This window comes from Parazoarcus communis SWub3 = DSM 12120 (genome assembly GCF_003226565.1).
Classification (GTDB): domain Bacteria; phylum Pseudomonadota; class Gammaproteobacteria; order Burkholderiales; family Rhodocyclaceae; genus Parazoarcus; species Parazoarcus communis.
The window spans coordinates 1-111,022 of record NZ_QKOE01000013.1 but is presented as its reverse complement, the minus strand read 5'-3'; the positions used below and the strand labels follow the sequence as shown (position 1 = coordinate 111,022).

The following is a 111,022-nucleotide window of genomic DNA, read 5'->3' as shown; positions in this document are numbered from 1 at the left end:
GAGGGGACGGCAAACGTCGAGCCGGAATCCAGCTTCGCCGAATCGACCCATCGTACGCTGCCATCGCCGACCGTGGCGGACAAACCGGTGACCTCGGTCTGAGGCCAGCCCACGCATGAGTGCGATGAAATACCTCTCCGCCTATCCGCCGGCATTGGTCGAGCAGGTGCGCCGGTTGATGGCGGAAGGCCGGCTCGCGAGCGCGCTGCAAGGCCGCTATGGTGCCGCCCACGCGGTGCGGACAGATGGCGCTTTGTATGATTACGTCGGTGAGCTGAAAGCACGTTACCTGCGCAAGGCTGAACCGCTTTCGAAGGTGTGTTACGACAATACCCTGCATGTGGTTCGGCATGCGCTCGGTACGCACACCACGGTGTCGAGGGTGCAGGGCAGCAAGCTCAAGTCCAAGCGCGAGATTCGCATCGCAGGGCTGTTCCGTGCCGTGCCGGAGCCTTTCCTGCGCATGATTGCCGTGCACGAACTCGCCCACTTGAAGGTGCGCGATCACGACAAGGCCTTCTATCAGCTCTGCACGCATATGGAGCCGGACTATCACCAGTTCGAGTTCGACCTGCGGGTGTATCTGTGCCATCTCGAGGCCGGGGGCGAGGCGCTGTGGCCATTGTCCGGGTCGTCAGTCCTGGAGGCCGGGGGCTGATGCGCGGGTGGGGTACGGGTGGTGGACGTCGGCGTGTGACCTCAATATAATCCGCGGCGTCATTGGGGAGTAGCCTTCCTTCCGCGCGAAGGAGCTTGCATCAACATACTTGCCGGCCACGGCATGGTGCAAGCGGGTCCCGTGCTTGGCAAGACCTTTGACCACGAACACCACCGGACAGGCCGGGGATGTGTCGTGGTCATTCGTCTTTTTGTCCGGCCTGTGGAGACTTGATGGACGCCTTCCTGATATCGACCGGCATCGTTGCCCTCGCCGAAATCGGCGACAAGACGCAGTTGCTTGCCTTCATTCTTGCGGCCAAGTTCCGTAAGCCCGTTCCCATCATCATTGGCATTCTGGTTGCCACGTTGGCCAATCACGGTCTGGCCGGTGCGGTCGGCACCTGGCTGACCTCGCTGATGTCGCCGGAGACCCTGCGCTGGGTGCTGGGCCTGTCCTTCATTGCGATGGCGGTGTGGACCCTGATTCCCGACAAGATCGACGACGATGAAGGCGGGCTCGTGCGCATGGGGGTGTTCGGAACCACGCTGGTGGCGTTCTTCCTTGCCGAGATGGGCGACAAGACGCAGGTTGCCACGGTGGCGCTGGCGGCGCAGTACCAGGCCTTTATCGCGGTGGTGGCGGGTACGACCCTGGGCATGATGATCGCCAACGTGCCGGCAGTGCTGCTGGGCGACCGCATTGCCCAGCGCATGCCGGTGCGGCTGGTGCACGCGATCGCCGCCGCCATCTTTGCGGTGCTGGGGGTGGCGACCTTGATGGGCGCCGGAGCGCAGTTCGGTATCTGACCGAGCCTGGGGCCTGAGTGGCTTATAGCCGGCTCAGGTCCTCGATGGCATCGATCACCATGCCGGTACCGACCGCAATCAGCAGGATGTCCGCCGCGACACGCACATAGCGATGGCCGGCAGGCGGAGCGCCCAGTTCAATGATCAGGCGTGGAGGAAGATCGTAATAGACCACCTCCCGTGGCAAGGGGTAACCGCGCTTCCAGGCCTTTGCCTGGCCAGGGGGCATGCAGCCGTTCCCCTTCTTCGCAAGCCCGGGCGGGCAGTGGCCGCGGCTGTACTCCTGGCGGTAATAGTCCTGGATGATGGTGCGGTGACGATCGCCGAAACGGATATCCACGGATATGCCACTCTGGGCGCGATGACGATCGTCGCCCCGCCGGTCGTGACGATCATCCCGGTCACGCCGGTCTTCACGTTTGCCGTAGTCGGCGTCACGGTCCTTGCGGCCCGGTTCGCGTTGCTCCTGCTTGCCGTTGCCTTTGCCGCCACCCGCCCATTCGGGCTTTTCGGCCAATGCGGGGGCCGCAGTCAGCGCAGTGGCGATGAAGGCTGCAGCCAGTCCACGACCGAGTCTGGATGAGGTGATGTTACGCATGGGGTGTCCTCCGCTTCGCATCCGTCGGGCACGGGTTGGCCGGCGACTCAAACAGCTCTGACCTTGACCCTGCGACCCTTGATTCTGCCCTCCGCGATCCTGCGTAGGGCGAGGTCAAAGATATCGCGACTCACGGCCACGTAGGTGTAAGCATCGGTGACCTGGATCTTGCCGATCTGCTCACGGCTGAAACCCGCCTCACCGGTGAGGGCGCCGAGCACGTCACCCGGGCGGATCTTGTCCTTCTTGCCGCCGAGGATCTGAAGCGTGGCCATCGGGGCAAGCAGGGGTGCTTCGTCCGGCGTGAGGGCATCCAGGGGCTGCCATTCCGGTTCGAATCCGAGCGTCTGGGCGATTGCCGCCACCCGGCGGCGATCGGCGCTGCTGGCCAGGCTCAAGGCCAGGCCGCTGGCGTCGGCACGACCGGTGCGACCGATACGGTGGGTGTGGATCTCGGGGTCCGGGGTGACATCGACGTTGATCACGGCCTCCAGGCCGGCGATGTCCAGACCGCGTGCAGCGACGTCAGTGGCGACCAGTACCGGGCAGCTGCGGTTGGCAAAGCGAACCAGCACCTGATCGCGCTCACGTTGTTCCAGCTCGCCATGCAGCGCCAGTGCGTCAATGCCGGCGGCTTGCAGGCACTCGACCAGGTCGCGGCATTGCTGTCGGGTATTGCAGAACGCCAGTGTGCTTTGAGGACGGAAATGCTGCAGCAGACGGACGACAGCCGCCAGGCGCTGCGGATGCTCGACTTCGAAGAACAGCTGGCGGATCTTGCTGCCGTCGTGCTGAAGGTCGAGTTTGACGGTACGTGGTTGACGCAGGAAGCGCGTCGCCAGCCGCTCGACGCCTTCCGGCCAGGTGGCCGAGAACAGCAAGGTCTGACGATGGGGCGGACAGGCCTCGGCCACGGCCACGATGTCGTCGAAGAAGCCCATGTCCAGCATGCGGTCGGCCTCGTCGAGCACCAGGGTGTTGAGCGCGGACAATGCCAGGCTGCCGCGCTGCAGGTGGTCGAGCAGGCGGCCGGGCGTGCCTACGACGACGTGGGCACCGTGCTCCAGGCTGGTCAGTTGTGGCTTGATCGGGCTACCGCCGCACAGGGTCAGCACCTTGATGTTTTCGGCCGCCCTTGCAAGCCGGCGCACTTCCTGGGCGACCTGGTCGGCCAGCTCGCGCGTCGGGCACAGCACCAGGGCCTGTACGCGCAGGCTGCGTGCATTGAGCTTGCCGAGCAAGGGCAGCGCAAACGCGGCGGTCTTGCCCGAACCGGTGCGTGCCTGGGCGATCAGGTCGTGGCCTCCCAGGGCCAGCGGCAGTGACGCGGCCTGGATGGGCGTCATCGTCAGATAGCCCAGTTGGTTCAGGTTGGTGAGGACTTCGGGTGCGAGTTGCAGCTCGGCGAAGGCGGGGCCGGTGGCGGCGGGCTGTGCCGGCAGGGCGTCGGGTCGATCAGGCATGGAGTTCATGCCGGATTATATCTGTTTCAGCGACGCGACCTGCCCGTGTAGGGGCGGCGCCCTCCACGGCGTGGCGGGGCGCTCTCTTCCGGCTTGGGCTTGGGCATCAACAGGTTGGCACCCCCCTGGCGAGCGTGACTGGCATGGGTGCGCAAGGCATCCTCGAACTGTTCCTCCGCAAGCGTCAGTTCGGCGCATGGCGCTGCGGGCTCGTAGCGTGCCAGCCGTTCCCGTACCAGAAAGACCCGTTCCTCACTGTCGGCCTTTTTCGGCAAGCCGGCGACAACGGACTGGGCCGCGGGTGTCAGCGTGAAACCGCCGCCGTCCGCAATGATCAGGGCGTGGCTGACGGCGCGCTTGAGCGCTGCCGTCCAGAGGCTTGCGGACTTGATCGGGCAGCCCAGGAATTCGGCTGCGGCAACGAGTTCGACCAGTTCGGCGGGGCGCCGTTTGGCGGCAATCAGGGTCGCCAGCAGCAACTGGGCGTCTACATCGTGGGTCGGGTACATGGAGTGGCTTTGTGCGGGCAATCTTGTGCAAGGCGTGCATCATGCCTGAGTCGGGTGTTGGGCGGGTGAGCTGTGCTGCCCTGGCACGGGCATTCTTGAACATCGCCCTGAAGTTTTCTAAGATGGTCATCTCAGATGACCCATTGGAGTGTTTCATGCTGACTGTGAGCGTTGCCGAGGCCAAGGCTCAGTTTAGCGCCCTGCTCGATGCCGTTCAGGCCGGGGAGGAGATCGTCATCACCCGGCGAGGCCAGGCGGTTGCCCGCCTGCGGGCGGAGCCGCCCGCAGAGCCGGATTTCAGCGTTTTCCGCCGCTTGCGAGGTGCCTGGAAGGAGGGCATGCGCATCGACCGCGACGCGCTTCACGAGCGTGATTGAACCCATGCTTGAGCGTTTTTTTCTGGACACCAATGTTGTCGTGTACCTGCTTGCCGACGATCCGGCCAAGGCCCTCCGTGCAGAGGGCTTGCTTGCGGCACGGCCCTGCATCAGCACGCAAGTCGTCAATGAGTTCATCAATATCTGTACGCGAAAGCTCGGGATCGACCGTGCCGCAGCGCATGCCAGCGCCCGCAGCCTGATGGCACACTGCGAGGTCGTGCCGGTTTCCGCCACGACCTTGAGCGAGGCCATGCGCCTGGGCGAACGCTATGGCTACTCCCATTGGGACTGCCTGATCCTGGCTGCGGCGCAACTGGCGGGCTGTCGTGTCCTGTACAGCGAGGACATGCAGCATGGCCAGCAACTGGATAGCCTGCGTGTTCATGACCCTTTTCGATGAGGCCTTGATCTAGCCGCTCTGCGGCTCCCAATCCTGCGTCTGGCGCGGGCCTCAGCGCCGGTGGCTGTCACGGGTGATACGCACCCCTACGCAATCTTGCGTATTCCGGCATGCGGGCCGCTTCCCTAATCTGACGTTGCAGCGCAGCACCGCGCTACCACTTCTTACCTGGGAGACCCACATGCAGACTCGTCGCAGCTTCATCAAGGCTCTGGCCCTTTCCGCCTCCATCGCCGCGATCGGCGCCCCGATCGGTGCGCACGCCGCCGATACCATCAAGGTCGGCATCCTGCACTCGCTGTCGGGCACGATGGCGATCTCCGAGACCGCGCTGAAGAACGTCGCGCTGATGACGATCGAGGAGATCAACGCCAAGGGTGGCGTGATGGGCAAGAAGCTTGAGCCGGTGGTGGTCGATCCGGCCTCCAGTGAGTCGCTGTTTGCCGAGCGGGCCCGTCAGTTGATCAGCCAGGATAAGGTTGCCGTGGTATTTGGCTGCTGGACTTCTGCTTCGCGCAAGGCGGTCAACCCGGTGTTCAAGGAAACCAACAACCTGCTGTTCTACCCGGTTCAGTATGAGGGTGAAGAGCTTGAGAAGAACGTGTTCTACACCGGTGCGGCGCCCAACCAGCAGGCGATTCCCGCGCTGGAGTACCTGTTGAGCGAAGAGGGCGGTTCGGCCAAGCGCTTTGTGCTGCTTGGTACCGATTATGTTTACCCGCGTACCACCAACAAGATCCTGCGGGCCTTCCTCAAGACCAAGGGCATCACCGACGCGGACATCATGGAGGACTACACCCCCTTCGGTCACTCGGACTACCAGACCATCATCGCCAACATCAAGAAGTTTGCCTCCGAAGGCAAGAAGACCGCGGTGGTCTCCACCATCAACGGCGACTCGAACGTTCCCTTCTACAAGGAGCTTGGCAACGCGGGCCTGAAAGCGACCGATGTGCCGGTGGTGGCGTTCTCGGTGGGTGAGGAGGAACTGCGCGGCGTGGATACCAAGCCGCTGGTGGGGCACCTCGCCGCATGGAACTACTTCATGACGATCAAGAACCCGGAGAACGACGCCTTTATCGCCAAGTACAAGGCGTGGGCAAAGAAGAATGGCGTGCCCAATGCTGACAGTGTGGTCACCAATGACCCGATGGAAGCAACCTATGTCGGTATCCACATGTGGAAACAGGCGGTCGAGAAGGCCAAGACGACCGACACCGACAAGGTCATTGCGGCCATTGGCGGTCAGACCTTCAAGTCGCCTTCCGGCTTCACCCTGACTATGGACAAGACCAACCACCATCTGCACAAGCCGGTGTTCATCGGCGAGGTCCGTGCCGATGGTCAGTTCGACGTGGTGTGGAAGACCAAGGGTCCGGTCCGTGCGCAACCGTGGAGTCCGTTCATCGCCGGGAATGAAGCCAAGCAAGGCCTCTGATCCGTTCAGCGCGTGGCCGGCCGCAGGCTGCTCTGCGGCCGGCCACGCCGGTTTTTCTTCCGTTTTCCAACTTTCGGCGATGTGATCTGGTCACCGTCGAGTTGACCGAGTTCGCCCGCGGTGGGCGGACGATCCGATGGAGCTTGCAATGAACCGATTGCTGATGCGGCTCGCGCTGCTCTTCGTCTCGCTCGCCTGTCTGGCCGTGCCCGCCCGTGCGGCACTTGATCCGGCGCTGATCGCCGGTTTCGCCGGAGATTTTGGCAGCCGTGTCGCTGCGATTGAGGCGTTGGGCGTTGATGGTAGTGCTGATGCCCGGCGTGTGCTCTCCGCACTTGAAGCCGGTAATCTGGGCGTGGTGTCCGAGCGTGTGGTCATCACGGATGGCGATGAGGTGATGGATGCCGCGTCTGGCGACAAGCTGGAGATGGCCGTGACCGAGGTCGATACCATCACGCTGAACAATCGCCTGCGGCGCTCGATTGCGACGGCCAATGCAGCGTTTGCACTTTTTTCGGCAAGCCCTGCCGAGCGTCTCGCTGCAGCGACCACGATGCGCGAGAACGCGACCGAAACCATGACGCCAGCGCTTGAGCGTGCGCTGGCCGCCGAGCAGGACGAGGCGATCCGTACCGTGCTCGAGTATGCCCTGGCCAAGATCAACCTGGGGTCGTCCGATACCGCCAAGCGCCTGAAAGCAGCTGAAGCGCTGGGCGGCTCGTCCGACCCGGCGGTCAAGAACATGCTGTCCGCCCTGCTGGAGAAGACCGGCGAGGGTAAAAACGCGATGTGGGTGGAATCCAGCGCCGAAGTGCGTGCCGCCGCTGAGGCTTCGATCCGCGCCATCGAACGGCGCATCTCCATCGCTCAAACGGCCGGAACGATGTTCTCCGGCCTGTCGCTGGGTTCCATTCTGCTGCTGGCGGCGCTTGGCCTGGCGATCACCTACGGGGTGATGGGCGTGATCAATATGGCGCACGGCGAGTTGTTGATGATCGGTGCCTACGCCACTTTCCTGGTACAGAGCGTATTTCGCAGTCACTTGCCGGCGTACCTCGATTGGTATGTGATTGCTGCCATCCCGGTGGCCTTCTTCACCGCGGCGCTGGTTGGCGTGGTGATGGAGCGCCTGGTACTGCGCCACCTCTATGGACGTCCGCTGGAGAGCCTGCTCGCCACCTGGGGCTTGTCCCTGATCCTGATTCAGGCCGCACGTGTCACGTTCGGTCCGCAGAACCTCGAGCTGGCCAATCCAAGCTGGATGTCGGGCGGTATCGAACTGGCTGCCGGTGTCGTACTGCCATGGAACCGGATCGTGATCGTCGGTTTTGCCGCGTTCGTGCTGGTGTTGATCTGGCTGATGATGCAGAAGACCCGTCTGGGCATGTTCGTTCGTGCCGTCACCCAGAACCGGCCGATGGCAGGCTGTGTCGGGGTGCCGACCGCGCGGGTCGACACGATGGCTTTCGCGATTGGGTCCGGTGTCGCCGGCCTGGGTGGCCTGGCGCTGTCGCAGATTGCCAACGTGGGGCCGGCCATGGGGCAGGGCTATATCGTCGATGCCTTCATGGTGGTGGTGCTTGGCGGCGTTGGACAGCTGGCCGGCGCGGTGTGGGCGGCACTGGGCCTGGGGATATTTGCCAAGTTCCTGGAGGGCTGGGCGGGGGCGGTGATCGCCAAGATCCTGGTGCTGGTGTTCATCATCATCTTCATCCAGAAGCGGCCGCAGGGCATTTTCGCGGTCAAGGGGCGGTTTGCAGATAGCTGAGCGGTTTCACGGCGGCGGGTGGCTGGCTGTGCCCGGGCACCGTCTCCGTTGAGTCAGCAGGACGCGGCGACACGGCTTTCCCCACAACGAAATTTGGTACCTAGACAGGAGGCGCCCCAATGCGCACCCCATTCACCGTGAGACTGTTTCAGAGCATGCCAAGGACCGGCTGGATTGCACTCGCAGTCTTCGCCGCGATTACCTGGATTGGTATTCCTGTGGCCCATCTGGTGCTACCCGAGGGCCATGCGCTGCATGTGTCTGCCTATACCCTGACCCTGTTGGGCAAGATCCTGTGCTACATGGTGGTGGCCGTGGCGATGGACCTGATCTGGGGCTATGCCGGCATTCTCAGCCTGGGACATGGCCTGTTCTTCGCCCTTGGTGGCTACGCCTTCGGCATGTACCTGATGCGCCAGATTGGTCGCGATGGCAGTTATGGGTCGGACTTGCCCGATTTCATGGTCTTTCTCGACTGGAAGGAACTGCCCTGGTACTGGGCTGGATCCGACAGTTTTCTATGGGCTGCTTTTCTGGCGATGGCACTGCCTGGCGTGGTGGCCTTCATTTTCGGTTGGTTCGCCTTCCGTTCTCGGATCAAGGGGGTGTATTTCTCCATCATCACCCAGGCCTTGACCTATGCAGCAATGCTGTACTTCTATCGCAACGAAACCGGTTTTGGTGGCACCAACGGCTTCACCAACTTCAAGCGCATCCTGGGCTATGACATCACCGCGCCGGAAACGCGCGTAATGCTGTTCGCGCTGTCGGCAGCCTTGCTGATTGCCTGCCTGGTGTTGGGCCGCTACCTGGTGACATCGCGGCTGGGCCGCATCCTGACCGCGATTCGTGATGCCGAGTCGCGGGTCATGTTCATCGGCTACAACCCGTTGCACTACAAGTTGTTCATCTGGACTTTGTCGGCGGTTTTGTGCGGCATGGCGGGGGCGCTGTATGTGTCGCAGATCGGCGTCATCAACCCTTCCGAGATGAGCCCGGCCAACTCGATCGAGATCGCGGTGTGGGCCGCGGTCGGCGGACGCGGCACTTTGATCGGGGCGGTGCTGGGCGCGGGTATCGTCAATCTGGCCAAGAGTTACTTCACCGTCACCGTGCCCGAGTACTGGCCTTTCTTCCTTGGTTTCCTGTTCATCGCAGTCACGCTCTATCTGCCTGATGGCGTGGTTGGCCTGTGGCGCAAGCTGATGACGCGCAAGGCTGGCGACAGCGCTGAAGCCGCACCTCAGCCTGCCCGTGCAGCGGTGGAGGGCAAGACTGGGGAAATTTCGGATACGGCTACCAAGGGAGCTTCGGCATGAGCCAGATCACCGCACCTGAACGTGTTGCCGCCAACAAACTGGCGGAAGCCGAGAACCGCCGCGAACACTGGGAGGGCGAGGCCACGACAGGTCACGTCGTCACGGGCGAGCTCGACCTGTCGCATAACGTCATCCTCTACCTGGATGACATCACTGTCAGTTTCGATGGCTTTCGGGCGCTCAACAAGCTGTCACTGACCATCGATGCGGGTGAGCTGCGTTGCATCATCGGCCCCAACGGGGCCGGCAAGACGACGATGATGGATGTGATCACCGGCAAGACCCGGCCGGATTCAGGCAAGGCCTTCTTTGGCCAGACCATCGATCTGACCCGGATGACCGAGCCGGAAGTGGCCCACGCTGGCATCGGGCGCAAGTTCCAGAAGCCGACCGTGTTCGAAAGGCACACGGTGTTCGAGAACCTCGAACTGGCGATGAAGACCGACAAGCGGGTGCGCAATACCCTGTTTGCCAGCCTGTTCGATGACCAGCGCGACAAGATCAGCGAGGTCATGAAGCAGATCCGCCTGGACAAGGCTGCGGACCGGGTGGCGGGCTTGTTGTCGCATGGCCAGAAACAGTGGCTGGAGATCGGCATGCTGCTGATGCAGGATCCCAAGCTGTTGTTGCTGGACGAGCCGGTGGCGGGCATGACCGATGACGAAACCGAGCGCACTGCCGAGCTGTTCGTCAGCCTGGCTGGCAAACATTCGCTGATGGTGGTCGAGCACGACATGACCTTTGTCGAGGCGCTGGGGGGCAAGGTCACCGTGTTATGCGAAGGCTCGGTCCTGGCCGAAGGCGATCTGGCCACGGTCCAGGCCGACCCGCGCGTGATCGAGGTCTACCTCGGGCGCTGAGCTTCTGCTTGGTGGGCGTCAGCCGCATCAATCTCCAGTCCTTCAAGAAACTGCGCCCAATTCTTGCTAATCATCTCCCTGACCCAAGGCTCCGAGGCCACAAGCCAGGACACGCCGAAAGGATGAACTCATGCTGAAAGTCGACAACCTGAACCAGTTCTACGGTGGTAGCCACATCCTGCGTGGCCTGTCGTTCGAGGTGCCGGTGGGCAAGGTCACCACCCTGCTCGGGCGCAACGGCGTGGGCAAGACGACCTTGCTGAAGACGCTGATGGGCCTGGTGCCGGCAGCCAGCGGCACGATCCATTTTGGTGCGCAGGACATCACCCGCGCACCATCGTACAACCGTGTGCGTGCAGGCATCGGCTTCGTGCCGCAGGGGCGGGAGATCTTTCCGCGCCTGACCGTCGAAGAGAATCTGATGATGGGGCTGGCGACACGGCCGCGGGGGGAGTCGATCCCGGCGCGCATCTTCGAGATGTTCCCGGTGCTCAAGCAGATGATGGGGCGCCGTGGTGGCGATCTGTCAGGGGGGCAGCAACAGCAGCTTGCGATTGGTCGCGCACTGGCCTTTGGTCCCAAGCTGCTGATCCTCGATGAGCCGACCGAAGGCATCCAGCCGTCCATCATCAAGGACATCGAGCGCGCCATCCGCAGTCTGGCCGAAACCGGCGAGATGGCCATCCTGCTGGTCGAGCAGTATTACGATTTCGCCCGTGCCCTGTCCGATCAATATCTCGTCATGGAGCGGGGAGAGATCGTCATGCGGGGCGAGGGGCGCAATATGGACGCCGACGGCGTGCGCGAGGCGCTCGCTGTCTGAACCCGGGCCGTCTGGCCCGTACTGGAGGAAAGTATGGCCAACGGATGTGCCTGGGATTCACTCGATGCCCACCTGCTGCGCGTGCTGCATGTGCTGCTGACCGAGGGCAGCGTCTCGCGCGCGGCGCGGCGGCTCAACCTGTCCCAGCCGGCGGTCAGCACCGCGCTCAAACGGCTGCGCGACATCACCGGCGACCCCTTGCTGGTGCGCTCGCGGGGCGGCATGACGCCAACCGAGCGTGGCGCCGAACTGCTTGATCCGGTGCGCATCGTGCTTGAACAGATCGAGCGCATCGCCGAAGGTCCCCGTGGCTTCGATCCTGCCAGTTCCCGGCGCAGCTTCAATGTGGCCACGCCGGACTACCTCAATGCCATGTTGCTCGGCGAAGTGGTCGCGGACGTCCACAAGCAGGCCCCGAGCGTGCAGATTGCTTTTCACTCGATGACGCAGAATTCGGACTACCCGCGTGCGCTGGAGTCGGGTGAGCTGGATCTGGTCATCGGCAACTGGCCCAATCCACCCGATCACCTGCGTACCGCGCCGCTGTTCGAAGACCGCATGGTGGTGCTGATGCGCAATGGGCATCCGCTGGCGGGTGGGCCGCTCAGCATCGGCGACTGGCTGGCGGCCGAGCATGTCATCCCGACACCGTATTCGGTTGGGCAGCGGGGCGTGGTCGATGTATTTCTTGCGCGCGAACGACTGCGGCGCAATGTGGTTGCCCATGTGCCCTATTTTCACATGGCGCCGTTCATGCTGCTCAATACCGATCTGATCTTCACCGCACCAGCGCGCTTCGCCGAACACTACACCTCGATGCTGCCGTTAAGCCTGGTGGCGGCGCCGGCCGAGCTGCCGCCGATGTCCTATTACCTGTTGTGGCATGACCGCAGCCAGCATTCGGCCGAATGCCGCTGGTTCCGCGAGCGGGTGGTCCGTGCTGCGCGCGCGTGCGCGCCAGCGGGTACGGCGTTGCGGCGAGTGGCCTGAGCGCGCCTGCCGCAGCGTGTTCGCTCAACGTTCAACGGTCGGCAATTCGCTGACTGAATGAAGGCGGCTGGCCTGTGTTGGCCGGTCGTCGAGGTTGCGGGGGCATCGGTGCGACTGCCTGCCCCCGCGACGCATCTCGCTTACATCGCGCCGTTGGGGTTGCGGTGTGCCCAGCCGGTCAGCTTGCGCTCGACCAGTGCGAACAGCTCGTACATCACCACGCCCATGATGCCGATCACGATCAGGCCGGCAAACACCAGGGCCATGTCCATCGACGAACTGGCCGCCATCATCAGGTAGCCGATCCCCAGGTTGGACGCCACCGTCTCCGAGATCACCGAACCGACAAACGCCAGGGTGATGGCAACCTTGAGCGAGGCAAAGAAGTAGGGCATGGCACGCGGCAGACCGACCTTTTTCAGGATGTCCAGGCGGCTGGCGCCCAGTGAGCGCAGCACGTCTTCCAGCTCGGGCTCAAGCGTGGCCAGGCCCGTGGCGACGTTGACCACCACCGGGAAAAAACTGATCAGGAAGGCGGTCAGGATGGCGGGAACGGTGCCAATGCCGAACCACACCACCAGGACCGGCACGAAAGCGACCTTGGGAATGGAGTTGAAGCCGACCAGCAGTGGGTACAGCGCCTTGTAGATGACTGGAGAAGAGCCCACCGCCGCACCCAGTGCCAGCCCGAACACGACCGCGATGCCAAAGCCGGCCATCGTGGTCAGGAAGGTCTGGGTGGCGTGCATCATGATCGGATCCCAGTGCGTCAGCGTGGCCTTCCAGACCGCCGACAGCGAGGGGAAGAGGAATTCGGGCACGTTCAGGCCGACAACGATGGCCTCCCACAGGATTGCGCAGAACAGGATGACCAGCCAGGGGGCGAGCCGGATCAGGGTTTTTTGTGACAGCATGAGGGGCTCCCGGCTCAGGATTCGCGGATGTGGCCGATGTGCTCGCGCAGCTCGTGCACATAGGCGGCGAAAGGTTCGGTATAGGTGACTTCCAGGTCGCGCGGTCGCGGCAGTTCAATGTCGCGCTTGACCAGGATGCGGCCCGGGCGCTTGCTCATTACATATACGGTGTCGGCCAGGAACACCGCTTCGCGCAGGTCGTGGGTCACCAGCACCACGGTGAAGGGCTCCTCCTGCCACAGATCACGCACCATGCACCACAGCTCTTCACGGGTGAACGCATCAAGCGCGCCAAAGGGTTCGTCCAGCATCAGCAGGCGGGGTTTGTGGATCAGTGCGCGGCAGATCGAGGCACGTTGCTGCATGCCGCCAGACAACTCCCACGGAAACTTGTCCTCGAAGCCGGCCAGACCGACACGCTTGAGCAGCGCGCGTGCCTGCTCTTCATACTCTGCGCGCTGGGCACGTAAGGTGGAGCGGTAGGGCTCGACGATTTCCATCGGCAGCATGACGTTCTGCAGCGTGGTCCGCCAGGGCAGCAGATTGGAGGCCTGAAAGGCCATGCCGACGCATTTCTGCGGGCCAGCGACCTGGCGGCCGTCAACATATACATAACCCTTGGTGGGTGGCTTGAGCCCGGTGACCAGCTTCATCACCGTTGACTTGCCGCAGCCCGACGGGCCGACCAGCGAGATGAACTCGTTCTCGCGGATGGTGAGGCTGACATCTTCGATGGCAAAGGGGCTGCCTGGCTGATAGGCCAGGCTGACATTCTCGAAACGGACAAATTCCATGATGCATGTGGCGGGCGCGCCGATGCAGCGCCCGCGCGCTCCTTCTGCGTGGGGGGCGGTCGAGGGTGTTCGACCGGCCCCGGGCATCCCGCAGCCTTGGATCAGGGCGGCGCGGGGACGGCTTGCGGGTGGGACGGGCTTACTTGATGGCGCGCTCGGCGACCGGCGGCAGGTAGGCAGAGGTGAACAACTCGGTCGCAACCGGGGTGGCCGGCAGGCCGAAGGCGGAGACGACATCGGTGACCGAGCGTGCGAGGCGGTCTGCATCCACGGCACCCAGGCCCAGCTTGCGCGTCTCGGGCGTGACCACCACAGAGTCGAAGGCGAGCTTCAGGCGACGGGTTTCCAGTTCCACATTGATCAGCGGATCACGTTCCTTGACGTAGGCGACCGCAGCGTCGGGATTGGCGATGGTCTCGAGCATGGCCTTGTTCAGCGCACGAACGAAGCCTTCCACTGCCTTGGGCTTCTCGCTCAGCATCTTGGGGCTGGCGATCACGGTGTTGCCATAGAACTCGACACCGTTCTCGGGGTAGCGCAGGGCGACGATGTCCTCGGGTTTGACGCCACGTGCTTCGAGGTTGAGCACGCTGGTGAAGTAGAAACCGGTAATGCCATCCACATCGCCGCGGGCGAGCAGGGTTTCGCGAATGGCCGGCTCGACGGTCTGCCACTTGACCGCATCCACCGCCATGCCGTTGGCCTTGGCAAAGGCAGGCCAGGCCTTGCGTCCGCCGTCGAAGATCGGTGCAGCCAGCGTCTTGCCGGCAAGGTCGGCGGGTTTGCTGATACCGGACTTCTTCAGCGCCAGTACCGCGGCCGGCGTGCTGTTGTACACCATGTAGACGCCCTGGATCTTCGACCCTGGTGTCTTGGCTTCGTGTTCGATCAGCGCATTGAAGTCGGCAAAGCCCATGTCGTAGGCGCCGGTGGCGACGCGGGTCAGTGCACCCGCTGAGCCATTGCCCGCGTCGATTTCGACGTCCAGGCCCTCGGCGGCGAAATAGCCCTTGCTCTTGGCGAGCAGGAAAGGTGCCGAGGGGCCTTCGAATCGCCAATCGAGCGTGAACTTGAGCTTTACCGGGTCGGCGGCGTGCAGTGCCGGGCTGGCAAACGCCATTGCGGTGGCGGCGCACAGGAACAAACGACGGGAAAGCGAGGTCTTGCGGGGCATGTTGAACTCCAGTTGTGTAGCGAAAATGCGATGGTTCCAACTGGCAAGTGGCGTGCCACGCCAGAATGCACCGAAATCGCTGGTTTCGGGTGTTCTGCGCCCCCTTCGTGCAAGATTATGGTGCGGCGCAAGAGCCTCTGGCTGCAAGCGCATGATTCCATTGAACTTGAGTACGCACCAACGAGGTGCGTCAAGCTGGAAAATGTCCCATCAAGGTGAATGCCATTAGAATATATGGCGATCTATATCTCTTTTATAAACAATGAGATGGAGTTTGTTTGATTATACGGTAAAGGTAATAATCACTATTCGACAACGCGGGTCCGCCTCCTGTTAGGGTCTAAAAAAGCGTGTCATCTGTGCGCGCTTCCGACTTTTCCCTACGCCCTTTCAGGAGTTCCAAATGAAGCTGTCGATGACGCGCTGCAAAACCCTCGCCCTGGTGGGCGCCTTGTCGCTTTCCCCCCTGGCTGCTCAGGCTGCCACCTGGAGCGATACTTTCATCGGCTATCGTTATGGCACCGAATTCACCGAACCCAATAACCGCAACAATGTCGAGAAGCACGTTCTTCAACTGACGCATGCCAGCGGCTATTCGGTCGGGCAGAACTTCTTCAACCTCGACTTGCTGCAATCGGACAAGAAGGATCCCGCCAGCGGTAGCGACAATGGGGCGACCGAGTTCTACCTGACCTACCGTCATCAACTGCACCTGGGCAAGATCTTCGATACCTCGCTGGCCTTCGGTCCGGTAAAGGAGGTCGGCCTGACCGCCGGTTTCGACCTGAGCACCAAGAACACCCGTTTTGCACCGCGCAAGCGCCTGTTCGTTGTCGGCCCCACGCTCAAGTTCGACGTACCGGGCTTCCTTGACGTCAGCCTGTTCTACGGCAAGGAATGGAACCATTGTGGCCTGGGTTCACCCGCCTGCCCGAAGAGCGACATTGCCTTCGACCCGCAGTGGATCTTCAACGTTTCGTGGGGCATTCCCTTCCAGGCCGCGTCCGTTCCGCTCAAGTTCCAGGGTTTCCTGAACTACAACAGCGAGAAGGGCAAGGATTACGCTGGCGTCAGCACCAAGGCCGAAACCCTGATGCGTACCTCGTTGATGGTGGATGTCGGTCAGATGGTGACTGGCAAGAAGAACACCTTCCTGATGGGGGTGGGGTATGAGTTGTGGCGCAACAAGTTCGGCAACTACAAGAATGCTGCCGGGGTGAAGAAGCCGGGTATCGACACCGATGCGCCGACCTTCCAGATGGAGTGGCATTTCTAAGGCTTCATCCGGAAGCTGGTTTTTCAAACGAAGGGTAAAGGGCCGCGCATGCGGCCCTTTGGCGTTTACCGCTCCGGTGCTTTCTATCTCATGGTTGTCTGGGCGTAGGTAGAGGGGTCACATATTCGAAAGGTGCGGAACGCGCTTCTAAGGTCGGCATACTATTTGCTGTTGTATATAAATAAGTTTATCCGGATCAGGATCCTGGCCAGATTTTGGCCGCTAATCCTTGGTTTAAGCCAAAAACCCGGCATTGCTCGGTGTTACAGAGGGGTGTTCAATGTTATATACGCAACAATATATAAAAGGCGTCAACAAAGCTCGTGTCCGTAGTAGTGGATGCGAGCCCTGGTGGCGTCGGTTGCCTGCCCAGTGGAGGGATATGGCGGTTCCACCCTTGTCCTACGAGATCTTTCGTGAAGCCGAGCTTGATGCTGAACGGGTGTTTGGTTACGACCCAGACGGACGGACGTGTTACTACGCACATCGTTATGTGCTGAAGGAGCCCCGCTCGGACGATGGTGAGGATTTTTACGCTGCAGCCGTTTATGCGGAGTCGGTAGCCGCCTGGCTGCTGCGTGACGAGCGCTGGTTGATTCACCGGATCGTACGCGTCGGGGAGGATTGCGACGGGCAGTCGTTCTACAGCTTCAGCGACTGCATGCCGCGCTGATCGCGTTGTGTAGTCAGGTTTCCTTTATTCCTGGCGGAGGTCATTGTGTGTTCACGTCTTGTCACTTGGTTCAGTCTGAAGTGGTTGGTATGTGTCAGGTTTCTGGCCATGCTGTTGGCGATTCTGCCGTTGCACGCGACGCTTGCAGCAGAGCCGCTTGTCATCGCCGCTGGTGCGGGCTACAAACGACCTGTGGTCGAACTTGCCCAGGCCTTTGAGCGTCAAGCCGGAATCAAGGTCGAATCCTTCTTCGGCAATATGGGGCAGGTCATGGCGCAGGCCGTGCAAAGCGAGCGCGTGGCCTTGGTGTTCGGTGATCAGGCATTTCTCGATGCAGCCAAGCAGTTGCGTTTCGAGCGTTATCTTTCCGCAGGTAAGGGACGGCTGGTGCTGGCTTGGCCGAAGGGCAGGTCTTTGAGCCAGACTGGTGACATTACGCAGCCCGCTTTCATCCGCATTGCATTGCCCGATATGCGTCATGCAGTGTATGGCAAGGCAGCTGCAGAGTACCTCGAGCATAGTGGTTTGGGTGCCCAGGTGAATGACAGGTTGCTGACAGTGGCAACGGTGCCCCAGGTGTCCGCCTACTTGGTCAGCGGCGAGGTGGACGCGGGGTTCATCAATCTGACGGACGCAATCGGCGTGCGTGATCGCATCGGCGGCTTCATCGAGATCGATCCGGCGCTATACGGCGAAATCCGCATTGTTGCCGGGGTGGTGGAGGGGCGTAGTCAACTGTCCGGGGTCAGCGAGCTGGCCGCCTTTCTAGAGACGCCGGAGGCGAAGGCGATTCTCGCGCGCCACGGTCTGTAGTGCTGGATCTTGAGTCAATTCAGGCTGTCCTGGCTGAACCTCTGGTTGCCCAGGCGCTGTGTCTGACGGCCGAGGTGGCGCTGGCCACGCTTGCGATTCATCTTGTGGCCGGTCTGGCTCTGGGGTACGCGCTGGCGCAGCGCGGTTGGTTTGGACGCGGATGGGTGGACGCGCTGGTGACCTTGCCGCTGGTGTTTCCACCCGTGGCGACCGGTTTCGTCTTGTTGTTGTTGCTTGGTCGTCGCGGGCTGGTTGGCAGTTGGTTGGGCGAGCACTGGGCGATTGAGGTCGTGTTCTCGTTCTGGGGGGTGTTGATCGCATCGGTGCTCGCCGGTCTGCCACTGGTGGTCAAGCCGATACAGTCCGCGCTGGAGGCGGTGTCCGGCCGACTGGCCGAGGCTGCGCGGGTGTTGGGCAAGGGCGAGTTGGAGATCTTCCTTCGTGTGCTGCTGCCAAACATCCGCGGTGCACTGGTTGCTGGTCTGGTGCTGGGCCTGGGGCGCTCGCTCGGTGAGGTCGGCATCACCTTGATGTTGGGCGGCAACGTTGGAGGACGCACAACGACAGTTTCGCTGGAAATCTATAACGCGGTCAGTGGGGGTGAGTTCGAGCGTGCAGCGGCGTTGTCGCTGGTGCTGGGTTTGGTGTCATTGGGTTTGTTCGCGGTACTCAAGCGCTTGGGGGCGGTCTAGCTGGGGTGTGTCAAGGCGGGGGACGCCAGCCAGTGGATGCAGGTAGCGCACCATCGCCATACGTGCGGCGCGTCGGTGCAGCATGTGCAGACTGAGGGTTTCCAGCCATCGCAGGCGTTTACGCTCTCCGCAGCGACGCATGCGGGCAACGCGATGGCTGGAGTCAGCGGGAGGGGCTTACCTTGAAGTCTCTCTCTGACGGCGCAGGCATGTCACGGATGAAACATTTTATATGTAGTGATGTAAACAATAAAACAAAGAGCCGGTCGTGGGGTGGCGTGGGTCATGCCAGTCGGCAAGGGTGTGAAGTTCAGTGCGCTCATGTGTACTTTTCATTGAGTCCGCCACGCATGTGGCAGATCTCCCTGCAGCGGGGTCGGGCTGAGACGGGGCAGTGATGCGGTATTCGTTCAAGTAGTTCTGTATTTTATGTAGGTATATATATTGCGTTCAGTTTTCCCGGCTTCGCTCAATTCAGTGCGGGGCGGATTTCGTTGCATGGGTCGGGCAAGTGAAGCGCGGCCGGTGCATCAAACAGGGAGAAGAACAGATGAGGTTCGATTGCGGCGATCAGTCGTCTTCTTTGGCGGCTGGCGTGTGCCGGCAGCTTGCCGTGGCGTCCTGCATGATTGTTGCGGGTCATGCCCAGGCACAGCAGACGCTACCGGCCGTCACCGTGACGGCCGAACACATGGGGCAATGGTTTGCCCCTGTGGCCAATACGCCGTCCACGACCTACGCGGTGGGTGAAGATGGCATTGACCTGTTTGGTGGCAAGGGGGCGACCAACCCCTACAGCATGGTGTCCGAACTGCCCGGAGTGCAAATGCAGACCATCGATGCCTGGGGCTTGGTTAATCAGCAAGGTGGCAACAAGGGTTTGCGTGTGCGGGGCGAAATTGCTTCACATGGCGCCAATGGGACGGTCGAAGGTCTCCCTTTGAACGGCCCGGGCGCGGGGCCCGGCTACCTGTTCCTGCTGGATGCAGAGAACATTGCTAGCGTATCGCTGGCGCAAGGGCCGATCGCACCGGATCGGTTCAGTCTTTATGACACCGTGGGACAACTGGATACTCGCATCCTGTGGCCACGTGCGCAGCCTGGTGGTTCGGTATCGCTCGCTACCGGAGATCACGGTTTTCGCAGGGTGTTTGGTCGAGTCGACAGTGGGCAGTTGGCGTCCGACACGGCGTTCTTCCTGTCCGCATCGGCTACCTCGGCCAATAAATGGCGGGGTGGCGGTGAGTCGCCACGTCGGCGGGAAACATTTGCCGCCGGCCTCAGCCAGGCTTTGGGTGCGCTCGACGTGAAGATGTTTCTTGGTCACAACGAGATGAGCGCCGACAACTACAAGGGTTTGACCTATGCCCAGTCCAAGGACGAATCCCTGTTCGACAAGGTCGATTACGACCGTGTGCCTACTGGAACCACTGGCGCTCAGCTTGCCAACTGGCAGGGCTACAATCAGCAAGCGTTCGAGACGACAGCCCTTCTTGCTGAAATCAGTTACGCCTTCAGCAAGGACAGTCGCTTGGTGGTCAAGCCCTTCTACGCAAAAGAGAAAGGCGAATACTTGTATGCCAGCGGAAACTTCGTGCGTAAGTGGTTGATCGATCACAGTACCTACGGGGTGACCACAGAGTTGCACACCGAACTGGCGCAGGCAAAGCTGGCATTCGGTTATGGCTGGGTCTCCATGGAGCCGCCGGGGCCGCCCACATGCTGGAAGCACTATACGCCTGACGCCAATGGCGGACTGAACTTCCACAGCTGGAACATGCTGGCCGAGGTCACGCGGCGGCACGATCTGCACAATGTCTTTGTCGTTGCCGAGCGCACTTTCGGACCCACCCTGGTCAAGGGAGGGCTGCGTTATGTGAAGGACATCCTGCCATCGATCGACTATTACAATCCGGCAGGTGTTGGCGATGTCGGATTCAATGCGGCCATTGACCAGTCCTCCGGGGTGGTTGCAGCGCGTAGCGTGCGTAGCAGCAGTATCGAAGCGTTGGCGCCCTATCTGGGCGTTCATCATGCGTTGGGAAGCGGTGTCGATCTTCGTGCCGCGCTTGGGCGCAACATCGGTACACCTGCGTTCGATGCCTTCCAGTCTCCGCCGATTGCGGGTCTGTCCAAACAGCAGATCTGGGACGACAACGAACTGGAACTGGCTGATACGCTGGACCTGGGGGCACGCATCCGCTTTGCGGGCGGCTATGTCGAGCCGGTTCTGTACTACACCCGCTATGACAACAAAGGGGTGTCGGTATATGACGCCTCCTACAACGCGAGCTACAACCAGAACATCGGCAAGGCCACGCAATACGGACTGCAACTGTCTGCAGGATGGGCGGCGGCGCGAGGGGTGAACCTGTTTGGCTCGTTCAGCTGGCAGCGTTCGCGCTTTGACGAGGACCTTCGTACCGCAGCAGCGACGGTCCGGCGGACCAAAGGCAGGCAGCTGCCGGATGTGCCGTTGATCATGGCCAGCCTGGGCGCGGCCTGGCAGCTCGGATCCGTCACGGTGGCGCCGGTAGTTCATCACATGGGTAGGCGCTACGCCAATGTCGAGCATACCGAGACGATGTCGGCCTATACCGTCACCAATCTGGATGTCAGCCACCGGATGCAGACTGGATGGGGTGCGTTGCGCACCAGCATCGCGGTCATCAACCTCTTTGATGTGCGCTACATCGGCTACAACAACGCGAACGAAACCAGTAATGGCAGCGCTTTCTATCCGGGAGCGCCGCGCACCTTGATGGCCAAGGTCACCCTTGATTTCTGAATCCAAGAGGCTGGATGACATGGTGGTCCAGCCTGATCCAGGAGCATGACAATGAGCACGGTTGTAAACGTAGGATGGACATGTGGCTTGCGAATTGTGGTCAGCATGTTGCTGGTGGCTGTCGCCAGTGTCGTCCAGGCTGGAACGGTGAAAGTGGCGGTGGTTGGCGGTATTCAACTGAGCGGTGTGTGGGATGCGCTGCGTCCTCGGCTGGAGGCGGCGACGGGTGTTCGCATCACTTTGGCCGCGGCCGCGAACAAGGCCGGCATCTTGCCGGTGTTTGTGCGTGGTGATGCGGATCTGTTGTTGATCCACGGTGGCGCGGAAACCTTCGCCCTGCAGGCGCGGGGTGTGGGGGGGCGGATGTCGGTCTGGGCGTATAACGAGCACGCGATCGTCGGCCCTGCGGAAGATCCTGCTGGTGTGCATGGCTCCGGCGATGCGGCGACGGCTTTCAGGCGCATTGCTGCAGTCCGGGCCCCCTTCATTGCCTTTCGTGACCCAGGCAGCCACGAGATCGTGCAGCGAGTGTGGAAACAGGCCGGAATTACACCGACTCCCGAGTGGGTCCGTCTCGATGTCTCGGAGCGGTCGCACGACATCCTCGAACTTGCCGCAAAACAGCGAGCCTATGTGGTTGTCGGTGCGATACCGGTCTCCTTTGGCAGGATGCAGGGGGATGGGATGGCGCTACTGCTGCGCGGTGACCCAGCCATGCGCCGTGCCTATGTTGCACTAGAGCCGGGTGAAGCCCATCCGGCCAAGGCAGATGTGCGTGATGACGTCCGCAAGGTGGTCGACTATCTGGTGTCGTCAGCGGGGCAGGCTGCATTGGCCGAGGCAGACCGCCAGGCGGGTGGGCCGTGGTTGTATGGTCGAGACGTTGCGGGGGTATCGTTTCCCGGAGGGTATTAAGGGGGTGAGGCGGATGGCGTCCGAGTCTTCCCGGATGACAACATGATGCGCGTGTCTTGAGTCTTGCGTGCCCAAGGTCTTGACCCTGGGCAATGTGACATGCACAGTCAGGCTCCCTCTTTCTTGTTTTGCCAGACTCATGTCCGAAAATGCTGCTCCCGGCGCCGCCTGTCCCGCCGATGACGTTCGTATTGGTGCCCGAGTACGCATCATTCTTGGGGATGAGGTGGCAATTGGGCCGGGCAAGGCAGACGTGCTTGAAAGCATTCGGGAGACGGGTTCGATTGCCGCGGCGGGCCGTCGCCTGGGCATGAGCTATAAGCGAGTATGGCTGTTGGTTGACTCGATGAATCGTTGTTTCACGCTACCGCTGGTTGAGGCCAACAAAGGGGGCTCGCGAGGTGGGGGTGCCCGGCTCAGTGTGCTTGGTGAGGAGGTGCTGAGTCGTTATCGGCGGATGCAGGCTTTGGCCGAGGCGGCGATTGCGGGAGAGGTGGCGGCGCTGCATGCCTGGTTGGAAGCGCGCAATGTCGAGACCCCAGCCGATCGCGGGTGACGTTCGCATCTGCTCAAATTTCGTTGGAAAGGTCGGTGGTGCATCGCTGAGTCGGTGCGTGCGGTCTGCAGACTTGGTGCAGTGGACTCCTGTCGGTTGGCATTCGATATGTCTTAGTTGACATATCGAATGCGTTTTCGATATGCTGTGTACGTCCTATCGAAGGCCGTAAAGACATGTCACCGATTACGCTCACTCCTTCTACGTCGCTGCCGCTTCATGGAGACGACATCTGCTGCCGCCGCCACCTCCGGACAGGTCTTGGTTGGGGGGCGGCAATTGGTACGCTTGGTGGGCTGGTTGGTTTGGGGGGCGCCGAGTTCCGCTTACCCGTGTTGTTGCAGTTCTTTCGTCTCACGCCGCTGCTGGCGGTCATGGTCAATCTGCGGGTGAGTCTGGTAACGGTCTCTGCCGCGCTGATATTCAGATTGGTAACGCAAGGAAGCTCAGGTGTTGGCAGTCATTTGATGGTCGCCATGCCCGTGCTGCTTGGGGCGCTGCTCGGCGCTTGGCTGGGTGCGGGGTTGGCGAGCAAACTTGACGCCCGACATTTGCGTCATGCAATTGCGGTATTGTTGGCAGGTCTTGCGCTGGTGATGCTTTTTCACGACAGCCTGCTCGGCAACGGGCGACTCGCATTGTCGGGGATGGATGGTGCGGTGGCTGGCCTCCTGGCAGGTGTCGGTATTGGCGTGGTCAGCAGCTTGCTGGGTGTGGCCGGCGGGGAATTGATCATTCCAGCCCTGGTCCTGCTTTACGGGCTCGACATCAAGATGGCGGGGACAGTGAGTCTGGCGATCAGTTTGCCGACCCTGCTCGTGGGGCTTGCACGCTATCGTCGCCGTGACCTGGGCGTGAGGGTGCCGAATGGACTGTTTCGGGGGTTGGCGCTGGGGTCCATATGTGGCGCCGCATTGGGTGCGGCGCTGCTGGGGGCGATTTCTCCCCCCGCCATTCATGCCTTGCTTGGCGTAATTCTGATGATTTCGGCTGTGAAGTTGTTATGGATGGCGCGCAAGGCGGGCTGAAGCGGGATGATGTCCGCTCCACGCGTCTGCCTGTGGGCGTTCAGCTGAGGCCGTCGGGGGTTGCAGGGGGTGCATGGAGTGTGACACGACTGCCCGGAAGCAAGGCCTTGCCCGGCTGCCGGGTACCGATGATGTGATAGATCGCGCTGCCGTCCTGTTGTGGCGTGGCGCGAAGGATGAATCCCTCTACGTCGCAACTTGGTGCTGGAGACCTGAGCTGTGCGCTGACAATCGTTTCGGGATTGCCGTCGGCGACGATACGCCCATGTTCCAGCACGATCGCCCGCTTGGCCAGACGGCGGGCTTCGGCCGGGTCGTGAGTAACCAGCAAGGTGGTTGTCGGGTGCGACTGCTGCATGGACAGCAAGGCATCCTGGAGTTCGGCGCGCATGCGATTGTCGAGTGCCGACAGGGGTTCGTCCAGTAGCAGGACATCCGGTTCGGCGGCCAGTGCGCGAGCCAGGGCGAGTCGTTGCTGTTGTCCGCCGGAAAGTTGTCCGGGGCGTTGCCCGGCCAGTGCTTGCAGGCCGACACGTTCCAGCAAGGCAAGGGCGTGGCTGCGTGACCTGCCCCGGCGCTGGGCAAAGCACACATTACCTAGCGCGCTCATGTTCGGAAACAGTGCGTAATCCTGAAAGACCATACCTGCGCGGCGGTCGCGAGGGGGGCGTGACACACCCTGGGTTTTGTCGAACCAGTCCTTGCCAAAGGCGGTGATGCGGCCGTCGTCAGGTGCTGTCAGCCCGGCGATCATGCGCAGCAAGGTGGTCTTGCCGGTGCCTGACGGTCCCAGTATCGCGACGGTTTCGCCGCGTTCGATCTTAAGGTCGATATCCAGCAATACGGGACCCGTTGCGCAGTTCAGTGTTTTGCGTAAATGCAGGTCCAGCAATGTCGTCGTGGCGCCTGGCATTGGGGTGAAACGGTGTCGAAGAAAGGTGAGCGGTCCTGGCAGGGGCATGAGGTCTTGGGCGTGTTGCAGTTGATGCGCTGATACAGCATGCCCCGTGCCTGAAAGTGAATCAGGCGGGTACGCCGAGGATCACATTCGAAGCCTTGATCACCGCTGTGGCACTGGTGCCAGGTTTCAAGCCCAGCTCGGCGACGGCTTCCTTGGTGACGACCGAGTAGATCTCGGCGCCGCCGGCCAGGGTGAGCGTGACTTCGGCATTGACCGCGCCCATCTCGACGGTCTTGACCGTGCCGGTCAGGCAATTGCGCGCAGACAGGCGGATGTCGGCGTGCTCGGTCATCAGCATGACCCATGGCGCCTTGATCAGGGCCGTCACCGCCTTGCCGGGAGCCAGTTCAAGGCTGTGCGCACTGTCCATGGTGACGATCGCAGTCAGCTGGTCGCCACCGCCAAGCGCAACCTTGACTTCGGCATTGACCGCGCCTTCCTGAAGGCTGGCGACGGTGCCATTGAATACATTGCGAGCACTGACTTTCATGGCGTTCTCCTGAGAATTCAGCTTTGCAGCAAATTTAACGCGTTGTATCGTTAACTACATAAATTGTCGGAGTCATGACTTTGTCCGGCAGGGCTGACTCTATAGACTGTGGTTGGATTCCTGCAACCATAGGAAAAGCCGGTTTGGCATGATTCTGGCTTTATGTAAATTCAACGATATAAATAAGGTGCAGCATGAGTGCTACCCGTTTCCTCGCCCGCATGTCGTTCGAGACTGATGTCGGCACCGCGCTTTCGGATACCCGGATCCGCCTGCTCGAAGAGATCGGTCGCAAGGGGTCGATCAATCAGGCCGCCAAGGCGGTGCCGCTTTCGTACAAGGCAGCGTGGGATGCGATCGACACCATGAACAACCTGGCACCCGAACCGCTGGTGGTCAGGGTGACGGGCGGGCGCCAGGGCGGCGGTACCCAACTCACCGAGTACGGACAGAAGATGGTGGCGATGTACCGCGCACTGGAGATCGAATACCAGGCCGCGCTCGACCGCCTGTCCGAGCGGCTGGACCAGACCGGTGGTTGCGACATTCGCGGCTTCCAGCAACTGATGCAGCGGATGAGCATGAAGACCAGTGCCCGTAACCAGTTCTCCGGCCCGATCACCGGCCTGCGTGATGGCGGTGTCGACTATGAGGTCCGGATCCGGCTCGATGCCGCCACCGAGATCGTTGCCATCATCACCAAGGCGAGTGCCGAGAACCTTGGGCTGACTATCGGCAAGGACGTGTTCGCGCTGGTGAAGTCTTCGTCGGTGATGTTATCGATGGACCGCAGCATGAAGCTCACTGCCCGAAACCAGTTGTGGGGAGAGGTGGCGGTGATTCATGAGGGGCCGGTCAACAACGAGGTCACGCTGGCGCTGCCGTCGGGGCGCAGCGTGACCTGCGTGGTGACGGGGGACAGTTGCAGGGCGCTGGGTATCGAACCCGGTGTTCAGGCTTGTGCGTTCTTCAAGTCATCCAGCGTGATTCTGGCAGTCACCGGCTGAACGCGCCGTTTCAGCCAAATTACTAACGTCTCAGGAGTCGAGTCATGAAGTTGTCCGTCAGAACGTTATTGAAGTGCTCCTTGTCCCTGCTTTGCGGTGCCAATGCGGTGTCCGCGGCGGAGGTACAGGTTGCGGTTGCTGCCAACTTTACCGCGCCGATGCAGGCGATTGCCGCAGCGTTTGAGGAGGATACCGGGCACAAGGCAGTTGTTGCCTTTGGCGCGACGGGCAAGTTTTATGCTCAGATCAAGCACGGTGCGCCGTTCGAGGTGTTTCTTGCCGCGGACGACAAAACGCCTGCCAAGCTGGAGGCGGAGGGTGATGTCGTACCGGGAACACGCTTTACCTATGCGATCGGTACCTTGGTGCTGTGGTCCGCGAAGGCATCCTATGTGGATGCCAAAGGCGAAGTGCTGAAGTCCGGCGACTTCAGGCATCTGTCGCTTGCAAATCCCAAGACAGCGCCCTACGGCGCTGCAGCCATGGCCGTGCTCGACAAGTTGGGTGTTACCTCATCCCTACAGGGGCGCATGGTGCAGGGCGAGAACATTACCCAGGCGCATCAGTTTATTGCGACCGGCAATGCCGAGCTTGGTTTTGTTGCGCTGTCTCAGGTCTACAAGGATGGCAAGCTCACCAGTGGATCTGGCTGGATCGTGCCTGCTGATTTTCATGATCCGATCCGTCAGGATGCGGTGATCCTGACCAAAGGCAAGAACAACCCGGCAGCGGCGGCGCTGGTGGCCTATCTGAAGGAAGCCCGGGCTGCCACCATCATCCGGGCATATGGCTACGAACTTTAGTCGTCGGGCATAGGAGCGGAGCATGGGGCCTCTTGATCATGTCGACCTGGCGGCAATCTGGCTGACGCTGAAACTGGCCAGCGTGACAACGGTGTTGCTGCTGCTGATCGGTACGCCAATCGCCTGGTGGCTGGCTCGTACCCGGTCGCGACTGAAAGGGCCGATTGGTGCGGTGGTGGCCCTGCCCCTGGTGTTGCCGCCGACTGTCCTCGGGTTCTACCTGCTTGTCGCGATGGGGCCGAACGGCTTTGTGGGGCAGATGACTCAGAGCATGGGGCTGGGAACCCTGCCGTTCACGTTCGCCGGTCTGGTGGTCGCGTCGGTGTTCTATTCGATGCCTTTTGTCGTTCAGCCCTTGCAGAACGCCTTTGAAGCGATCGGTAATCGTCCGATGGAGGCGGCTGCAACCCTGCGTGCGGGCCCGTGGGATACATTCTTCAATGTGGTACTGCCACTGTCCAAACCCGGTTTCGTAACCGCAGGCATCCTCGGGTTTGCCCATACCGTGGGAGAGTTCGGTGTCGTATTGATGATCGGCGGCAACATCCCGGAGAAAACCCGGGTGGTGTCGGTACAGATCTACGATCATGTCGAAGCGATGGAATATACCCAGGCCCACTGGCTGTCTGGTGGCATGCTGCTGTTCTCGTTTCTGGTGCTGCTGGCGCTCTATAGCAGCCGGTTGAAGCAGAACTGGCGGGGGTGAGACGTGATCGGCGAAGCGGAGATCCTTCTGGAAATGAGCGAGTGCGCACGGACGGGTGTGGTGACGATGAATAGAGCGCAAGAAAAGGGCATCCATGCCCGTTTTCAGGTGCGCTATCCTGGGTTTGCCCTGGATGTTGACCTGCATTTGCCCGGACGTGGTGTGACGGCCTTGTTTGGCCATTCTGGCTCCGGAAAGACAACCTGCCTGCGCTGTGTGGCAGGCCTGGAGCAAGCTGGCATCGGTTTGCTGGAGGTCAATGGTGAATGCTGGCAGGACAGCGCAGCGGGGGTTTTCGTACCGACGCACAAGCGCCCGCTCGGTTATGTCTTTCAGGAGGCCAGCCTGTTCCCCCATCTGTCGGTACGGCGCAACCTCGAGTTCGGCATGAAACGGGTCGCGTCCTCAACACGCAAGGTGTCCTGGGGGCAGGCGGTGGACTTGCTTGGCATCGGTCATCTACTCGAGCGCATGCCCGACAACCTGTCCGGCGGCGAGCGCCAGCGTGTCGGTATGGCGCGGGCCCTGCTCACCAGCCCCCGACTGCTGTTGATGGACGAGCCGCTGGCTGCTCTCGATCTCAAGCGCAAGCAGGAGATCCTGCCCTATCTCGAGCGTCTGCACGACGAACTCGACATTCCGGTGCTCTACGTCAGCCATTCGCCCGACGAGGTCGCGCGTCTGGCTGATCATGTGGTGTTGCTTGATCAAGGTCGTGTGGTCGCCCAGGGCGGGCTGGTGGAAACGCTTGCGCGCCTCGACCTGCCAACGGCTTTCACCGAGGATGCCGGCGTCGTGGTGGAAGCGGTTGTGGGGGATCACGACGACCAGTACCACCTGACTCGTCTCGATTTCGAGGGGGGGAGTGTGCTGGTGGCGCGGCGTCCGGAGGCGTTCGGCCAGCGCCTGCGCTTCCGGGTGCATGCCCGTGATGTCAGTCTTGCGCGCGTGCCTGCCGAACGCAGCAGTATTACCAACGTGCTGAGCGCGGTCGTCATGGAAGTGGTGGATGCCGACACCCCAGCCCATGTGCTGGTCCGGCTCGATGCAAGCGGAACACCTTTGCTGGCAAGGATTACACGGCGCTCTGCCGATCAGCTGGCGGTCAGTACGGGTGAACGCTTGTGGGCACAGATCAAGACGGTGGCGTTGCTCGGTTGATTCGCAGCGTGCTGCCTCAAGGGATGGTCATGTATTGCTGTCTATCCGAGTCCGAACTGGCGTCGCTATTGCGGGACGACGTACCCGCAGGCGATCTGACGACCGAGTCCTTGTCCATTGGCGCCGCCGAGGGGACGATGCGTTTTCATGCCCGCATGCCGATGATGGTGTGCGGTACCGAGGAGGCGGTTGCCTTGTTGTGTCTGGCGGGTGCTGATGCGGTGGTGGTGACGCCGTCGGGCGTTGCAGTGGAGCCGGGTGTGCAGTTGCTGGAGGCATCGGGGCCTGCAGATGCATTGCTGCGAGGCTGGAAGGTGGCACAAACCCTGATGGAGTGGGCGAGCGGCATCGCCAGTAGTGCGGCAGCGATTGTGGCCGCCGCGGCGCCGGTTGCGGTTGCCTGCACCCGAAAGAACGTACCGGGCACCAAGGCGATGTCGGTCAAGGCAGTCAAGGCAGGCGGGGCGATCATGCACCGCCTGGGGCTGTCCGAAACGCTACTGTTGTTCGCCGAGCATCGCCTGTTTGTCGATGAAGCACCGGCGCAGGTGGTTGCCCGCCTGCACCGCGTCCAGCCCGAACGTAAACTCACCGTCGAGGTGGCTACGGTGGAGGAGGCCCTGGTCTGGGCCCGCGCAGGTGCCGATGTGCTGCAACTGGAGAAGTTCACGCCGGAGCAGGTCGCAGCCTGTCGCGCAGGTGTTGGCGCTGAAAGGCTGAGTCCTGTTCTGGTGGCCGCCGGTGGCATCCGTGCCGATAATGCTGCCGCTTATGTCGTGGCAGGTGCCGATCTGCTGGCGACCTCTGCGCCGTATGCCGCCCCGCCGCGTGATGTGCAGGTGCGTTTCAAGCGTAATTGAAGGTGTGACGCTCAGCCTGCCCGTGGCTGCAGCGCAATCACTGCCATTCCCAGCAAGGCGATGCCGGCACCCGCGATGTCCCAGCGTGTGAGTGTGATGCCGTCGACAAAGCGCAGCCACAGCAGGGCGACGGCGATGTACATGCCACCATAGGCGGCGTAGGTTCGCCCCGCCGCAGTCGGGTGCAGGGTCAATAGCCAGGCGAACAAGGCCAGTGAGACCGCTGCAGGCAGCAGCAACCAGACGGGTTTGTCCTGCTTCAGCACCAGCCATGGCAGATAGCAGCCCACGATCTCGGCGAGGGCGGTCAGGGCGAACAGGGTCGAGAGGCGGAGGAGTTCCATGGCAGGTGGCTGAGGCAGGAGACGATTCGCTGATGATAGCGGTTGTGCACTGCAGCGTCCGAGCATGCTTGCAGTGACCATGACTCGATTGGCCGGTTTCGCCCCTCGGGCGATGTCGTCATCCATGACAGGCATGTGCCGGGTGGACTATGCTGCGTACTCGAACATCATCGGGAGCGGCCATGAACTTCGGATACACCATTCTCTACGTCGAAGATGTGCCCCGAACGCTGTCCTTTTACGAGGCGGCGTTCGGCCTCAAGCGCCGGTTCCTGCACGAGAGTGGAGACTTTGGCGAGCTTGATACCGGCGCCACGGCCCTGGCCTTCTCCTCACGGCGCTTGATGCGCGAACTGGGCAAGCATCCATCGAAGGCGGCGGTGGATGCCCCTTGTTTCGAGATTGCGTTCACCACCCCTGATGTTGCCGCGGCAGTGGCCCTTGCCGTCGCGGCAGGTGCGGTCCTGGTACAGGCGCCCGAAGACATGCCCTGGGGGCAGACGGTGGCCTATGTGGCGGATCCTGACGGCTTTCTGGTCGAGCTATGTACGCCGGTGTCGCCGCAGGCGTGAGTGCGTGTTGCCTTTGTGCAGGGATGTGGGTGCGCACGACATGCCAGACTTTACTGCGCGTTGCTGACTGGAGGCCGTCATGCTCAAGTTCGTGCTGATCACGGTTCCGGTGTTGCTGGGCCTGATGTGGATTGCCACCCATTTGCCCCGGCTCGGGATCGTCCTCGGTGGCGTGTTGCTGCTTTCGCCGGTGTGGCTCTTCCTGCTTGGGGTCGCGGACCCGTCACACTTCCGCTCTGACGGGTCGGCGGCCGGCCTGGTGTTCGGCTTGATCCTGATGGGCATCATGGCGTTTCTGATGTTCATGGGCGTGACGCTGATCCGGACCGCGAGGGAGCACCTGTGAGCAGGCTTGCACGTTAACGTAGCAGCAAGGTTGGGATTGTTGCAGAGCGCAGCACGCCGTTGGTCTTGCTGCCGAACAGCAGGCTGCGTAGCGGCGAATGCGCATAGGCCCCCATCAACAGCATGTCGACGTCGCGTTTCCTGATCTCGCGCGCGATGATCGCTTCCGGGTCGCCGGGAATGATGTCGGCGACGACGTCGAAGCCCGCCGAAGCCAACGTGCTCCGGGCCCATTCGACCTGCTTCGGGCCATCGGCGGCGGCCTTGCCTGACATCAGCACATGCACCGGCAGGCCTTTGAACAAGGGGCTGTCGGCAATCATGTCGACGCCCTTGCGGGTGACTGCGCTACCGTCAAAGGCCAGCATGACACGGCGAGGTTCGGTGAAACCTTCGGTCACGGCCAGGATGGGTTTGCGTACTGCGCGCACCACAGATTCCACGTTGCGTCCGAGCTCGCGTTGCGTCGTCTCGGCCGATGCGCCGCGGCGGCCGAGGACGAACAGGCGGACGTCCGTTTCCTGTTCAGCCAGGGTTTCGTCGAGTGTGCCGTGACGCTGACGCATGTCGGCGCTCGGGGCGCCTGAGGCGAGTGCGCGTTCGCGCAGGCGATTCAGGAAGAGCCGGCCCTGCTCGCGCTGGCTGCGTGCCAGTGCAGCGTCCTTTTCGCTGAGCGTGTTCAGCAGGTGCGCCTGCGCGTTGACGCCAATCGCGCCACTATGATCTTCACCGGAGCCCTGCTCCAGATGGCGGTCGATCACATGCAGGAACTCCAGCGGCGCCTCCATGCGGCGTGACGCCCAGGTGGCGTAGTCGGCGACGGTATCGGCGAAATGGGACTGGTCCACGCAGGCCAGCACCTTGCGGTCTTGTTGGTTCATGCTGCGCTCCTCAATGACCGGTCAGAAGGTCGGCACCGCCGTCCTTGTCATGCACGGCGAACTTGTCGACCAGCGTTGCGCTTGCCTCGTTGAGGCCGATGACATCCACGTCCGTGCCTTCACGACGGAACTTCACCACGACCTTGTCCAGCGCGCTGACTGCGGTGATGTCCCAGAAATGGGCGCGCGACACGTCGATGACAACCTTGTCGATCACTTCCTTGAAGTCGAAACTGGCAACGAAGCGATCCGCCGAGGCGAAGAAAACCTGGCCGGTCACGCTATAGCGGCGCTGGCGACCTTCGTCTTCTGCACTGGAGCGGACGCCGAGGAGGCGGCCCACCTTGTGGGCGAAGAAGAAGCCGGACGCCAACACCCCGACCAGCACGCCCTGAGCCAAGTCATGGGTGGCGACGGTGACTGCCACGGTTGCGACCATGACGATGCTGGAGCTTGGTGGGTGCTCGCGCAAGTTGCGGATCGAGGCCCAGTTGAAGGTACCGATCGACACCATGATCATGACCGCGACCAGTGCTGCCATTGGAATGCGTGCCACCCAGTCGCCGAGCAGCATCAGCAGGGCAAGCAGAAACAGGCCTGCCGACAGTGTCGACAAGCGGCCGCGACCGCCCGACTTCACGTTGATGACCGACTGGCCGATCATCGCGCAACCAGCCATGCCGCCAATGAAGCCGCTGGCGATGTTGGCCACGCCCTGGCCCATGCACTCGCGGTTCTTGTCGCTGCTGGTGTCGGTCAGGTCGTCGACAATGGTGGCCGTCATCAGCGATTCGAGCAGGCCAACGACCATCAATGTCAGTGAGTAGGGAAGGATGATCGCCAGTGTTTCGAAGTTCAGCGGGACGTCGGGCAGCAGGAAGATCGGCAGACTGTCCGGCAGCTCACCCATGTCGCCGACGGTGCGGATGTCCAGATCCAGCACGATGGCGACGGCGGTCAGCACCACGATGGTGACCAGTGGTGAGGGAACCGCTTTTGTGACATGGGGAAACAGGTAGATGATGCCCAGGCCGGCGGCGGTCATTGCATAAACATGCCAGGTGACGTTGATCAGTTCAGGCAACTGAGCCATGAAGATCAGGATGGCCAGCGCATTGACGAAGCCGGTCACCACCGAACGCGAAACGAAGCGCATCAAGGTGCCAAGCTGGATCCAGCCGGCAATGATCTGCAGGATGCCGGTCAGTATGGTGGCCGCCAGCAGGTACTGCAGACCGTGGTCTTTTACCAGCGTCACCATGACCAGGGCCATGGCCCCGGTGGCGGCGGAGATCATGCCCGGTCGGCCGCCAGCGAAGGCGATGACCACCGCGATGCAGAAGGAGGCATACAGCCCGACCTTGGGGTCGACACCCGCGATGATGGAGAAGGCAATTGCTTCTGGAATCAATGCCAGCGCGACAACCAGGCCGGCGAGCAGATCGTTGCGGACGTTGGAGAACCAGTCCTGTTTCAAGGATTTCATTGTCGTTTGGGTCCTTCTTGTGCTGCGCTTGTGACGCAGGTGCTGGGAGTCAGTGAGACCGGACGCGCGTGGATGCCGCCGCGTGACGGGCGCGGTGCATGGGTCAGAAACGGGCGGGTGGCACCAGGTCTGGTGCGAACGGTCGTGTGCAGCCTCGTGCGAGTCGACGGCAGGGGCTTGAGCGTGCTCAGGTCAGGAAGACTCGCAAGAAGAGGAAAGGCTTACACGGGCAGGGCTCCGACGAAGGTCGAATTGGATATGCCCGATTGTAACAAGAGTTGTTGCGGTGCAGCAAGTTTGCTGGCCGAGACGGCGGGCAGCACCCGGTGGCACCCTGGCATTCCTTCGCTGCTTGCACCAGGCACAGGGAGGGAGTGCTGCGTCTGCCGACAAACGCCTACAATTCCGCCCATGAACGACACCGAATTTTCCCCTCTTCATGGCGCCGAGGCCTCTCCGCTGGGCAAGCCGGTAGCCTATCGTGATACTTATGCGCCGGAGCTGTTGTTTCCGATCGAGCGCCAACTCAAGCGCGACGAGATCGGCGTACGTGCGGATGCGCTGCCCTTTGTCGGCGAAGATCTATGGAACGCCTACGAATTGTCCTGGCTCAATCCGCGCGGCAAGCCGGTGGTGGCGTTGGCGCGCTTCCGGGTGCCGGCCGACAGCCCGCGGCTGATCGAGTCGAAATCGCTCAAGCTTTACTTGAATGCCTTCAATCAAAGCCGCTTTGCGGATGCGGCTCAGGTGCAGGACATCATTGCCCGCGACTTGTCGGCGGCGGCGGGGAGGCCGGTTGGCGTCGAGGTGCTGCCGCTGGCGGACCGGCCACAGCGTCGCATTGCCTATCCGCAAGGTATTTGTCTGGATGAACTCGACATCGCCATCGATCGCTACCAGCCTGCCCCCGAACTGTTGTCGGCGGGCGGCCCTGTCGTCAGCGAAACGCTGTACTCGCACCTGCTGAAGTCCAACTGCCTGGTCACTGGCCAGCCCGACTGGGGCATGGTGGTCGTGCGTTACACCGGAGCGGCGATTGATCGTGAAGGGCTGCTGCGCTACATCGTCTCCTTTCGCGAGCACAATGAGTTTCATGAGCAATGCGTCGAACGGGTGTTCTGCGATCTGCTCGCGCGCTGCCAGCCCGCCGAGCTTGCGGTGTGGGCGCGCTACACCCGGCGTGGGGGGCTGGACATCAATCCGTGTCGTGCCACGCCGGGTGCGGCGCTGGCGGATGAAGCTGACGAAGTTCGACAGTAGTGTGCCTGGTGGGGCGCTGAAGCGCCATGCTGATGCACCTTATTGGTGCGAGCTTTCACCGTGTTTGCTGACGGAAGCCTGGCGAGCCTGTGCCTCTGCGTGATGTAGTCTAGAAAAAACAAGGCCTTGAGCTTGGTTTTTCAGAGCTGGAACGAGGATTGCTAAACCGATTCCGATGAATGCCGTGACCCTGTCCGAAACCCGCCCATTGTCCGAAGCCGTGCCGCCACGTGGATGGCGTGCCGACTTGCGTCTTGCCTATGGGCGGCGTGGCGAACGCACCGCGTTGATCGAGCGGAGCCATGTTGGCCCGCTGGTGGTGCAACGACCCCTCTACCCGGAAGGCGAGGCGGTCTGTCACACCATTCTGGTGCATCCACCCGCAGGGATTGCAGGTGGGGATCAGTTGAGCGTCTCCGTGCGGGTCGATGCTGGTGCGCACGCCTTGCTGACGACGCCGGGCGCTGGCAAGTGGTATCGCAGCGCCGGACCGCGCGGCAGCTTGAGCCAGCGCATTGAGATTGCAGCTGGGGCTGTCTGCGAATGGCTGCCGCAGGAGAGCATCGTCTATGACGGCGCAGTGGGTGACCTGAGCACCGAAGTCGAGCTGCAGGGTGATGCCTGCTTTATCGGTAGCGAGATGCTGTGTTTTGGCCGGACCGGTTCCGGAGAGCGTTTCACCCGTGGCGAACTGTCGATGCGCACCAGGTTGGTGCGTGATGGGCGTCCCTTGTGGCTGGAACGTGGCCGGGTAGGGGGCGGTGCGGCTTTGCTCGATTCGCCGGTTGGGCTGCAGGGTGAGCCGGTGTGCGGCAGCCTGCTGGTGGCGTCGCCCAAGGTCGATGTCGCCCTGCTGGAGGCCTGGCGCGAGATCGTGCCTGAAGTCGGTAGTGGTGGCGTCACGCTATTGCCTGGCCTGCTGGTGGCGCGTTATCTGGGGCCAGGCTGTGAGCCTGGCCGGGCATGGTTTGCGCGGCTGTGGGCCGCGGTGCGACCGGCAATGACTGGGCGCGAAATGCAGATCCCGCGTATCTGGAATACCTGAACAAGCATGTTGACGGCGCGACTGCGCCGCGGAGAGAGTCATGGAACTGAGCCCACGCGAGAAGGACAAGCTGCTGATCTTTACCGCCGGTCTGCTGGCCGAGCGGCGTCGTGCGCGCGGCCTGAAGCTGAACTACCCCGAAGCGGTGGCCTTCATTACCTGCGCGATCCTGGAAGGTGCCCGAGATGGCCGGACGGTTGCCGAGCTGATGAGCTACGGTGCCACCTTGCTGACGCGGGACGACGTCATGGACGGCGTGGCCGAAATGATTCCGGAAATCCAGGTCGAGGCGACCTTTCCGGATGGCACCAAGCTGGTCACGGTACACCATCCCATCGTCTGAACGCCTTCGAGGTCCGATGTCGATGAGCGAAGCCGAACTCGAAACCGCGCGCCTGCTGGCCCGCTTCAAACTGCAGGTCAGGCGCAGCCTGGATCGAAGCATCAATCTGGCTGAGCTGCAGGCAGGCCCGGCCGAAGCCGCTGCGGTGCTGGACGAGATTGAGGCGCTGGCCGGGGACGAAGCCTTGCTGACCCTGGTGGCCTGCCTGCGCGAGCGTCTGCTCGTCCGGTCGGCGCCAGCGATCGAGGTGCCTGACGCGCCCCGGCCGATGAACGAGCGGACGATGATACGCGATTACCGCTTTGGCGCCCGTGGCGGCTGACGAAGCGACAACAGACAGGAGCAATCATGATTCCGGGTGAACTGATGCCGCGTGACGGCGAGATCGAACTCAACGTCGGCCGCGCCACGCTGACGCTTGCAGTGACCAATACCGGCGATCGTCCGATTCAGGTCGGCTCGCATTACCACTTTGCCGAAACCAATGCCGCGCTCACTTTTGATCGTGCGCAGGCGCGTGGCTACCGGCTGAACATTGCGGCTGGCACGGCCGTGCGTTTCGAGCCGGGTCAGTCGCGTACGGTCGAGTTGGTTGCGCTCGATGGCGCACGTAGAGTCTATGGTTTCAATGGCGATGTGATGGGAGCGCTCTGACATGGCAAAGATGACCCGCCGCGCCTATGCGGAGATGTTCGGTCCCACCACGGGTGACCGGCTGCGCCTGGCAGATACCGCCCTGGTGCTGGAGGTGGAGAAGGACTACACCATTTATGGTGAAGAGGTGAAGTTTGGGGGTGGCAAGGTCATCCGCGACGGCATGGGGCAGAGCCAGCAGGTGGCCGCCGAGGTGGCCGACACCATCATTACCAACGCCTTGGTCGTTGATGCGGTCACCGGCATCGTCAAGGCCGATGTCGGCCTCAAGGACGGTCGTATCTGGAAGATCGGCAAAGGTGGCAATCCGGATATTCAGCGTGGTGTCACGATTCCGGTGGGTGCCGGTACCGAGGTGATTGCCGGTGAGGGCATGGTGCTGACCGCCGGCGGTATCGACAGCCACATCCACTGGATCTGTCCGCAACAGATCGAAGAGGCGCTGATGTCGGGCGTCACCACCATGTTGGGGGGCGGCACCGGACCGGCCACGGGTACCTATGCCACCACCTGCACGCCGGGGCCGTGGCACATCCATCGCATGCTGGAGGCGGCCGAGGCCTTCCCGATGAACCTGGGCTTCTTTGGCAAAGGCAATGCCAGCCTGCCGGCACCGCTGAAGGAACAGGTCGAGGCCGGCGTGATCGGCCTGAAGCTTCATGAGGACTGGGGCACCACCCCGGCGGCGATCGACAACTGCCTGACCGTCGCAGACGAGATGGACATCCAGGTGGCGATCCATACCGACACGCTCAACGAATCCGGTTTTGTCGAAACCACGCTGGCCGCGTTCAAGGGCCGTACCATCCACACCTTCCACACTGAAGGCGCAGGCGGTGGTCATGCGCCCGACATCATCAAGGCGGTGGGTTCCGCCAATGTGCTGCCGTCATCGACCAATCCCACCCGGCCGTTCACCGTCAACACCATCGACGAGCATCTGGACATGTTGATGGTATGCCACCACCTCGATCCTTCCATTGCCGAGGACGTTGCGTTTGCCGAGAGCCGGATTCGCCGTGAGACCATCGCCGCCGAGGATATCCTGCACGATACCGGTGCCTTCTCGATGATGTCATCGGATTCTCAGGCCATGGGCCGCGTGGGTGAAGTGGTGATCCGCACCTGGCAGACCGCGCACAAGATGAAGGTGCAACGCGGCGAGCTGGCCGAAGATGCAGGTACCGGCAACGACAACTTCCGGATCAAGCGCTACATCGCCAAGTACACCATCAACCCGGCCATTACCCATGGCATCGCACACGAGGTCGGGTCAATCGAGGAAGGCAAGCTGGCCGACCTGGTGCTGTGGCGGCCGGCCTTCTTTGGCGTCAAGCCCAGTCTGATCCTGAAGGGCGGCATGATTGCGGCGGCGGCAATGGGCGACCCGAATGCGTCGATTCCCACGCCTCAGCCGGTGCACTACCGGCCGATGTTCGGTAGCTTCGGCAAGGCGCTGAAAACCTCGGTGACCTTTGTGTCGCAGGCTGCGCTGGCCAACCCCGCGATTGCCGCGCTCGGGCTGCAGAAACCCCTGGTCGCGGTCAAGGGCTGCCGCAACGTGAAGAAGACCGACATGGTGCACAACGGCGCGATGCCGGTCATCGATGTCGATCCGGAAACCTATATCGTGCGGGCCGATGGCGAACTGTTGACCTGCGAGCCCGCCACCGAGCTACCCATGGCCCAACGGTATTTCCTGTTCTGACGCAGGGCGGCAGCGGCTGCCTTGCCGGTCCGGAGCGGCTACCCACCGCCGCTCGCTGCAAAAGGAGGTCATCATGCTGGTCGCCGAACGTTCCACTGCCACCCGGATTGCCCCGCCTGGGGCGCCTGATACTGTCCATACCGCCATGTTGCTGATCGAATCCCTGTACGAAGGCCCCAAGGCCGCCACCGAAACCCTCGAACTCGATTTCGGCTATCGCACCAAGAGCCGGTTGCGTGCCCAGTTGGGGTCGGGCGAGGAGGTCGGCCTGTTCCTGCCGCGCGGCACCATCCTGCGCGGTGGGCAGAAACTGCATGCCCGAGACGGTCGTATTGTCGAGGTCGTCGCCGCACCCGAGTCCTTGCTGGAGGTGCGTTGCGCGGATGCTTTCGAACTGGCACGTGCTGCATATCATCTGGGCAACCGCCATGTTGCCGTACAGCTGGGCGAGGGCTGGCTGCGCATCCAGACCGACCATGTGCTCGAGGGCATGCTGACCGGCCTGGGGGCCGAAGTGCTGCCGGTGACCGCGCCGTTCGAGCCCGAGGCGGGCGCCTATGCGCATGGTCATCAGCACCCCGGTGACGGCAGTGGCGCGCGCATCCACATGATGGGCGGGCAGTGAGCGGTCCGGTACCCGGGGCGGGCCTGCTGCCGCTGGTCCGTCTGCTGCAACTGACCAGCCCGGCCCTGCCGGTTGGCGCCTATACCTACTCGCAGGGGCTGGAATGGGCCGTGGAGTGCAGCCGTGTCCGCAACGAGACGGACGCAGCGCAGTGGATCGGCGATCTGCTCAGCTGCAGTCTGGCATGCTTCGAGGCGCCGCTGGTGGCGTGTCAGATGCGTGCGTGGGCGGCGGGCGACGATGTTGCGCTGCAGCGGCTGAACGATGACTTCCTGGCCAGCCGCGAAACCTCCGAGCTACGCGCAGAGACCGCGCAGATGGGGTATTCGCTGGTCCGTCTCTTGGTGGACCTCGATGCCTGGTCCGGCTTGCCTGGCTGGTCATCCCGCCTGCAGGCGATCGAATCCCCCGCTTTTCCGACGGTGTGGACTGCCGCTGCGACGGCCTGGCAGGTGCCAGTGGCCGATGCGCTTGTTGCCTACCTGTGGGCATGGCTGGAAAATCAGGTGATGGCGGCACTCAAGGCCGTGCCCCTGGGGCAGAGTGCGGGGCAGCGCCTGCTGGCTGGCCTGGGTGAGCGTATTCCCGAGCTGGTCGCGTCGGCAGTGGATCTGCCCGAAGTCGAATGGAGCAACTATACCCCCGGTCTGGCGCTTGCCAGCAGCCGGCACGAAACGCAGTATTCACGTCTTTTCAGAAGCTGATCCGGAACGCATCCATCATGTCCCTTTCTGCATCCCAGCCCCTGCGCGTCGGCATCGGCGGCCCGGTGGGCTCCGGCAAGACCGCGCTGACCCTGGCCCTGTGCCTGGCGCTGCGCGACAAGTACAACATCGCGGTGGTCACCAACGATATTTACACTGCCGAGGATGCGCAGTTCCTGGTGCGCAACCAGGCGCTTGCGCCGGACCGCATCATTGGCGTTGAGACTGGCGGTTGTCCGCACACCGCGATTCGCGAAGATGCCTCGATCAACCTCGAGGCGGTAGATCGCCTGAACCGGACCTTTCCCGGCCTGGAGATCATCTTTGTTGAATCCGGTGGGGATAACCTGGCTGCCACCTTCTCCCCGGAGCTGTCCGATCTGACGATCTACGTCATCGATGTGTCGGCCGGCGACAAGATTCCACGCAAGGGCGGACCAGGCATCACCAAGAGTGACCTGCTGGTGATCAACAAGATCGACCTTGCACCACTGGTCGGCGCCTCGCTCGAAGTGATGGACCGCGACGCGCGCAAGATGCGTGGCGAGCGTCCCTTCATCTTCTCCAATCAGAAGACCGGGCAGGGACTGGCCGAGATCATCGACTTCATCGAACGTCAGGGCTTGTTGCGCGCAGAGCCGGCCTGAACGGGCCAGTGTTCCCAACCAACTTTCGACATAGTGGGCGAGAGTTTGCAGATGGATACAACAATGTCGCCCTGGAGCTTGCCGACAGAGGCCTTGTCGGTGGTAATGCCCCGGTGCATGGTTTAGTATCCGCTGATGTTTCACACCACCATGAAGAGGAAGAGAACATGAAAGCGTTTGTAGCTGTTGCGGTTGCCGCCGGCCTCCTTTCCGCTGCCCCGGCCTTCGCCTCGGCCGACCTCGCCAAGGCCAAGAACTGCATGGCCTGTCATGCAGTCGACAAGAAGCTGGTTGGCCCGTCCTACAAGGATGTCGCGGCCAAGTACGCTGGTCAGAAGGACGCCGTCGCCACGCTGGCCGCCAAGGTGCAGAAGGGTGGTGTGGGTGCCTGGGGGCAGATTCCGATGCCGCCCAATCCGCAGGTCAGTGCGGACGACGCCAAGAAGCTGGTCGAATGGGTTCTGGCACAGAAGTAAGCACGCAGTAGGTCGTCAGTGTAGTGACGGCCGCAGGGACACAAGGCCGGCACATGCCGGCTTTGGTCTTTCAGGGGGCAGCGAAGTCGATTTCCGGTGCAACGTTCAGCCAGGCGGTTGCCTGCTCTGCCGGTGCAGGATGAGCGAACAGATAGCCCTGCATGATGTCGCACCCGAGCGCCCGCAAGGTCTCTGCCTGCTCCATGCGCTCCACACCCTCGGCGATCAGTTGCAAGCCGAAGCCACGAGCGATACCGGTGATTGCAGAGATGATCGGATTGGTCGAGGGGCCATCCAGGTCGCGGACAAAGCTGCGGTCGATCTTGAGCGTGCTGACCGGAAACTTCTGCAGATAGGCCAGGGCCGAATAGCCGGTACCAAAATCGTCGATGGCCACCGACAGCCCCGCATCGCGCATGGCCCGCACCTTGGCGGCGACCCCGGCCGAGTCCTGCATCATCATGCTCTCGGTGATCTCGAGCTCAAGCTGGGACGAGGGAAGACGATGGCGTTCGACGCACTCGGTGACCATCTCCACCACATCCTTGCGGCTGAAGTCGTGCGGCGACAGGTTGAGCGACATGCGCAGGTCGGAGAAGCCGGCATCCCGCCACTGAGCAAGCTGCCCGCAGGCACGCTCCAGCACCCAATGGCTGATGTCGCCGATCATGCCGATTTCCTCGGCCACCGGTATGAAGGTTGCCGGGCCGATCTGGCCGTGGGTCGGGTGGTTCCAGCGCAGCAGCGCCTCCATGCCGACAACACGCTTGCCCTTCAGGCTGATCTGGGGCTGATAGTACAGCTCGAATTCGCTGCGCTCGAGCGCAAGCCGGAGGTCATTCTCGAGGGTGATGCGCTCGCGATAATGGGTGTTTAGCTCGGGATCGAAGAAGCGGAAGGCGTTCTTGCCCGAACGTTTGACCTGATACATCGCGATATCGGCGTGCCGGGTCAGGTCTTCGGCGCCGTCACCGTCACGCGGGTACAGTGCAATGCCGATGCTGACCGTCGCGCGGAAATCCCCATGGCTGAGCCGGAACGGCGGGGTCAGTGCATCCACGATCTTGCGGGCAATGGTCTCGGCGTCTTCAGGGTGGTTGATGTCGGGCAGCAGCACCGTGAACTCGTCACCGCCCAGACGGGCAAGGGTATCGCCACGGCGCAGCGTGCTGGACAGGCGGGCGGCAATGCCACGCAGCAGGGCATCGCCTTCGGCATGGCCGAAGGTGTCGTTGACCAGCTTGAAGCGATCGACGTCGACAAACATCACGGCCAGTGCACCCGTGCGGCGCTGGGCCTGGGCAATCGCCAGTTCCAGACGGTCCTTGAACAGCACCCGGTTCGGCAGACGGGTGAGCTGATCGTGATAAGCCTGGAAGGTGATGATTTCCTCGGCGCGCTTGCGCTCCGAGATGTCGCGGGCAACGCCATAGAGACCGGTGGAGCGCCGACCTTCGCGGTCCGGCATCGGAATCACCGTGAGCGATACGGTGATGCTCTCACTGCTGCCCTCGGTTGGCTCGTCGCGGCTGCGCCTCAGGCGTAGCTCGATATTGAAGCTCTCTCCAGGGGTGTTGCCGCGGGCAAACATCAGGCTGTTGATGCGGTCAATGTCCTCCGGCATCACCAAGGTCGAGAACGGGCGCCGCAACAAGGCGGTGCGCTCGTAGCCCAGCAGGGGGCGAACGCGTGGATTCAGATAGCTGAAGCGGCCTTCGGTATCGAGCGTGAAGATCAGGTCCGGTGAACTTTCCACCAGAAAACGATGCAAACGTTCGGATGCGCGCAGGCGCTGGCTCATGGCGCGATTGGCACGCTCCAGCGTCGCCTTGTGCAGGGTGCTGTCGACCGCCCGCTGCAACTGGGCAACATGATAGGGCTTGCGGACATAGTCGTCCGCTCCCCCGCGCAAGGCACCAATGGCCGCATCGATGGCATCTTCGCCGCTGATGACGATGACCGCCTCGTCGCGGTGCTGATGGGTCAGCCAGTCGAGCAGGTCGAGACCGGTAGCGTCGGGCAGGCGGTAATCGAGCAGGACGAGCGCGAAATGTTCGCGTTCGAGGATGGCAATCGCCTCGCCAACGCTGCCGCACTCTGCGAACTGGCGGCCTTCGCGAGCCAGTACCCTCGGTAGCGTGCGTCGCAGCGCATCGTCGTCGTCTACGACGAGGATGCGGCATTGATCGCTGCTCTCGTGGCCTTGGCCCGGCGGCGCGAAGAAAGGCTGTTCACCCGGTATGACCATGCTCTCCCGGTTAGCGGTAATCCGCAGTAACACTTTCAGGATAATGCAACAGTCAGCGCGAATGATCTAGTGGTATGAAAATCTGAAAGGTGGTGCCTGAGCCTGACTGGCTACGACACAGGATGGATGACTTCCATTGCGTCAGGATGTCACGCACCACGGACAGGCCGATTCCCTGGTGATTTCCGCCTTTGGCGCTAGGTCGTGGTGCGAACAGATTGCTGGTGCGTTCAGGTGGCAGGCCGGGGCCATTGTCCACCAGGCGCAGTTCAGCGCAGGCGTGCCCGTCGACGACGACCTGGCCGGCTAGTGCGAGCAACAGCCGCCCGCCGGGTTGCAGCGCTTCGGCGGCATTGCGCATCAGGTTGAGCAGCACCTGCTTGAGTGCCGAGGGCGGCATGGCGACGGGCGGCGTGCCGCTGGCCGCACGCAACTCCAGTTGTATGCCGCGTTGGGTAAATAGTGACTCTCCATACAGTGCGCGCATCTCCTGCATCAGTTCGACGACGTTGCAGCTCGCAAGCTCACGTTCTGCGACAGGAAGGTTGCCGGCCTGGCGGAGGAGATTGCCGATGCGGTCGAGTTCGGCGTTGAGCAGCGACATGTCTTCCTGCAGCGAGCCGTCATTGGCGTGATCCTGCCCGATCAGGCTCAGCCGGTTCTTGATCACCGTCAGCGGGTTGGTGGCTTCGTGAGCAATCCGGCGGACGTGCTCGCGGAAACGTGCGTGCAGTTCCTGTTCTCGTGCCGCGATGGCGTGATCCTGACGGCGAAGTGTCAGCAAAACTCGTCCGGCAGCACTGAGCAGTTCGCCCAGTTGCCAGCGTTCGCTGATGCCGAGGCTGTGCTCATGCTCGAGCGCGACAACTGCGACGCCAGTGACCGGGCCGAGCTGCAGGGGGATGCAGCTGAAGCCGCGGCGGCCAAGCCAGCGCTGCAAATGCCAGTCGGCCATGCTTCGGCCCGGGGTACGCGTGGCTGGGAAGTAGCTCGTGTGCACGCCGCTGCGCTGCGCGAGTGCGACCTGGCTGGCCTCATCCTCGACTCTCAGCCTGAGCTCACCAAGCCCCCGCACAGCCTCGGCATCTGCTGCACCAAGGAGGGGTTGAAGCACGCCGTCGTCGTCGGGATGCAGCACGATGGGTAGGGCTTCTCCGCTCAGCAACGGGCAGGCGATGGCCAGCCGTCTGATGGCTTGTTCGGCATCGACGTCGCTGAAGCCGGCGACGATGAGACCGTGAAGCGCGGCTGCGATGATCGGTTCGTTGTCCGGTGCGATGACCTTGTCCGGGCTGCCGAACACGGTCATCGCACCGCTCGCCCGTTGTGGCGGTGGCGGATAGGCGGCATGGCCGGCAACGATGTAGCCGACATCGGTACGCAGACTGGTCAGGCTGCTTGCAGGCAGCCCCGTGAGCGGTGCCAGCCGGCTGACGTGCTGTTCCCAGCCGTCCGTTGAAAGTTGGCGCGCGGCATGCAGCAGGCGGACAAGGGGGTGGGCCTGTTCGATCTGTTCGTCGAGCAGTGTGCCGAGTTCCAGTGCGTTGCTCAGTGTCGCGGGCAGTCCGCAATCACTGACCAACCTGGCAAGCATCTGGCGGGGGTTGTCCGCCTGGAGCGAAATGCGTGCAGCTGGCTCCTGGCGAGCTTCGCCGCCCGGGTCTGTGCTCAGGTTGAACCACAGGCCTGCGAGATAGGCTTCATCAGGGCGGGGGTAATGGGTCTCGAGTGCGAGGTGCAGGGCGCATTCGGCAAGCAGCAGGGCATTGCCTTGATGGGTCGGGCTGCAGGGCATGCCAAGCAACCAGGCGCGCAGCAGGTCGGCACCGAGGGTTTCCAGCCGGTGCCGCAGCACGCTGTTGAGGCCGTCATCGAGCTCACGCGGGCACAAGGGCGCGGCGCTGAGCAGCAGCATGCACAGCGCAGGGTCACGCGCAGTGACGAGGGCGATCTCCGGCCAGTTGGGTGAACTCGCCGCCAGCAGGCGTAGCACCGTCGCACAGCAGTCGGGCTGTGGTTGCTGCAGCGCAGATCGGTGACGGGCCTGGTTCATGAGTTCGGAGTTCGGACGCGGAAACAATGCGCACGATTGTATCGGCCGGATCAGGTCGGCCATGTGAACGAATGCTCGCCGGCGCTCAGGCTTGCAGGCTGTCGGCAAAACCGAGCGCGGTCAGTTGAGCACGGTTGATCTGTTCTGGGGCGAGGTGCAGCTCCGCAACGGCTTTGGCCAGTCCGCTGCTGTCGAAGCTCTCGCAATGGCGCGCGAGTTTGAGGAAGGGGGCGAATTCGCCTTCATCGTGCAGCAGTGCATCGGAAACCGCAGCAGGCAGATGCATCTCATCGAGCAAGGCCTGCATCGAGGTACCGAGCAGCACGTGCAGCAGCGAAAACGCGCCGGTGATGAAAAGGTTGTCGCGCTCGGACTTGTCGAAGAAGCCGCCGCCGATCTCTTCCATGAAGCGGCCACGCGCAATCGCTGTCTGCATCATCGCGGGTGCGCTGGGGTCGCGGCTGGCGGTGACCAGCAGCAGCGACAGCCACTTGTTGAGATTGGAGTAGCCCAGGATGCTGACTGCGTGGCGGAAGGACTGGATTTCGCACATCAGGCCGAAACCGGCAGAGTTGATGTAGCGCAGCAACTTGTAGGACAAGGCGACATCCTGCTTGAGCACAGCCTCGATGTCCTTGATCTCGCCGTTGTTGCGTACCAGGTTCAGCAGCCGGACTATCTGCGCATGGCCGGGAGACAGCTCTTTGGCTGGGGGGTTGCCGTGCAGGAAGAACCAGCCCGATGCACCATCGTAGCCCGCACCAACGGCCTGGCGGAACGCCGCCACGTCGGCCAGACCCCAGGCCAGGCTCAGCCCCGGGGAACCGGCGGGGGCGGGGTGCTTGCGTGCGTCGATGAGGACGAAGCGCCAGTCCACCCCCGGGGGCAGCGCAGTCCCCCGTACGAACCACGTCAGGCACATGCTGATGCCGGCCTGCTGCAACTGCGGCAGCAGCGCGATTGTTTGCGGGTGGGCCAGCGCTTGCGCCGGGATTTCCAGCATGGTGTTGCCCGGCACCGACCAATTCATGATGTCCGGCGTGGGCACCAGGCGACCGAGGCTGACAAAGACCGGATGATGGCTTGGCCAGTCTTCCTTCAGGCTGTTCAGCGTGTCGACCACCGCTGCAATGTTCGGCCCATGCGCAATCAGGCGGTTGGCCGTGATCGCCCGGCTTTTGTTGACGACGGGCTCGCGGGTCAGCAGGGTGGTCTGGCTCATGGTCGGCGATCTTGACGGGCTGGGGTTCAGGTCGGGTTGGCGAAGGTGAAGGCGTCGGCAAAGAAGGCGTCTTCGGGCAGGTTACGCTGGGTGATGAGGCTGCTGCGCGCAGTGTCGATCATGGCAGGCGCGCCGCACGCGTAGACCTCATGCCCGGACAGGTCGTCAAAATCGGCCAGCACGGCTTCGTGAACCAGTCCGCGACGGCCGCTCCAGCCGTCGTCTGGCGTGCCGTCGGAGATGACCGGAACGTAGCGCAGGCCCGGCAGCGCGTCGGTCCAGCTGCGGGCCAGTGCGTCCATGTACAGGCCTGACGGAGCGCGTGCCCCCCAGTACAGGCTGATCGGCCGCGTGATTCCACTGTGGATGGCGTGCTCGATCATGCCCTTGATCGGGGCAAACCCGGTACCGCCAGCGATCATGACGATGGGGCGCCCGCTGTCTTCGCGCAGCCAGAAGCTGCCCAGTGGCCCTTCGAAGCGCAGGATCTCGCGTTCCTTCATGCCGTTGAATACGTGACCGGTGAAGCGGCCTTCGGGGATCAGGCGTACATGCAGTTCGATGTGGCCTTCGACATGAGGGGCATTGGCAATCGAGAAGCTGCGCCGCTGACCGTCGGTAAGCAGGATGTCCACATACTGTCCGGCAAGAAACTGGAAGCGCTCGCTGGCCGGCAGCTTCAGCTCGATCAGCATGACGTCGTCGGCGAGGCGTTCGAGCTTCTGCACCCGGCAGGGCAGCTTCTTGACCGGGATGTCGCCGACTCGCGTCACGCTGCGGACTTCGAGGACCAGATCCGAACACGGTCTGGCACGGCAGAACAGCGTGTAGCCAGCGTCCCGGTCGGTGGCGGACAAGGCGCCTGCTGCATGGCTGCCGAGCTCGACTTCACCGCTGACAACCTTGCCCTTGCAGGCACCGCAGGCACCGTCGCGACAGCTGTAGGGCAACAGCAAGCCCACCTCGAGCGCGGCTTCCAGGATGGTGCGGTCGGCCTCGGCGGTAAAAGCGTGGCCACTGGGTTGAAGTGAAATCTGATACGGCATGGTGCGTGAGATAATGTATCGATGAAAAGAATTCTTGTTGTCGGTTGTGGCGACGTTGCCCAGCGTGCACTGCCCTGGCTGGCAAGACGCTTTCGCGTCTTCGCTCTCGTGCGCCGTCCGGAGGCGGCTGCCCGTTTGCGTGCGCTGGGCGTGTGTCCGCTGATGGGCGACCTGGACGACCTGCGCAGCCTTGGTCGCATCGCCGGGCTGGCCGATGCCGTCCTGCACTTTGCGCCCCCGCCAGGCGAAGGTCGCAGTGATCCGCGTACCCGTCGATTGCTGGCCGCACTCAGCCGTCGCGGGAGTCTACCACAGCAGCTGATATACATAAGCACGACAGGGGTTTACGGCGATTGTGGCGGGGCGGCAATCGATGAACGCCAGCCATGCCGGCCGGGCAATGCGCGAGCCATGCGGCGAATCGATGCCGAACGACAGGTGCGTGCCTTGCCGCGACGCCTGGGTGTGCGCACTTGCGTGTTGAGGGCGCCTGGCATTTACGCCGCTGATCGCCTGCCGCTGGAACGCCTGCGCCGTGGCGACCCCGTGTTGTGTGCGGACGAGGACGTATTCACAAACCACATCCATGCCGACGATCTTGCCCGTCTGGCCTGTCTGGCACTGTTCCGTGGCCGCAGTGCGCGGGTCTACAACGCGGTGGATGATACCGACCTGCGCATGGGTGATTATTTCGACCGGGTTGCGGACGCCTTTGATCTGCCGCGGCCTGAACGCCTGGATCGTGCTGCCATCATCCGAAGGCTGTCGCCGATGACGCTCTCGTTCATGTCCGAGTCGCGGCGCATCGACAATCGTCGCATCCTCGGGGAACTGCGCGTGGCGCTGCGTTATCCCACGATCGACGCCGGCCTGAGGGCGGCGCGTGCCGTCGCCCGCCAATCCGATACTTCTGGAGCGCCTGTCTGATGCTGACCCTGAAAGCCCTGCACATCATCTTTGTGACCAGCTGGTTCGCTGGCTTGTTCTACCTGCCGCGACTGTTCGTCAACCATGCCATGGTCGAGGATGCCGCGACCCGAGAGCGCCTGGCGCTGATGGAGCTCAAGCTGTACCGGTTCATGACCCCATTGGGTATCCTCGCCGTGGGTCTGGGCTTGTGGTTGTGGCTGGGCTACGGCTTTGCAGGTGGCTGGCTGCACGCCAAGACAACGCTCGTGCTGGGGCTGGTGGGCTACCACCTTTATTGCGGCAAGCTGATGCGAGATTTTGCTGCCGGCCGGAATACCCGCAGCCATGTCTGGTATCGCGTGTTCAATGAGGTGCCGGTGCTGGTGTTGTTTGTGGTGGTATTCCTGGTCGTGATGAAACCGTTTTGAGCGCAGCCGGGACGAGGAATGACGATGCAGCGTGACGAAGAACAGACGGTAGCAGTGCCGACCGCCGCAGGCGAGTTCAACTGGCAGGCGCATTCGGTGCTGATTGTCGATGACGAGGAGGGCATGCGCCATTTTCTCGAGCGCACGCTCAAGCGCCGCTGTGGCATGGTCGAGGCGGCCGCTGATGTCGAGCAGGCGACCGAGCTGATGGCGAGGTTGCATTTCGATCTGCTGATCCTCGACATTGCCTTGCCTGGAAAATCGGGCATCGAGTGGCTGCACGAGTTGCGCGAGCAAGGTTTCGGCGGTGACGTGATCCTGATTACCGCGTTTGCCGATATGGAGACCGCGATCGACGCGCTGCGTGGTGGCGCTTCGGATTTCATTCTAAAACCATTTCGCATCGACCAGATCCTGAACTCGATCAAGCGCTGCTTCGAGCGTGCCCGTCTGGCACGTGAGAACTTCGTGCTGCGCCGCGAGCTGGCCGAGCGTGCGTCGGACGTGGTTGGCCTGGTGGGTCATTCAGCGGCCATCCAGCAGTTGCGCGGCATGATCCGTCGCGTCGGACAGATGCCCAGCACCGTGCTGCTGCTCGGCGAGTCGGGCACTGGCAAGGAGGTGGCAGCGCGCGCCTTGCACCAGACCAGCCCGCGTGCGCAGCGTCCCTTCGTGCCGCTCAACTGTGCGGCGATCTCCTCCGAACTGATCGAGAGCGAGCTGTTCGGTCATGTGAAGGGGGCGTTCACCGGGGCCACCGAAAGCCGCAACGGCCTGTTTTACTACGCCCATGGCGGCACCCTGTTTCTGGATGAGATCAGCGAGCTGCCGCTGGCGATGCAGACCCGCCTGCTGCGGGTCCTGGAAGAGCGCCGGGTACGTCCGGTGGGTTCGGAGCGCGAGATTCCGGTCGACGTCCGCATCATTGCCGCATCGAATCGCGACCTGGCGGCCGAGGTGGCTGCAGGACGTTTCCGCCAGGACCTGTACTTCCGTCTCGCCGTGGTGGATATCCGCATTCCACCCTTGCGTGAACGCGCTGAGGACATTCCCGACCTGATGCGCCATTTCATGGACATGCTGTCGGTGCAGCTCGGGGTGGCGCCGCTGCCGCTGTCGCATGCGCTGATCAATTGCCTGACAGCCTATGGCTGGCCAGGCAACGTGCGGGAGCTGCGCAACTTTGTCGAGCGTTCGCTGATCCTGGGGGCATTCCCGACCGAAATGTTGCCGGTTGAGGCCTGCTCGGTGCTCGGTGGCGGGGTGGACCTGACCCTGACCCTGGAGGAGGTCGAGAAGCGGCACATCCTGCGTGTGGTGGAGGACTGCAAGGGCAGCAAGACCGAGGCAGCACGGCGTCTGGGCGTGTCGCGCAAGACGCTGGACCGCAAGTTCGCCGACTGGGGCGACGACGTGCGGTCGGCGGCTGTGGTCTGAGCGCCTTACTGTGCGCGCTGTCCGGCTGTTGTCCTTGATTGACTATTTTCGTGGTTCGGTCCGCGCAAAGCTGCTGTTTCTGGTGCTGGCGCCGCTGGCGCTGGGGTTCCCGATCATCATGGGCCTGACCTGGTACTGGAGCCACACTTACTACCACAAGCTGCTGGTGTTCAAGGTTGGCAGCGATCTGGTAACCGCCAACGAGTATTTTGACCGGGTGATCGAGGGTGTTGGAAACCGCGCCGACCGCCTGGCTGCATCGAGTCGCCTGACCGTTGCGATGAGCGAGGGGCGCCTGGCCGATTTTCTGCTGGCAGCGCGTGGCGAGTTCGACGTGGATTTCGTCAATCTGCTGGATGTGAATGGACGTGTGCTGAATTCGTCTGGCGGCCTGGCACGCGGCAGTGGTCGGTCACACTGGCCGGTGGTGTCAAGAGCCATCCTCAATGCGGCGAGCGAGCGCAGTCTGGTCGAGATCTTCGATGCACAGGCGCTGGAGGACATCTCTCCTGCATTGCGCGAACGCGCCCGGCTGGCGCTGGTGCCCACCGCCCGTGCAGCGCCTGATCCACGTAGCCACGAGGAGCGCGGCATGGTCATTCATGCGGCGGCGCCGGTGTATGACGCGGCGGGCAATCTGGTTGCGGTGGTCGAGGCGGGGGTACTGCTCAATGGCAACCTTGGATTTGTCGATACCATCAATGCCATCGTCTATCGCGATGATTCATTGCCGCTCGGCAGCAAGGGCACCGCGACGCTGTTTCTTGGTGACACCCGCATTGCCACCAATGTCCGCCTGTTTGAGGGTGAGCGTGCGCTCGGTACCCGTGCTTCGGTCGAGGTGCGTGACCACGTGCTGGTGGGTGGCCGGACCTGGCTGGAAACGGCTTTCGTGGTCAATGACTGGTATGTGTCCGGCTACGAGCCCATCGTCGACAGCCGGGGCGAGCGCGTAGGCATGCTCTACGTCGGATTTCTCGAAGCGCCGTTTCGAGAGGCGAAGACGGTTGCCTTGCTCGTCATCTTCTGCCTCTTTCTGGTAATCAGTGTGGTGGGTGCGATCTGGTCGCTGCATTGGGCGCGCAGCATCTTCCGGCCGATCGAGCGCATGCATGGGGTGATCGGCCGTATCGATGGTGGCGATGGCGAGGCCAGGGTCGGTGCAGTCGACAGTCGTGACGAGCTCGGGTCGCTCGCGCACGAGTTCGATCATCTGCTCGATGTGTTGGCGCTCAAGCGGACGCAGCTCGAGCAACTGGCAGCCTCACTTGATCGGAAGGTGGAGGAGCGCACGCGCGATCTGGCCACGGCCAATGCCGAGTTGCGTGCGGCGCAGCGGCAACTGGTGATGAGCGAGAAGCTCGCTGCAATCGGTGAGCTGACGGCTGGCGTCGCCCACGAGATCAGCAACCCGACCGCAGTGATCCAGGGCAACCTCGACCTGTTGCGCGAGGAGCTCGGGCCACATGCGCAGACCGTCATTGGGGAAATCCGCTTGATTGACGAGCAGGTCAACCGGATCCGCCTGATCGTGACCAAGCTGTTGCAGTTTGCCCGTCCGGGCGAGTTTGCCGGTTACGTCGAACAGGTGGATGTCAATACGGTGCTGGCCGACTGTCTGGTGCTGACGCGGCACCATCTGTCCAAGCGCAGCGTCCGGGTCGAGCAATGGCTCGAGACCCGTCGCCGGGTCGAGATCAACGCGCAAGAACTGCAGCAGGTGCTGATCAACCTGATCGTCAACGCGGTTCAGGCCATGCCTGAAGGGGGGGTGCTGACGCTGCGCACCGAGGACTGGAACGAGCATAATGCCGCGCGTGGTGTCCGTATTGTGGTGCAGGACACCGGGCAGGGTATCCGCGCCGACGATTTGGCGCGTATATTCGATCCTTTCTTCACCACCAAGAAGACGCAGGGCACCGGCCTGGGATTGTCGATCAGCTATTCGCTGCTCGAACGTTACGGTGGGCGGATCACCGTCGAGAGCACGCCGGGTGCGGGCGCGGCGTTTACCGTCTGGGTGTTGAGTGAGCCGGAGTATCGTAAGGAAGGCATCGAGCCGGCGCGTAATGGCGGCGGCCAGGATTACAGAGCAGAATGAAAGTCATCGGATTCGCCGGTTGGTCCGGCAGTGGCAAGACGACGCTGGTCGAGCAGGTCATCAGCCTGCTGGCAGCGCGCGGACTGGCGGTGTCGCTGGTCAAGCACGCCCATCACACCTTCGATATCGACCACCAGGGCAAGGACTCGTGGCGTCACCGTCACGCGGGTTGCCGCGAGGTGTTGATCAGCTCCGGGCTGCGCTGGTCGTTGATGCACGAGTTGCGCGGCGATGACGAAATGCCGCTCGAGGCCTTGCTGGCCAAGCTCACGGATTGTGACCTGGTGCTGGTCGAGGGCTTCAAGCGCGCAGCCATTCCCAAGATCGAGGTTCGTCGCACCGTGGTGACCGAGCCGGCGTTTTTCCCCGACGACGCCAACATTGTGGCGGTGGCCACCGATGCTCCGCTGGATACGCAGTTGCCACAGCTCGACATCAATGATCCGGCACAGGTTGCCGACTTCATTCTTGGTTATTTTTCCATCATGCCTCCGGGCGAATCCCGGCTTGTCGCGACAGCAGGTTGATTGATCGCAGGGGGGCGTTAGCGCCTGCTTGCCTCAGTCGTGGGTTGGTCCCATCTGTCAGGGTCAATCGCTGCTGGCGATCTGCCCCAGCGGGCCCAGATCGTAGCCACCCAGCCGGTCGGCAAGCGGGGTGCAGGCGCGGTAAGCCTGCAGCAATTGCTGGAACAGCTTGCGGAACACGATGTCGCGCGGCATCGCCAGTTCGAAGGCTTCCCAGCCGAGCGCGATGAAGCCCAGACCGAATTCGCTGGCGGCTGCCCGGGTTCCCGGGGCACAGTCGGCCTCCTCCCTCGCGAGCAGCCCGGCCGCTTCGCGTTCGCCATGCGCTTCGGCAACGATCGTGCAGTCACCGACATCAAAGCCGCGGCTGGCCAGGGCGGACTCCAGGAAATGGCGTGAGCCCGTGCCGGCGCTGCGCATTGCCCAACGGTAGTCGAAAGCCGCCAGCGTCTCGATCGCGTCGACATCGAGTCCGCGGCGCAGCATGACGCCCTGCTCGCGGTGTGCCAGCCGGATCCGCGCCCAGCCAGGGTGGGCGGCGAAGCGTCTCAGCAGCATGGCGTGCTGGGTTGAACTGGTGTCGACCCCGCCCCAGTGGATGGCGCAGACATTGGCCTTGCGCGCGGCCAGCAAGGCCAGCCCGGGCAGCGTGCCGGTCGGGCTGTAAGCGACATAGGCGTCGGCACCGAGTTGTGGCGCCAGCGCACTGACTGTGGCACTCAGCAGTGGATCGTCACTGCCGGTAATCAGCAGGCGATCGGTCAGCACGCCGCCATGGGCCTGCTCGCGCAGCCAGTCGTCGAGCAGGGCACGTGGAAACAACCATTTGCCGCCGACTCGGGCGGCGGGAATCTCGTGCGCGTTGGCCAGTTCGTAAAGCTTCTTCTCGTTCAGGTGCAGATAGGCCGCAGCCTGGCGGGCGGTAAGGTTGGGGCTGCCGTCATCCGTCACCTGCATAGGGGCAAGATCAGCCACGGTCAGCCGGTAAGCCATCTGCTGCAGCAACGAGCTCTTCGCGAGTGTTGATGTTACGGAACGCGGCCTCTTCGTCATCGAAGGCTACCTCGACGACGTTCAGGCTGCCGTACCAGCGGTCGATCCGGCGCCCGCCGCTGGAAAGAAAGTCGTGCAGGTGACTGGCCAGTTGGCTGCGGCACAGACAGAACACCGGGTGGGCCTGGTCGAAGGTCTTTGCCACCGCCAGATCGGCATTTTGCGCACGCAGCGCCTGATGCAGGCGCTCGACCAGATCGCTGGGCAGAAAGGGCGAGTCGCATGGCGCGGTCACCACCAGGGGGTGGCTGGCGCGCACCAGCGCGGCATGCAGACCGGCAAGCGGGCCGGCGTAGCCGGGAATGTCATCGCCGAAGACCGGATGGCCGAAGGCCGCATAGGCCTCGGCATTCTGGTTGGCATTGATGATCAGCTCGTCCACCTGAGGGCCCAGACGCTCGAGTACATGCGCGGCCATGGGTTGGCCGGCGAGTTCGACCAGTCCCTTGTCCACGCCGCCCATGCGGCTGCCCTGGCCGCCCGCCAGCAACACGCCGGTGATTTTGTCGGTGTTCATCGGGTGAAGTACTCCTCGCCGGAAAACAACAGGTAGTGCTTGCCCTGAGCGCGTCCAATCATGGTCAGCCCCAGGCGACGGGCAATGTCCCAGCCCATCTTCGTCAAACCAGAGCGTGACACCAGAAAGGGGATGCCCATCTGTGCCGTCTTGATCACCATCTCGGAGGTCAGCCGGCCGGTGGTGTAGAAGATCTTGTCGGCACCGTCGAGCCCGTCCAGCCACATCTGGCCGGCGATGGCATCCACTGCATTATGGCGACCGACGTCCTCGAAGAACATCAGCACCTCGCAAGCGCCATCGGGCGTTGCACGGGCCAGGGCGCAGCCATGCACCGCACCGGCCTGCTTGTAGATGGATTCATGGTGGCGGACCGCGTCCATCAGCGCATACAGCGTGGATTGCGACAGCTGGCGTTGCGCGGGCAGGCGGATGTCGTCGATCTCGTCCATCAACCCTCCAAACACCGTGCCCTGGCCACAGCCGGTGGTGACGGTGCGACTGCCCAGGCGCTGGTCGGCATCCTGCAGCCCCCCGCGGGTGGTGACCGATACCGCTTCCACCTCCCAGTCCACCTGAACCGAGGCAATCTCGTCCAGGCGAGTGACCAGGCGCTGGTTGCGCAACCAGCCGATGGTCAGTGCTTCTGGTGCGGCACCCAGGGTCATCAGCGTGACGATCTCGCGCTTGTCGACATAGAGCGTCAGCGGATGCTCGCCCGCGATGGCGGTTGGGATCACCTCGCCGCGCTCATTGACGGCGGGAATGGTGACGGTGAGCGGGCGGCTGGCATGGCTGAGCTGCGGACGTTGGGTCATGGTTGATGGGGCAGGTCGGCGGTGGGAAGCGGGGATTGTAGCGGTAAGTTCGTGCTGTTCAGGTCCTCTCGCGTCAGCGCGAGGCCAGGCGGGGCGAGCTGAAGCGCGAGCAGGGAAAGGCTGCGGTAAGCCGCGCCGATGTCGGGGTCCAGCGCGTGGGTGGCGTCGATCTCGGCGCGCAAGGTGGCGAGGTCGCCCCGTGCGACGGGCCCGGTCAGCGCCTGTTGCGTGCCCTTGCGATCGATGTTCGTCAGGGTGCCGGCGATCAGAGGTTGCAGCGCGTGCCAGGCGGGTTCGCGGGCGATGCCGGCATTTTCCAGGCAGCGCAAGGCGCCGTCCATGAGCGCGACGAGATGGTTGCACGCCAGTACCGCTGCTGCGTGGTACAGCAGCTTGTGTTCCGCAGCAATGCGGGAACAGCGTCCGCCGATGGCCTCGAACATCGGTATCAGCTCATCGACGGCGAGGGCGTCACCTTCGCAGGCGCAGAAGGTAGCGGTGAAGTCCGTTACCGCAGTGGCCGGGTCGGCGAAGGATTTGAGCGGATGCACGCTCGCGATGCGCACGCCCAAGGAACGCAGTGGTGCCATGACCCCGGACGCCAGCGCACCGCTGCAATGCAGAACGGTGTCGCCGCTGCGCAAGCGACCGCTCTGCCCAAGATTGGCCGCGGCCGCTGCAATCGCGTCGTCGGGCGTGGCGATCAGCCAGTAATCGGCCGCGGGTGCCGCGTCGAGGGTGCACACTGTGCCGGCACCGATGAAGTCGTGCGCAGCTGCGGTGCTGGCAGGGTGGCGACCGATCAGGGCGCCGACTTCGATCTGACCGGCCATGTGCAAGAGTCGGCCGATGCTCCGTCCCAGACGGCCCGGGCCAATGATGTTCAGACGGGGTTTGTTCATGTGTCGATTGTAGCGGTCTGGCGTCGGCTTGCCGCTGACCGCGGGGAGCGGTCAGACTTACCGAGCGTGGCGGCCTGCCGTATGCTAGTCAACCTTCGCCAGGTTTCACTTTGTCTGTCAGGACTTTTCGACCATGAACCACTTTCCCATCGCTGTCATCATGGAGCGTCGCAAACTGCAGAACCGCTGGGTTGACGAGGCCTGGGAGGCGGTGGGGGTTGTGCCGGCGTTTGCCGGTGGCAGTGCGGAGGGCGAGGCCGGCGAGCCACCGCGCCATATCCTGGCCGAGGCTGATCGCGACCAGTGGCTGTTTGCCGGTTTCCGTATCGAGCTGTTTCGCGACGAAGCTGACAACTATTTCCTGAACATGAGTTCGCCCCTGCCCAAAGTCTTTGTCATGTGGCGCAAGGAAGGGGCGCTGGCAGAGCCGAAGGCCGTGTCCGCAAGCTATGGCGAGGCGGCGCGCTGGCTCGATTCTGGCGAGCAGGTGGATGGTATTCCGATGTCGCGGGAGATGGCCGACTGGGTGGGGGATTTCGTCAATACCCACTACAAGCCGGCACCACGCAAGAAGGTGCGTCGCAACGACCCGCTTGCACAGAGCCGGGAGCGCACATGAGTGCCGGACGTTTCCTGTCGCGCTGGTCGCAGCGCAAGCTGTCTCAGGCAGCACCGGCCGATACGCCGCTGGACGAGGCGCTTGCCGGGGTTACCGCGGTTCCCTCTTCGTTGCCAGTGACGAATGCCGAGGCGGTAGCGCCAGTTGACCTGCCTGATCCTGCCAAGCTGACCCTGGAGTCCGACTTCACCGCTTTTCTCAAGGAGGAGGTGGGTGAGGCCGTACGGCGTCAGGCCCTGAAGAAGCTCTTCAATGACCCGCATTTCAATGTCATGGACGGGCTCGACATCTATATCGACGACTATTCGGTGTCCGAGCCGATTCCGCCGGAAATGCTGGCCAAGCTGCGCTCGGCCAGCGAATGGCTGGCAGGACGTGAGGATGACGTTCCTACGCAGACCGAAGACGGAGTTAACGGACAGAAGTCTGAACAGGAGAGCGCTGCAGCAGGTCTGGGCGGGGCCACGCAGGAAGAACCGCTTGAGGCTCCGGAAACTGAGCTCGAGGAAACGTTGCCCTCTCAGGGGGGGCTGCAGCCTCCGCTAGCGTAGTTCCCGTTTCGAGGCCCAATCCTCATGTGTTGGGAGCGGAACGGATAGCCAATGCGGAGTCTGCGGCGCGGTCTCGATAGTTTTAGCCATCACTTATCTTGCCGCAAAAAGAGCTTACCGACCGACTCTGTCCCTATTTGGATGCAATTCGCGCTTCAAGACGTTTTGCGCGATCACCAGGTGCTGGATGGCTCGAGAACATGCTGCGTTGATTGCCGTGTAGCTTCTCGAGCTTACGCAGTGCGGTTACAGCCCCACCCGTTGGTTTGCCTGTCTTTTTCAGGAGATCGACGGCGAAGTCGTCAGCTTCGTTTTCTTGTGACTGCGAAAATTGTGCCCCAATCAGGGCCTGACCAAGTTCGCCGATACTTGAGGAGGACATGGCAGATACCGCGGTGTTACCACTAGCCGCACCGGCCTGCCGTGCCGCAAGCGTTGCATATTCTACTTGGAGCGCCTTCTTGGAGTGTCCCAAGACGACGTGGCCAATTTCGTGTGCGATGACGTATCGAACTTCGTCATCCGTCATGCTGTCGAGCAAACCACTGTAGAAGCGGATCGATCCGTTTGGCACTGCAAAAGCGTTAACCTCGGGTGAAATGTAAACCTTGTATTCCAGGCTTCGTCCTTCCACTTCCTTCCACCCCGCGGTGAGACCCGCCAGTCGTTTCGCGTGATGGCTGCCTGCGCTTGCAACACGGTTTTTTTTGTCATGATGTGCAATGGTTTGATCACCAAGTGTTTTGACGTCTCCGTCGGACAGGGTGGCTGCGGTCATCAGTGAAGCGCCAGCGTCCAACATGCCACCGAGATCTGTGCCGCTTGTCTTGCAGCCGGCCAAAGCCATGACCGAACACATTGCCAAAACCGAGTATCGCCTTGCTTGCATCGCCTTCTCCGCTTCAAATGAAGAGCTGATTATGCATTTATCAATGAATAATGTGAATAGGATATTTATGCGTCCTGCTCCAAGTGGTGTTTTAATGCTTGCGGGTAGAGCGACTCCGTTTGTTGTATGACTAACGTAGGGATGTGCAGACGAGTAAGTTGAGTCAGGTATCGAGCTAGGTCGCTCGTGTGAGGGTATGGTCACGTCGTGGAGACGGTGGCCGAGCATCTGTATCAGATGTCGTAGTCGGTCTGAGCTTTGGTGTTTTGTGCTGCTGCGACGCAGCATTTGCATAGGATGGGACAAACTGTCCTTTTTGGGACATTTTGTCTCGTTGATGACGGATGTTCTTTTTTTCATAGGATTTCTGCGGACTTTATCCGTCTTTCTTCCTCGCCTCTCCTGGTCTGAAATCTGCTCCTTGTTGTCACCTCCAAGGATGCGGGCCCATGCGCAACAGCAGCAAACAGATACGACTTTGCGATTGCAATCGCACACAGCCGCTTGACGGTGAGCGGCTGGGCAGTCTGCTCGCCGATGGCGAGCTGACGGTTCATCACGCCCTTTGCCGGCAGGAGCTGCCTGTGCTGGAGGCGGCGCTGGGGGGCGGTGGTACGGTGGCGGTCTCCTGTACGCAGGAGTCGGCGCTGTTCTCTGAACTGGCCGACTCCGTGAATGCAAGCCAGCGCATCCAGTTCTTCAATCTGCGTGAGAACGCAGGCTGGTCGGCCGAAGGTGCCCAGGCGACGCCGAAGATGGCCGCCCTGATCGCAGCGGCCACCGCCTTGCCGGAAGTCGAGCCGGTGCCTGCAGTGCAGATTTCGGCGGGGCGGCATCTGGTGATCATTGGCGAGGCCGGGGTTGCGCTGGGTTGGGCGGAGCGCCTTGCCAGCGGCTTTGACGTCTCGGTGCTGATCACCGAGCGCGCCGGCGATGTCGAGTTGCCGGCGGATAACGATTATCCAGTGTGGTCGGGCAAGCCGGTCGGCTTGAAAGGGCATCTGGGCGCTTTCGAGCTGAGCTGGCAGCAGCAGAATCCGATCGATCTCGAACTGTGTGTACGCTGCAATGCCTGCGTCAAGGCCTGTCCGGAAGGGGCAATCGGCTTCGATCTGCAGGTGGATACGCAAAAATGCGCTGAGCACCGCAGCTGTGTCAGCGCGTGTGGCAGCGTCGGCGCCATCGACTTTGCGCGCGTTGACGTGGCACGCAAGGAGACTTTCGATCTGGTGCTGGATCTGTCGGTCGAGCCCCTGATCAAGCGCGTCGAGTTGCCGGATGGTTATGCCGCACCGGGGCGCGATCCTTTCGACCAGGCAATGGCGGTGCAGGGGCTGGGTGAGTTTGTCGGCGAGTTCGACAAGCCGCGCTATGTGGCGTACGAGGCAAGCCTGTGTGCTCACAGCCGGTCGCGCAAGACCGGTTGCAGCAACTGCATCGAGGTCTGTGCGACTGAGGCGATTCGCCCGGCCGGCGACCAGGTGGTGGTCGATCCTTATCTATGCAAGGGCTGTGGGACCTGCAGCACGGTGTGTCCTTCAGGCGCCCTGTCTTTTCAGTACCCGCGGGCGACGGACCTTGGCAATGAGGTGAAAACCCTGCTGTCAGAGTATCGCCGTGCGGGCGGCACTGACGCCTGGGTACTGTTCCATGCTGCCGAGGCTGGCGCCAAGGTGATCGAACGCCTGGCGCGGCGGGGTCGGGGCCTGCCGGCACGGGTCATCCCGGTCGAGGTGTGGAGTGCGGATGCGATCGGTCTGGACATGATGCTGGGTACGCTCGCGCTGGGCGCCTGTCAGGTGGCCGTGCTGGGCGCCGGATCGCACGACCTGGCACCCTTGCGGGCCCAGGCCGGGCACGCCAATGCCGTGTTGTCCGCACTGGGGTATGGCGATGCAGTAAGCATCGTCGATGCTGCGGATGCCGATGCCTGGCCGCAACTGGAGCGTGCGTTGTGGAACGCGCCGCTTGCGCGTGGCGTGGCCCGCCCGGCCAGCTTCCGTCTGCTGCCGAAGAAGCGTGAGACGCTGGAGCTGGCACTGCAGCACCTGATTGCCGAGGCGCCCGCTGCGCAGACCGCCGCGGGTGTGCCGGCAGTGGTTGCGCTGAAACCGGGCGCGCCCTTTGGCCAAGTGCTGGCCAGCGATGCCTGTACCTTGTGCATGGCCTGTACCGGCGCCTGTCCGGCTGGCGCCTTGCGCGCCTCCAACGATTCCTACCGGCTCGACTTCATCGAGCGCAACTGTCTGCAATGTGGCTTGTGCGTGGCGTCCTGTCCGGAGTCGGCCCTGACGCTCGAGCCGCGTCTGCTGCTGAGCGACGAGGCGCGCCGTGCACGCAAGCTGCGCGAGGCCGAAACCTTCTGCTGTACCAGTTGCGGCAAGCCGATGGGGGCGTCGCCGATGATCGAGGCCATGATCGCCCGGCTGAGCGGTCATTCGATGTTTGGCTCGACCGAGCAGCTGGCGCGTCTGCGCATGTGCGGTGATTGCCGGGTGATCGACCTGATGAAGAACGAGAACAGCGTCAAGGCCTGGGACATGACCGAATGAACGCACCGATGAAGACTGACATTTCCCTGCAGCCTGTACCGAGCTGGTCCGAAGAGGACCGTGCCCGTGCCGACCACTATGCGTTGCTGGCGCGCTTGTTCTATGCCGCGCCGGACGAGGCGCTGTTGCAGGCCCTGGTGGCAAGCTCCAGCGTGCTGGGCCAGGGGCAGGGCGTTTTTGCCGAGGCCTGGCGCGCCCTCGGTGCGGCCGCGGCGTCACACAGCGCCGCTGCGGTGGCGGACGAGTACGCCGCCTTGTTCATCAGCGTGGGCAAGCCCAAGGTCATGCTCAACGGCTCCTGGTACCTGACCGGTTTCCTGCAGGAAGAGCCGCTGGCCGAGCTGCGCGATGAGCTGGCCGAGCTTGGCCTGGGCCGGCGTCAGGGTGTGGCCGAAACCGAGGATCATCTCGCCGCGCTCGCGGAGGTGATGCGTCATCTGGTGCTGACTGCGCCGGATGAGGCAGGGCTGGCGCGCCAGCGCGGCTTCTTCCATCGTCATCTGGCGCGTTGGTATGGCGATCTGGCCGCGGCGATCGCCGCGGCGCCGGAGGCTGATTTCTACATTCGGGCCGGTGGTTTGCTGCAGGCCTTTTTCGATATCGAACGTCAGGCGTTCGACATGGTGTGACCGTGCCCTTGCTGGGGTGCGGATTCCTTCTGATTGGTTGGGGAGAGCGAGGATGAGTGAGAACAAGACCAAGCTGTCGCGGCGGAATTTCCTGCTGTCGCTGGGGGCGGGTGGTGCTGCGGGTGCCGCCGCGGTGGCTGCAGTGAGCACGGGTTCGGCTGTGCCGGCTGTGCAGGAAGCGGCCAAGGCGGCAGCGACGGGCGAGCGTGCCGGGGTGACCGAGCACATGCGCAACTACTACCGCACAGCGCGTATCTGACGGGAGAGCGAACGATGTTGACCAAGAAAGCCGCCGTTGCTGCCGGTGCCGGCCGGCGCCTGCGCAATGCCGCCGCCCGTATCGTCGGGCAGACCATGGACCGTCGGGCCTTCCTGAAGCGTTCGGGTCTGGGCGTTGGTGCCGGGGCGATTGCCACCCAACTGCCTTACAACCTGATTGGCAGTGCCGAGGCCGCAAACACGGCGGAAAAGCGCACCGGCAGTGGCAACGAGGAAGTGCGCCGCACCATCTGTACCCATTGCTCGGTCGGCTGTGCTGCCGACGCGGTGGTCAAGAACGGGGTGTGGGTGCGCCAGGAGGCCGTGTTCGATTCGCCGATCAACCTCGGCGCCCACTGTGCCAAGGGGGCTGCGCTGCGCGAGCATGGTCACGGCGAGCACCGCTTGAAGTATCCGATGAAGCTGGTGGACGGCAAGTACCAGAAGATCTCGTGGGAGCAGGCGCTCAACGAGGTGGGTGATCGCCTGCTGAAGATCCGCGAAGAGAGCGGCCCTGACGCCACTTACTGGATCGGTTCGTCCAAGCACAACAACGAGCAGGCCTATCTGCTGCGCAAGTTCGTGTCCTTCTGGGGCACCAACAACTGCGATCACCAGGCACGTATCTGCCACTCCACCACGGTGGCCGGGGTGGCCAACACCTGGGGGTATGGCGCGATGACCAACTCCTACAACGACATGCAGAATGCCAAGGCAGCGCTGTACATCGGCTCCAATGCGGCCGAAGCGCACCCGGTGTCGATGCTGCATCTGCTGCATGCCAAGGAGAATGGCTGCAAGGTCGTGGTCGTCGATCCGCGTTTCACCCGCACTGCTGCCAAGGGCGACTACTACGTGCGCATCCGCTCGGGTACCGATATTCCCTTCATCTGGGGCATGCTGTACCACATCTTCCAGAACGGCTGGGAAGACAAGGCCTACATTCAGGCGCGCGTCTATGGCCTGGACAAGGTCAAGGAAGAGGTCATGAAATGGACGCCGGACAAGGTCACCGAAGTGACCGGCATTCCGGAGGAGCAGGTGTTCAAGACCGCCGAGATCCTGGCCAAGAACCGCCCGTCCACCGTGGTTTGGTGCATGGGGCAGACCCAGCACACGGTCGGCAACGCCAACGTGCGTGCGATGTGCATCCTGCAACTGGTGCTGGGCAACGTCGGTGTGTCCGGCGGTGGCACCAACATCTTCCGTGGCCACGACAACGTGCAGGGCGCGACCGATGTCGGCCCCAACCCGGATTCGCTGCCGGGCTACTACGGGCTGGCGGCCGGTTCATGGAAGCACTGGGCCAGCGTATGGGGGGTGGACTACGAGTGGATCAAGGGGCGCTATGTCTCGCAGGCGATGATGGAAAAGTCCGGCATCACCGTGTCGCGCTGGATCGACGGGGTGCTGGAGAACAATGAGCTGATCGACCAGGATTCGAACCTGCGCGCGGTGGTTTACTGGGGCCATGCACCCAATTCGCAGACCCGTGGCGCCGAGATGGTCGAGGCGATGATGAAGCTCGACACCCTGGTGGTGATCGACCCTTATCCGTCGGCCACCGCAGCGATGGCGGCGATGGTGCGCAAGGACGGCGTCTATCTGCTGCCCGCCTCCACCCAGTTCGAAACCTACGGTTCGTGCACGGCCTCCAACCGCTCCATCCAGTGGCGCGAGAAGGTCATCGAGCCGCTGTTCGAATCCAAGCCCGACCACACCATCATGTACGCCTTTGCCAAGAAGTTCGGTTTTGCCGACGAGCTGGTGAAGAACATCAAGCTGGAGAAGGACGCGCAAGGCTGGGATGAGCCCAATATCGAGGACATCCTGCGCGAGATCAACCGCGGTACCTGGACGATCGGCTACACCGGCCAGTCGCCCGAGCGGCTCAAGCTGCACATGAAGAACATGCACACCTTCGACGTCAAGACGCTGAAGGCAGTGGGTGGCCCTTGCGACGGTGAATACTTCGGCCTGCCGTGGCCGTGCTTCGGCACACCGGAAATGAAGCACCCCGGCACGCCCAATCTGTATGACACCTCCAAGCACGTCATGGATGGCGGCGGCAACTTCCGCGCCAACTTTGGCGTCGAGCGCAACGGCGAATCCTTGCTGGCGGAAGACGGTTCGGCCTCGAAGGGTGCCGACCTGCAGATGGGCTACCCCGAGTTCGACCATGTGCTGCTGAAGAAGCTGGGCTGGTGGGACGAACTGACCGAGGCTGAAAAGGTCGCGGCAGAGGGCAAGAACTGGAAGACCGACCCCTCCGGCGGCATCATCCGCGTGGCGATGAAGAACCATGGCTGCCACCCCTTCGGCAACGCCAAGGCGCGTGCATTGGTGTGGAACTTCCCGGATCCGGTGCCGCTGCACCGTGAGCCGATCTATTCGCCGCGCCCCGATCTGGTCGAGAAGTACCCGACGCATGACGACAAGATGGCGTTCTGGCGTCTGCCCACGCTGTACAAGTCGCTGCAGACCAAGGTCAAGGACATCTCCCGCGAGTACCCGCTGGTGATGACTTCTGGCCGTCTCGTCGAGTACGAAGGGGGGGGCGAGGAAACCCGCTCCAACCCCTGGCTGGCCGAATTGCAGCAGGAGATGTTCTGCGAGGTGAACCCGAAGGACGCCAACGATCAGGGCATTCGCAATGGCGACTACATGTGGGTCGAGTCGCCGACCAAGGCCCGCCTCAAGGTACGCGCCCAGGTGACGCCACGCGTCGGTCCGGGCACGGTGTTCCTGCCGTTCCACTTCTCGGGCTGGTGGCAGGGCGAGGACATGCTCAAGTATTACCCCGACGGTGCGGCGCCGATCGTGCGCGGTGAAGCGATCAACACTGCAACCACCTATGGCTATGACCCGGTGACGATGATGCAGGAAACCAAGACGACCCTGTGCCGTGTGATGAAGGCTTGAGGGGAAGGAGAAAAATATGGGACGCATGAAATTCCTGTGTGACGCCGAGCGCTGCATCGAGTGCAACGGCTGCGTCACCGCCTGCAAGAACGAAAACGAAGTGCCCTGGGGGGTGAACCGCCGCCGTGTCGTCACCATGAACGACGGTGTGCCGGGCGAGCGCTCGATCTCGGTGGCGTGCATGCACTGTTCGGACGCGCCCTGCATGGCGGTGTGTCCGACCAACTGCTTCTACAAGACCGAAGAAGGCGTGGTGTTGCACGACAAGGACCTGTGCATCGGCTGCGGCTACTGCTTCTTTGCCTGTCCGTTCGGCGCGCCGCAGTTCCCCAATGGCCCTGCTGCTTTCGGTGATCGCGGCAAGATGGACAAGTGCACCTTCTGCGCCGGTGGTCCGGAGGAAACCGGCTCCAAGGCCGAGTACGAGAAGTACGGCTCGAACCGCATCGCGGAAGGCAAGCTCCCCGCCTGTGCCGAAATGTGTTCGACCAAGGCCCTGCTGGCAGGCGATTCGTCCACCGTGTCCGACATCTTCCGCGACCGCGTGCTGCGCCGTGGCAAGGGCCTGGAGGCCTGGGGCTGGATGACCGCTTACGGCAGTGGTGATCAGCAGCGCGAGCAGAAGCGCGAGCGGGAGGGGCAGAAATGAAGGCGAAATCCCTGATCTCCGTTCTGGTGCTCGTGGCGGGCAGCATTGGCCTGTCGGCTTGCGGTGAGGTGCCGCAGGTCACCACCTACGAACAAGGCAAGTACCAGGGCAAGGCGGATGCCCAGCCCTGGGACAACCCGACCTTCAAGGGTGACAAGGCGGCCTGGGAGAAGGCGGTGAAGAACCGTGCCCGCAACCAGCACGAATACAACCGCATCCAGTGAGGAGGCTTGCCATGAAGACATTCTTCATGCGGCGCGGCAGCGCGCTGCGGCTGGCATTGCTGTGCTGGATGACGGCAGTGCTGGCGGCGTTTGCGCCGGTGCATGCGGCGGCTGATGCTGCGGCGGAGCAGGCCGCGCGCCAGCAGTCGCAGCCGCTCAACAATGCGCCGGTGTGGCGCGAGGTGCGTTCCGGCCAGGAGCATTTCACGGTGACGCGCGGACCAGAAGCCGGTGTGTTGATCCAGAGCGAGGGCAACACCTGGCGGCAGTGGCGCAATGGGCCGATCACCCAGTACGGCGGTGTGCTGCTGATCGTGGTGCCGGCGGCCATCCTGCTGTTCTGGCTGGTCAAGGGCACGATGAAGCTGCACGACAAGCCGACCGGGCGCAAGATGAAGCGCTTTTCCGGCTTCGAGCGCTTCGTGCACTGGGGGACGGCGATCACCTTCCTGCTGCTGGCGGTGACCGGCCTTGCCATCCTGTTTGGCAAGCATGTGCTGGCACCGATCTTCGGTCCGGCTTTCCTGGCCGGGTTGCTGACCGTGGGCAAGCTGATCCACAACTACGTGGGACCGGTGTTTGCCGGTTTCATCGTGTTGATGATCCTCGCCTTCCTGCGCGACAACGTGTGGCAGGCCTGCGATGCGATCTGGATCAAGCGCGCAGGGGGCTTGCTGGGCGGTGACCACGTGCCTTCCAGTCGCTTCAACTTCGGCGAGAAGACCTGGTTCTGGCTGGGGGTGACCTTCCTGGGCCTGACCGTGGCGATTTCCGGGTTGGTGCTGGATTTCCCCAACTTCGGCTGGACCCGTGCCGACATGCAGTTGGCCAACATTGTGCACGCGGTCGGCGCCATCGTGCTGCTGGCGCTTGCCTGCGGTCATATCTACATGGGTACGATCGGCGTCGAAGGCGCTTATCAGTCGATGAAGACCGGCTATGTGGATGAGACCTGGGCCAAGGAGCACCACGAATACTGGTACCACGACGTCAAGGCCGGGAAGTCCGGTCATCCTCAGGATTCAGTGACGGGAGCACGTACATGAACACGCTGTTGAAGTCTGCAGTTGTCGCCATCACCCTGGCCTTGGCCGGCGGTTCGGCCTTGGCCAAGCTGCCCCCACCCTCGGAAGAAGCCAAGGCCAAGGCGGAAGAAGCCAAAGCCAAGGCTGCGGAGGCCAGCAAACTGGCCGCCGAGCAGCTGTCCGCCGCCCAGGATCGCGTCGCGGCGGCCTGGAAGGCCAAGGCGGGCAAGTAAGCCCGCCTTGTCGATTGCCCCACGTCCGGGTTCGTCATTCCTCCCTCCCTCACTTGAGCCCGGGCGATTCGAGTCCCCGCCAGCAGCATCGGCGGGGCTCTTTTTTGGTATTTCCACCCACCTTGGACCGGGGACGGTGGCTGTGGCTGCCGACGACGACGCCTCAGCGATGACGGCGTCCGGTCGGGTAACGCCTGCATGTGCTCGACCGGATTCTGTGAGGTCAAGCAGGCTGGAGCAGAGGGTCGAGCTACAATCCGCGCTTATTCCGATTTTTCAGTGGAGCCCTCATGGCCGAATCCTTCTTCTCCCCCTGCCCGCGCGGTCTGGAAACCCTGCTTGTCGACGAGCTTCGTGGGCTGGGGGCGGCCAGTGCGGAGGCGGTGCATGGTGGGGTGATGTGGACGGGTGACTGGACTGCCTGCTATCGCGCCAATCTGGAGAGCCGGTTGGCGACCCGGGTGTTGTGGCGGGTGGCGCGGGGGCGTTATCAGGGTGAGATCGACATCTACAAACTGGCCTACAGCGTGACCTGGGCCAAGTGGTTCACCCCGGATGACAGTATCCGGGTGTTCGTCACTGCCCAGCAGTCGCCGCTGAAGAGCCTGGAGTTCATCACCCTGCGCATCAAGGATGCGGTCTGTGATCACTTCCGTACCGTGATCGGTAGCCGGCCCAATGTCGATACCGCCAACCCGGCGGTTCGTATCCAGGCTTTCCTGACACGCGACATGGTCACCCTGTATCTCGATACTTCGGGTGAGCCACTTTACAAGCGCGGCTTCAAGTCTGCTGCCGTGCAGGCGCCGTTGAAGGAGAACATCGCGGCCGGCATTCTCAAGCTGACCGGCTGGCAGCCGGGTGAGGCGCTGATTGACCCAATGTGCGGCAGTGGGACTTTCCTGATCGAAGCCGCCCAGATGGCGCTGGATATTGCCCCTGGTCTGGGACGGCACTTTGGCTTCGAGGTGTTCAAGCATTTTGATGCCGCGGCGTGGGCCTCGGTGCGCAAGGCGGCCGAGGCGCGCCGCAAGCCGGCTGCGCCGCTGGCGATCTTCGGTTCGGACGTGGTCGGCGATCAGGTTCGTCGCACGCGTGAGAATCTGAGCGCTGCCGGGCTGGCGGCGTGCGTTACGCTGGACCGCGCCGATCTGCTGGATCGTCAGCCGCCAGCGGCGAACGGCGTGTTGGTCACCAATCCCCCCTATGGCGTGCGAATTGGCGAGACGGAAGAACTGGCCGCGTTCTATCCCCGCCTGGGGGATGCACTCAAGAAGCACTGGGCAGGCTGGCGCTGCTACTTCTTCAGCGGTGACATGAGTCTGGCCAAGCTGATCGGCTTGAAGGCGAGCAAGCGCACGCCCTTGTTCAATGGTGCGCTGGAGTGCCGGCTGTTCGAGTACAAGGTGATTGCCGGCAGCAATCGCGACAAGCCGCGCGATTCCACAGCCAGCTGAAGTGGCGACCGCCTTCGGGGAGGTGCTCCGCGCGGGTGAATGAGTCTGCTGCGCGGGTCGGTTGCGATATGGCCGCTCGCGACGACGGCGTCTTGCCGGTGCTCAGACGATGTCGAGGTTCTTGATGCCGGCCGACATGTCCTTGTCGGAATGCTTGCTGTTGAGCTTGATCTGCAGACGCAGGTCGTTGACCGAGTCGGCGTTGCGCAGCGCGTCCTCGTAGGTGATCAGCTCTGCCTCGTAGAGGTCGAACAGGGCCTGGTCGAAGGTCTGCATGCCCAGTTCGCGCGAGCGCTTCATGATGTCCTTGATGCCCGGCACTTCGCCCTTGAAGATCAGGTCGGAGATCAGCGGAGAATTGAGCAGGATTTCGACAGCCGGAATACGGCCCTTGCGGTCCTTCATCGGTAGCAGGCGCTGCGAGATCATCGAGCGCAGGTTCAGCGACAGGTCCATCAGCAATTGCGAACGGCGATCTTCCGGGAAGAAGTTGATGATTCGGTCGATCGCCTGGTTCGCGCTGTTGGCGTGCAGTGTGGCCAGGCAGAGGTGGCCGGTTTCGGCAAAGGCGATCGCATAGTCCATGGTTTCGCGGTCGCGGATTTCACCCATCAGGATGACGTCGGGTGCCTGGCGTAGCGTGTTCTTGAGCGCAGCCTCCCAGTTCTCGGTGTCGATGCCGACTTCGCGCTGGGACACGATGCAGTTCTTGTGCTGGTGAACGTATTCGATCGGGTCTTCGACGGTGATGATGTGACCGTAGCTGTGCTCGTTACGGTAATCCACCATCGCTGCGAGCGAGGTCGTCTTGCCGGTACCGGTGCCGCCAACGAAGATCACCAGGCCGCGTTTGGCCATGGCGATGTCGCGCAGCACGGCGGGCAGGCCGAGCTCGTCGAAGGTCGGGATCTTCAGCGCGATGGTTCGCAGTACCAGGCCGACCCGGCCCTGCTGGATGTAGGCATTGGCGCGGAAGCGCCCGATGCCGGCCGGCGAGATGGCGAAGTTGCATTCCTTGGTGGCTTCGAACTCGGCGGCCTGGCGGTCGTTCATGATCGCGCGTGCCAGCTCGGCGGTATGTACCGGCGACAGTGCCTGGTTCGACTGCGGCACGATGCGGCCGTCGATCTTGATCGCGGGCGGAAAACCAGCATTGATGAAAAGGTCGGACCCGTTCTTCTGCAGCATCAAGCGCAGCAGGTCGTTCATGAACTTGAGTGCCTGATCGCGTTCCATTTTCCGCTCCCGCCCGGCCACATGTCGCACATGTGGCGTCTGAGGTTATTGTTGTCCTGTCCCTGAGCCTGCCGTGCGCCGTGCCCGGTCAGGCGTTGAAGTTGTCCTTGTTCTGCGCCCGGACCTTGGCTTCTGCCGCAGAGACGATGTTACGCCTGACCAGGTCGGCCAGACACTGATCGAGCGTCTGCATGCCGACATTCTGGCCGGTCTGGATTGCGGAGTACATCTGCGCGATCTTGTTCTCGCGGATCAGGTTGCGGATGGCCGGGGTGCCGATCATGATCTCGTGTGCGGCGACGCGCCCGGAGCCGTCCTTGGTCTTGAGCAGGGTTTGCGAGATCACTGCGCGCAGCGATTCGGACAGCATCGAGCGCACCATATCCTTTTCGGCGGCGGGGAACACGTCGACGATACGGTCGATGGTCTTGGCGGCCGATGAGGTATGCAGCGTGCCGAACACCAGGTGGCCGGTTTCCGCAGCAGTCAGCGCCAGACGGATGGTTTCCAGGTCGCGCATTTCGCCCACCAGGATGACGTCCGGGTCTTCACGCAGCGAAGCACGCAGTGCGTTGTTGAAGGACATGGTGTCGCGATGGACTTCGCGCTGGTTGATCAGGCAGCGTTTGGACTCATGAACGAACTCGATCGGATCCTCGACAGTAAGGATGTGGCCGTATTCGTTCTCGTTGATGTAATCGACCATGGCGGCCAGCGTGGTCGACTTGCCCGAGCCGGTGGGGCCGGTAACCAGCACGATGCCGCGCGGCTGTTCGGCGATTTCCTTGAAGATTTTCGGGCAGTTGAGTTCTTCCAGGGTCAATACCTTGGAAGGAATGGTCCGGAACACTGCGCCAGCGCCGCGGTTCTGGTTGAAGGCATTGACCCGGAAGCGCGCCAGGTTGGGAATGGCGAAGGAGAAGTCGCACTCCCAGGTTTCTTCGTATTGTTTGCGCTGGCCGTCGTTCATGATGTCGTACACCATGGCGTGAACGTCCTTGTGCTCCATTGGCGGCAGGTTGATGCGGCGCACGTCGCCGTGCACCCGGATCATCGGCGGCAACCCGGCCGAGAGGTGAAGGTCGGAAGCCTTGTTCTTGACCGCGAAGGCGAGCAGTTCGGTGATGTCCATGATGTCAGCGCGAGTTTGGCGTGAAAGGCGGCCTGCCGGGATGGGGCGAAGGCCGGTGCTATACTTTCGGCGGATCGTTTCCCACCGTGGAGCCCTGACCAATATGACATCAATCTCCGCCAACTTGCAAGCTGTAAACGCGCGCATTGCCGCAGCGGCGAGGCTTGCAGGGCGGGACCCGGCGTCGGTGCGCCTGCTCGCGGTGAGCAAGACCAAGCCGGCAGAGGATGTCCGCGCCGCGGCGGCGGCGGGGCAGCATGCATTTGGCGAGAACTACGTGCAGGAGGGGGCGGACAAGGTCGCCGCGCTACGCGATCTGGCCGTCGAATGGCATTTCATCGGCCCCCTGCAAAGCAACAAGACGCGGCTGGTGGCCGGTTCCTTCGACTGGGTGCATGGCATCGACCGGCTCAAGATTGCCGAGCGTCTGTCGGCCCAGCGCGATGCGCATCTGCCACCCTTGCAGGTGTGCATCCAGGTCAACGTCAGTGGTGAAGACAGCAAGAGTGGCGTGCAGCCTGCCGAACTCGCACCGCTTGCACTGGCCGTGGCAGCCTTGCCGCGACTGTGCCTGCGCGGTTTGATGTGCATTCCTGAACCGAGCGAGGATGCGGGTCTGCTCCGCCGCCGCTTCGGCCTGTTGCGCGAGTTGAAAGACGAACTGATGGGTCGGGGACTGGTGCTTGATACCTTGTCGATGGGCATGTCCGACGACCTCGAACTGGCCATTGCGGAAGGTGCGACCATCGTGCGTGTCGGCACCGCCATTTTTGGCGAGCGTGCCCGCCCTTGAGCGGATGCGCGCGGCAGTACATTTTCAACAACGGATTCGGGTGCTTACGAGATGAAGATCAGTTTTCTGGGGGGCGGCAACATGGCCGCGGCCTTGATCGGGGGGATGGTCGAGCGCGGTTTTGCCGCCAGTGACATTCAGGTGGTGGAGCTGGACGCGGCCAATCGTGAGCGGCTCGAGCAGCGCTTTGGTGTTCGCGCCTGCGCGGCGCCCGACGATCAGGTACTGGCGTGTGATGCGCTGGTACTGGCGGTGAAGCCGCAGCAGATGAAGAGTGCCCTGCAGCCCTTGGCTGGCAGGCTGGCCACGCAGCTTGTGATCAGCATCGCGGCCGGACTGCGATTGGCCGATCTCGGGCGCTGGCTCGGCGGCGAGCGGCCCTATTCACGTCTGGTGCGATGCATGCCGAACACCCCGGCGCTGATCGGCGCCGGTATCACCGGTCTGGTTGCGGATCCGACCGTGGATGTCGCGGGTCGTGACCTCGCCGAGCGCGTGCTGGCTGCCGTTGGCAGCACCGTGTGGCTGGACGACGAGCGCAAGATGGACGCAGTCACCGGCGTGTCGGGCAGCGGTCCGGCCTATGTTTTCCATTTCATCGAGGCGCTTGAGGCAGCAGGGCTGGCACAGGGCTTCGAGCCCGCCACCGCGCGCAAGCTGGCGATCGATACCGTGCTCGGTGCGGCGCGCCTGGCTGCGGCTTCGGATGAGCCGCCGGCAGTGCTGCGCGAGCGCGTCACCTCCAAAGGCGGGACCACCGCGGCGGCGCTGGCACACTTGGCGGCTGCGGGCTGGCATGACATCGTAGTGGGGGCGGTGGCCGCGGCGACGGCACGTGGTCGTGAGCTTGGCGACGAACTGGGCAAGGACTGATCAGCGATGCTTGCCCAGATCCTGTTGCTGATCATCAGCACCGCAGTCGGTTTCCTGACGCTGATGTTGTTGGCGCGTTTCTTCATGCAGTGGCAGCGGGTGTCGTTCCGCAACCAGATCGGCCAGTTCGTGGTGACCACCACCGACTGGGCCGTCCGGCCTCTGCGCCGCGTGGTGCCGGGCGTGTTTGGTCTGGACATGGCCAGCCTGCTGCCGGCGTGGCTGTTACAGACCTTGCTGGTGCTGGTCGAGCTTGCCTTCGGGGGCGTGCCGTTGGGCGGCGGTGCCGGTGGCGTCTTGCTGGGGGTGCTCGGCCTGGGGCTGATCGAGTTGCTGCGGATGATCATCTACCTGATCTTCGCCGTGGTGCTGGTGTCGGCGGTGCTGTCCTGGGTCAGTCCGCACTCGCCTGCCGCGCCGGTGTTTCATAGCCTTGCGGCGCCTTTCCTGCGCCCCTTCCGCCGTGTCGTGCCGACCATTTCCGGCGTTGATCTGTCGCCACTGGTGCTGCTGCTGGTGTTGCAGATTGTGCTGATGGTGCTCGGTGGCATGCGTGGCGGTTTTGTTCCGCTGCTGACTGGGCTGTGAGCGACTGGCTGCGCCTTGCTGCGGATGGCAGCCTGGTGTTGAGTCTGCACATTCAGCCGGGGGCAAAGCGGACGGGTTTTGCCGGGCTGCATGGCGAGGCAATGAAGATCCGCCTGGCCGCGCCTCCGGTCGATGGCAAGGCCAATGCGGCCTTGTGCGCTTTCCTCGCCGAGTTTTGCGGCGTGGCGAAATCGGCGGTGGTGCTGGTCAGTGGCGAAACCTCGCGGACCAAGCGTGTCCGGGTTGTGGGTATGTCGCCAGACGCACTTGCCCGTCTGCGCCTGCAGGCGGTGCCGTGACCCTCCGTCAATGGCCCATGCAGCGGTAGTCGCCAGTCGCAGCAGTCAGTTGTATGACGCCGGTAGCGGCGGTATGCAGGCTCAGTAGCTCGGTGTCCAGCGGTGGGCGTTTGACGCGTTCGGCCAGTTCGCGCACGCCACTCAGCAACAGGCGGGCGAGTTCCGGTTCGAGCGTGATTCCAAGATTTTCGTAGGCGCGGACAATGGCACTGGTGCCAGAGTGCTTGCCCAGCACGATGGCGTGTTCGCGACCCAGTACGGCAGGGTCGAGCGATTGGTAGGTGTCCGGATGTTTGTACAGACCATCCACGTGGATGCCGGCTTCGTGGGTGAACACCCAGCCGCCGACGATGCTCTTGTTGGCGGCGACCGGTCGTCCCGAGGCCAGTGCCACCATGTCGGAAATACCCTTGAGCAGGGTGGCGTGCACACCGGTGTCAATGTCGTGGAGGCGCTTGAGTGCCACGACGGACTCCTCCAGTGCGGCATTGCCCGCACGTTCGCCCAGGCCATTGACGGTGGTATTGATATGGGTGGCGCCGCCGCGCACCGCGGCTAGCGTATTGGCTGTGGCCAGGCCAAGATCGTCATGCGCGTGCATTTCGATTTCCAGATCGCAGCGCGCACGCAGCGCGGAGATGGCCTCGTAGGTGGCAAAGGGCTCCAGGATGCCAGTGGTATCGGCGAAGCGGAAGCGCCGCGCTCCGGCAGCCTGTGCCACTTCGACGACGCGGTAAAGGAATTCCGGGTCGGCGCGCGAGGCATCCTCTCCACCCAGACAGACATCTGCCCCGCGCTCGCGGGCCAACGGAATCAGGCGGCGTAGCGCGGACAGCACCCAGTCGCGGTCACGTTGCAGTTTGTGGCCGATCTGGATGTCGGATACCGGCATCGACAGGTTGACCAGATCTGCTCCCATCGCAATGCAGGAGTCGATGTCGGCCTCGCACAGCCGCCCCCACACCATGGTGCGGGCCTGCAGGCGCTCACCGACGATGCTGCGGATGACATCCTGTTCGCAAGGCCCCATCGCCGGGATGCCGATCTCGAGTTCGGGGACGCCCGCCTGCGACAGCGTACGTGCGATACGCAGCTTTTCTTCCGCAGTGAAGGCAACGCCGGCGGTCTGTTCGCCGTCGCGCAGGGTGGTGTCGTTGATGGTGACTGCCATGGTGGCTTGCTCCAGTGTTCCACTCTGGAAACAGCAAGACCAATGCCAGCGGGTCGCGCTTGAGTGCTGCGATGTTCGGCGTGGAGTTTTGAGAAATAGATCAGATATTCAGTGGTTTATCTGGTCTTTGGAATACTGTGCCTGAGCGCTGTGCGTTTCCCGAGGGTGTGCTGCGTCGTGAACCCGACAATCCCCGGGTGCCGCTGTCGACATTCGCGCGCGCAAAAAAGCCGGGCGGTCGGTAACGACGGCCCGGCTGTGCGACCTGTGCGGCACTGACGCTGGACTTAGTCGCCGTACATCAGTTGTCCCTCGACCAGGGTGTAGCGGACCTTGCCTTGCAGCTCGAAGCCCAGGAAAGGCGTGTTCTTGCCTTGGCTGCGCAGACTGTCGCGTGCGATGCGGATATCGGCTGCAGGATCGAACACGCAGACGTCGGCACGGGCACCCGGTGACAGGTGGCCGGCTTTGGTGATCCCGACGATACGTGCAGCTTCGGACGTGATCCTGGCGATGCCGTCGAGCAGCGAGAGGCCGGATTCGTTGGCCCATTTCAGGGTCAGTGGCAGTAGCAGCTCCAGCCCGGTGGCGCCGGGCTCCGACTCGCTGAACGGGGTCTGCTTGCCGTCGTCGTCAACCGGCGTATGGTCCGAGCACAGCGCGTTGATGCGGCCATCGGCCAGCGCACGGCGCAACGCGTCGCGGTCGCGCTGGCTGCGCAGGGGGGGCACCAGGTGGCAGTTCGCATCGAAGTAGCCGATGTCCATATCGCACAGGTGCAGGTGGTTGATCGATACGTCACAGCTCACGTCCATGCCGTCGGCCCGCGCCTGTTCGATCAACTGCAGGCCCTCGGCGCTGGACAGGCGGGTAATGTGCAGCCGCGCACCGGTGATGCGGGCAAGCTGCAGATAGGTGTAGAGCGCCACCGTCTCGGCCGCTACCGGAATACCCGGTAGGCCCAGCCGGCTGGCGACCTCGCCATCGTGCGCATAACCGCCGCGCGACAGGAAGGGCGCGATTGGCTGCAGCCAGACACGGAAGTCGAAGGTTGCGGCGTACTGCATGGCCCGCATCAACACCATGTTGTCGACGATGGGAACATTGGCCTGGGAGAATGCGACGCAGCCTGCCTCGACCAGTTCGGCCATTTCCGACAGGCGTTCACCTTTGAGGCCCAGCGTCAGCGCGCCCACCGGATAGACATGGGCGCGGTTGAGCTTTTTGGCGCGATAACACAGCATCTCGACCAGGCCGGGTTCGTCCAGCACCGGATCGGTGTCGGGCGGAATGGCGAGGCTGGTGACGCCGCCGGCCATGGCCGCATCCATTTCGGATTCGAGCGTGGCACGGTATTCGAAGCCGGGCTCGCGCAGGCGTGCGGCCAGGTCGATCAGGCCGGGGGCGACAACCAGATTGCTGGCATCGAGCGTGCGTTGGGCGACGAAACCGTCCGGTGCGTCACCCAGCGCGGCGATCTTGCCGTCGCTGATGTAGACGTCCTGAATGCGGTCGGTCTTGTTGGCCGGATCGATGACGCGGCCGTTGGCAATGCGAATCTTCATCGGTGTTTCCTTACTGGCCGGCGAGCATGCTCATGACCGCCATGCGCACGGCGATCCCGAAGGTGACCTGGGGCAGGATCACTGCCTGTGCGCCGTCGGCCACCGCAGAGTCGATCTCGACGCCGCGATTCATGGGCCCGGGGTGCATCACGATGGCGTCGGGCTTGGCCAGTGCGAGTTTTTCCGCGGTCAGGCCCCACACCTTGTAGAACTCCTGCGGTGTGGGTAGCAGGGCGCCGTTCATGCGTTCGTTCTGCAGGCGCAACATCATGACCACGTCGACATCCTTGAGGCCTTCGCGCATGTCGTGGAACACGCGCACGCCCATGCGTTCCATTGCGGTCGGCAGCAAGGTCTTGGGGCCGATCACCCGAACCTCGGGTACGCCCAGCGTGGTCAGTGCCGCAATCTGCGAGCGCGCGACGCGCGAATGCAGCACATCGCCGACGATGGCCACGGTAAGCTGGGTGAAGTCCCGCTTGTAGTGACGGATGGTGTACATGTCGAGCAGGCCCTGGGTGGGGTGGGCGTGCCGTCCGTCGCCTGCGTTGACCACGTGGATGTCGTTGCGGCCGGTGTTGTACAGATGCTGGGCAATCAGGAAGGGCGCGCCGCTGGCCGCGTGGCGTACCACGAACATGTCGGCCTGCATCGCGCACAGGTTGTCCACGGTGTCGAGCAGGCTCTCACCCTTGGCGGTCGAACTGGTCGATACATTGAGATTGACGACGTCGGCCGACAGGCGCTTGGCCGCGATCTCGAAGGTGGTGCGGGTACGTGTCGAGTTCTCGAAGAAGAGGTTGAAGATGCTTTTGCCGCGCAGCAGTGGCAGCTTCTTGACCTCGCGCTCGGCCACTTCGGTAAATGGCGCAGCGGTATCGAGAATGGCATTGATGATGTTGCGCGGCAGCCCGTCCAGGGTCAGCAGGTGCTGCAGTTCGCCGTGCTTGTTGAGCTGGGGATTATGCATCGATCAACCTCAGGTTCAGCGTGCCGTCTTCGTCGCGTTCGAGTTGCAGGTTTTGCGTCGGTGGCAGCGGATCGGTCAGGGTCAGGGCGCAGTAGCGCGCGGCAATGGGTAGCTCGCGTCCGCCGCGATCGACCAGCACCGCCAGTTCGACACTGGCCGGGCGTCCGAAGTCGAACAGCTCGTTGAGTGCGGCGCGGGTGGTGCGGCCAGTGTAGAGCACGTCATCGACGATGATCACTGGCGCGCCTTCGACGCTGAACGGGATCTCGGTACGTTGCGGCTTGGTATGAAGGCCCTTGGCGCCGTAGTCGTCGCGATAGAAGGAAACGTCGATCGCACCCAGCGGCTGGCTCAGGCCGAGCAAGGTGTGCAGGCGCTCAGCCAGCCACAGCCCGCCGGTACGGATGCCCACCAGCGCGGTCGCCGGGGTGACGTGTGGGCGCATCTGTTCGGCCAGTTGCCGGCACAGTGCTTCAGCATCAAGATTTGGCATGTTGGAGCGTATCCAGGAAGTGTTGCAGGATCAGTTGTGCGGCCGTTGCGTCCAGGTGGTCCTTGCGCGCGCGCCAGTCGCGCATGCCGGCATCGCGCAGCCGCTGCTCGGCCTCGGCCGATGACAGGCGTTCGTCGATCAGCGTGACAGGCAGGCCAAAACGGCCGTGCAGCTGGTTGGCGAAGCGGCGACAGCGGGCGGTCATGTCATGTTCGCTGCCGTCCAGGTGGCGCGGCAGGCCGACTACCAGGGCGACCGGTTGCCATTCGGCAATCAGGCGGCCGATGGCGGCAAAACGGTCGGCATTGGATTCTGCACGCAGTATGGTCAGGGCGCTGGCACGGGCGGTTTCGAGTTCGCCACTGGCCACGCCGATTCGGGCCAGTCCGAAATCGAAGCCCAGCAGGCTGCCACGTGCAGGAAGATCCGTACCTGTCGGTGGCGTCACCGCCACCAGACCGTCAGGCATGCCCGGCAACCTCGCTGAGCTTGGCGAAGTCGACCCCCAGCTTCTGCATGGCGGCGACCAGACGCTCTTCAGGCGGCAGGTCGAAGATGATCGCCATGTCGGCCGGGACGGTCAGCCAGGCATTGTCGGCAAGCTCCTGTTCGAGCTGGCCGGCTGCCCAGCCCGCATAGCCCAGACTGACCAGCACCTCGTGGGGTTCGCCGGTGCTGCCAATGGCTTGCAGGATGTCGCGGCTACTGGTGAGGCCGATCTCGGCATTGACCTGCAGCGTCGAGTGCCAGTCGCCACCGGGGCGATGCAACACGAAACCACGATCGGTTTGTACCGGACCACCGAAATAGACCGGCTGATGGGCGAAGCCCTCGGCTTCCAGCGGCAGCTCGATACGTTCGAACAGCGTCGCCAGCGTCATGTCGATTGGTCGGTTGACGATGACGCCGAGTGCGCCCTGGTCGTTGTGTTCGGCGATATAGGTGAGCGTACGCGAGAAATGCGGATCGGCCATGTTGGGCATGGCGATCAGGAAATGGTGCGTGAGGTTGCTCGAGACGGTATCCATGGCGGCATTTTACGCCCACTGCGAAGCTTGTGCGCGGGCACGCGCGTCAAGGGCGCGGTCATCTGCAGCAGCTGGGAACCTTGTAAGGTTGAAGGGCTCATAATCCGTCCCTCTGACCTTGGTGTTCCACTCCATGCGCTCTGCTCTCGTCTGGTTCCGTCGTGATCTCCGCAACTTCGATCATGCGGCGCTGCATCATGCCTTGCGTCAGGCAGAACGGGTGTGGTGTGTGTTCATCTTCGACCGCGACATCCTCGATTCATTGCCGAGGCAGGACCGCCGGGTGGAGTTCATCTGGCAGGCGGCAAGCGAACTGGATGCGGCGCTGGACGCGCAGTCGCGTCGGGTGGGAGGTCAGGGGAGTGGCCTGATCGTGCTGCATGACCGGGCGGTCGACGCGATTCCTCGGCTGGCCAGGGAGTTGGGTGTCGATCAGGTGTTGGCCAATCGCGACTACGAGCCTGCCGCGATCGAGCGTGACAGCCGGGTCGCGCAGGCGCTGGCGGAGCAGGGCATCGGCTTTGCCGACTACAAGGATCAGGTGATCTTCGAGCGTGACGAGGTACTGACTCAGGGGGGCACGCCCTTCAGCGTATTCACGCCCTACCGGAATGCCTGGATGAAGAAACTCGAGGCATTCCATGTTCTGGCCTATCCGGTGGACAAGTATGCGAGTCGTCTGGCTCCCAAGCCCGCCGGGGCGCTTGTCCCCGACCTGGCGTCACTCGGCTTCGAGCCGAGCAATCTTGCCGAACTGAAGATGCCGACCGGCATGTCCGGCGCCCGGCAGTTGCTGGAGGATTTTCGCCGACGGATCGACCGCTACAAGCGGTCACGGGACTTTCCGGCGCTCAAGGGGGTGTCCTATTTATCGCCCCACCTGCGCTTTGGCACGGTGTCCATCCGAGAGCTGGCAGGGCTGGCCTGGCAGCACGGTGGTGAAGGCGCGGAGAGCTGGCTCAATGAACTGGTGTGGCGTGATTTCTACCATATGATCCTGTGGCACCACCCACGTGTGGTCGGGCAGGCGTTCAAGCCGGCGTTCGACAAAGTGCGTTGGGACGATGCGCCGGCGTTGTTTGAGGCGTGGTGCGCAGGACGGACCGGCTATCCCATCGTTGATGCGGCAATGGCGCAGCTGAACCAGACCGGCTTCATGCACAACCGGCTCAGGATGATTGTGGCGTCGTTCCTGACCAAGGATCTGGGTATCGACTGGCGCCTTGGCGAGCGTTACTTCGCCACTCACCTGCTTGATTTCGATCTGGCTGCCAACAATGGAGGCTGGCAGTGGGCGGCATCCACCGGCTGTGATGCACAGCCCTGGTTTCGCATCTTCAATCCGGTGACCCAGTCCGAGCGTTTCGATCCGGACGGGCGCTTCATTCGCCGCTATCTGCCGCAACTGGCGAGGGTGCCGGACAAGTTCATTCATGCACCATGGAAGATGGGGGGTATCGACCAGAGTGCTGCGCAATTGAAGATCGGTGTGGATTATCCCGCCCCCATTGTCGATCATGCGGTGGCACGCGAGCGAACGCTGAATCGCTTCGGGGTAACCAAAGAGTGAACGACGACGGTCGTTGCGGTGCCTGAGCGCGGCGGTAGCGTTGTGGCTGTTTGCTACCGCATGTGCCGCGATACCTCGGTGAGGTACCGCGGACTGCGTCAGGTCCGCCCGGTGTAGCCGCCAATCAGGGCAAGCAGCTCTTCTTCCTGGTAGGGTTTGCCGAGATAGTGGTTGGCACCGATTTCCATCGCATAGCTACGATGCTTGTCGGCCAGACGCGAGGTGATCATGATGACCGGGATGTCATGTGTGCGCGCGTCGGCGCGGATGTTGCGAACCAGGTCGAAGCCGTCCATGCGCGGCATTTCGATGTCGGACAGGATCACGTCAGGCGTGGTTTCGACCAGCGCTTCCAGTGCGTCTACGCCGTCCTTGGCCGTGATCACCCGGTAACCTTCACGCTCGAGCAGGCGGCTGGTGATCTTGCGGACGGTCAGCGAATCGTCCACCACCATCACGACCGGTAGATGAGCAAGCTTGTCCTCGACGGCGGATGCAGCAACGCCGCCAGCCTCCATCGTATCCACTTCGTGTGCCGCGAGGCTGCGGCTGGCCAGCGCGACGGGGTTGAGGATCAGCACGATCTCGCCGTCGCCCAGCACCGTGGCGCCGGACATGCCGACGATGCGGGTCAGTTGCGGACCCGCATTCTTGACAATGATTTCCTGGTTGCCACGCAAGGCGTCGACATGCAGTGCCAGGGTCTGTGCCCCGGCGCGCAGCAACAGTACCCAGTTGTAGCGCTGGATTTCGGGTTGGCTGTTGCGGTCGCCGAGCAGCCGCGGCAAGTAGCGGTAAGCGTAGTGCTGACCCAGCCACTCGGTGCCGCCATCACGGCGCAGTTGCTCGAGGGCGTCGGCCTTGAGCTCCATGACCTGCGCGACCATGCTGGACGGAATGGCGTAGTGGCGGCCGCCGGCACGGATCAGCAGTGCCTGGGTGACGGCCAGCGTCAATGGCAGGTAGATGCGGAACACCGTGCCGTTGCCAGGGGTGCTGCCCACATCGATACGGCCACCGACTGCCGCAGTTTCGGATTTGACCACGTCCATGCCGACGCCGCGCCCCGAGACCGCCGACAATGCTCCTGCAGTGGAGAAGCCGGGGACGAAGATCAGGTTGGTCAGACGGCGCTCATCGGTGGCTTCGTCAGCGCCCAGCAGTCCATTCTCACGCGCCCGTGCGGCGATGCGTTCAAAGTTGAGGCCAGCGCCATCATCGGCGAGCTCAAGCGAGATTTCATTGCCTTCCTGGCGCACGGTGAGTGTGATCTGACCGATCTCCGGCTTGCCCGCCGCCTTGCGTTCGGCGGGTGCCTCGATGCCGTGTGCGAGCGAGTTACGCAGCAGATGCTCGAGCGGTGCAACCATATGTTCCAGCATGCTGCGGTCGACTTCGATGCGTCCGCCGCGCAGGTCGAGGTTGGCACGTTTGCCGAGTTCCTTGGCGCCTTTGCGGACAATGCGATAAAGCCGGTCGGCCAGGCTGTCAAAGGGCACCATCCGCACCCGCATCAGCGCTTGCTGCAGTTCTCGTGACAGCCGCGCCTGGCTATGAATTGCCAGATCGGCGCCATCGAGATTCTTGAGCAGGCTTTGCTGGACGGTGGTCACGTCGTTGACACTCTCGGCCATCATCCGGGTCAGTTCCTGCAACCGGGTATAGCGATCCATCTCCAGCGGGTCGAAGGACGTGTGATGGGATTCAGCCTGGGCGATGCGTGACTGCATCTGCACATCGGCCTGCAGCTCGACTTCGCGCAACTGGTTGCGCAGGCGGATGACGTTTTCGGTCAGGTCGAGCATCGAGCGGCGCAGGTTGCGCAGTTCGCCTTCGATACGTGTACGTGCGACGCCGATCTCGCCGGCTTCATTGACGAATCGGTCGACCAGTTCGGCACGTACGCGCAGCGTACCGGCAGCCGTACCGGACTCACCTTCGGTCGGGACGGTGTCGTCGGTGGGGCCTGCCGTTTCGGCCTGTTCCAGCGGCTGACCGGGTACGGCGCCGCCGCCGGCCAGCGCATCGATCATCTGTTCGGTCAGGTCGAGCCCGCCGGTCAGTTCGTCGATCAGCGCAGGGATATCCTGATCGGTGCGCAGCGCGGCTTCAAGCCGCGATTCGAGCTGGTGGATGTGTTCGCCAAGTGTCATCGCACCCGTCATGCGGGCACTGCCCTTGAGCGTGTGCAGCAGTCGGGCCACGCTCTTGGACTGCTCCGTAGTCGGCTCGGTTTGCCAACTGCGCAGGCTGGCGTGGAGATCACTGATCAGCTCACCGGCTTCATCGAGGAAGATCGGCAACAACTGCTCATCAATTTCGTCGTTGATGCGCAGCGAGCCGTGAGTTTCCTCGACTTCTTGAGTGCTTGCTACTGCTGGACTCGGGATGGTCGGGGCATCGGTCGCCGCCAGCGGTTCCAGATGTGCGCGACCGACGGCGTCGAGCTGTTCGACGAGTTCTGGTGTCGGCAGTGGCATGCTGCGATTGCCGACCTCGGCGAGCATGGCTTCCAGGGCATCGACACTGGAGCCGAACAGCGCGAGTTCCTCTGTGGCGGGAGACTGGCCTTGATCGCGCAGGCGCTGGATGGCTTGTTCGAGCGCACGCGCCAGGTTCTGCAGCGGAGCCAGCCGTGAGGTGCCCGAGATGCCGGCGAAGGTGTGCGCGGCACGGAGTGAGGTTTCAGGCAGCTGCAGGGTCGGATTGGTGGTCAGGCGGCGCAGGTCCTGGTGCAGCGTGGCGATATGGTGCCGGGCCTCGACCATGTAGAGATCGTAAAGCGGACGAGAGACCTCGACCATGCCGATCGTGACGAAGTCGCCGCTGGCCGGGGAGGGCAGAGCGTCGGTCTCGGATCGCGTGGTGTCGGCAACATCTGGTTCGAGCACCGTGTCTGTTTCTGCAACGGTCTCTTCTGCCGTGGTGGCGCCCAGCGTGGGGGGTACACCGTCGATGACCCCGTCGGTGATCGTTTCGGAGGCCCCGGGTCCTTCGATAGTCGCTTCGACCAAGGCTTCGATTGGCGTGCTGTCGATCGGCGTGGCCGTCAATGGCTCGGCATGGTCCGCGACGCCGGGCTCCGGATACGGCGCGGAAATCTCCTGCTCGGACTTGTCGGGCACCGGGATTGCCGTGCTGTCGTCGAGCGCTACGGTCTCGTCTGCGAGCTCCCAGATGTCGTCCTGCGCCTCCATCTGGGCGTCTGCGTGGGCGTCTGCGGCTGGCGGCAGGGCAAGGTCCGTGTCTTCGGGGCCGGACAGGACGGGCAGTTCGGCTCCGGACGGGACGATAGGCGCCTCATCCACATCGAGGCCTTCGAACGATTCCAGATCCGGCAGTTCCGGGGTGTATTCGTCTGCGCCTTCAACCCACCCGGTTGGTGAGGCTTCGATCCCGCTGTCGGCAATTTCGACAGGCTCGACCAGATGCTCGTCGACCGCGGATTCGAGATCCTCCTCACTCGACAAGTCGAAGTCGATCGAATCGAGCAATGGGCCAAGGTTGATGGGCGCAAGGTCGGCCTCGGTTTCGGCCTCGTTGCTGGAAGAGGGCAAGGACGGCTCGTCGGTACCGCTGGGGGGCAGGGTCCCTGTCTCATCCGCGGTCAGCAGCTCGCTGAGATCGAGGCTCGTAACCACATCCGCAGGGTTGAGGGCTTCGGCTTCGAGATCGTCTGTCTCGGCAAACAACGCGGGTTCGTCGAGCGAGGTCTCCTCGGGCAGGAAATCCGGCTCGCCCGACGGTTGCGCCATGAAGGGCAGGATCTCGCCACTGTCCGACAGCGTAAGGTCGTCGAAGCCAAGGACGGTGACGACGCCTTCGTCCATGGGCTCGATCGATTCGTCCCCGCGCTCCGGCTCTGGGGTACGGCTGATCGTTGCCGGCACCTGGACGGGCGCATCGCCACTACGAAGTCGGTCGGCTTCGGCAAGCAGGGTGGCGACGTCACGTGCCTGCGGTCCGCCATGTTCGAGTTGCTGAACCCAGTCCGAGAACTGTTGGTGAGCGTCGTCGATCAGGTGATGGAGGGCAGGCGTTGCATACCATTCGAGCTGCAGCCAGCGGTTCAGGGTCTGCTCCAGCCCCCAGGCGGCTTCACCGAAATCGCGCAGGCCCACCATGCGGCCGCTGCCCTTGAGGGTATGGAAGCCGCGCCGGATGGCGGTGAGGTATTCGCGGTTTGCGGGTTCCGTACGCGAGAGTTCGAGTTGCTCACCGACGGTGCCAAGCACTTCGTGGGCTTCCTCGATGAAGATGCACAGCAATTCGGCATCGATCTCTTCGTTACTGACGGGCGGCGGTGGTGCGGTTGGTACGGGCTGCGCTGCGGGCGCCGGCTCAGCGACCTCGGAGGTGGCTTCTGCCGTGAGTTCGGTTGCAGCAATGGGGGGAGACGACTCGTCGATGACGGCATCGATCTCCGGTGCAAGATTCTCGGTGACCGTTTCCTGTGGTGCAGCAGCTTCAAACGAATCCGCCGGTGCCGTAGTGATTTCGGCCAGGGGGGCGGCCTCGGCGTGCCCGCGCTGTTCGGGATACAGGAAGTTGGACAAGGGTACCCGGCTGTGCTGAAGCGACTGGATGAAGAAACCCAGCGCCGACAGTCTATGAGCGAGCGATTCGAACTCGGATGCGTCGCTGGGGTTCTCGCCGGCCGCATACCGGCCAATAAGGGCTTCGGCTTCATGGACGACCGTGATGGCATCCGTTTCGCCAAGAAGGGTCAGTGCGCCTTCTATCTGGTGCAAGGGGGCTGACAGCTGTGCTAACGGAGCCCGCTTCTGTTCGTCGCGGAAGAAGTCGTCGAGTGCCTGTTCGATGTTAGCCAGGCTGCTGAGGATTTCGCGGGCCAGTTGCGACAGGGCTTCTTTCTCCTGGGCCCGGCGAGCGGCTTCCAGTCCTGGCGACTGGTCGGGTGACGCGGGGGTCTCGCCACGTTGAAGGGCGTCCAGACGTGCCAGGGTGTCATTGACCTGTACAGCAAAGCTGCTGTCTGGCGAGCCGCGTTCGAGTGACGTTTCTGCCAGCAGCAGTGCAGTCGCGAGTTCGATGGCGAGGGTTTCCCTGAGCTGCAGGGGGTCCTTGCGCAGCCAGTGACTGAAATCGCGTATGCCACACACCAGTCGATCAAACGCGGGGTGGCCAAGGCGATTCGCTACGGTAGCAAATTCATCGACCTGCTGTTCGAAGCGCGGCAGCGCTGCGGCCGTGCCGTTGCTGAAGTCGTCCCAGTCGAGCTTGATCTGTGCCAGCCGGCTGCGCAAATCCTGCAGTAACGGCGCCAGCGGAAGCTCACTGACCCGTGAGCCGGCTTCCGGCAGCAGGTCGGTGAGTGACCAGGCTTGTGTGACGGCCTGTTGCAGCGGGGTGCGCTGTGGCGCTGCCGCGACATGGTAGAGCAACTCTCGCAGCAGACGTTCGGGCACGGCCTGTGGGCCGTTGACCAGGCGTCGTAGTAGCGCTTCCAGTTGGGAGAGCAGACGGCGGCCAGTGGTCAGGCCTTGACTGCCTTGCTGGGACAGGGTGTCAGCCAGTGCCTGGCCGGCCCACCAGAGTGCGCGCAGTGGCGGACTGATCTCGACCGATTCGAGGGTGCGGAGCGCTTCGGTGATGTGTCCGATACCCGACGGGGAATCGGGTTGCTTCATCCACTCCAGCAAGCCGCGCTGGAAACGGGCTCTGGCACTGCGGACACGTTCCTGGCGGATGTCGGCGGGCAGGGTTTGGGGATCGGTGGATGGACGAGGGGACCGCACGCCCATGTCCGGAAAGAACAGGTCGGCAGGAGAGGGGGCATCCTTGCCGTGGACGAGCGCGATTTCGCGGTAAAGCGGAAAGAGCCGCAAGGGCTGATCGCTGGAACCGTGAGAGAGCTCTTCCAGGTAGTTGGAAATGGTGGCCAGTGCTCGCCGTCCCAGTTCCAGATGTGCTGGCGTCGCCGTAATCTCGCCCTGCGTCATCGCGCCGAGGAACTGGTCCACCGAGGTCGCGAACTGGGTCAGGCCGTCCAGGCCGACGATCGACAGTGCGCCGCGGACCTGATGGAGATGGGTCTGCGCGAACTGGACGCGTGCGGGTCCGTCTTCGGCCTGCGCAGCAGCCTCCAGGCTTTCGGCGGCCCGCGCGAGCGCGAGATCGATCTCGCTCTTGACCCAGGTCAGTGGCCCCAGGTCCAGTTCCTTGGCTTGCGTCATGGAGCGTTACTCTAGTTTAGACCTTGAAGCCCGATACCGAGCCCTTGAGTTCGACGGCGAGGTCAGCGAGCTGACCGATCGACACGGCGGTCTGTTTGGTGCCACGTGTCGTCTGCTCGGTAATGGCCAGGATGTCCTTCATGGTTTCCGCGACCCGCCCGGCGGTTTCAGCCTGATTCTGGGTGTCGGTTGAAATCTGCTCAATACGCAGTGCCGCGTCAGTCGATACCTGACCAATCTCGGCCAGTGCCTGGCCGGCAGCGTCGGACAGTTGGGCGCCTTCGACCACGTCGCGGGTGGCGTTTTCCATTGCGCCAACCGCGTCCTGGGTGTCAGTCTGAATGGTCTTCACGATTGCGGTGATCTGCTTGGTCGCTTCGGCCGAGCGTTCGGCCAGGCGCTGCACTTCTTCTGCCACCACGGTGAAGCCGCGTCCTGCCTCACCTGCGGATGCAGCCTGAATGGCTGCATTGAGGGCGAGGACGTTGGTTTGTTCGGTAATGTCGGAAATCAGCTCCACGATTTCACCGATCTCCTGCGACGATTCGCCCAGACGCTTGATGCGCTTGGAGGTCTCCTGGATCTTCTCGCGAATCGCGTTCATGCCGCGAATGGTGTTTTCCACCGCGTCAGCACCTTTCCGGGCGGATTCGAGAGAGCGCCGTGCAACCTGTGCGGATTCGAAGGCGCGTGCTGACGACTCGGTCATCGATTGCGCCATGCGTTGCACGGTGCTGCCGACATCCTCAATCTCGCGGGTCTGGCGTTCGGTCGCGTCAAGCAGCTCGTTCGAGGTTCGTTGTGCGGCCTGGGTGGCTGCAGTAACACGGATGGCAGCGTCGTTGATGCGGCGGACCAGCACCGACAGTTCTTCGATGGTGTAATTGACCGAGTCGGCAATCGCGCCGGTAATGTCTTCGGAGACGGTGGCACGGATGGTCAGGTCGCCGTCGGCCAGGTCGCCCATTTCGTTCATCAGACGCAGGATGGCCTGCTGCGTGAGATTACGATCATTTTCCGCACTCAGTCGCTGACGTTCCGCGTCAGCCTGGCGTTGAGAAAGGTCGTCGTTGTAGATCTTTGCCATCGCACCCAGCGCGGCCAGTGCGGCCAGCGCGGTCAGCGCAATCAGGGCGGAAACCGGGTTGAAGCCGCGCACGGTGCTGTTGAAAGCCTCGCCCAGGTCGCCGGCTTGGGTAAGCAGCGCTGCAGAGTCGTTGAACAGTCGGTTGCCAGCCTGTTTGGCCTGCACCAGCAACTGGATGTTGCCAAGGATGTTGGATACCGCGTCGAGTGTCGGTTGAGCAGCGGTGGCCAGTGCCTTCACGCTGTTACGGGTTTCCGCATCGCCACCCATCTGCTCGAGAGCAGTCAGCTGTTCGCGGAAGTTGTTGGTGTCCTTGCCGAGAAGGAAGGCGACTTCCGGGTCGATGGTGTCGGCAACGAGCAGGGCGTTGACGTTCTTGGCGATGCGTTGGGTCAGCATCACCACGCGGTTTGCGGTGACGACGTCGCGTGCGGCAGCACCGCCCTGAAGTCGCAGGGCAGCGATCTGCTCACTGAGGTCGAGCAGGTCGGCATTGTCCTTGTTGATGGTGGTGACCGAGGCGTTGAGCGTCAGCAGGATCTGCTCCTGCCGGGTCAGCTGTTGGGTGTCCTGTTCCATCTTGCGCCAGCTGGCGATGACGCGTTCGAGTTGCGGACGGGCGTTGGTCGAGGCTGCGGGCAGGGTGTCGCCATCGGGGGTGCCGCCCTGGTCCAGTGCCTGCGCCAGTGCGGAGAAGCGCTCGCTGCCCTGGCGCAGCTCCTTGAATGCGGTCGGATTGCCTTGCAGTGCCAGCTGTGCTGCCTTGGCAATCTGTTGCGACAGGGTCTGCATCTCCCCTGCAGCTGCAACCTGGCGGGTCGCGTTGCCGGTTTGCTGCGTCTGATAGATGACCAGGCCGACGGTGGCGAGCACCATGACACCGAACAGCAGGCCGAGATTGCGGACACGCTCATTCAGGGAGCGCTCGCTGCGGGGCGATGGCGGCTTGCTGCTCGTCGGCTTGGAGGGACTGTGGTTCTCCATGATCGTGGTGTCGGACGCTGCTTCGCGCTCCGTGGTCTTTTCCTTGCCAAAGGAGAGCTTGAATGCCATTTGCCGTGCTCCGCCGCTATGAGTGGTCGAGTGAATGGATGTGGGCCGGTGCGGATTAGTCCGTTCCAGCGTCGAGAAATGCACTGTGTGCAAGCAGGCGCGAGGTATCGAGCCTCAGCCAGGGGTGGTCCTGCATGTCGCGGACACGTTCGCGGACCCAGGGGCGCTCGTCAGCCAGTCCGCTGTCGGGCTCGAAGTCTTCCCGGCTGCGCAGGCCAAGCACGCGCGTGACCAGCAGGGCGCTATGTACGCCGAGTCGTGCGCCGATCAACAGCAGTCGGGCACTGCCAACAGCAGGGGTGGGTGCGCCGTGGTGAAAGCGCGAGAAGTCGACGACGCCATAAAGGGTGCCGCGGACATTGGCCAGGCCACGATACCAGTCCCGCGTCAGCGGTACTGCGGCCAATGCCGGCGGTGTCAGTATCTCACCGGTTTCTGCAAGGTCGAGCAGCCAGTTCTCACTGCCTGCCTGGATGCCCAGAAGGCCACGTCGTTCGCCGGTTTTCGCCTCGGCCAGCCGACGGGCAAGATTTTCCTGGAATTCACGCAGGCTGATTCGTCTGGACATGATGTTCAGTCGATGCTCTTGATCCGGGCCAGCAAGGCCTCGTGGTCCACCGGTTTGACCATGTAATCGAATGCGCCCTGGCGCATGCCCCAGATCTTGTCGGTCTCGAGTCCCTTGCTGGTGCACATGATGATGGGGATATTGCGGGTGGCTTCATCGCGGGAGATGGTCCGCGTCGCCTGGTAGCCGTTCATGCCGGGCATGACGACATCCATCAGGATGAGGTCGGGCAGCTCGCTGCGGCTTTTGTTGATGGCTTCCTCGCCGCTTTCGGCGGTGGTCACCTGATAACCGTGTTTGACCAGCACTTCTGTGAGTGCCAGGCGTTCGGTCGGCGAATCGTCGACTACGAGTATCTTCTTGATCGGCATCGGAGAGGGTGGCGATAGTTGAGGTTCAACGGGAGCGTTCGCCGGTGTGGGCGGCAACCGCCTTGATCAGGCTGTCCTTGGTGAACGGCTTGGTGAGGTATTCGTCGGAGCCCACCATGCGACCACGGGCACGGTCGAACAGGCCGTCCTTGGACGACAGCATGATGACCGGCGTCGCCGACAGGCGGGGGTTCTTCTTGATCAGGGCGCAGGTCTGATAGCCGTCCAGTCGGGGCATCATGATATCGACAAAAATGACGTCCGGGTGGTGGTCGGTGATCTTGGCCAGCGCGTCGAATCCGTCTTCGGCCAGCAGCACCTGGCAGCCGGCCTGGCTGAGAAAGATCTCGGCGCTACGACGAATGGTGTTGCTGTCGTCGATGACCATCACCTTGAGTCCGGTCAGGTCCATGCAGTGTGTCCTCTGTGACGTCGTCCCGGGGCGGCACTGCCTCGGGCACGAGTCGATTTCGATTTATTCCCAAGGATACTCCAAAAGACGTGGTCGAACACAACGCTTGTCATATTTCGATCATCTCGAAGTCTTCCTTGCGGGCTTCGCATTCGGGACACGTCCAGTTCGGAGGGACGTCTTCCCATCGGGTTCCGGGTGCGATGCCCTCGGTGGGCAGGCCGGCGGCCTCGTCGTAGATAAAGCCGCAGATGAGGCACATATAGGTCTTGAATGGGGCGTCGGACATCGGGAGGCTTCGCTGAAACGCAGTAAAATGCATCAAATCTAACTGTATTTACTTCGCTGCGCCAGACGGGCGCGGCTGTGGACATCATGCCTGTCGATATACCCGACCTGCCTCCTGCTGTGCTCTGCCTCTCTGCCAGCGATGCGACCGCGGGCGGAGGTTTACCCTCGGACATCCTGACTCTGGCGAGCATGGGCTGTCATCCCTTGCCGGTGCAGACCGCCTCGGTGGTGCGGGATACCCGTGGCATCGAAGAGTGCGAGCCGCTCGATACCGATATTCTGGTGGCGCAGTTGCGTACCGTGCTCGAGGACATCCCTGTTCACGCCTTCAAGCTCGGCTATGGCGGTAGCGTGGACAATCTGGTGGCCATCGCCGAGGTGCTGTCCGATTATCCCGGCGTGCCGCTGGTGGTGGAGCCTGCGCTGTACACCGGTGTGGGTGTTGATGAAGACATGGCTGCGGTGCTGACCGAATTGATCCTTTCGCAGACTACCCTGCTGGTCGCCAGCCGCCATGAGGTGCTGCGTCTGGCCGGACTCGACGACGACGAGGCGCCGGCACTGAGTGCGGAAGAGGCTGTCGCCCGGCTGCTCGAGATCGGAGTGGAATACGTGTTGCTGACTGGGGGTGGAGATCATGGGCCGCAGGTGATCAACGTACTGGTCGATGCTTCTGGTGTCGTGCGCACCGATGCCTGGGAGCGACTGCCCGGACGTTTCGTTGGTGCGGGTGCGACGATCGCCGCTGCCGCGGCTGCGGCGCTGGCGCATGGCATGGCGTTGCCGGAGGCAGTGCGTGAGGCGCAGGAGTTTGCCCAGCAGGCGCTGCGTCATGCCTATCTGCCGGGCATGGGCAGGGCCGTGCCCGACCGCTTCTTCTGGGCGCGGGGCAAAGGAGCCGTGGATGATTGAGCGCACCTTGCGCGGTGTCTATGCGGTGACGCCGGACGAGCCCGATACCGTACGCTTGTTGACGCAGGTGGAGACAGTGCTGTGTGCACGTCCTGCGCTGCTGCAATATCGAAACAAGACTGCGACGCCCGAGTTGCGTCGGGTGCAGGCCCAGGCCTTGCTCGCGGCCTGCCGTCGGGCGGGCGTGCCGCTGGTGATCAACGACGATCTGCCGCTTGCACTGGAGATTGGGGCCGACGGCGTACACCTCGGGCGCGACGATGGCGATCCTGCGCTGGCTCGCAGGCGGTTGGGGGCAGGCTACATCCTTGGGGTGTCGTGTTACGGCGAGTGGGCGCGTGCGCAGGCGGGGGCCGAGGCGGGGGTGGATTACGTTGCCTTTGGCGCGATGTTCGCGTCTCCGACCAAGCCGCTTGCCGCCCGCGCCCCGCTGGACTTGATCACGCGCGCAAGGCGGGAACTGGGGGTGCGGGTGGCCGCGATTGGTGGCATCACGGTGGACAATGCCCCCACGCTGATTGACGCAGGGGCCGACCTGCTGGCGGTGATCACCGATCTATTTGGTGCCGCCAACCCGGCGGCGCGTGCTGCGGCCTATGCTGCGTTGTGGCCTGCCAGCCAGGATTGAGTGTTGTGTGGGTGGACCGGTCTGTCATGCTCGGGTGACAATCCCGTTTTGACGAACAGCCCGAACATCCCGCCATGACCAGTCGTAACGCAGCACTTTTCGAACGCGCCCAACAGACCATTCCTGGTGGCGTCAATTCTCCGGTTCGCGCCTTTCGCTCGGTGGGTGGCACGCCGCGCTTCATCGATCGTGCCGAAGGGGCGCGAGTGTGGGACGCTGATGGCAAGGCCTATATCGATTACGTCGGCTCGTGGGGGCCTGCGATCACCGGGCACGCTCACCCGGCCATTGTCGAGGCGGTGCGAGAGGCCGCGCTGAAAGGTCTGTCCTTTGGCGCACCGACCGAAGGCGAGGTCGAGATGGCGGAGTTGTTGTGCGAGATGTTGCCGTCGCTCGAGATGGTACGTCTGGTCAGCTCCGGTACCGAGGCGACGATGAGTGCGATCCGGCTCGCCCGTGGCTTTACCGGGCGTGATGCGATCATCAAGTTCGAAGGCTGTTACCACGGTCATGCTGACAGCCTGTTGGTGAAGGCGGGTTCCGGGTTGCTGACTTTCGGCAATCCGTCTTCCGGTGGGGTGCCGGAAGATTTCGCCAAGCACACCATCGTGCTCGATTTCAACGACCTCGATCAGGTTGAGGCAGTGTTCAAGGCGCGTGGGGACCAGATCGCGGCCATCATCGTCGAGCCGATCGCCGGCAACATGAACCTGATCAAGCCGCGTGCCGGATTCCTGGAGGGCTTGCGCCGGCTGTGTACCCAGTACGGCACCGTGTTGATCTTCGATGAGGTGATGACGGGTTTTCGCGTTGGTCCGCGTGGTGTGCAGGGCTTGTACGGGATCACGCCCGACTTGACCACGCTGGGCAAGGTGATTGGTGGTGGCATGCCGGTGGGGGCATTTGGCGGCCGTCGCGACATCATGGAAAAGATCGCTCCACTGGGTACTGTTTACCAGGCCGGCACCTTGTCGGGCAGCCCGGTGGCAGTGGCTGCCGGCAAAGTGTCCCTGCAGTTGACCCGCGAGGTCGGATTCTACGACCGGCTGGCGGCGCGTACCGCACAGCTTGTAGATGGCTTGAAGGTGGCGGCTGATGATGCGGGTGTCGGCTTCAGCGCCGATGCCGTCGGTGGCATGTTCGGTGTGTATTTCAGCGCCGCCGTGCCTGCATCCTTTGCCGATGTGATGGCGTCCGATCGTGAGGCCTTCAACCGCTTCTTTCATGCCATGCTGGATGCGGGGCATTATTTTGCACCCTCGGCATTCGAGGCGGGTTTTGTATCGGCGGCGCATGGCGAGGCTGACATCGAGGCGACGATCGCCGCGGCGCGCAAGGTGTTTGCCGCGCTGGGCTGAGGCTGTGGGTTGCCACGCCGGTGAGGCCGGCGTGGTGGCGCTCAGAGCAGGAACAGCGTCGCCAGCCCGAGGAAAATGAAGAAGCCGCCGGAGTCGGTCAGTGCGGTAATCATCACCGAGCCACCGATTGCGGGGTCGGCGCCGAGGCGCTGACGCAGCATCGGGATCAGCACGCCGGCGCAGGCGGCGAGCAGCAGGTTGAGCGTCATCGCGGCGGTCATCACCGCGCCCAGCGAGGCACTGTCATACAGCCACCAGGCCAGTACGCCGAGCAGGCCGCCCCACACCACACCGTTGAACAGGGCAACGCCGAGTTCCTTCTTCAGCAGGCGTTGCATGGCGCTCTGTTCGACCTGACCCATGGCGATGGCACGCACGATCATGGTGATGGTCTGGTTGCCCGAATTGCCGCCGATGCCGGCGACGATGGGCATCAGTGCGGCGAGTGCGACCAGCTTTTCGATCGAGCCTTCGAAGGCTCCGATCACCCGTGACGCAATGAAGGCCGTGACCAGGTTCACTGCCAACCAGGCCCAGCGGTTCTTCACCGAATCCCATACCGAGGCGAAGATGTCTTCTTCCTCGCGCAGACCGGCATGGCTGAGGATCTCGGCTTCGGATTCCTCGCGGATGAAGTCCACCACATCTGCCACGGTCAGGCGGCCAATGACGCGCTTCTCGCGATCGATGACCGGGGCCGAAACGAGATCGTAGCGTTCGAAAGCCTGGGCCGCGTCGTCTGCCGGGTCGTCCGGCTCGAAACTGATCACTGGCTCCTTGCGCATGACCTCGGCCACGCTCATGTCGGGATCGTTGATCAGCAAGGCTTCGAAGGACAGGATGCCCATCAGGTGATCGTTGCGATCGATCACGAAGAGCTTGTCGGTGTGGTCCGGCAGTTCCTCGAAGCGGCGCAGATAGCGCAGCACGACCTCAAGGGTGACGTCCTCGCGCACCGTCACCATGTCGAAGTCCATCAGAGCACCGACCGAGTCCTCGGGATAGGACATCGCCGCGCGCAGTTGCTCGCGGCCCTCGCTGTCGAGCGACTGGAAAACGTCCTGGATGACTTCGGGTGGCAGATCGGGTGCGAGGTCGGCGAGTTCGTCGGCGTCCAGGGTTTCCGCAGCGGCCTTCAGCTCGTGCGGCTCCATGGTCTCGATCAGCGATTCGCGCACCGCATCGGAGACCTCGAGCAGGATCTCGCCGTCACGCTCGGCCTTGACCAGATCCCACACGTAGAGACGCTCTTCCCGCGGCAGGGCTTCAAGGATGAAGCCGATGTCGGCAGGGTGCAGGGTGTCGAGCTTGGTGCGCAGTGCGGCTTCGTGCTGCTTGTGCACCAGGTTCTCGACCAGCTCGTGACGGGGCATGTCCTGGCGGTGGACGAGGTCTTCCACGACTTTCTGGCGTGCGAGCAGCTCCTGCACTTCGCGCAGGTGCTGCTGGACGTCGTCGGGGTGGAGCTCCTCTTCCTGGGTCATTTCGCCTGCCGTCGCTGAGGTGATGGGCAAGGCCGAATTCTACGGGCTTGCCTGCGCCCGTGCGACCCCGAAACGGTTACCGGATGAGAAATAGACGGCGTTTGGCAGGCATTCAGGGCACCTGAGAGTGGATCATGCGCGCCCGTATGCGATCCGCGTGGGCGGAGAGCTGCGGGCCAAAACTGCGTTCGTAGCGACGCGGATTCGGCAGCATGACGGCGAGTCGGGCGCTTTCTCCGGGGCCCAGGCGGTCGGCGGACAGGCGGTAGTAGCGTTGGGCTGCGGCTTCGGCACCAAAGACGCCATTGCCCCACTCGACGACGTTCAGGTAAACCTCAAGGATGCGGCGTTTGCTCCACAGCGTCTCGATCATGACCGTGATGACCGCCTCCTGCACCTTGCGCAGATAACTGCGCGAGGGCGAGAGGAAGAGATTCTTTGCCAATTGCTGGCTGATCGTCGAGCCGCCAGCCACAGCCCGGCCACGACGTTCATTCTTTTCCAGCGCACGCTGGATGCCGATCCAGTCGAAGCCGTCATGGTCGACGAAGCGGTCGTCCTCGGCGGCCACCACCGCACGTTTGAGGTGGATCGAGATCTGCTCGTAAGGAACCCAGTGATAGCGTAGCTCGGCCCTCGGGTCCTGTTCCCGCATCTCGGCCAGGCGAAGGCGCATGAAGCTGGTGCTGCCAGGATCGAATTGCTTCCACCACAGGACGTGGGCGAGCAGCCAGAGCTGCCATAGCAGGATCAGCGCGATGAGGGCCAGCAGTGCCCGCCACAGCCAACGCGCGGTCTTCTTCATGCAGCGGACAGTTCGCGGCGCAGATCGGCCAGCACCGGCCCGGTATTCGGGCGCACACCTCGCCACAGCAGGAAACTTTCTGCGGCTTGCTCCACCAGCATGCCGAGGCCATCAGCCAGATGGGTGACACCTTCTGCCCGGGCCCTAGCCAAGTAGGCCGTGTCGCCCTTGCCGTACATCATGTCGTAGGCCAGTGCGCCAGGGGCATAGAGGCCGGTTGGCAGTGCAGGCGCTTCGGATGACAGGCTGGCGGCGGTGGCATTGATGACAATGTCGAACTGCTGGCCTGCGAGGTCGGGAAATCCTCCTGCAGAAAGCATTGTCCCGTTAGCCGAGGGGCGGAATGACTCGGCCAGCGCGACCGCTTTGTCGGCGGAACGGTTGGCCAGGGTCAGGCTGGATGGCGCGGCCTGCAGCAAGGGTAGCAGGGCTCCTCGTGCAGCCCCGCCCGCGCCCAGCAGCAGGACGCGACGGCCGGCCAGAGTACAACCGAGGTTGGCGGTCAGGTCGCGGACCAGCCCTGCGCCATCCGTGTTGTCGCCGTGAATGCCGTCCGCTCTGAAAGTCAGGGTGTTGACGGCGCCTGCAGCCTCGGCGCGGGGGCTGCGCTGGCTGGCAAGCGCAAAGGCTTCGAGCTTGAACGGCACAGTGACATTCAGCCCCCGGCCGCCGGCTGAGCGGAAGTTCTCCACTGCCGTAACAAAGCCCTCCAGTGGCGCGAGCAGGGTCGAATACTCGAGGGTTTGCCCGGTCTGACGGGCAAAGGCGGCATGTATGCGGGGTGACTTGCTATGGGCGATCGGGTTTCCGATCACGGCGTAGCGATCCATCGGTGGGGCTCCGGTTCAGTTGGCCTGCACTTGGTCCTGATTGGTGAAAGACCAGGTACGGGTGATTTCGATGACGTCAGTGTCACGCCGGATGTCGGGCGGAAAGGGTGCGTAAGGCGCGGCCATTTCGACGATCCTCACCGCGGCGGCATCCAGGATGTCGTGTCCGGAGCTGCGATGTACCGCGACGCGTTCAACCGAGCCATCGGCCCGTATCGTGACTGACAGCAGCAGGCTGCCGTAAAGCCGGCCGCGCGCCGCTTCGGGGTAGTTGAGGGTGCCGATGCGCTCGATCTTCAGGCGCCAGTCCTCGACATACTGTGCAAAGCGGTACTCACGGGCCCGGGCCCCGATGAACTGCTTGCGCGGGCGCTCGGCGTAGTCCTTCAGGTTGCGGTCGATCTGGGCCTCGACGCGCGCGATGGCGACTGCGCTGTCGAGCAGATCCAGGCCACTGGTGCTGTTCGTTGGCGGGGTCTCCGGCGCATCGGGTTGCGGCGGTTCGCTGGCAACGGTGGCGGTCGACTTCGGCTGGGTGAGCACCTGTTGTTTCGGGCGCTGGACCTCTTGTGGCTGCCGACGCCGTGCTTCGACCAGTGCGTTGCCTTGCTTGCTGGCTTCCTGTGGAGGGAGTGGCGAGCTGGGGCGCACCTTCTGCTCGCTGCTGCCACCTCCTTCCAGACTGGCCTGGGCCAGTACCTGAGCGTCCTGAGGCGCGCGGGCGTGGCGGGCGTTGACCAGCACGACTTCAAGGCCCGGGTCCTTGGCGGGTGGCATCTCGGGGGCGCGGACCTGAAGGCTCAGCAGTACGCCATGCAACAGCAGCGAAAGGCCGAGGCAGACGCCCAGCAGGCGGTGGCTGACCGAACTGCGGCCGTCGCGCGCGCCGTTGATCGGATGGACATCCAGTGGCAATGTCGCCGCGGCGCTCACCCCGTGTTCCTCGTGCGGATGGCGGCGGTGGCATCGACGACGTCCGGTCGTTTGCGGCGTTGGGCGGGCGATCCAGTGTGGAGCTTGTTCATGGGCTGGTGTGAGGTGCCGGGAGTCAATACTCGGCTTCGTCCTCGAGTTCCGGATCTGGCTCCGACAGTGTTGTCAGGTAGCGGGTTTCCACTTCAACGTCGATCAGATCGCTGCCATCGACGGCGAGCTTGACGCGCGAGCCCGGCAACTGTGGCGGAAGTGAAGGAACCTTGAACATCAGGGGCACCGCTTCCAGACGCACCAGGTTGTCGCGCAACACCTTGGCTTCGACGGTGGCTGGCTGGGCCTGGCGCAGCCAGCGCAGGCACCAGTAGCGCTCCATGCGACGCTGGAACTCGTTGTACTCGGCGTAGGTCAGCTCGAAATCGCGCAAGGCAGCCATCAGGTCGGCAGACTTGGGGGCGAACGCGGGTTCGCCATGAGTCAGCACAGCGATGATCTGCCATTGATTAACCAGATCGACATAACGCCGCAGTGGAGAACTGGACCAGGCATAGCAGTCTACGCCCAGCCCTTCGTGGGGGGCTGCCACCGTCGTCATGCGCACTTTGCCACCACCCTGGGCGCGGTACAGGCCCGGCACTCCGGCTTCGTCGAGCAGCTTGCCCCAGGTGGAGTTGGCCAGGATCATCATCTCGGCGACCAGCTTGTCCATGGGCGAGCCGCGCAGGCGGTGACCGATGGTGATGTAGCCAGGGCCGTCAGCCGTGTGTTGTTGCCAGTCGACGTAAAAGTTGTAATCCACCTGATTGCTGTGCGCCGAAGGCTTGCCGCGGCCGGCTTCGAGCACCGTGGCCAGATCCCACAGCAGGGTCAGTTCGCGCTTCCAGGGGAAGTCCGGGCCGCCGTCGTGCAGGGTGTCTTCGTTGAACACCGGCTCGATGTCGTGGTGGCGCAGATTGGCGGCGATGGGCACCATCTCGACCCGGCTTTCGTGGCTGATGATGGTCAGATCGGGGCGGACATCAAGGTAGAGCGAAATTGCCGGGCAGTCGCGCCCCGCAGCCAGGGTGAAGGCTTGGACCACTTCGTCGGGCAACATGGTGATCTTGTTGCCCGGCATGTAGACGGTGGAAAGGCGCTGCCGGGCAATGGCGTCCAGCGTTGAGCCGCGGGTAAAACCCAACGCCGGCGCCGCGATGTGGATACCGATCCGCCAGCCGCCCCCCTCACGCGGGTTGACCGAGAAGGCGTCGTCGATTTCGGTCGTGGTGGCATCGTCGATCGAGAATGCCGCCACATCCGCCCGTGGCAGCCCGATGGGGGCGGTTGGTCCGTCAAAGGCAGGAAAGGCGGTGCCTTGCGGGAACTGCTCGAACAGGAAGCGGTTGTAGTGAAACTCGTAACTCGAGGGCAGGGCGCCACATTTGAGCAGCAGACGGGCAGCACTCAGTCCGGTATCGACGCAGGCGGCTTCCAGTGCCTTGACTTCAGGCCGGTTGCGATCTGGGCGGTAAAGCAGTTGCGCCACCATGCCGTTGAATTCGACCGGAAGACGGCCTGCGACCAGTTCGCCGCGCATCTGGTCGATCGCTTGGGCTTGCTGCCGCTTCTTTTCCAGTCCGGCGAGTGCCGCCTGCAGGATGTCGGTCGGTGCCTTGCGGAATCGACCCTTGCCCTTGCGATGAAACCAGATGGGGGCTGCATGCAGGCGCAACAGCACAGCTGCCGCCTCGACCGGGCTGGGCGCATGGCCATAGTACTCGGCAGCGAACTCGGCAAAGCCGAACTCATCATCGCCACAGACTTCCCACAGGAACTCGGTGTCGAGCCCTTCGGCGTCCGCCCCCGCGCGGTTGAGCAACTCGGCAGGGGAGGGTTCGCGGAAGTTGAGCAACACATTGGCGCGCTTGATCTTGACCCGCTTGCCGTGGGTGTTCTCAACCTGCAGCGAGGCGTCGTTGTCGGCGAGTATGGTCCCCGCCTTGAAAGCCCCGTCTTCTTCAAACAGCACGAACATCAGTAACCGCCGGCAATTGAGCAAGCCACATATTTTACTGGATTCGGCTTCCGGGAGGCGGCTGGAATGAATCCACCCATTCAGTGTGGGCGTATTGCGCTGGCGATCAGCGCGCGGGCGGGCAGGCGATAGCCCGATGGGGTTGGCATGGCCCGATACGGTTCGAGATCCTCGGCAACGGCAGCCTGCAAGGTCTGCCGGGTGCTGTCGGGCAGGCGTGACAAGGCTTCTGCGGCGCCGCCAGCCAGATCGAGAAAGGCCTGCCAATAGGCTTCAGTGTCGTTGAAGTCGCAGAAAAAATCGCAGGGCTGGATACGGATATTCTGGAACCCGGCCTGCTGAAGCAGGGCTTCAAGTATGGCCGCCTCCCCGAATCGGAAGACCGAAGGGCGGGCAATCTTTGGTGCAGGCAACAGGCGGGCGATACAGTCCTGTGCGCAGGCAATCAGTGGAACCTTCTCGCGCATGCCCCAGACCGACAGGGTCAGGCGCCCGCCGGGAACCAGTACCCGGCGGATTTCGGCGAGCGCCAGCTCAGGGTGCGGAAACATGAAAAGGGCCAGACCGGCAAGCACGCGGTCGAGGCGCTGGTCCGCCACGCACAAATGTTCGGCGTCGGCTGCGGCGAGTAGCAGGGTATCGGTATTGTCTGCTCGCTGCGCGCCTTCGGCGAGCATGGCTTCGGCAATGTCGGTTGCGATTACGTGGCCGCCCGGTTGAACGCGTCGGGCGGCTTCTGCCGCGAGCAGGCAGGGGCCGCTGGCGAGATCCAGAACGCATTGGCCGGGCGCAAGATCGGCATTGTCGAGCAAGGCACCTGCCAGCGCTGCGCGCAGATGGGCACTGTCGGCATAGCGCTCGGCGATGCGATTGAAACCGGCGCGCTCCATGGCCTTGAAACGACGTGCATCGAAGCTCATGCCAGCTCCGCGAAGGTCAGGATGTCATCCAGATAGTCGTTCCACCGGGAAAAGCCGTGGTCGCCTCCCGCCAGCACGGTCTGACGGGCGCCTGCGTATCTGGCGACGGCGTGGCGGTAATCGAGTACTTCGTCGCCGGTTTCGGCAAGTAGCCAGTAGCGCTCCGGTCGGGTGATGGCGGGTACGTCTATGGCGCGCAGTTCGGCGATATGCTCGGCGGTGAAGTCGAAGGTTTCACCGGTGTAGAGGTTGCTCTGGCGACCGAGATAGTTTTCGAGCGACAGTGGCGCGATCACCGCTGGATTGACCACCACCGCCTTCAGTCCGTGGCACTCCGCCAGCCAGGTTGCGTAATAGCCACCGAGGGAGCTGCCGACCAGGGTGGTGGGCAGGTTTGTGGATCGGGCCTGGGCAATCCGTGCTTCGATCAGGGCGATGGCTGCGCGAGCCGACACTGGCAGCTGCTCACACCAGAACTGCGATTCGAGGCCGCGTGCCTGCATGTGCGCGGCAAGGGCCTGGGCCTTGTGTGACTGCGGGGCGGAGCGGAAACCGTGCAGGTAGATGATCATCGGGCTGTAGGGTGGAGGCGGGCTTCACAGTCGGTGAGGCTAGCAGACTTGAGCTTGATCTGTCTGGTTGGCGGGATGAAGCGGCCGTCATCGATCGTTGCGGCTTGAATGGCCTTGCCAGGCTCCTCATCCCAGCGCCCGATTGATCCTCGTGGCTTCGCTCGGCCCGCGACGATCGCCTGCATTCGACTGTTGCCGTATTGGTGTGGCCGATCCGTGCGGAACTGAGCGACTGATCAGGGTTCGCTCCATTCCACCAGGTCGAGCTGCCAGGTTGCGAGCACGATCAGGCCAAAGACGATGCGGTACCAGGCGAAGACCACGAAGGTGTGGTTGGAGATGAAGCGGATGAAGCTCTTCACCGCCCACATTGCGGCCAGGAAAGAGGCAACGAAGCCTACGGCAAATACCGGCAAGTCTTCCAGCTTGAGCAGCGCCCAGTTCTTGTACAGATCGTAGGCGGTGGCGGCAAACATGGTCGGGATGGCGAGGAAGAACGAGAATTCGGCCGCAGTCTTGCGCGACAGGCCGAAGATCAGGCCGCCCATGATGGTTGCGCCCGAGCGCGAGGTGCCGGGAATCATGGCAAGAGCCTGGGCAAATCCAACCTTGATGGCGTCGCCCCAGCCCATGTCATCGACGGAGTTGACCGTGGGATGATAGGCGCGCTTCTCCACATAGAGGATGATCAGACCGCCGACGACGAGCGCGGTGGCGACCGTCAGCGGATTGAACAGCAGATCCTTGATCGTGGAGTGGAACATCAGTCCGAGCACGGCTGCTGGCAGGAAAGCGACGAACAGCAGGCCAACGAAACGTTGTGCCGCTGAGTCGTTCGGTACGCCGACGGCAACCTTGATCAGCCGCTCGCGATAATCCCAGCAGACCGCCAGGATGGCTGCAAGCTGGATCACGATCTTGAACACCTTGCTGGTGTCGTCGTTGTAGCCGAGCAGGTCGCCGACGATGATCAGGTGACCGGTGGAGGAGACCGGCAGGAACTCGGTCAGCCCCTCGACGATGCCGAGAACGAGCGCGGTGAGGAGGAGTTGAATATCCATATGGAGTGATCGGGCCGGGGTGAAGGGGTGCGGCCGATTATAACGGCATGTTTGTTGCGTCGCAGCGAAAAAGCGTATGCGGACGTGTTTTTGTGTCAGGTGACGGTGGCGTCGTGGTCAGTCGCTCCAGTTGAGCCAGCCAGCGCAGCGCTTCGCCCCGACTTGTGCCACACATTTCGATCGAGGGTTGAAGGCTGCCGCAGACGCGGGGGCGCCGGCTGTCGCCAAACAGTCTGCAGCCGTCCTGTTCGTCAAGCTGAACGCACCGGACTCCAGCTGGCTTGCCGAGCTCCATCCCTGGGATCGGTGAGGAGATGGAGGGCGCGATACAGCAGGCTGCGCAGCCCGGACGGCACTCCATGTCAGTGCTTTTCGGGCCAGTGGCCGCAGACGAAGGGGGCGGCAAGGTGTGTCAGCTCGACTGAGCGAGGACGATCGTGCATATCAGCGGCCGCCAGTGAGGCCGTCCCACCATGCGAGCACGCCATCCAGTGTGGGTTCAAGCAGGCAGCCGTCGCCGCCGGTGAAGTTTTCCCATTCCGGCAGGAAGCGCTTGCCAACTGCGGTCAGCAGTGGGATACCGGCAAGGACGGCGTAGCCCATTTCGTCGCGCAGCCCGATGCCGTTTGCTTCCTGGGTGCTGAACTTGTTGATCATGATCAGTTCGGCGCCATCCTCCACTGCCTTGCGTACCGCGACTGACGCGTGGGCCAGTGCCCCGGGGTCGAGGCGGCAGGCCTCGGATCCACTGCCCAGCTCCTGAGACAGCGAGAAGCGCTCGCCACTGTGCAAGTCTTCGAGCTCCATCGCGCAGGGGTCATTGACCGCGGTCGCGATGTCGTGCTGGATCACGCCGCCTACCTTGACGCCGCGTGCGGCGAGTGTGCGTGCGACCTCGACCAGCAGGGCTTCGATGTTGTCGGTGGGAAGGTAGAGGATGGCGGCGATCGGCAGGGCGGACATGATGGAGTACCGGACAATGAAGCCGGATTGTCTCACTCGGCAGCGGGGGCGCCCAGCCCTGTGCGCAATTGGATCACGGTTGATGGGTGCCCCACTCCACCAGTTGCCATTGTCGAGGCGTCAGTTGCCACAGCAAGAATCCGTCCTGGTGGCCGACCAGGCCCAGGCTGTCATGATCCAGTACTTTGGTTGGCCAGCGCCAGAAGCGGCTGGCCAGTTGACCAACACCCTCGGCAGTGGCGGTTGGGTCGTTCGATTGAGGCAGGGGCGGGCTGGTCGCAGACAGGACGTCGTGCCAGCTTGCCCAGTGGTGATGGCGCAGGGCATGACGCAGGGTCTCCGCCCATCCGGCGTGCTGGCTGATGGCAGGAGCCTGGCCAAGCACATTACAGAATAACAGGCAGGCGGTGGCATAACGTCGTGCAAGCCAGTCCGGGCCGTCAGGGCTGGCCAGGCAATCGAGATTGCCAAACTCCAGTTGCTGTCGCGTGAAGCGGCGCTTCAGCAGCCAGCGCGCAAGGGGGTCCGGCTCCAGAACGGAAACGCGCTCGAAGCGCGACAGAAAATCCTCAGGCATGGTGTAGCCGGCGGAGGGGCCAATCAAAACCAACTGGCGGCTGGGCGGTCGCCACTGTTCAAGCCATCGTGTGAGTTCGGTGATGAAGGGCTGCCACAGCGTGCGTCGGTAGCGCATGGCACGCAGGTGATAGCCCAGTCCGCCTGAGGCGTCGGTCAGGTGCGTGCGCAGTCGAGGTGGGGTGCCGGTTTCTGCAGGCATGGAGTGTTGCGGGGGCAACTGGACGGTTGGCAGTATAGCGGCGGGAACGCGCCCGCCTCGGCGTTTGTGGCGTGCCGGATATAAACCCGGGCACGTCTTGTTGCGGTTTCCGCGATAATGTTGGATCGAAAGTGTGCGCTCCGGGCGCCACTGATTTGTCTTTATCGGCAGGACGGCTGGTGTATCTACGCTGGTGTCGGCCATCCGAGTATTCATGAAAGAACACCCCAGAACCTCTTCCCGCAGTCGTGACCGGATGCAGGGCGATGCTGCTGATTTCGATGATTGTCTTAGCGTCGACCGTCCGCGCCTGCTGCGGTTGGCGCGCGAACTCGCGCACTGCGCAGATGACCGGCGTGGGCGCGTACAGGCCGACTTCGACGGTTTGCGTGAACGCTCGCGCATGGCCCTGACTGCGCGGCGGGTCGCGCTGCCCAGGCCGGACTTTCCACCCGATCTGCCCGTGTCCGGGCGGCGTCAGGAGATTGCCGATGCGCTGCAGGTGCATCAGGTGATCATTGTCTGCGGGGAAACGGGGTCGGGCAAGACCACCCAGTTGCCGAAAATCTGTCTCGCGCTGGGCCGCGGTGCCGCAGGGCTGATCGGGCACACGCAGCCGCGTCGCTTGGCTGCAAGGGCGACGGCGACCCGGATCGCGCAGGAACTGAACAGCCCGCTCGGCGAGGCCGTCGGCTACAAGATCCGCTTTACCGACCGGCTTGGCCCCAACAGCAATATCAAGTTGATGACCGACGGTATCCTGCTGGCCGAAACCCAGACGGATCCGCTGTTGTCCGCCTACGATACCCTGATCCTCGACGAGGCGCACGAGCGCAGTCTCAACATTGACTTCCTGCTCGGTTACCTGCGCACTGTGCTGCCCAAGCGGCCTGACCTGAAGTTGATCGTGACCTCGGCGACGCTTGATGCTGATCGATTTGCGCGGCACTTTGCCGATGCTGACGGGTGCGCTGCGCCGGTGATCGAGGTTTCTGGCCGCTTGTATCCGATCGAGATGCGCTATCGACCCGTGGAGGATGAGGAGGCCTCGACACCGGTTTCCGTACGTAAGGATGTCCGCCCTCTGCCGCGCAAGGACAAGGGGCGCGATCTTTACGAGGCCATCGTCGACGCGGTCGACGAGGCTCAGCGCTGTGGGCCGGGCGATGTACTGGTCTTCCTGCCTGGCGAGCGCGAAATCCGTGAGGCGGCCGAGGCCTTGCGCAAGGCACACCACCTGCCGGGTACCGAGGTGCTGCCCCTGTTTGCGCGACAGTCAGCCCAGGAGCAGGCGCGCGTGTTTTCGTCGTCCAACGGTCGGCGGGTGGTGTTGTCGACCAATGTGGCGGAAACCTCGCTGACCGTGCCCGGTATCCGCTATGTCGTTGACACGGGGCTGGCGCGGGTGAAGCGCTATTCACCACGCAACAAAGTCGAACAACTGCAGATCGAGAAAATTGCCCGGTCTGCGGCCATGCAGCGTGCCGGACGGTGCGGTCGGGTGATGGACGGCATCTGCATCCGGCTGTACGACGAAGACGATTTCAATCGACGGCCGGCGCATACCGATCCGGAAATTTTGCGTTCCTCGCTGGCCGGCGTGATCTTGCGGATGAAATCGCTGCGTTTGGGTGCGGTTGAGGATTTCCCCTTCATCGATGCGCCGGGCTCGCGTCTGATCAGTGACGGGTATGCGCTGTTGGCGGAGCTTGGGGCGGTCAGCGACGATGAGGCGCGAGTGCTCACGCCGATCGGCCGCGAACTGGCCAAGTTGCCGCTGGATCCGCGGGTGGGCCGCATGATCCTGGCTGCGCGCGATCGTGGGTGTCTGGCTGAGGTGCTGGTGATTGCTGCGGCGCTGTCGGTACAGGATCCGCGTGATCGTCCGCAGGAGAGTCAGGGAGCTGCTGATCAGGCTCACGCCCGTTTCCGTGGCGGAGAGCAGGATCAACGCTCGGAGTTCCTGTGGTATCTGCATGCCTGGAAGGCATGGGATGAGGTACAGCGCCATGAGTCCGGCAGCAAACAGAAGGCCTGGTGCAAGAAACATTTCCTGTCGTGGTTGAGGATGCGTGAGTGGCGGGATGTGTTCACCCAGCTGCATGCACTGTGTGCCGAGCACGGCTGGAAGGAAAACCAGCTGCCTGCCAACTACGAAAGCATTCACAAGGCGCTGCTTGCCGGGCTGCTTGGCAATATCGGCTGCAAGGTCGAGGATGCGGTGGGCCCTCAGGCGGGCAGCTATCTGGGGGCTCGAGGGATCAAGTTCTGGCCGCATCCGGGCTCGCCGCTGGCAAAGAAGGCGGGCAAATGGATCATGTGTGCCGAGCAGGTCGATACCTCGCGCCTTTTCGGTCGCTGCATTGCGCGCATCGAGCCCGAGTGGGTGGAGGAAGTGGGCGGCCACCTCCTGCGGCGCCAGGTGTTCGAGCCGCACTGGTCGAAGTCCTCCGGGGCGGTGCGGGCGTGGGAGCGCGGAACGGTCTACGGCTTGGTGATCTACCCGCGGCGTGGTGTCAGCTACCGGGAAACGGATCCAGCCTTGTGCCGGACGCTGTTCCTGCGGGAGGGCTTGGTCAATGGCGAGATTGCCGAAGGCGCGGCGCGTGGCATGGCGTTTCTGGCTCACAACCGCAAGCTGGTGGCCGAGATCGAGCGTCTTGAGCACAAGACTCGCCGCCCCGATGTGCTGGTGGATGAGGCGCTGATCGAGGCCTTTTACGACAGCAAGATTCCGCCCGAAGTGGTGGATGTGGCGGGTTTCGAGCGTTGGCGCAAGGACGCGGAGCGGCACGAGCCAAAGTTGCTGCACCTGACGCGTGAGCAGTTGATGCGGCATGAGGCGGAGGGCGTGACGACCGACCGTTTCCCGACCACGTTCGAAGTGCTGGGGCAGAAACTGAAGCTGACCTACCTGCATCAGCCGGGCGAGGCCGATGATGGGGTGACCCTGACCGTACCACTAGCGATGCTGAACCAGATTCCTGGGCACCGTTGCGAATGGCTGGTGCCGGGCCTGCTCGAGGAGAAAGTGACCGCCCTGCTCAAGACCGTACCGCAGAAGCATCGACATCGGCTGCAGCCAGTGTCCGAGAGTGCTGCTACTTTCACGGCAAAGTGCGAGGCGGGAGCGTTCGATGTCGATGAGGCCTTGCTTAAGGCGCTGCAAGGCTTCGTCGAGGATCGCGTGCAGCTCAAGCTACCGCTGGAAAGCTTCCGTCTCGAGAACCTCAAGCCTCACTGCTTCATGAATTTCCGTGTGGTCGACGAGCACGGGCGGGTGATGGGGCAGTCGCGCAATCTGGCTGAGTTGCGGGCGCGTCTGCGCGACCAGGTGGCAGCGCGTTTCAGTGCGGCCCGTGTTGACGGTGCCATGGCCGGGGCTCTGGCGGCGGCAGGTATGGGGGGGCAAGGCGCAAGGTTCACGGGGCCGGACGCGGGTAAGGTGGCCAAGCCTGCTGAGACCCGGGGAGCGGCAGGGCCAGGCGACGAGTCTGGTGCGGCTCACAGTGGGTTGGTTGCGTGGACTTTTGGGCGGTTGCCTGAGTTGCTGGAGATCCGGGTTGCCGGTCGGGACGTGATCGGTTTTCCAGCGCTGCATGATGACGGTGATAGTGTCTCGTTACGCCCTTACGACACGCCTGACGAAGCGGCGCGCGTGCATCGGCGTGGGCTTGTCCGGCTGTTTGCGTTGACACTGAAGGAGCAGGTGCGGGCGGTCGAGCGCTTGCCCGGCTTGCGTGAGCTTGCCTTGCAATACATGAGCTTCGGGACCGAAGCGGAGCTCAAGACACGTCTGGTCGAGGCGACGCTGGTGCGCTGCTGCCTGCTTGAGCCGTTGCCCACCGACGCGTTGGCGTTCGAGCGTCGATGCACCGAGGCAAAGACGCGCGTGTCCCTGGTCGCGCAGGAATTCATGCGATTGACCGGGCTGCTGGTGTCCGAGTACACCGGCTTGCAGAAACGGTTGGCTGGCTTGAAGGCCTACCCAGATGTGCTGGCTGATCTCCAGGGGCAACTGGCAGGACTGTTGCCGAAGGATTTTCTGGTCTGCTTCTCGTGGGAGCAACTGGCGCAGTTTCCGCGCTACCTGAAAGCCGCCTCCGTTCGACTCGACAAACTCCGTAACAACCCAGCGCGCGACGCTCAACTGATGGCGGAGTGGAAATCACTGGCGAATGCCTGGGAGCGCGAGGCGCTGAACAAGCGTCGTGCCGGCGTACGGGATGAGCAGGTCGAGTCCTTCCGCTGGCTGCTCGAGGAGTTGCGCGTCGGCCTGTATGCCCAGGAGTTGAAGACGCCCATGCCGGTATCGGTGAAGCGTCTGCAGAAGATCTGGGAAAGCCGGCCGCGTTGAAGTCGACCGGCGGGTCTTTCAATCAGCGTAGTGGAATGACCAGCGGAGGGATATTGACCCCAATCACGATAGCCGGTGCGGGTGCGGAGTAGTAGCGGGGCGGGTGTAATAGTGGGTTCGAACCTCGCGTTCTCTGATGTAGCGCGGTTGTTCGCGGATGATGACCCGTTCGCGGATCACCGTGCGCTCATGGTCGCGATAATGGCGCTGGTGTTTGTGGTGGCGATGATCGCGGCGGTCGTCCCAGTCGCGGCTCCAGCGTCCACGATCATCTGCCAGTGCGAGGCCGCTGCTGGCAAGCAGGCCGGTACAGAGCAGTGAAGTGACGAGCGTTCGGGCATGGCGTAAGTTCATGGTCCTGTCTCCTTGGTCGGTGTGCGGTAAGCAGACCTGTCATGAGGATGGTAGGGCGACGATCACGTTTGCTGGTGCTGGGAATGTAAGCAGGATTGATGCGTTAATGCATGTAATGCAGACGATTGTGCGAGTACGGGCTTGGCGGAAGGGGCTTTAGCTGCTACCATCCCGCTCTTACCCTTGCTCCACCGGTTTCGCATGCCGGGGGGCTGAACGTCAACAACCGCAAGGAGTCTGCATGCGACACTACGAAATCGTGTTCATCGTCCACCCGGACCAGTCCGAACAGGTGCCGGCGATGATCGACCGCTACAAGTCGATCGTCACCGCCCGCAGCGGCCAGATCCATCGCCTGGAAGACTGGGGTCGCCGTCAGCTGGCCTACCCGATCCAGAAGGTGCACAAGGCCCACTACGTACTCATGAACATCGAGTGCGACGGCGAAACTCTGGGTGAGCTCGAGCATTCCTTCAAGTTCAACGATGCCGTGCTGCGCCATCTGACTATCAAGATGAAGAAGGCGGTCACCACCCCCTCGCCGATGATGAAGGAAGAAAAGTCCCGCTCGCTGACTCCGTCGGCTGGTGGTGACGAAGGCAAGGCTGCAGAGGCGTCCGAAGCCGCTTCGGCCTGAGGTGTCTGAAACAGGGCTGAACGAACTGCGCATGATTGCGCAGGTTGCCGAACTCCTTCCCCTGCGGCGTACGCCGGCAGGTACTCCGGTAGCGGGGTGTCTGTTGGTACATGAATCGAAGCAGTCGGAAGCTGGTCTGGAGCGCACCGTGGCGGTGGAGCTGCAGGCCGTTGCGGTCGGTGATCTGGCGATGGTGTTGATCAGTGGCGGTCCTGGTGCGAATGTGTCGGTAACGGGGTTCCTGGCAGCGAAAAGTCTGCGCAGCCGGGCGCCGGTACTGCATCTGAACAAGATCGAATTTGTAGAAGGAAACTGAAATGGCTTTCAAGCCCAAGTCCAAGTTCAAGAAGAAGGACGATCGCGGTAACCGCGGTCTGTTCAAGCGTCGCAAGTTCTGCCGCTTCACTGCGGAGAAGATCGAAGAAGTCGACTACAAGGATGTGGATATCCTTAAGGACTTCATCACCGAAAACGCCAAGATCATGCCGGCGCGCATCACTGGCACCAAAGCCGGTTACCAGCGTCAGCTGTCGGTCGCGGTCAAGCGCGCCCGTTTCCTGGCGCTGATGCCTTACACCGACCTGCACCAGTAAGAGGGGATCGATAACATGCAAATCATTCTTCTCGAAAAAGTCGGCAAGCTGGGCGTGCTGGGTGACGTAGTCAAGGTCAAGGATGGCTACGCTCGCAACTACCTGATTCCGCAGGGTCTGGCCAAGCGTGCCACTCAGGCCAACATGGCTGAATTCGAAGCGCGTCGCGCGGAACTTGAGCGCCTGCAAGCTGAAAAGCTGGCTGCTGCGCAGGCATTGGGTGAAAAGCTCAATGGCCTGATGGTTCAGGTCAGCCGCAAGGCGGGCATGGATGGCCGTCTGTTTGGTTCGGTCAGCAACATCGACGTGGCCGAGGCGCTGGCTGCTCAGGGGTTCGAGATCGAGCGCTCGGCTATCCGCATGCCGCTGGGTCACCTGAAGCAGATTGGCGACACGCAACTCGACGTTGCGCTGCACGCCGATGTGGTCGTCTCCATCACCGTATCGGTGCTGGGCGAGCAGTAATCGCGGTCTGTCCGCAGATGCAGAAGGGCTGCTCCGGCAGCCCTTTTGTTTTTAGAATTCCTGATTGTTCTCCCGGTCTGGTCCGACTCTCATGGCGACTTCGTCCCGCAGGTTTTCCGATGATGCACTTGATCCGCAGATGGCGTCGATCAAGCTTCCTCCGCATTCACTCGAGGCAGAGCAGTCCCTCATTGGCGGCATCCTGCTCGACAATGCGGCGTGGGAGCGCATTGCCGATCTGGTTAATGAGGCGGATTTCTATCGTGACGACCATCGTCGTATCTATCGGCACATCACCAAGCTGATTGACCAGGGCAAGCCTGCTGACGTGGTGACGGTCTTCGAGTCGCTGGAGAAAAGCGGCGAGGCCGAACATGCTGGCGGGCTGGCCTATCTGGCGGAGATTGCCAACAACACGCCGTCTGCTGCGAACATTCGACGCTATGCCGAGATCGTTCGCGAGCGGGGTATTCTGCGCAAGCTGGTTGCGGTTGGCGATACCATTGCGGCTAGCGCACTGAGTCCGTCGGGGAAGGATGCCAAAACACTGCTCGATGAGGCTGAGGCGAAAGTTTTCGAGATTGCAGAGGCGGGTGCGCGTCACGCCAGCGGATTTCAGTCCATCCAGCCTATCCTGAAGCAGGTCGTCGATCGTGTGCAGGAATTGTACGATCGGGACAACCCTTCTGAAGTGACTGGCATTCCGTCCGGTTTTGCTGATCTGGATGACAAGACCTCGGGTCTTCAGCCTTCCGACATGTTGATTGTGGCTGGGCGTCCTGCCATGGGCAAGACCACTTTTGCCTTGAATGTCGCGGAGCATATTGCGGTCGAACAAAGGCTGCCGGTGGCAATCTTCTCGATGGAGATGCCCGGTACCCAGTTGGCGACTCGCTTCATCTCGTCGGTTGGGCGGATCGATATGCAGAAGATTCGCAGTGGGCGGTTGACTGATGATGACTGGCAGCGACTGACGGTTGCGATGGGCAAACTCTATGATGCGCCCTTGTTCATCGATGAAACGCCCGGGCTGAATCCGATTGATCTGCGTGCGCGAGCGCGTCGATTGGCGCGTCAGTGCGGTCGTCTCGGTTTGATCGTGATTGACTACCTGCAGCTGATGTCCGGCACCAAGGATAGCGACAACCGTGCTTCCGAGCTGTCGGAGATCTCGCGCTCGGTCAAGGCGTTGGCCAAGGAGCTGCATGTTCCGATCATTGCGCTGTCGCAGCTGAACCGAAGTCTGGAGCAGCGACCCAATAAACGGCCTGTAATGTCGGACTTGCGGGAGTCCGGTGCAATCGAGCAGGACGCGGACATCATCATGTTCATCTATCGCGATGAAGTCTATAACCCGGATTCTCCTGATAAAGGAAGTGCGGAGCTGATCATTGGCAAGCACCGTAATGGTCCGACAGGAACTGTCCGGATGACCTTCCTGGGGCAATACACACGGTTCGAGAATTTTGCAGGTGGTCCGGGGTTCTATTCCTCGGACGAGTAAATCAAAAAAGTTCGTTAATGTACTTGCAAGATTCTCTGGGGTGTCTATAATGCGCACCTCTTCACCGCTGCAGTGCAACGCAGCGATGCAGGAAGCGGCAGGATGTCAGGAGTTGCCGGGTGTTCTCGGTGGTTTGTGACGGTTTTGCGGTTGTGGTGGAAAGTGCGGCGTT

The 111,022-nt window shown here is 62.8% G+C and carries 113 protein-coding genes and 1 riboswitch (1 of these 114 cut by a window edge); of the genes, 67 read left to right on the top strand and 46 right to left on the bottom strand.

What is annotated here, in order from left to right; all coding sequences use genetic code 11:
• The 3 genes from DNK49_RS16540 to DNK49_RS16530 all read left to right on the top strand — a co-directional run.
• Positions 1-102, top strand: the 3' end of a protein-coding gene (locus DNK49_RS16540) for an ABC transporter ATP-binding protein (RefSeq protein ID WP_110526914.1). The gene continues 1,863 nt to the left of window position 1, outside the view; only the last 102 of its 1,965 coding nucleotides appear in the window; its start codon lies off the left edge, out of view; its stop codon occupies positions 100-102.
• A 13-nt stretch (positions 103-115) separates the two neighbouring features.
• Positions 116-658, top strand: coding sequence for a M48 metallopeptidase family protein (locus DNK49_RS16535; protein WP_207807013.1), 543 nt, complete (start codon positions 116-118; stop codon positions 656-658).
• A 51-nt stretch (positions 659-709) separates the two neighbouring features.
• A riboswitch (yybP-ykoY riboswitch) is annotated at positions 710-890 on the top strand.
• A gap of 1 nt (position 891) precedes the next feature.
• Positions 892-1,467 (top strand): TMEM165/GDT1 family protein, encoded by a 576-nt coding sequence (locus DNK49_RS16530; protein ID WP_110526910.1) that lies wholly within the window; start codon positions 892-894, stop codon positions 1,465-1,467.
• A 22-nt stretch (positions 1,468-1,489) separates the two neighbouring features.
• Here the strand turns inward: DNK49_RS16530 and DNK49_RS16525 are convergent, their stop codons facing one another.
• Genes DNK49_RS16525 through DNK49_RS16515 form a run of 3 tightly spaced genes read right to left on the bottom strand, consistent with a single transcriptional unit; the run spans position 1,490 to position 4,037 of the window.
• Positions 1,490-2,065: an RcnB family protein gene (locus DNK49_RS16525; RefSeq protein WP_110526908.1), complete on the bottom strand. Its 576-nt coding sequence runs from the start codon at positions 2,063-2,065 to the stop codon at positions 1,490-1,492.
• Positions 2,066-2,112: 47 nt separating this feature from the next.
• Positions 2,113-3,528 carry an ATP-dependent RNA helicase DbpA gene (dbpA, locus tag DNK49_RS16520; RefSeq protein ID WP_110526956.1) on the bottom strand — a complete coding sequence of 472 codons (1,416 nt, stop codon included), beginning with the start codon at positions 3,526-3,528 and terminating at the stop codon, positions 2,113-2,115.
• Positions 3,529-3,554: 26 nt separating this feature from the next.
• Entirely contained in the window at positions 3,555-4,037 is a 483-nt protein-coding gene (locus DNK49_RS16515; RefSeq protein ID WP_110526906.1) for a hypothetical protein, read from the bottom strand.
• A 155-nt stretch (positions 4,038-4,192) separates the two neighbouring features.
• Here DNK49_RS16515 and DNK49_RS16510 point away from each other — a divergent pair, with 155 nt between their 5' ends.
• The 8 genes from DNK49_RS16510 (at position 4,193) to DNK49_RS16475 (ending at position 12,015) form a co-directional block, all read left to right on the top strand.
• Complete coding sequence (locus tag DNK49_RS16510) at positions 4,193-4,414, top strand: type II toxin-antitoxin system Phd/YefM family antitoxin (protein WP_110526954.1); 222 nt, start codon at positions 4,193-4,195, stop codon at positions 4,412-4,414.
• 4 nt (positions 4,415-4,418) lie between these two features.
• Positions 4,419-4,817, top strand: a complete 399-nt coding sequence (locus DNK49_RS16505) for a PIN domain-containing protein (protein WP_110526952.1) — start codon at positions 4,419-4,421, stop codon at positions 4,815-4,817.
• A gap of 181 nt (positions 4,818-4,998) precedes the next feature.
• Positions 4,999-6,255, top strand: a complete 1,257-nt coding sequence (gene urtA, locus DNK49_RS16500) for an urea ABC transporter substrate-binding protein (RefSeq protein WP_110526904.1) — start codon at positions 4,999-5,001, stop codon at positions 6,253-6,255.
• A gap of 148 nt (positions 6,256-6,403) precedes the next feature.
• A complete protein-coding gene (gene urtB / locus DNK49_RS16495; RefSeq protein ID WP_243632405.1) occupies positions 6,404-8,023 on the top strand; it encodes an urea ABC transporter permease subunit UrtB in 1,620 nt (539 codons plus the stop codon).
• A gap of 119 nt (positions 8,024-8,142) precedes the next feature.
• The gene (gene urtC, locus DNK49_RS16490) at positions 8,143-9,342 is read left to right on the top strand and encodes an urea ABC transporter permease subunit UrtC (RefSeq protein ID WP_110526900.1); all 1,200 of its coding nucleotides are present in this window, start codon (positions 8,143-8,145) and stop codon (positions 9,340-9,342) included.
• On the top strand, positions 9,339-10,202 hold the full coding sequence (urtD, locus tag DNK49_RS16485) for an urea ABC transporter ATP-binding protein UrtD (RefSeq protein WP_110526898.1): 864 nt from the start codon (positions 9,339-9,341) through the stop codon (positions 10,200-10,202). Before urtC ends, urtD begins: the two co-directional genes overlap by 4 nt.
• Positions 10,203-10,332: 130 nt before the next feature.
• Complete coding sequence (gene urtE, locus DNK49_RS16480; RefSeq protein ID WP_110526896.1) at positions 10,333-11,025, top strand: urea ABC transporter ATP-binding subunit UrtE; 693 nt, start codon at positions 10,333-10,335, stop codon at positions 11,023-11,025.
• A 33-nt stretch (positions 11,026-11,058) separates the two neighbouring features.
• On the top strand, positions 11,059-12,015 hold the full coding sequence (locus DNK49_RS16475; protein ID WP_110526894.1) for a LysR substrate-binding domain-containing protein: 957 nt from the start codon (positions 11,059-11,061) through the stop codon (positions 12,013-12,015).
• A gap of 140 nt (positions 12,016-12,155) precedes the next feature.
• Here the strand turns inward: DNK49_RS16475 and DNK49_RS16470 are convergent, their stop codons facing one another.
• From DNK49_RS16470 to DNK49_RS16460, 3 genes are all read right to left on the bottom strand, one after another.
• Complete coding sequence (locus DNK49_RS16470; RefSeq protein WP_110526892.1) at positions 12,156-12,929, bottom strand: ABC transporter permease; 774 nt, start codon at positions 12,927-12,929, stop codon at positions 12,156-12,158.
• A 14-nt stretch (positions 12,930-12,943) separates the two neighbouring features.
• The gene (locus DNK49_RS16465) at positions 12,944-13,723 is read right to left on the bottom strand and encodes an ABC transporter ATP-binding protein (RefSeq protein ID WP_110526890.1); all 780 of its coding nucleotides are present in this window, start codon (positions 13,721-13,723) and stop codon (positions 12,944-12,946) included.
• A gap of 139 nt (positions 13,724-13,862) precedes the next feature.
• Positions 13,863-14,897 carry an ABC transporter substrate-binding protein gene (locus tag DNK49_RS16460; protein WP_110526888.1) on the bottom strand — a complete coding sequence of 345 codons (1,035 nt, stop codon included), beginning with the start codon at positions 14,895-14,897 and terminating at the stop codon, positions 13,863-13,865.
• Positions 14,898-15,300: 403 nt separating this feature from the next.
• On the opposite strand from DNK49_RS16460, the gene DNK49_RS16455 reads away from it, so the two are divergent.
• The 8 genes from DNK49_RS16455 to DNK49_RS16420 all read left to right on the top strand — a co-directional run bounded on the left by DNK49_RS16455 (position 15,301) and on the right by DNK49_RS16420 (position 23,638).
• The gene (locus DNK49_RS16455; RefSeq protein ID WP_243632404.1) at positions 15,301-16,173 is read left to right on the top strand and encodes a hypothetical protein; all 873 of its coding nucleotides are present in this window, start codon (positions 15,301-15,303) and stop codon (positions 16,171-16,173) included.
• Positions 16,174-16,555: 382 nt separating this feature from the next.
• Positions 16,556-16,846 (top strand): hypothetical protein, encoded by a 291-nt coding sequence (locus DNK49_RS16450; RefSeq protein ID WP_110526886.1) that lies wholly within the window; start codon positions 16,556-16,558, stop codon positions 16,844-16,846.
• A gap of 108 nt (positions 16,847-16,954) precedes the next feature.
• Positions 16,955-17,659, top strand: coding sequence for a molybdate ABC transporter substrate-binding protein (gene modA, locus DNK49_RS16445; protein WP_110526884.1), 705 nt, complete (start codon positions 16,955-16,957; stop codon positions 17,657-17,659).
• The gene (modB, locus tag DNK49_RS16440) at positions 17,659-18,351 is read left to right on the top strand and encodes a molybdate ABC transporter permease subunit (RefSeq protein WP_110526882.1); all 693 of its coding nucleotides are present in this window, start codon (positions 17,659-17,661) and stop codon (positions 18,349-18,351) included. The genes modA (DNK49_RS16445) and modB (DNK49_RS16440) overlap by 1 nt, the downstream gene beginning before the upstream one ends.
• A gap of 625 nt (positions 18,352-18,976) precedes the next feature.
• Positions 18,977-21,139 (top strand): TonB-dependent receptor, encoded by a 2,163-nt coding sequence (locus tag DNK49_RS16435; protein ID WP_165843352.1) that lies wholly within the window; start codon positions 18,977-18,979, stop codon positions 21,137-21,139.
• 51 nt (positions 21,140-21,190) lie between these two features.
• Positions 21,191-22,054, top strand: a complete 864-nt coding sequence (locus DNK49_RS16430; protein WP_110526878.1) for an ABC transporter substrate-binding protein — start codon at positions 21,191-21,193, stop codon at positions 22,052-22,054.
• A gap of 139 nt (positions 22,055-22,193) precedes the next feature.
• Positions 22,194-22,610, top strand: a complete 417-nt coding sequence (locus DNK49_RS16425; protein ID WP_110526877.1) for a winged helix-turn-helix domain-containing protein — start codon at positions 22,194-22,196, stop codon at positions 22,608-22,610.
• A 176-nt stretch (positions 22,611-22,786) separates the two neighbouring features.
• Positions 22,787-23,638, top strand: coding sequence for a sulfite exporter TauE/SafE family protein (locus DNK49_RS16420; RefSeq protein ID WP_110526875.1), 852 nt, complete (start codon positions 22,787-22,789; stop codon positions 23,636-23,638).
• Between the two features lie 40 nt (positions 23,639-23,678).
• Here the strand turns inward: DNK49_RS16420 and DNK49_RS16415 are convergent, their stop codons facing one another.
• A complete protein-coding gene (locus DNK49_RS16415) occupies positions 23,679-24,599 on the bottom strand; it encodes an ABC transporter ATP-binding protein (RefSeq protein ID WP_207807011.1) in 921 nt (306 codons plus the stop codon).
• Positions 24,600-24,660: 61 nt separating this feature from the next.
• Positions 24,661-25,089: a TOBE domain-containing protein gene (locus DNK49_RS16410; protein WP_110526871.1), complete on the bottom strand. Its 429-nt coding sequence runs from the start codon at positions 25,087-25,089 to the stop codon at positions 24,661-24,663.
• Positions 25,090-25,283: 194 nt separating this feature from the next.
• On the opposite strand from DNK49_RS16410, the gene DNK49_RS16405 reads away from it, so the two are divergent.
• The 5 genes from DNK49_RS16405 to modD all read left to right on the top strand — a co-directional run bounded on the left by DNK49_RS16405 (position 25,284) and on the right by modD (position 29,626).
• Positions 25,284-26,096: a TOBE domain-containing protein gene (locus DNK49_RS16405; RefSeq protein WP_110526869.1), complete on the top strand. Its 813-nt coding sequence runs from the start codon at positions 25,284-25,286 to the stop codon at positions 26,094-26,096.
• Positions 26,097-26,140: 44 nt separating this feature from the next.
• Positions 26,141-26,899, top strand: a complete 759-nt coding sequence (gene modA, locus DNK49_RS16400) for a molybdate ABC transporter substrate-binding protein (RefSeq protein ID WP_110526868.1) — start codon at positions 26,141-26,143, stop codon at positions 26,897-26,899.
• A gap of 22 nt (positions 26,900-26,921) precedes the next feature.
• Positions 26,922-27,605 carry a molybdate ABC transporter permease subunit gene (modB, locus tag DNK49_RS16395; RefSeq protein ID WP_110526866.1) on the top strand — a complete coding sequence of 228 codons (684 nt, stop codon included), beginning with the start codon at positions 26,922-26,924 and terminating at the stop codon, positions 27,603-27,605.
• Between the two features lie 66 nt (positions 27,606-27,671).
• The gene (gene modC / locus DNK49_RS16390; RefSeq protein WP_110526948.1) at positions 27,672-28,766 is read left to right on the top strand and encodes a molybdenum ABC transporter ATP-binding protein; all 1,095 of its coding nucleotides are present in this window, start codon (positions 27,672-27,674) and stop codon (positions 28,764-28,766) included.
• Positions 28,767-28,774: 8 nt separating this feature from the next.
• Positions 28,775-29,626 carry a ModD protein gene (modD, locus tag DNK49_RS16385; protein WP_243632403.1) on the top strand — a complete coding sequence of 284 codons (852 nt, stop codon included), beginning with the start codon at positions 28,775-28,777 and terminating at the stop codon, positions 29,624-29,626.
• Positions 29,627-29,637: 11 nt separating this feature from the next.
• Here modD and DNK49_RS16380 read toward each other — a convergent pair whose 3' ends face one another.
• Positions 29,638-29,970, bottom strand: a complete 333-nt coding sequence (locus tag DNK49_RS16380; protein ID WP_110526862.1) for a YnfA family protein — start codon at positions 29,968-29,970, stop codon at positions 29,638-29,640.
• A gap of 182 nt (positions 29,971-30,152) precedes the next feature.
• On the opposite strand from DNK49_RS16380, the gene DNK49_RS16375 reads away from it, so the two are divergent.
• Both DNK49_RS16375 and DNK49_RS16370 read left to right on the top strand, forming a co-directional pair.
• Positions 30,153-30,542 carry a VOC family protein gene (locus DNK49_RS16375; RefSeq protein ID WP_110526860.1) on the top strand — a complete coding sequence of 130 codons (390 nt, stop codon included), beginning with the start codon at positions 30,153-30,155 and terminating at the stop codon, positions 30,540-30,542.
• 79 nt (positions 30,543-30,621) lie between these two features.
• Complete coding sequence (locus tag DNK49_RS16370; protein WP_110526858.1) at positions 30,622-30,888, top strand: hypothetical protein; 267 nt, start codon at positions 30,622-30,624, stop codon at positions 30,886-30,888.
• A 13-nt stretch (positions 30,889-30,901) separates the two neighbouring features.
• Here DNK49_RS16370 and DNK49_RS16365 read toward each other — a convergent pair whose 3' ends face one another.
• Together DNK49_RS16365 and DNK49_RS16360 are read right to left on the bottom strand one after the other, a co-directional pair.
• Positions 30,902-31,768 (bottom strand): universal stress protein, encoded by an 867-nt coding sequence (locus DNK49_RS16365; RefSeq protein ID WP_110526856.1) that lies wholly within the window; start codon positions 31,766-31,768, stop codon positions 30,902-30,904.
• A 10-nt stretch (positions 31,769-31,778) separates the two neighbouring features.
• Complete coding sequence (locus DNK49_RS16360) at positions 31,779-33,254, bottom strand: SulP family inorganic anion transporter (protein WP_110526855.1); 1,476 nt, start codon at positions 33,252-33,254, stop codon at positions 31,779-31,781.
• A 411-nt stretch (positions 33,255-33,665) separates the two neighbouring features.
• Between DNK49_RS16360 and queF the strand changes: the two genes are divergently transcribed.
• The 10 genes from queF to DNK49_RS16310 all read left to right on the top strand — a co-directional run bounded on the left by queF (position 33,666) and on the right by DNK49_RS16310 (position 40,716).
• Entirely contained in the window at positions 33,666-34,514 is an 849-nt protein-coding gene (queF, locus tag DNK49_RS16355; RefSeq protein ID WP_110526853.1) for an NADPH-dependent 7-cyano-7-deazaguanine reductase QueF, read from the top strand.
• A 175-nt stretch (positions 34,515-34,689) separates the two neighbouring features.
• Positions 34,690-35,559: an urease accessory protein UreD gene (locus DNK49_RS16350; RefSeq protein ID WP_110526851.1), complete on the top strand. Its 870-nt coding sequence runs from the start codon at positions 34,690-34,692 to the stop codon at positions 35,557-35,559.
• Between the two features lie 40 nt (positions 35,560-35,599).
• Positions 35,600-35,902: an urease subunit gamma gene (ureA, locus tag DNK49_RS16345; RefSeq protein ID WP_110526850.1), complete on the top strand. Its 303-nt coding sequence runs from the start codon at positions 35,600-35,602 to the stop codon at positions 35,900-35,902.
• 22 nt (positions 35,903-35,924) lie between these two features.
• On the top strand, positions 35,925-36,224 hold the full coding sequence (locus DNK49_RS16340) for a hypothetical protein (RefSeq protein ID WP_133255113.1): 300 nt from the start codon (positions 35,925-35,927) through the stop codon (positions 36,222-36,224).
• Positions 36,225-36,250: 26 nt separating this feature from the next.
• Positions 36,251-36,556, top strand: a complete 306-nt coding sequence (locus tag DNK49_RS16335) for an urease subunit beta (protein WP_110526846.1) — start codon at positions 36,251-36,253, stop codon at positions 36,554-36,556.
• A 1-nt stretch (position 36,557) separates the two neighbouring features.
• Entirely contained in the window at positions 36,558-38,264 is a 1,707-nt protein-coding gene (gene ureC, locus DNK49_RS16330; protein ID WP_110526844.1) for an urease subunit alpha, read from the top strand.
• A 145-nt stretch (positions 38,265-38,409) separates the two neighbouring features.
• Positions 38,410-38,889: an urease accessory protein UreE gene (ureE, locus tag DNK49_RS16325; protein WP_110526946.1), complete on the top strand. Its 480-nt coding sequence runs from the start codon at positions 38,410-38,412 to the stop codon at positions 38,887-38,889.
• Positions 38,886-39,593: an urease accessory protein UreF gene (locus DNK49_RS16320; RefSeq protein ID WP_243632402.1), complete on the top strand. Its 708-nt coding sequence runs from the start codon at positions 38,886-38,888 to the stop codon at positions 39,591-39,593. The genes ureE and DNK49_RS16320 overlap by 4 nt, the downstream gene beginning before the upstream one ends.
• A 17-nt stretch (positions 39,594-39,610) precedes the next feature.
• Positions 39,611-40,240, top strand: a complete 630-nt coding sequence (ureG, locus tag DNK49_RS16315) for an urease accessory protein UreG (protein WP_110526842.1) — start codon at positions 39,611-39,613, stop codon at positions 40,238-40,240.
• A gap of 167 nt (positions 40,241-40,407) precedes the next feature.
• A complete protein-coding gene (locus DNK49_RS16310) occupies positions 40,408-40,716 on the top strand; it encodes a c-type cytochrome (protein WP_110526840.1) in 309 nt (102 codons plus the stop codon).
• A gap of 70 nt (positions 40,717-40,786) precedes the next feature.
• Here DNK49_RS16310 and DNK49_RS16305 read toward each other — a convergent pair whose 3' ends face one another.
• The 4 genes from DNK49_RS16305 to DNK49_RS16290 all read right to left on the bottom strand — a co-directional run bounded on the left by DNK49_RS16305 (position 40,787) and on the right by DNK49_RS16290 (position 47,285).
• Entirely contained in the window at positions 40,787-42,964 is a 2,178-nt protein-coding gene (locus DNK49_RS16305) for a putative bifunctional diguanylate cyclase/phosphodiesterase (protein ID WP_110526838.1), read from the bottom strand.
• 52 nt (positions 42,965-43,016) lie between these two features.
• A complete protein-coding gene (locus DNK49_RS16300; RefSeq protein WP_110526942.1) occupies positions 43,017-45,017 on the bottom strand; it encodes an ATP-binding protein in 2,001 nt (666 codons plus the stop codon).
• A gap of 85 nt (positions 45,018-45,102) precedes the next feature.
• Positions 45,103-46,239, bottom strand: a complete 1,137-nt coding sequence (locus DNK49_RS16295; protein WP_110526837.1) for an EAL and HDOD domain-containing protein — start codon at positions 46,237-46,239, stop codon at positions 45,103-45,105.
• A 26-nt stretch (positions 46,240-46,265) separates the two neighbouring features.
• Complete coding sequence (locus tag DNK49_RS16290) at positions 46,266-47,285, bottom strand: CDP-6-deoxy-delta-3,4-glucoseen reductase (protein ID WP_110526835.1); 1,020 nt, start codon at positions 47,283-47,285, stop codon at positions 46,266-46,268.
• 21 nt (positions 47,286-47,306) lie between these two features.
• Between DNK49_RS16290 and DNK49_RS16285 the strand changes: the two genes are divergently transcribed.
• Genes DNK49_RS16285 through mobB form a run of 5 tightly spaced genes read left to right on the top strand, consistent with a single transcriptional unit; the run spans position 47,307 to position 52,687 of the window.
• Positions 47,307-48,212, top strand: a complete 906-nt coding sequence (locus DNK49_RS16285) for an SDR family oxidoreductase (protein WP_110526833.1) — start codon at positions 47,307-47,309, stop codon at positions 48,210-48,212.
• Positions 48,212-48,622: a CopD family protein gene (locus DNK49_RS16280; RefSeq protein ID WP_110526831.1), complete on the top strand. Its 411-nt coding sequence runs from the start codon at positions 48,212-48,214 to the stop codon at positions 48,620-48,622. The genes DNK49_RS16285 and DNK49_RS16280 overlap by 1 nt, the downstream gene beginning before the upstream one ends.
• Positions 48,623-48,646: 24 nt before the next feature.
• Positions 48,647-50,059 (top strand): sigma-54-dependent transcriptional regulator, encoded by a 1,413-nt coding sequence (locus DNK49_RS16275; RefSeq protein WP_110526829.1) that lies wholly within the window; start codon positions 48,647-48,649, stop codon positions 50,057-50,059.
• 28 nt (positions 50,060-50,087) lie between these two features.
• Positions 50,088-52,160: a sensor histidine kinase gene (locus DNK49_RS16270; RefSeq protein ID WP_243632410.1), complete on the top strand. Its 2,073-nt coding sequence runs from the start codon at positions 50,088-50,090 to the stop codon at positions 52,158-52,160.
• Positions 52,157-52,687, top strand: coding sequence for a molybdopterin-guanine dinucleotide biosynthesis protein B (mobB, locus tag DNK49_RS16265; protein ID WP_110526827.1), 531 nt, complete (start codon positions 52,157-52,159; stop codon positions 52,685-52,687). The genes DNK49_RS16270 and mobB overlap by 4 nt, the downstream gene beginning before the upstream one ends.
• A 63-nt stretch (positions 52,688-52,750) precedes the next feature.
• Here the strand turns inward: mobB and DNK49_RS16260 are convergent, their stop codons facing one another.
• Genes DNK49_RS16260 through DNK49_RS16245 form a run of 4 tightly spaced genes read right to left on the bottom strand, consistent with a single transcriptional unit; the run spans position 52,751 to position 55,977 of the window.
• Positions 52,751-53,644, bottom strand: a complete 894-nt coding sequence (locus DNK49_RS16260) for a helix-turn-helix transcriptional regulator (RefSeq protein WP_243632409.1) — start codon at positions 53,642-53,644, stop codon at positions 52,751-52,753.
• 10 nt (positions 53,645-53,654) lie between these two features.
• Positions 53,655-54,257, bottom strand: coding sequence for a molybdenum cofactor guanylyltransferase MobA (gene mobA, locus DNK49_RS16255; RefSeq protein WP_110526823.1), 603 nt, complete (start codon positions 54,255-54,257; stop codon positions 53,655-53,657).
• Complete coding sequence (locus DNK49_RS16250) at positions 54,254-55,075, bottom strand: formate dehydrogenase accessory sulfurtransferase FdhD (protein ID WP_110526821.1); 822 nt, start codon at positions 55,073-55,075, stop codon at positions 54,254-54,256. The genes mobA and DNK49_RS16250 overlap by 4 nt, the downstream gene beginning before the upstream one ends.
• Positions 55,072-55,977, bottom strand: coding sequence for a Rossmann-like and DUF2520 domain-containing protein (locus DNK49_RS16245; protein ID WP_110526820.1), 906 nt, complete (start codon positions 55,975-55,977; stop codon positions 55,072-55,074). The genes DNK49_RS16250 and DNK49_RS16245 overlap by 4 nt, the downstream gene beginning before the upstream one ends.
• A 133-nt stretch (positions 55,978-56,110) precedes the next feature.
• On the opposite strand from DNK49_RS16245, the gene DNK49_RS16240 reads away from it, so the two are divergent.
• Together DNK49_RS16240 and DNK49_RS16235 are read left to right on the top strand one after the other, a co-directional pair.
• Positions 56,111-56,596: a DUF3305 domain-containing protein gene (locus tag DNK49_RS16240; RefSeq protein WP_110526818.1), complete on the top strand. Its 486-nt coding sequence runs from the start codon at positions 56,111-56,113 to the stop codon at positions 56,594-56,596.
• The gene (locus tag DNK49_RS16235; RefSeq protein WP_110526816.1) at positions 56,593-57,147 is read left to right on the top strand and encodes a DUF3306 domain-containing protein; all 555 of its coding nucleotides are present in this window, start codon (positions 56,593-56,595) and stop codon (positions 57,145-57,147) included. The genes DNK49_RS16240 and DNK49_RS16235 overlap by 4 nt, the downstream gene beginning before the upstream one ends.
• Before the next feature lie 133 nt (positions 57,148-57,280).
• On the opposite strand, the gene DNK49_RS16230 is transcribed toward DNK49_RS16235, so the two are convergent.
• Positions 57,281-57,925, bottom strand: a complete 645-nt coding sequence (locus DNK49_RS16230; RefSeq protein ID WP_207807009.1) for a M48 family metalloprotease — start codon at positions 57,923-57,925, stop codon at positions 57,281-57,283.
• A 67-nt stretch (positions 57,926-57,992) separates the two neighbouring features.
• On the opposite strand from DNK49_RS16230, the gene DNK49_RS24140 reads away from it, so the two are divergent.
• From DNK49_RS24140 to DNK49_RS16185, 10 genes are all read left to right on the top strand, one after another.
• On the top strand, positions 57,993-58,166 hold the full coding sequence (locus DNK49_RS24140) for a hypothetical protein (protein ID WP_165843351.1): 174 nt from the start codon (positions 57,993-57,995) through the stop codon (positions 58,164-58,166).
• 319 nt (positions 58,167-58,485) lie between these two features.
• Entirely contained in the window at positions 58,486-60,588 is a 2,103-nt protein-coding gene (locus DNK49_RS16225) for a 4Fe-4S binding protein (RefSeq protein ID WP_110526812.1), read from the top strand.
• A gap of 8 nt (positions 60,589-60,596) precedes the next feature.
• Positions 60,597-61,217, top strand: coding sequence for a TorD/DmsD family molecular chaperone (locus DNK49_RS16220; protein ID WP_243632401.1), 621 nt, complete (start codon positions 60,597-60,599; stop codon positions 61,215-61,217).
• 52 nt (positions 61,218-61,269) lie between these two features.
• Positions 61,270-61,476: a hypothetical protein gene (locus tag DNK49_RS16215; RefSeq protein ID WP_110526808.1), complete on the top strand. Its 207-nt coding sequence runs from the start codon at positions 61,270-61,272 to the stop codon at positions 61,474-61,476.
• 14 nt (positions 61,477-61,490) lie between these two features.
• Positions 61,491-64,397: a formate dehydrogenase subunit alpha gene (locus DNK49_RS16210; RefSeq protein ID WP_110526806.1), complete on the top strand. Its 2,907-nt coding sequence runs from the start codon at positions 61,491-61,493 to the stop codon at positions 64,395-64,397.
• A gap of 16 nt (positions 64,398-64,413) precedes the next feature.
• Positions 64,414-65,046 (top strand): formate dehydrogenase FDH3 subunit beta, encoded by a 633-nt coding sequence (gene fdh3B / locus DNK49_RS16205; protein ID WP_110526804.1) that lies wholly within the window; start codon positions 64,414-64,416, stop codon positions 65,044-65,046.
• Positions 65,043-65,270, top strand: a complete 228-nt coding sequence (locus DNK49_RS16200) for a hypothetical protein (protein ID WP_110526802.1) — start codon at positions 65,043-65,045, stop codon at positions 65,268-65,270. Before fdh3B ends, DNK49_RS16200 begins: the two co-directional genes overlap by 4 nt.
• 11 nt (positions 65,271-65,281) lie before the next feature.
• Positions 65,282-66,316 carry a formate dehydrogenase subunit gamma gene (locus tag DNK49_RS16195; protein WP_110526799.1) on the top strand — a complete coding sequence of 345 codons (1,035 nt, stop codon included), beginning with the start codon at positions 65,282-65,284 and terminating at the stop codon, positions 66,314-66,316.
• On the top strand, positions 66,313-66,528 hold the full coding sequence (locus DNK49_RS16190) for a hypothetical protein (protein ID WP_110526797.1): 216 nt from the start codon (positions 66,313-66,315) through the stop codon (positions 66,526-66,528). Before DNK49_RS16195 ends, DNK49_RS16190 begins: the two co-directional genes overlap by 4 nt.
• Positions 66,529-66,818: 290 nt before the next feature.
• Entirely contained in the window at positions 66,819-67,985 is a 1,167-nt protein-coding gene (locus tag DNK49_RS16185) for a THUMP domain-containing class I SAM-dependent RNA methyltransferase (RefSeq protein WP_110526796.1), read from the top strand.
• Positions 67,986-68,087: 102 nt separating this feature from the next.
• On the opposite strand, the gene DNK49_RS16180 is transcribed toward DNK49_RS16185, so the two are convergent.
• Together DNK49_RS16180 and DNK49_RS16175 are read right to left on the bottom strand one after the other, a co-directional pair.
• Entirely contained in the window at positions 68,088-69,221 is a 1,134-nt protein-coding gene (locus DNK49_RS16180) for a PilT/PilU family type 4a pilus ATPase (RefSeq protein WP_110526794.1), read from the bottom strand.
• Between the two features lie 88 nt (positions 69,222-69,309).
• The gene (locus DNK49_RS16175; RefSeq protein WP_110526792.1) at positions 69,310-70,353 is read right to left on the bottom strand and encodes a type IV pilus twitching motility protein PilT; all 1,044 of its coding nucleotides are present in this window, start codon (positions 70,351-70,353) and stop codon (positions 69,310-69,312) included.
• Between the two features lie 103 nt (positions 70,354-70,456).
• Here DNK49_RS16175 and DNK49_RS16170 point away from each other — a divergent pair, with 103 nt between their 5' ends.
• The 4 genes from DNK49_RS16170 to DNK49_RS16155 are packed head-to-tail and all read left to right on the top strand — an operon-like array spanning position 70,457 to position 72,906.
• On the top strand, positions 70,457-71,146 hold the full coding sequence (locus tag DNK49_RS16170; RefSeq protein ID WP_110526790.1) for a YggS family pyridoxal phosphate-dependent enzyme: 690 nt from the start codon (positions 70,457-70,459) through the stop codon (positions 71,144-71,146).
• A 51-nt stretch (positions 71,147-71,197) separates the two neighbouring features.
• On the top strand, positions 71,198-72,019 hold the full coding sequence (gene proC / locus DNK49_RS16165) for a pyrroline-5-carboxylate reductase (RefSeq protein WP_110526788.1): 822 nt from the start codon (positions 71,198-71,200) through the stop codon (positions 72,017-72,019).
• Between the two features lie 6 nt (positions 72,020-72,025).
• Entirely contained in the window at positions 72,026-72,607 is a 582-nt protein-coding gene (locus DNK49_RS16160) for a YggT family protein (RefSeq protein WP_110526786.1), read from the top strand.
• Positions 72,604-72,906 carry a DUF167 domain-containing protein gene (locus DNK49_RS16155; protein WP_110526779.1) on the top strand — a complete coding sequence of 101 codons (303 nt, stop codon included), beginning with the start codon at positions 72,604-72,606 and terminating at the stop codon, positions 72,904-72,906. Before DNK49_RS16160 ends, DNK49_RS16155 begins: the two co-directional genes overlap by 4 nt.
• Before the next feature lie 7 nt (positions 72,907-72,913).
• Here the strand turns inward: DNK49_RS16155 and nifV are convergent, their stop codons facing one another.
• The 6 genes from nifV to DNK49_RS16125 all read right to left on the bottom strand — a co-directional run bounded on the left by nifV (position 72,914) and on the right by DNK49_RS16125 (position 78,133).
• Entirely contained in the window at positions 72,914-74,077 is a 1,164-nt protein-coding gene (nifV, locus tag DNK49_RS16150) for a homocitrate synthase (RefSeq protein ID WP_110526777.1), read from the bottom strand.
• Positions 74,078-74,364: 287 nt separating this feature from the next.
• The gene (locus DNK49_RS16145; protein ID WP_110526775.1) at positions 74,365-75,642 is read right to left on the bottom strand and encodes a dihydroorotase; all 1,278 of its coding nucleotides are present in this window, start codon (positions 75,640-75,642) and stop codon (positions 74,365-74,367) included.
• A gap of 10 nt (positions 75,643-75,652) precedes the next feature.
• Entirely contained in the window at positions 75,653-76,612 is a 960-nt protein-coding gene (locus DNK49_RS16140; protein ID WP_110526774.1) for an aspartate carbamoyltransferase catalytic subunit, read from the bottom strand.
• Positions 76,605-77,105 carry a bifunctional pyr operon transcriptional regulator/uracil phosphoribosyltransferase PyrR gene (pyrR, locus tag DNK49_RS16135; protein ID WP_110526772.1) on the bottom strand — a complete coding sequence of 167 codons (501 nt, stop codon included), beginning with the start codon at positions 77,103-77,105 and terminating at the stop codon, positions 76,605-76,607. The genes DNK49_RS16140 and pyrR overlap by 8 nt, the downstream gene beginning before the upstream one ends.
• Positions 77,092-77,574, bottom strand: coding sequence for a Holliday junction resolvase RuvX (gene ruvX, locus DNK49_RS16130; protein WP_110526938.1), 483 nt, complete (start codon positions 77,572-77,574; stop codon positions 77,092-77,094). The genes pyrR and ruvX overlap by 14 nt, the downstream gene beginning before the upstream one ends.
• Positions 77,567-78,133: a YqgE/AlgH family protein gene (locus DNK49_RS16125; RefSeq protein WP_110526770.1), complete on the bottom strand. Its 567-nt coding sequence runs from the start codon at positions 78,131-78,133 to the stop codon at positions 77,567-77,569. The genes ruvX and DNK49_RS16125 overlap by 8 nt, the downstream gene beginning before the upstream one ends.
• 133 nt (positions 78,134-78,266) lie before the next feature.
• On the opposite strand from DNK49_RS16125, the gene DNK49_RS16120 reads away from it, so the two are divergent.
• Positions 78,267-79,703: a cryptochrome/photolyase family protein gene (locus DNK49_RS16120; RefSeq protein WP_110526768.1), complete on the top strand. Its 1,437-nt coding sequence runs from the start codon at positions 78,267-78,269 to the stop codon at positions 79,701-79,703.
• 98 nt (positions 79,704-79,801) lie between these two features.
• Here DNK49_RS16120 and DNK49_RS16115 read toward each other — a convergent pair whose 3' ends face one another.
• The 6 genes from DNK49_RS16115 to DNK49_RS16090 all read right to left on the bottom strand — a co-directional run bounded on the left by DNK49_RS16115 (position 79,802) and on the right by DNK49_RS16090 (position 89,653).
• Positions 79,802-85,900, bottom strand: a complete 6,099-nt coding sequence (locus DNK49_RS16115; protein WP_110526766.1) for a hybrid sensor histidine kinase/response regulator — start codon at positions 85,898-85,900, stop codon at positions 79,802-79,804.
• A gap of 16 nt (positions 85,901-85,916) precedes the next feature.
• Positions 85,917-88,040, bottom strand: a complete 2,124-nt coding sequence (locus tag DNK49_RS16110; protein ID WP_110526764.1) for a methyl-accepting chemotaxis protein — start codon at positions 88,038-88,040, stop codon at positions 85,917-85,919.
• A gap of 55 nt (positions 88,041-88,095) precedes the next feature.
• Positions 88,096-88,608, bottom strand: a complete 513-nt coding sequence (locus tag DNK49_RS16105) for a chemotaxis protein CheW (protein ID WP_110526762.1) — start codon at positions 88,606-88,608, stop codon at positions 88,096-88,098.
• 5 nt (positions 88,609-88,613) lie between these two features.
• Positions 88,614-88,979, bottom strand: coding sequence for a response regulator (locus tag DNK49_RS16100; protein WP_110526760.1), 366 nt, complete (start codon positions 88,977-88,979; stop codon positions 88,614-88,616).
• Positions 88,980-89,004: 25 nt separating this feature from the next.
• Positions 89,005-89,391: a twitching motility response regulator PilG gene (pilG, locus tag DNK49_RS16095; RefSeq protein ID WP_110526758.1), complete on the bottom strand. Its 387-nt coding sequence runs from the start codon at positions 89,389-89,391 to the stop codon at positions 89,005-89,007.
• A 109-nt stretch (positions 89,392-89,500) separates the two neighbouring features.
• Positions 89,501-89,653: a rubredoxin gene (locus tag DNK49_RS16090; protein ID WP_110526936.1), complete on the bottom strand. Its 153-nt coding sequence runs from the start codon at positions 89,651-89,653 to the stop codon at positions 89,501-89,503.
• Between the two features lie 113 nt (positions 89,654-89,766).
• Here DNK49_RS16090 and thiD point away from each other — a divergent pair, with 113 nt between their 5' ends.
• The 3 genes from thiD (at position 89,767) to hemL (ending at position 92,580) form a co-directional block, all read left to right on the top strand.
• Positions 89,767-90,594: a bifunctional hydroxymethylpyrimidine kinase/phosphomethylpyrimidine kinase gene (thiD, locus tag DNK49_RS16085; RefSeq protein ID WP_110526756.1), complete on the top strand. Its 828-nt coding sequence runs from the start codon at positions 89,767-89,769 to the stop codon at positions 90,592-90,594.
• Positions 90,587-91,222, top strand: a complete 636-nt coding sequence (gene thiE / locus DNK49_RS16080) for a thiamine phosphate synthase (RefSeq protein WP_110526755.1) — start codon at positions 90,587-90,589, stop codon at positions 91,220-91,222. The genes thiD and thiE overlap by 8 nt, the downstream gene beginning before the upstream one ends.
• Positions 91,223-91,296: 74 nt before the next feature.
• Entirely contained in the window at positions 91,297-92,580 is a 1,284-nt protein-coding gene (hemL, locus tag DNK49_RS16075) for a glutamate-1-semialdehyde 2,1-aminomutase (RefSeq protein ID WP_110526752.1), read from the top strand.
• A gap of 41 nt (positions 92,581-92,621) precedes the next feature.
• Here hemL and mgtE read toward each other — a convergent pair whose 3' ends face one another.
• The 11 genes from mgtE to DNK49_RS16015 form a co-directional block, all read right to left on the bottom strand.
• Positions 92,622-94,064: a magnesium transporter gene (gene mgtE / locus DNK49_RS16070; RefSeq protein ID WP_110526750.1), complete on the bottom strand. Its 1,443-nt coding sequence runs from the start codon at positions 94,062-94,064 to the stop codon at positions 92,622-92,624.
• A 112-nt stretch (positions 94,065-94,176) separates the two neighbouring features.
• Entirely contained in the window at positions 94,177-94,869 is a 693-nt protein-coding gene (mtgA, locus tag DNK49_RS16065) for a monofunctional biosynthetic peptidoglycan transglycosylase (protein ID WP_110526748.1), read from the bottom strand.
• Positions 94,866-95,699 carry a shikimate dehydrogenase gene (gene aroE, locus DNK49_RS16060; RefSeq protein ID WP_110526746.1) on the bottom strand — a complete coding sequence of 278 codons (834 nt, stop codon included), beginning with the start codon at positions 95,697-95,699 and terminating at the stop codon, positions 94,866-94,868. The genes mtgA and aroE overlap by 4 nt, the downstream gene beginning before the upstream one ends.
• 15 nt (positions 95,700-95,714) lie before the next feature.
• On the bottom strand, positions 95,715-96,632 hold the full coding sequence (locus DNK49_RS16055; protein ID WP_424445240.1) for an energy transducer TonB: 918 nt from the start codon (positions 96,630-96,632) through the stop codon (positions 95,715-95,717).
• Between the two features lie 115 nt (positions 96,633-96,747).
• Complete coding sequence (locus DNK49_RS16050) at positions 96,748-98,646, bottom strand: ribonuclease catalytic domain-containing protein (RefSeq protein ID WP_110526744.1); 1,899 nt, start codon at positions 98,644-98,646, stop codon at positions 96,748-96,750.
• Positions 98,647-98,726: 80 nt separating this feature from the next.
• A complete protein-coding gene (locus tag DNK49_RS16045) occupies positions 98,727-99,566 on the bottom strand; it encodes a methyltransferase domain-containing protein (RefSeq protein WP_110526742.1) in 840 nt (279 codons plus the stop codon).
• On the bottom strand, positions 99,563-100,138 hold the full coding sequence (locus DNK49_RS16040) for a YqiA/YcfP family alpha/beta fold hydrolase (RefSeq protein WP_110526741.1): 576 nt from the start codon (positions 100,136-100,138) through the stop codon (positions 99,563-99,565). Before DNK49_RS16040 ends, DNK49_RS16045 begins: the two co-directional genes overlap by 4 nt.
• A 236-nt stretch (positions 100,139-100,374) precedes the next feature.
• Entirely contained in the window at positions 100,375-101,199 is an 825-nt protein-coding gene (locus DNK49_RS16030; RefSeq protein WP_110526737.1) for an undecaprenyl-diphosphate phosphatase, read from the bottom strand.
• 37 nt (positions 101,200-101,236) lie between these two features.
• Positions 101,237-101,560 (bottom strand): YkgJ family cysteine cluster protein, encoded by a 324-nt coding sequence (locus DNK49_RS16025; protein ID WP_110526735.1) that lies wholly within the window; start codon positions 101,558-101,560, stop codon positions 101,237-101,239.
• 83 nt (positions 101,561-101,643) lie between these two features.
• Positions 101,644-102,162, bottom strand: a complete 519-nt coding sequence (locus DNK49_RS16020; protein ID WP_110526733.1) for a DUF2478 domain-containing protein — start codon at positions 102,160-102,162, stop codon at positions 101,644-101,646.
• A gap of 73 nt (positions 102,163-102,235) precedes the next feature.
• On the bottom strand, positions 102,236-102,940 hold the full coding sequence (locus tag DNK49_RS16015; protein ID WP_110526731.1) for a hypothetical protein: 705 nt from the start codon (positions 102,938-102,940) through the stop codon (positions 102,236-102,238).
• 256 nt (positions 102,941-103,196) lie between these two features.
• Between DNK49_RS16015 and hrpA the strand changes: the two genes are divergently transcribed.
• Positions 103,197-107,297 (top strand): ATP-dependent RNA helicase HrpA, encoded by a 4,101-nt coding sequence (gene hrpA / locus DNK49_RS16010; protein WP_110526729.1) that lies wholly within the window; start codon positions 103,197-103,199, stop codon positions 107,295-107,297.
• Positions 107,298-107,360: 63 nt separating this feature from the next.
• Here the strand turns inward: hrpA and DNK49_RS16005 are convergent, their stop codons facing one another.
• Positions 107,361-107,651 carry a hypothetical protein gene (locus DNK49_RS16005; protein ID WP_243632399.1) on the bottom strand — a complete coding sequence of 97 codons (291 nt, stop codon included), beginning with the start codon at positions 107,649-107,651 and terminating at the stop codon, positions 107,361-107,363.
• Between the two features lie 241 nt (positions 107,652-107,892).
• Between DNK49_RS16005 and rpsF the strand changes: the two genes are divergently transcribed.
• The 5 genes from rpsF to dnaB all read left to right on the top strand — a co-directional run bounded on the left by rpsF (position 107,893) and on the right by dnaB (position 110,850).
• Positions 107,893-108,288 (top strand): 30S ribosomal protein S6, encoded by a 396-nt coding sequence (rpsF, locus tag DNK49_RS16000; protein ID WP_110526727.1) that lies wholly within the window; start codon positions 107,893-107,895, stop codon positions 108,286-108,288.
• Between the two features lie 31 nt (positions 108,289-108,319).
• The gene (priB, locus tag DNK49_RS15995; protein ID WP_207807007.1) at positions 108,320-108,604 is read left to right on the top strand and encodes a primosomal replication protein N; all 285 of its coding nucleotides are present in this window, start codon (positions 108,320-108,322) and stop codon (positions 108,602-108,604) included.
• A 1-nt stretch (position 108,605) separates the two neighbouring features.
• Complete coding sequence (gene rpsR, locus DNK49_RS15990) at positions 108,606-108,881, top strand: 30S ribosomal protein S18 (protein ID WP_108949753.1); 276 nt, start codon at positions 108,606-108,608, stop codon at positions 108,879-108,881.
• Positions 108,882-108,896: 15 nt separating this feature from the next.
• Positions 108,897-109,346, top strand: coding sequence for a 50S ribosomal protein L9 (gene rplI, locus DNK49_RS15985; RefSeq protein WP_110526724.1), 450 nt, complete (start codon positions 108,897-108,899; stop codon positions 109,344-109,346).
• Between the two features lie 91 nt (positions 109,347-109,437).
• On the top strand, positions 109,438-110,850 hold the full coding sequence (gene dnaB, locus DNK49_RS15980) for a replicative DNA helicase (RefSeq protein ID WP_110526722.1): 1,413 nt from the start codon (positions 109,438-109,440) through the stop codon (positions 110,848-110,850).
• The last annotated feature ends 172 nt before the right edge of the window (positions 110,851-111,022 follow it).

Bases quoted from the DNA above. Each gene is read 5' to 3' on its own strand.
- DNK49_RS16535 (WP_207807013.1), top strand. From the start codon at position 116: ATGAGTGCGATGAAATACCTCTCCGCCTATCCGCCGGCATTGGTCGAG.
- DNK49_RS16530 (WP_110526910.1), top strand. From the start codon at position 892: ATGGACGCCTTCCTGATATCGACCGGCATCGTTGCCCTCGCCGAAATC.
- DNK49_RS16525 (WP_110526908.1), bottom strand. From the start codon at position 2,065: ATGCGTAACATCACCTCATCCAGACTCGGTCGTGGACTGGCTGCAGCC.
- dbpA (WP_110526956.1), bottom strand. From the start codon at position 3,528: ATGCCTGATCGACCCGACGCCCTGCCGGCACAGCCCGCCGCCACCGGC.
- DNK49_RS16515 (WP_110526906.1), bottom strand. From the start codon at position 4,037: ATGTACCCGACCCACGATGTAGACGCCCAGTTGCTGCTGGCGACCCTG.
- DNK49_RS16510 (WP_110526954.1), top strand. From the start codon at position 4,193: ATGCTGACTGTGAGCGTTGCCGAGGCCAAGGCTCAGTTTAGCGCCCTG.
- DNK49_RS16505 (WP_110526952.1), top strand. From the start codon at position 4,419: ATGCTTGAGCGTTTTTTTCTGGACACCAATGTTGTCGTGTACCTGCTT.
- urtA (WP_110526904.1), top strand. From the start codon at position 4,999: ATGCAGACTCGTCGCAGCTTCATCAAGGCTCTGGCCCTTTCCGCCTCC.
- urtB (WP_243632405.1), top strand. From the start codon at position 6,404: ATGAACCGATTGCTGATGCGGCTCGCGCTGCTCTTCGTCTCGCTCGCC.
- urtC (WP_110526900.1), top strand. From the start codon at position 8,143: ATGCGCACCCCATTCACCGTGAGACTGTTTCAGAGCATGCCAAGGACC.
- urtD (WP_110526898.1), top strand. From the start codon at position 9,339: ATGAGCCAGATCACCGCACCTGAACGTGTTGCCGCCAACAAACTGGCG.
- urtE (WP_110526896.1), top strand. From the start codon at position 10,333: ATGCTGAAAGTCGACAACCTGAACCAGTTCTACGGTGGTAGCCACATC.
- DNK49_RS16475 (WP_110526894.1), top strand. From the start codon at position 11,059: ATGGCCAACGGATGTGCCTGGGATTCACTCGATGCCCACCTGCTGCGC.
- DNK49_RS16470 (WP_110526892.1), bottom strand. From the start codon at position 12,929: ATGCTGTCACAAAAAACCCTGATCCGGCTCGCCCCCTGGCTGGTCATC.
- DNK49_RS16465 (WP_110526890.1), bottom strand. From the start codon at position 13,723: ATGGAATTTGTCCGTTTCGAGAATGTCAGCCTGGCCTATCAGCCAGGC.
- DNK49_RS16460 (WP_110526888.1), bottom strand. From the start codon at position 14,897: ATGCCCCGCAAGACCTCGCTTTCCCGTCGTTTGTTCCTGTGCGCCGCC.
- DNK49_RS16455 (WP_243632404.1), top strand. From the start codon at position 15,301: ATGAAGCTGTCGATGACGCGCTGCAAAACCCTCGCCCTGGTGGGCGCC.
- DNK49_RS16450 (WP_110526886.1), top strand. From the start codon at position 16,556: ATGGCGGTTCCACCCTTGTCCTACGAGATCTTTCGTGAAGCCGAGCTT.
- modA (WP_110526884.1), top strand. From the start codon at position 16,955: ATGCTGTTGGCGATTCTGCCGTTGCACGCGACGCTTGCAGCAGAGCCG.
- DNK49_RS16435 (WP_165843352.1), top strand. From the start codon at position 18,977: ATGATTGTTGCGGGTCATGCCCAGGCACAGCAGACGCTACCGGCCGTC.
- DNK49_RS16430 (WP_110526878.1), top strand. From the start codon at position 21,191: ATGAGCACGGTTGTAAACGTAGGATGGACATGTGGCTTGCGAATTGTG.
- DNK49_RS16425 (WP_110526877.1), top strand. From the start codon at position 22,194: ATGTCCGAAAATGCTGCTCCCGGCGCCGCCTGTCCCGCCGATGACGTT.
- DNK49_RS16420 (WP_110526875.1), top strand. From the start codon at position 22,787: ATGTCACCGATTACGCTCACTCCTTCTACGTCGCTGCCGCTTCATGGA.
- DNK49_RS16415 (WP_207807011.1), bottom strand. From the start codon at position 24,599: ATGCCCCTGCCAGGACCGCTCACCTTTCTTCGACACCGTTTCACCCCA.
- DNK49_RS16410 (WP_110526871.1), bottom strand. From the start codon at position 25,089: ATGAAAGTCAGTGCTCGCAATGTATTCAATGGCACCGTCGCCAGCCTT.
- DNK49_RS16405 (WP_110526869.1), top strand. From the start codon at position 25,284: ATGAGTGCTACCCGTTTCCTCGCCCGCATGTCGTTCGAGACTGATGTC.
- modA (WP_110526868.1), top strand. From the start codon at position 26,141: ATGAAGTTGTCCGTCAGAACGTTATTGAAGTGCTCCTTGTCCCTGCTT.
- modB (WP_110526866.1), top strand. From the start codon at position 26,922: ATGGGGCCTCTTGATCATGTCGACCTGGCGGCAATCTGGCTGACGCTG.
- modC (WP_110526948.1), top strand. From the start codon at position 27,672: ATGAATAGAGCGCAAGAAAAGGGCATCCATGCCCGTTTTCAGGTGCGC.
- DNK49_RS16380 (WP_110526862.1), bottom strand. From the start codon at position 29,970: ATGGAACTCCTCCGCCTCTCGACCCTGTTCGCCCTGACCGCCCTCGCC.
- DNK49_RS16375 (WP_110526860.1), top strand. From the start codon at position 30,153: ATGAACTTCGGATACACCATTCTCTACGTCGAAGATGTGCCCCGAACG.
- DNK49_RS16370 (WP_110526858.1), top strand. From the start codon at position 30,622: ATGCTCAAGTTCGTGCTGATCACGGTTCCGGTGTTGCTGGGCCTGATG.
- DNK49_RS16365 (WP_110526856.1), bottom strand. From the start codon at position 31,768: ATGAACCAACAAGACCGCAAGGTGCTGGCCTGCGTGGACCAGTCCCAT.
- DNK49_RS16360 (WP_110526855.1), bottom strand. From the start codon at position 33,254: ATGAAATCCTTGAAACAGGACTGGTTCTCCAACGTCCGCAACGATCTG.
- queF (WP_110526853.1), top strand. From the start codon at position 33,666: ATGAACGACACCGAATTTTCCCCTCTTCATGGCGCCGAGGCCTCTCCG.
- DNK49_RS16350 (WP_110526851.1), top strand. From the start codon at position 34,690: ATGAATGCCGTGACCCTGTCCGAAACCCGCCCATTGTCCGAAGCCGTG.
- ureA (WP_110526850.1), top strand. From the start codon at position 35,600: ATGGAACTGAGCCCACGCGAGAAGGACAAGCTGCTGATCTTTACCGCC.
- DNK49_RS16340 (WP_133255113.1), top strand. From the start codon at position 35,925: ATGAGCGAAGCCGAACTCGAAACCGCGCGCCTGCTGGCCCGCTTCAAA.
- DNK49_RS16335 (WP_110526846.1), top strand. From the start codon at position 36,251: ATGATTCCGGGTGAACTGATGCCGCGTGACGGCGAGATCGAACTCAAC.
- ureC (WP_110526844.1), top strand. From the start codon at position 36,558: ATGGCAAAGATGACCCGCCGCGCCTATGCGGAGATGTTCGGTCCCACC.
- ureE (WP_110526946.1), top strand. From the start codon at position 38,410: ATGTTGCTGATCGAATCCCTGTACGAAGGCCCCAAGGCCGCCACCGAA.
- ureG (WP_110526842.1), top strand. From the start codon at position 39,611: ATGTCCCTTTCTGCATCCCAGCCCCTGCGCGTCGGCATCGGCGGCCCG.
- DNK49_RS16310 (WP_110526840.1), top strand. From the start codon at position 40,408: ATGAAAGCGTTTGTAGCTGTTGCGGTTGCCGCCGGCCTCCTTTCCGCT.
- DNK49_RS16305 (WP_110526838.1), bottom strand. From the start codon at position 42,964: ATGGTCATACCGGGTGAACAGCCTTTCTTCGCGCCGCCGGGCCAAGGC.
- DNK49_RS16300 (WP_110526942.1), bottom strand. From the start codon at position 45,017: ATGAACCAGGCCCGTCACCGATCTGCGCTGCAGCAACCACAGCCCGAC.
- DNK49_RS16295 (WP_110526837.1), bottom strand. From the start codon at position 46,239: ATGAGCCAGACCACCCTGCTGACCCGCGAGCCCGTCGTCAACAAAAGC.
- DNK49_RS16290 (WP_110526835.1), bottom strand. From the start codon at position 47,285: ATGCCGTATCAGATTTCACTTCAACCCAGTGGCCACGCTTTTACCGCC.
- DNK49_RS16285 (WP_110526833.1), top strand. From the start codon at position 47,307: ATGAAAAGAATTCTTGTTGTCGGTTGTGGCGACGTTGCCCAGCGTGCA.
- DNK49_RS16280 (WP_110526831.1), top strand. From the start codon at position 48,212: ATGCTGACCCTGAAAGCCCTGCACATCATCTTTGTGACCAGCTGGTTC.
- DNK49_RS16275 (WP_110526829.1), top strand. From the start codon at position 48,647: ATGCAGCGTGACGAAGAACAGACGGTAGCAGTGCCGACCGCCGCAGGC.
- mobB (WP_110526827.1), top strand. From the start codon at position 52,157: ATGAAAGTCATCGGATTCGCCGGTTGGTCCGGCAGTGGCAAGACGACG.
- DNK49_RS16260 (WP_243632409.1), bottom strand. From the start codon at position 53,644: ATGCAGGTGACGGATGACGGCAGCCCCAACCTTACCGCCCGCCAGGCT.
- mobA (WP_110526823.1), bottom strand. From the start codon at position 54,257: ATGAACACCGACAAAATCACCGGCGTGTTGCTGGCGGGCGGCCAGGGC.
- DNK49_RS16250 (WP_110526821.1), bottom strand. From the start codon at position 55,075: ATGACCCAACGTCCGCAGCTCAGCCATGCCAGCCGCCCGCTCACCGTC.
- DNK49_RS16245 (WP_110526820.1), bottom strand. From the start codon at position 55,977: ATGAACAAACCCCGTCTGAACATCATTGGCCCGGGCCGTCTGGGACGG.
- DNK49_RS16240 (WP_110526818.1), top strand. From the start codon at position 56,111: ATGAACCACTTTCCCATCGCTGTCATCATGGAGCGTCGCAAACTGCAG.
- DNK49_RS16235 (WP_110526816.1), top strand. From the start codon at position 56,593: ATGAGTGCCGGACGTTTCCTGTCGCGCTGGTCGCAGCGCAAGCTGTCT.
- DNK49_RS16230 (WP_207807009.1), bottom strand. From the start codon at position 57,925: ATGACCGCAGCCACCCTGTCCGACGGAGACGTCAAAACACTTGGTGAT.
- DNK49_RS24140 (WP_165843351.1), top strand. From the start codon at position 57,993: ATGACCGAACACATTGCCAAAACCGAGTATCGCCTTGCTTGCATCGCC.
- DNK49_RS16225 (WP_110526812.1), top strand. From the start codon at position 58,486: ATGCGCAACAGCAGCAAACAGATACGACTTTGCGATTGCAATCGCACA.
- DNK49_RS16220 (WP_243632401.1), top strand. From the start codon at position 60,597: ATGAAGACTGACATTTCCCTGCAGCCTGTACCGAGCTGGTCCGAAGAG.
- DNK49_RS16215 (WP_110526808.1), top strand. From the start codon at position 61,270: ATGAGTGAGAACAAGACCAAGCTGTCGCGGCGGAATTTCCTGCTGTCG.
- DNK49_RS16210 (WP_110526806.1), top strand. From the start codon at position 61,491: ATGTTGACCAAGAAAGCCGCCGTTGCTGCCGGTGCCGGCCGGCGCCTG.
- fdh3B (WP_110526804.1), top strand. From the start codon at position 64,414: ATGGGACGCATGAAATTCCTGTGTGACGCCGAGCGCTGCATCGAGTGC.
- DNK49_RS16200 (WP_110526802.1), top strand. From the start codon at position 65,043: ATGAAGGCGAAATCCCTGATCTCCGTTCTGGTGCTCGTGGCGGGCAGC.
- DNK49_RS16195 (WP_110526799.1), top strand. From the start codon at position 65,282: ATGAAGACATTCTTCATGCGGCGCGGCAGCGCGCTGCGGCTGGCATTG.
- DNK49_RS16190 (WP_110526797.1), top strand. From the start codon at position 66,313: ATGAACACGCTGTTGAAGTCTGCAGTTGTCGCCATCACCCTGGCCTTG.
- DNK49_RS16185 (WP_110526796.1), top strand. From the start codon at position 66,819: ATGGCCGAATCCTTCTTCTCCCCCTGCCCGCGCGGTCTGGAAACCCTG.
- DNK49_RS16180 (WP_110526794.1), bottom strand. From the start codon at position 69,221: ATGGAACGCGATCAGGCACTCAAGTTCATGAACGACCTGCTGCGCTTG.
- DNK49_RS16175 (WP_110526792.1), bottom strand. From the start codon at position 70,353: ATGGACATCACCGAACTGCTCGCCTTCGCGGTCAAGAACAAGGCTTCC.
- DNK49_RS16170 (WP_110526790.1), top strand. From the start codon at position 70,457: ATGACATCAATCTCCGCCAACTTGCAAGCTGTAAACGCGCGCATTGCC.
- proC (WP_110526788.1), top strand. From the start codon at position 71,198: ATGAAGATCAGTTTTCTGGGGGGCGGCAACATGGCCGCGGCCTTGATC.
- DNK49_RS16160 (WP_110526786.1), top strand. From the start codon at position 72,026: ATGCTTGCCCAGATCCTGTTGCTGATCATCAGCACCGCAGTCGGTTTC.
- nifV (WP_110526777.1), bottom strand. From the start codon at position 74,077: ATGGCAGTCACCATCAACGACACCACCCTGCGCGACGGCGAACAGACC.
- DNK49_RS16145 (WP_110526775.1), bottom strand. From the start codon at position 75,642: ATGAAGATTCGCATTGCCAACGGCCGCGTCATCGATCCGGCCAACAAG.
- DNK49_RS16140 (WP_110526774.1), bottom strand. From the start codon at position 76,612: ATGCATAATCCCCAGCTCAACAAGCACGGCGAACTGCAGCACCTGCTG.
- pyrR (WP_110526772.1), bottom strand. From the start codon at position 77,105: ATGCCAAATCTTGATGCTGAAGCACTGTGCCGGCAACTGGCCGAACAG.
- ruvX (WP_110526938.1), bottom strand. From the start codon at position 77,574: ATGCCTGACGGTCTGGTGGCGGTGACGCCACCGACAGGTACGGATCTT.
- DNK49_RS16125 (WP_110526770.1), bottom strand. From the start codon at position 78,133: ATGGATACCGTCTCGAGCAACCTCACGCACCATTTCCTGATCGCCATG.
- DNK49_RS16120 (WP_110526768.1), top strand. From the start codon at position 78,267: ATGCGCTCTGCTCTCGTCTGGTTCCGTCGTGATCTCCGCAACTTCGAT.
- DNK49_RS16115 (WP_110526766.1), bottom strand. From the start codon at position 85,900: ATGACGCAAGCCAAGGAACTGGACCTGGGGCCACTGACCTGGGTCAAG.
- DNK49_RS16110 (WP_110526764.1), bottom strand. From the start codon at position 88,040: ATGGCATTCAAGCTCTCCTTTGGCAAGGAAAAGACCACGGAGCGCGAA.
- DNK49_RS16105 (WP_110526762.1), bottom strand. From the start codon at position 88,608: ATGTCCAGACGAATCAGCCTGCGTGAATTCCAGGAAAATCTTGCCCGT.
- DNK49_RS16100 (WP_110526760.1), bottom strand. From the start codon at position 88,979: ATGCCGATCAAGAAGATACTCGTAGTCGACGATTCGCCGACCGAACGC.
- pilG (WP_110526758.1), bottom strand. From the start codon at position 89,391: ATGGACCTGACCGGACTCAAGGTGATGGTCATCGACGACAGCAACACC.
- DNK49_RS16090 (WP_110526936.1), bottom strand. From the start codon at position 89,653: ATGTGCCTCATCTGCGGCTTTATCTACGACGAGGCCGCCGGCCTGCCC.
- thiD (WP_110526756.1), top strand. From the start codon at position 89,767: ATGCCTGTCGATATACCCGACCTGCCTCCTGCTGTGCTCTGCCTCTCT.
- thiE (WP_110526755.1), top strand. From the start codon at position 90,587: ATGATTGAGCGCACCTTGCGCGGTGTCTATGCGGTGACGCCGGACGAG.
- hemL (WP_110526752.1), top strand. From the start codon at position 91,297: ATGACCAGTCGTAACGCAGCACTTTTCGAACGCGCCCAACAGACCATT.
- mgtE (WP_110526750.1), bottom strand. From the start codon at position 94,064: ATGACCCAGGAAGAGGAGCTCCACCCCGACGACGTCCAGCAGCACCTG.
- mtgA (WP_110526748.1), bottom strand. From the start codon at position 94,869: ATGAAGAAGACCGCGCGTTGGCTGTGGCGGGCACTGCTGGCCCTCATC.
- aroE (WP_110526746.1), bottom strand. From the start codon at position 95,699: ATGGATCGCTACGCCGTGATCGGAAACCCGATCGCCCATAGCAAGTCA.
- DNK49_RS16050 (WP_110526744.1), bottom strand. From the start codon at position 98,646: ATGTTCGTGCTGTTTGAAGAAGACGGGGCTTTCAAGGCGGGGACCATA.
- DNK49_RS16045 (WP_110526742.1), bottom strand. From the start codon at position 99,566: ATGAGCTTCGATGCACGTCGTTTCAAGGCCATGGAGCGCGCCGGTTTC.
- DNK49_RS16040 (WP_110526741.1), bottom strand. From the start codon at position 100,138: ATGATCATCTACCTGCACGGTTTCCGCTCCGCCCCGCAGTCACACAAG.
- DNK49_RS16030 (WP_110526737.1), bottom strand. From the start codon at position 101,199: ATGGATATTCAACTCCTCCTCACCGCGCTCGTTCTCGGCATCGTCGAG.
- DNK49_RS16025 (WP_110526735.1), bottom strand. From the start codon at position 101,560: ATGGAGTGCCGTCCGGGCTGCGCAGCCTGCTGTATCGCGCCCTCCATC.
- DNK49_RS16020 (WP_110526733.1), bottom strand. From the start codon at position 102,162: ATGTCCGCCCTGCCGATCGCCGCCATCCTCTACCTTCCCACCGACAAC.
- DNK49_RS16015 (WP_110526731.1), bottom strand. From the start codon at position 102,940: ATGCCTGCAGAAACCGGCACCCCACCTCGACTGCGCACGCACCTGACC.
- hrpA (WP_110526729.1), top strand. From the start codon at position 103,197: ATGCAGGGCGATGCTGCTGATTTCGATGATTGTCTTAGCGTCGACCGT.
- DNK49_RS16005 (WP_243632399.1), bottom strand. From the start codon at position 107,651: ATGAACTTACGCCATGCCCGAACGCTCGTCACTTCACTGCTCTGTACC.
- rpsF (WP_110526727.1), top strand. From the start codon at position 107,893: ATGCGACACTACGAAATCGTGTTCATCGTCCACCCGGACCAGTCCGAA.
- priB (WP_207807007.1), top strand. From the start codon at position 108,320: ATGATTGCGCAGGTTGCCGAACTCCTTCCCCTGCGGCGTACGCCGGCA.
- rpsR (WP_108949753.1), top strand. From the start codon at position 108,606: ATGGCTTTCAAGCCCAAGTCCAAGTTCAAGAAGAAGGACGATCGCGGT.
- rplI (WP_110526724.1), top strand. From the start codon at position 108,897: ATGCAAATCATTCTTCTCGAAAAAGTCGGCAAGCTGGGCGTGCTGGGT.
- dnaB (WP_110526722.1), top strand. From the start codon at position 109,438: ATGGCGACTTCGTCCCGCAGGTTTTCCGATGATGCACTTGATCCGCAG.